Annotated in this window: 99 protein-coding genes and 1 pseudogene (1 of these 100 running past the window's edge); 40 read left to right on the top strand and 60 right to left on the bottom strand. The window is 70.3% G+C overall.

Features of this window, described 5'->3' with window-relative positions:
* The 13 genes from QOZ89_RS15110 to hemW form a co-directional block, all read right to left on the bottom strand.
* Positions 1-68, bottom strand: the 5' end (the start) of a protein-coding gene (locus QOZ89_RS15110) for a restriction endonuclease (RefSeq protein WP_312624066.1). It extends 748 nt beyond the left edge of the window; only the first 68 of its 816 coding nucleotides appear in the window; it begins with the start codon at positions 66-68; its stop codon lies beyond the left edge, outside the window.
* 222 nt (positions 69-290) lie between these two features.
* The gene (locus tag QOZ89_RS15105; protein WP_312624065.1) at positions 291-764 is read right to left on the bottom strand and encodes an antibiotic biosynthesis monooxygenase family protein; all 474 of its coding nucleotides are present in this window, start codon (positions 762-764) and stop codon (positions 291-293) included.
* Position 765: 1 nt separating this feature from the next.
* A complete protein-coding gene (locus QOZ89_RS15100; protein ID WP_071047293.1) occupies positions 766-1,560 on the bottom strand; it encodes an isoprenyl transferase in 795 nt (264 codons plus the stop codon).
* Between the two features lie 175 nt (positions 1,561-1,735).
* Positions 1,736-2,470, bottom strand: coding sequence for a DNA repair protein RecO (gene recO, locus QOZ89_RS15095; protein ID WP_071047292.1), 735 nt, complete (start codon positions 2,468-2,470; stop codon positions 1,736-1,738).
* 178 nt (positions 2,471-2,648) lie between these two features.
* Complete coding sequence (gene era, locus QOZ89_RS15090; protein WP_241841543.1) at positions 2,649-3,641, bottom strand: GTPase Era; 993 nt, start codon at positions 3,639-3,641, stop codon at positions 2,649-2,651.
* A gap of 70 nt (positions 3,642-3,711) precedes the next feature.
* Positions 3,712-4,116, bottom strand: coding sequence for a cytidine deaminase-like protein (locus tag QOZ89_RS15085; RefSeq protein WP_083418233.1), 405 nt, complete (start codon positions 4,114-4,116; stop codon positions 3,712-3,714).
* Entirely contained in the window at positions 4,079-5,524 is a 1,446-nt protein-coding gene (locus tag QOZ89_RS15080; RefSeq protein ID WP_312624064.1) for a hemolysin family protein, read from the bottom strand. The genes QOZ89_RS15085 and QOZ89_RS15080 overlap by 38 nt, the downstream gene beginning before the upstream one ends.
* Before the next feature lie 154 nt (positions 5,525-5,678).
* A complete protein-coding gene (gene ybeY / locus QOZ89_RS15075; protein ID WP_071047290.1) occupies positions 5,679-6,182 on the bottom strand; it encodes an rRNA maturation RNase YbeY in 504 nt (167 codons plus the stop codon).
* Positions 6,183-6,257: 75 nt separating this feature from the next.
* Entirely contained in the window at positions 6,258-7,331 is a 1,074-nt protein-coding gene (locus QOZ89_RS15070) for a PhoH family protein (RefSeq protein WP_071047309.1), read from the bottom strand.
* Between the two features lie 156 nt (positions 7,332-7,487).
* Positions 7,488-8,240 carry a 16S rRNA (uracil(1498)-N(3))-methyltransferase gene (locus QOZ89_RS15065; RefSeq protein ID WP_312624062.1) on the bottom strand — a complete coding sequence of 251 codons (753 nt, stop codon included), beginning with the start codon at positions 8,238-8,240 and terminating at the stop codon, positions 7,488-7,490.
* The gene (dnaJ, locus tag QOZ89_RS15060; protein ID WP_071047288.1) at positions 8,237-9,376 is read right to left on the bottom strand and encodes a molecular chaperone DnaJ; all 1,140 of its coding nucleotides are present in this window, start codon (positions 9,374-9,376) and stop codon (positions 8,237-8,239) included. Before dnaJ ends, QOZ89_RS15065 begins: the two co-directional genes overlap by 4 nt.
* Positions 9,377-9,512: 136 nt before the next feature.
* Entirely contained in the window at positions 9,513-10,532 is a 1,020-nt protein-coding gene (gene hrcA, locus QOZ89_RS15055) for a heat-inducible transcriptional repressor HrcA (protein WP_071047308.1), read from the bottom strand.
* A gap of 379 nt (positions 10,533-10,911) precedes the next feature.
* Positions 10,912-12,213: a radical SAM family heme chaperone HemW gene (gene hemW / locus QOZ89_RS15050; protein WP_312624061.1), complete on the bottom strand. Its 1,302-nt coding sequence runs from the start codon at positions 12,211-12,213 to the stop codon at positions 10,912-10,914.
* A 212-nt stretch (positions 12,214-12,425) separates the two neighbouring features.
* Here hemW and QOZ89_RS15045 point away from each other — a divergent pair, with 212 nt between their 5' ends.
* Complete coding sequence (locus QOZ89_RS15045) at positions 12,426-12,620, top strand: hypothetical protein (RefSeq protein ID WP_071047286.1); 195 nt, start codon at positions 12,426-12,428, stop codon at positions 12,618-12,620.
* Positions 12,621-12,771: 151 nt separating this feature from the next.
* On the opposite strand, the gene rpsT is transcribed toward QOZ89_RS15045, so the two are convergent.
* Positions 12,772-13,041 carry a 30S ribosomal protein S20 gene (gene rpsT / locus QOZ89_RS15040; RefSeq protein WP_071047285.1) on the bottom strand — a complete coding sequence of 90 codons (270 nt, stop codon included), beginning with the start codon at positions 13,039-13,041 and terminating at the stop codon, positions 12,772-12,774.
* A gap of 533 nt (positions 13,042-13,574) precedes the next feature.
* Between rpsT and lepA the strand changes: the two genes are divergently transcribed.
* Positions 13,575-15,419, top strand: a complete 1,845-nt coding sequence (gene lepA / locus QOZ89_RS15035) for a translation elongation factor 4 (protein ID WP_071047284.1) — start codon at positions 13,575-13,577, stop codon at positions 15,417-15,419.
* A gap of 349 nt (positions 15,420-15,768) precedes the next feature.
* Here the strand turns inward: lepA and QOZ89_RS15030 are convergent, their stop codons facing one another.
* The 4 genes from QOZ89_RS15030 to QOZ89_RS15015 form a co-directional block, all read right to left on the bottom strand.
* Complete coding sequence (locus tag QOZ89_RS15030) at positions 15,769-16,143, bottom strand: hypothetical protein (RefSeq protein WP_071047283.1); 375 nt, start codon at positions 16,141-16,143, stop codon at positions 15,769-15,771.
* Complete coding sequence (holA, locus tag QOZ89_RS15025) at positions 16,140-17,138, bottom strand: DNA polymerase III subunit delta (protein ID WP_071047282.1); 999 nt, start codon at positions 17,136-17,138, stop codon at positions 16,140-16,142. The genes QOZ89_RS15030 and holA overlap by 4 nt, the downstream gene beginning before the upstream one ends.
* A gap of 263 nt (positions 17,139-17,401) precedes the next feature.
* Positions 17,402-19,954, bottom strand: coding sequence for a ComEC/Rec2 family competence protein (locus QOZ89_RS15020; protein WP_312624060.1), 2,553 nt, complete (start codon positions 19,952-19,954; stop codon positions 17,402-17,404).
* A gap of 53 nt (positions 19,955-20,007) precedes the next feature.
* Positions 20,008-21,309 (bottom strand): ComEA family DNA-binding protein, encoded by a 1,302-nt coding sequence (locus QOZ89_RS15015; RefSeq protein WP_312624059.1) that lies wholly within the window; start codon positions 21,307-21,309, stop codon positions 20,008-20,010.
* Positions 21,310-21,590: 281 nt separating this feature from the next.
* Here QOZ89_RS15015 and QOZ89_RS15010 point away from each other — a divergent pair, with 281 nt between their 5' ends.
* Entirely contained in the window at positions 21,591-22,157 is a 567-nt protein-coding gene (locus QOZ89_RS15010; protein ID WP_071047280.1) for a YceI family protein, read from the top strand.
* A gap of 177 nt (positions 22,158-22,334) precedes the next feature.
* Here QOZ89_RS15010 and QOZ89_RS15005 read toward each other — a convergent pair whose 3' ends face one another.
* Both QOZ89_RS15005 and QOZ89_RS15000 read right to left on the bottom strand, forming a co-directional pair.
* On the bottom strand, positions 22,335-23,237 hold the full coding sequence (locus QOZ89_RS15005; RefSeq protein ID WP_071047279.1) for an SOS response-associated peptidase: 903 nt from the start codon (positions 23,235-23,237) through the stop codon (positions 22,335-22,337).
* Positions 23,238-23,282: 45 nt separating this feature from the next.
* A complete protein-coding gene (locus QOZ89_RS15000; protein ID WP_071047306.1) occupies positions 23,283-23,972 on the bottom strand; it encodes a M50 family metallopeptidase in 690 nt (229 codons plus the stop codon).
* Between the two features lie 387 nt (positions 23,973-24,359).
* Between QOZ89_RS15000 and QOZ89_RS14995 the strand changes: the two genes are divergently transcribed.
* The 7 genes from QOZ89_RS14995 to QOZ89_RS14965 all read left to right on the top strand — a co-directional run bounded on the left by QOZ89_RS14995 (position 24,360) and on the right by QOZ89_RS14965 (position 34,911).
* A complete protein-coding gene (locus QOZ89_RS14995; protein WP_397428775.1) occupies positions 24,360-25,262 on the top strand; it encodes a lysophospholipid acyltransferase family protein in 903 nt (300 codons plus the stop codon).
* 185 nt (positions 25,263-25,447) lie between these two features.
* Positions 25,448-26,560 carry an adenosine deaminase gene (gene add / locus QOZ89_RS14990; RefSeq protein ID WP_397428777.1) on the top strand — a complete coding sequence of 371 codons (1,113 nt, stop codon included), beginning with the start codon at positions 25,448-25,450 and terminating at the stop codon, positions 26,558-26,560.
* Positions 26,561-27,217: 657 nt separating this feature from the next.
* The gene (locus QOZ89_RS14985) at positions 27,218-28,096 is read left to right on the top strand and encodes a hypothetical protein (protein ID WP_071047304.1); all 879 of its coding nucleotides are present in this window, start codon (positions 27,218-27,220) and stop codon (positions 28,094-28,096) included.
* Between the two features lie 173 nt (positions 28,097-28,269).
* A complete protein-coding gene (locus QOZ89_RS14980) occupies positions 28,270-29,919 on the top strand; it encodes a protein kinase domain-containing protein (protein ID WP_071047278.1) in 1,650 nt (549 codons plus the stop codon).
* Between the two features lie 289 nt (positions 29,920-30,208).
* Positions 30,209-32,398, top strand: coding sequence for an MFS transporter (locus QOZ89_RS14975; RefSeq protein WP_071047277.1), 2,190 nt, complete (start codon positions 30,209-30,211; stop codon positions 32,396-32,398).
* Between the two features lie 172 nt (positions 32,399-32,570).
* Positions 32,571-33,332, top strand: coding sequence for a VC0807 family protein (locus QOZ89_RS14970; RefSeq protein ID WP_241841541.1), 762 nt, complete (start codon positions 32,571-32,573; stop codon positions 33,330-33,332).
* Positions 33,333-34,092: 760 nt separating this feature from the next.
* Complete coding sequence (locus tag QOZ89_RS14965; RefSeq protein WP_241841540.1) at positions 34,093-34,911, top strand: polysaccharide deacetylase family protein; 819 nt, start codon at positions 34,093-34,095, stop codon at positions 34,909-34,911.
* Here the strand turns inward: QOZ89_RS14965 and QOZ89_RS14960 are convergent.
* From QOZ89_RS14960 to QOZ89_RS14950, 3 genes are all read right to left on the bottom strand, one after another.
* Complete coding sequence (locus QOZ89_RS14960) at positions 34,890-35,123, bottom strand: hypothetical protein (RefSeq protein WP_071047275.1); 234 nt, start codon at positions 35,121-35,123, stop codon at positions 34,890-34,892. The two genes, QOZ89_RS14965 and QOZ89_RS14960, sit on opposite strands and share 22 nt — an antisense overlap.
* 347 nt (positions 35,124-35,470) lie before the next feature.
* Positions 35,471-35,824 (bottom strand): VOC family protein, encoded by a 354-nt coding sequence (locus tag QOZ89_RS14955; protein WP_071047274.1) that lies wholly within the window; start codon positions 35,822-35,824, stop codon positions 35,471-35,473.
* A 453-nt stretch (positions 35,825-36,277) separates the two neighbouring features.
* Complete coding sequence (locus tag QOZ89_RS14950) at positions 36,278-38,338, bottom strand: FUSC family protein (protein ID WP_071047273.1); 2,061 nt, start codon at positions 38,336-38,338, stop codon at positions 36,278-36,280.
* Between the two features lie 397 nt (positions 38,339-38,735).
* Here QOZ89_RS14950 and QOZ89_RS14945 point away from each other — a divergent pair, with 397 nt between their 5' ends.
* Entirely contained in the window at positions 38,736-39,191 is a 456-nt protein-coding gene (locus QOZ89_RS14945; protein WP_241841538.1) for a nitroreductase family deazaflavin-dependent oxidoreductase, read from the top strand.
* A gap of 92 nt (positions 39,192-39,283) precedes the next feature.
* On the opposite strand, the gene QOZ89_RS14940 is transcribed toward QOZ89_RS14945, so the two are convergent.
* Positions 39,284-39,454: a hypothetical protein gene (locus tag QOZ89_RS14940; protein WP_157910442.1), complete on the bottom strand. Its 171-nt coding sequence runs from the start codon at positions 39,452-39,454 to the stop codon at positions 39,284-39,286.
* 557 nt (positions 39,455-40,011) lie between these two features.
* Here QOZ89_RS14940 and QOZ89_RS14935 point away from each other — a divergent pair.
* On the top strand, positions 40,012-44,190 hold the full coding sequence (locus QOZ89_RS14935; protein WP_312624057.1) for a TIR domain-containing protein: 4,179 nt from the start codon (positions 40,012-40,014) through the stop codon (positions 44,188-44,190).
* A 653-nt stretch (positions 44,191-44,843) separates the two neighbouring features.
* On the opposite strand, the gene QOZ89_RS14930 is transcribed toward QOZ89_RS14935, so the two are convergent.
* Together QOZ89_RS14930 and QOZ89_RS14925 are read right to left on the bottom strand one after the other, a co-directional pair.
* Positions 44,844-45,101: a hypothetical protein gene (locus QOZ89_RS14930; RefSeq protein WP_312624056.1), complete on the bottom strand. Its 258-nt coding sequence runs from the start codon at positions 45,099-45,101 to the stop codon at positions 44,844-44,846.
* Positions 45,102-46,685: 1,584 nt separating this feature from the next.
* A complete protein-coding gene (locus tag QOZ89_RS14925) occupies positions 46,686-47,297 on the bottom strand; it encodes a TetR/AcrR family transcriptional regulator (protein WP_312624055.1) in 612 nt (203 codons plus the stop codon).
* A 144-nt stretch (positions 47,298-47,441) separates the two neighbouring features.
* Between QOZ89_RS14925 and QOZ89_RS14920 the strand changes: the two genes are divergently transcribed.
* On the top strand, positions 47,442-48,176 hold the full coding sequence (locus QOZ89_RS14920) for an SDR family NAD(P)-dependent oxidoreductase (RefSeq protein WP_312624054.1): 735 nt from the start codon (positions 47,442-47,444) through the stop codon (positions 48,174-48,176).
* A 33-nt stretch (positions 48,177-48,209) separates the two neighbouring features.
* The gene (locus tag QOZ89_RS14915; RefSeq protein ID WP_312624053.1) at positions 48,210-48,833 is read left to right on the top strand and encodes an NADPH-dependent F420 reductase; all 624 of its coding nucleotides are present in this window, start codon (positions 48,210-48,212) and stop codon (positions 48,831-48,833) included.
* A 60-nt stretch (positions 48,834-48,893) separates the two neighbouring features.
* On the opposite strand, the gene QOZ89_RS47350 is transcribed toward QOZ89_RS14915, so the two are convergent.
* Positions 48,894-49,463: a DUF4158 domain-containing protein gene (locus tag QOZ89_RS47350; RefSeq protein ID WP_397428776.1), complete on the bottom strand. Its 570-nt coding sequence runs from the start codon at positions 49,461-49,463 to the stop codon at positions 48,894-48,896.
* Between the two features lie 248 nt (positions 49,464-49,711).
* Between QOZ89_RS47350 and mobF the strand changes: the two genes are divergently transcribed.
* Positions 49,712-54,277: a MobF family relaxase gene (mobF, locus tag QOZ89_RS14910; protein ID WP_312624052.1), complete on the top strand. Its 4,566-nt coding sequence runs from the start codon at positions 49,712-49,714 to the stop codon at positions 54,275-54,277.
* 409 nt (positions 54,278-54,686) lie between these two features.
* Here mobF and QOZ89_RS14905 read toward each other — a convergent pair whose 3' ends face one another.
* Complete coding sequence (locus QOZ89_RS14905) at positions 54,687-54,953, bottom strand: hypothetical protein (protein WP_312624051.1); 267 nt, start codon at positions 54,951-54,953, stop codon at positions 54,687-54,689.
* Positions 54,954-54,973: 20 nt separating this feature from the next.
* Here QOZ89_RS14905 and QOZ89_RS14900 point away from each other — a divergent pair, with 20 nt between their 5' ends.
* Entirely contained in the window at positions 54,974-55,564 is a 591-nt protein-coding gene (locus QOZ89_RS14900; RefSeq protein WP_312624072.1) for an IS630 family transposase, read from the top strand.
* A 194-nt stretch (positions 55,565-55,758) separates the two neighbouring features.
* Here the strand turns inward: QOZ89_RS14900 and QOZ89_RS14895 are convergent, their stop codons facing one another.
* The 8 genes from QOZ89_RS14895 to QOZ89_RS14860 all read right to left on the bottom strand — a co-directional run bounded on the left by QOZ89_RS14895 (position 55,759) and on the right by QOZ89_RS14860 (position 65,382).
* The gene (locus QOZ89_RS14895) at positions 55,759-56,610 is read right to left on the bottom strand and encodes a mycofactocin-coupled SDR family oxidoreductase (protein WP_071053796.1); all 852 of its coding nucleotides are present in this window, start codon (positions 56,608-56,610) and stop codon (positions 55,759-55,761) included.
* 252 nt (positions 56,611-56,862) lie between these two features.
* A complete protein-coding gene (locus QOZ89_RS14890; protein WP_071053795.1) occupies positions 56,863-58,077 on the bottom strand; it encodes a cytochrome P450 in 1,215 nt (404 codons plus the stop codon).
* 13 nt (positions 58,078-58,090) lie between these two features.
* Positions 58,091-59,575 (bottom strand): aldehyde dehydrogenase family protein, encoded by a 1,485-nt coding sequence (locus tag QOZ89_RS14885; protein ID WP_198543600.1) that lies wholly within the window; start codon positions 59,573-59,575, stop codon positions 58,091-58,093.
* Positions 59,568-60,503 carry an SDR family NAD(P)-dependent oxidoreductase gene (locus QOZ89_RS14880; protein WP_071053794.1) on the bottom strand — a complete coding sequence of 312 codons (936 nt, stop codon included), beginning with the start codon at positions 60,501-60,503 and terminating at the stop codon, positions 59,568-59,570. The genes QOZ89_RS14885 and QOZ89_RS14880 overlap by 8 nt, the downstream gene beginning before the upstream one ends.
* The gene (locus QOZ89_RS14875) at positions 60,496-61,623 is read right to left on the bottom strand and encodes a spirocyclase AveC family protein (RefSeq protein WP_071053793.1); all 1,128 of its coding nucleotides are present in this window, start codon (positions 61,621-61,623) and stop codon (positions 60,496-60,498) included. Before QOZ89_RS14875 ends, QOZ89_RS14880 begins: the two co-directional genes overlap by 8 nt.
* A 2-nt stretch (positions 61,624-61,625) precedes the next feature.
* Positions 61,626-62,738 (bottom strand): ABC transporter substrate-binding protein, encoded by a 1,113-nt coding sequence (locus QOZ89_RS14870; RefSeq protein WP_071053792.1) that lies wholly within the window; start codon positions 62,736-62,738, stop codon positions 61,626-61,628.
* Between the two features lie 121 nt (positions 62,739-62,859).
* Positions 62,860-63,669, bottom strand: a complete 810-nt coding sequence (locus QOZ89_RS14865; RefSeq protein ID WP_071053791.1) for a CbbQ/NirQ/NorQ/GpvN family protein — start codon at positions 63,667-63,669, stop codon at positions 62,860-62,862.
* Positions 63,670-63,717: 48 nt separating this feature from the next.
* Positions 63,718-65,382, bottom strand: a complete 1,665-nt coding sequence (locus QOZ89_RS14860; RefSeq protein ID WP_312624050.1) for a nitric oxide reductase activation protein NorD — start codon at positions 65,380-65,382, stop codon at positions 63,718-63,720.
* Positions 65,383-66,158: 776 nt separating this feature from the next.
* Here QOZ89_RS14860 and QOZ89_RS14855 point away from each other — a divergent pair.
* Together QOZ89_RS14855 and QOZ89_RS14850 are read left to right on the top strand one after the other, a co-directional pair.
* Positions 66,159-66,728, top strand: a complete 570-nt coding sequence (locus tag QOZ89_RS14855; RefSeq protein ID WP_071053789.1) for a nuclear transport factor 2 family protein — start codon at positions 66,159-66,161, stop codon at positions 66,726-66,728.
* A 183-nt stretch (positions 66,729-66,911) separates the two neighbouring features.
* Positions 66,912-68,195 carry a TetR/AcrR family transcriptional regulator gene (locus QOZ89_RS14850; RefSeq protein WP_071053788.1) on the top strand — a complete coding sequence of 428 codons (1,284 nt, stop codon included), beginning with the start codon at positions 66,912-66,914 and terminating at the stop codon, positions 68,193-68,195.
* Positions 68,196-68,473: 278 nt separating this feature from the next.
* On the opposite strand, the gene QOZ89_RS14845 is transcribed toward QOZ89_RS14850, so the two are convergent.
* Positions 68,474-69,787, bottom strand: a complete 1,314-nt coding sequence (locus tag QOZ89_RS14845) for an ABC transporter substrate-binding protein (RefSeq protein WP_312624049.1) — start codon at positions 69,785-69,787, stop codon at positions 68,474-68,476.
* A 48-nt stretch (positions 69,788-69,835) separates the two neighbouring features.
* Positions 69,836-69,958, bottom strand: coding sequence for a cytochrome P450 (locus QOZ89_RS48260; RefSeq protein ID WP_241842377.1), 123 nt, complete (start codon positions 69,956-69,958; stop codon positions 69,836-69,838).
* Between the two features lie 519 nt (positions 69,959-70,477).
* Here QOZ89_RS48260 and QOZ89_RS14835 point away from each other — a divergent pair.
* The 7 genes from QOZ89_RS14835 to QOZ89_RS14805 all read left to right on the top strand — a co-directional run bounded on the left by QOZ89_RS14835 (position 70,478) and on the right by QOZ89_RS14805 (position 78,490).
* On the top strand, positions 70,478-71,635 hold the full coding sequence (locus QOZ89_RS14835; protein ID WP_071053785.1) for an acyl-CoA dehydrogenase family protein: 1,158 nt from the start codon (positions 70,478-70,480) through the stop codon (positions 71,633-71,635).
* Positions 71,632-72,765: an acyl-CoA dehydrogenase family protein gene (locus tag QOZ89_RS14830; protein WP_312624048.1), complete on the top strand. Its 1,134-nt coding sequence runs from the start codon at positions 71,632-71,634 to the stop codon at positions 72,763-72,765. Before QOZ89_RS14835 ends, QOZ89_RS14830 begins: the two co-directional genes overlap by 4 nt.
* Positions 72,752-74,038: an amidohydrolase family protein gene (locus QOZ89_RS14825; protein WP_312624047.1), complete on the top strand. Its 1,287-nt coding sequence runs from the start codon at positions 72,752-72,754 to the stop codon at positions 74,036-74,038. The genes QOZ89_RS14830 and QOZ89_RS14825 overlap by 14 nt, the downstream gene beginning before the upstream one ends.
* A gap of 11 nt (positions 74,039-74,049) precedes the next feature.
* The gene (locus QOZ89_RS14820; RefSeq protein ID WP_071053782.1) at positions 74,050-74,697 is read left to right on the top strand and encodes a nitroreductase family protein; all 648 of its coding nucleotides are present in this window, start codon (positions 74,050-74,052) and stop codon (positions 74,695-74,697) included.
* 160 nt (positions 74,698-74,857) lie between these two features.
* Complete coding sequence (locus QOZ89_RS14815; RefSeq protein ID WP_312624046.1) at positions 74,858-76,147, top strand: TetR/AcrR family transcriptional regulator; 1,290 nt, start codon at positions 74,858-74,860, stop codon at positions 76,145-76,147.
* 381 nt (positions 76,148-76,528) lie between these two features.
* Positions 76,529-77,596 carry an integrase core domain-containing protein gene (locus QOZ89_RS14810; RefSeq protein ID WP_312624045.1) on the top strand — a complete coding sequence of 356 codons (1,068 nt, stop codon included), beginning with the start codon at positions 76,529-76,531 and terminating at the stop codon, positions 77,594-77,596.
* 285 nt (positions 77,597-77,881) lie between these two features.
* Complete coding sequence (locus tag QOZ89_RS14805; protein WP_071053780.1) at positions 77,882-78,490, top strand: class IV adenylate cyclase; 609 nt, start codon at positions 77,882-77,884, stop codon at positions 78,488-78,490.
* Positions 78,491-78,626: 136 nt separating this feature from the next.
* Here the strand turns inward: QOZ89_RS14805 and QOZ89_RS14800 are convergent, their stop codons facing one another.
* The 4 genes from QOZ89_RS14800 to QOZ89_RS14785 form a co-directional block, all read right to left on the bottom strand.
* Complete coding sequence (locus QOZ89_RS14800) at positions 78,627-80,093, bottom strand: B12-binding domain-containing radical SAM protein (protein WP_071053779.1); 1,467 nt, start codon at positions 80,091-80,093, stop codon at positions 78,627-78,629.
* Positions 80,077-80,883, bottom strand: a complete 807-nt coding sequence (locus QOZ89_RS14795; RefSeq protein ID WP_198543599.1) for a DNA glycosylase family protein — start codon at positions 80,881-80,883, stop codon at positions 80,077-80,079. Before QOZ89_RS14795 ends, QOZ89_RS14800 begins: the two co-directional genes overlap by 17 nt.
* A gap of 147 nt (positions 80,884-81,030) precedes the next feature.
* Positions 81,031-81,255: a hypothetical protein gene (locus QOZ89_RS14790; RefSeq protein ID WP_131804218.1), complete on the bottom strand. Its 225-nt coding sequence runs from the start codon at positions 81,253-81,255 to the stop codon at positions 81,031-81,033.
* A 32-nt stretch (positions 81,256-81,287) separates the two neighbouring features.
* A complete protein-coding gene (locus QOZ89_RS14785; protein WP_071053778.1) occupies positions 81,288-81,482 on the bottom strand; it encodes a hypothetical protein in 195 nt (64 codons plus the stop codon).
* A gap of 374 nt (positions 81,483-81,856) precedes the next feature.
* Between QOZ89_RS14785 and QOZ89_RS14780 the strand changes: the two genes are divergently transcribed.
* The 4 genes from QOZ89_RS14780 (at position 81,857) to QOZ89_RS14765 (ending at position 85,172) form a co-directional block, all read left to right on the top strand.
* Complete coding sequence (locus tag QOZ89_RS14780) at positions 81,857-83,137, top strand: helix-turn-helix domain-containing protein (protein ID WP_071053777.1); 1,281 nt, start codon at positions 81,857-81,859, stop codon at positions 83,135-83,137.
* The gene (locus tag QOZ89_RS14775; RefSeq protein ID WP_071053776.1) at positions 83,134-83,661 is read left to right on the top strand and encodes an NUDIX domain-containing protein; all 528 of its coding nucleotides are present in this window, start codon (positions 83,134-83,136) and stop codon (positions 83,659-83,661) included. The genes QOZ89_RS14780 and QOZ89_RS14775 overlap by 4 nt, the downstream gene beginning before the upstream one ends.
* A gap of 108 nt (positions 83,662-83,769) precedes the next feature.
* On the top strand, positions 83,770-84,084 hold the full coding sequence (locus tag QOZ89_RS14770; RefSeq protein ID WP_071053814.1) for a 4a-hydroxytetrahydrobiopterin dehydratase: 315 nt from the start codon (positions 83,770-83,772) through the stop codon (positions 84,082-84,084).
* A 509-nt stretch (positions 84,085-84,593) separates the two neighbouring features.
* Positions 84,594-85,172: a DUF1697 domain-containing protein gene (locus tag QOZ89_RS14765; RefSeq protein WP_312624044.1), complete on the top strand. Its 579-nt coding sequence runs from the start codon at positions 84,594-84,596 to the stop codon at positions 85,170-85,172.
* Positions 85,173-85,260: 88 nt separating this feature from the next.
* On the opposite strand, the gene QOZ89_RS14760 is transcribed toward QOZ89_RS14765, so the two are convergent.
* From QOZ89_RS14760 to QOZ89_RS14740, 5 genes are all read right to left on the bottom strand, one after another.
* On the bottom strand, positions 85,261-86,349 hold the full coding sequence (locus QOZ89_RS14760; protein WP_312624043.1) for a CU044_5270 family protein: 1,089 nt from the start codon (positions 86,347-86,349) through the stop codon (positions 85,261-85,263).
* A complete protein-coding gene (locus QOZ89_RS14755) occupies positions 86,346-86,924 on the bottom strand; it encodes an RNA polymerase sigma factor (RefSeq protein WP_312624042.1) in 579 nt (192 codons plus the stop codon). Before QOZ89_RS14755 ends, QOZ89_RS14760 begins: the two co-directional genes overlap by 4 nt.
* Before the next feature lie 56 nt (positions 86,925-86,980).
* Positions 86,981-87,112: a hypothetical protein gene (locus QOZ89_RS14750; protein WP_312624041.1), complete on the bottom strand. Its 132-nt coding sequence runs from the start codon at positions 87,110-87,112 to the stop codon at positions 86,981-86,983.
* A gap of 39 nt (positions 87,113-87,151) precedes the next feature.
* A complete protein-coding gene (locus tag QOZ89_RS14745; RefSeq protein ID WP_312624040.1) occupies positions 87,152-87,454 on the bottom strand; it encodes a hypothetical protein in 303 nt (100 codons plus the stop codon).
* A gap of 102 nt (positions 87,455-87,556) precedes the next feature.
* Positions 87,557-87,832, bottom strand: coding sequence for a hypothetical protein (locus QOZ89_RS14740; RefSeq protein WP_312624039.1), 276 nt, complete (start codon positions 87,830-87,832; stop codon positions 87,557-87,559).
* 740 nt (positions 87,833-88,572) lie between these two features.
* Between QOZ89_RS14740 and QOZ89_RS14735 the strand changes: the two genes are divergently transcribed.
* Positions 88,573-88,854 (top strand): hypothetical protein, encoded by a 282-nt coding sequence (locus tag QOZ89_RS14735; RefSeq protein ID WP_071053771.1) that lies wholly within the window; start codon positions 88,573-88,575, stop codon positions 88,852-88,854.
* Positions 88,855-88,859: 5 nt separating this feature from the next.
* A complete protein-coding gene (locus tag QOZ89_RS14730; RefSeq protein ID WP_312624038.1) occupies positions 88,860-89,624 on the top strand; it encodes a hypothetical protein in 765 nt (254 codons plus the stop codon).
* A 157-nt stretch (positions 89,625-89,781) separates the two neighbouring features.
* Here QOZ89_RS14730 and QOZ89_RS14725 read toward each other — a convergent pair whose 3' ends face one another.
* Positions 89,782-90,246, bottom strand: a complete 465-nt coding sequence (locus QOZ89_RS14725; RefSeq protein ID WP_312624037.1) for an SDR family oxidoreductase — start codon at positions 90,244-90,246, stop codon at positions 89,782-89,784.
* Between the two features lie 346 nt (positions 90,247-90,592).
* On the opposite strand from QOZ89_RS14725, the gene QOZ89_RS14720 reads away from it, so the two are divergent.
* The 3 genes from QOZ89_RS14720 to QOZ89_RS14710 all read left to right on the top strand — a co-directional run bounded on the left by QOZ89_RS14720 (position 90,593) and on the right by QOZ89_RS14710 (position 93,629).
* Positions 90,593-91,696 (top strand): hypothetical protein, encoded by a 1,104-nt coding sequence (locus QOZ89_RS14720; protein ID WP_312624036.1) that lies wholly within the window; start codon positions 90,593-90,595, stop codon positions 91,694-91,696.
* A 464-nt stretch (positions 91,697-92,160) separates the two neighbouring features.
* Positions 92,161-92,982: a helix-turn-helix domain-containing protein gene (locus tag QOZ89_RS14715; protein WP_312624035.1), complete on the top strand. Its 822-nt coding sequence runs from the start codon at positions 92,161-92,163 to the stop codon at positions 92,980-92,982.
* Positions 92,983-93,047: 65 nt separating this feature from the next.
* Positions 93,048-93,629, top strand: coding sequence for a dihydrofolate reductase family protein (locus QOZ89_RS14710; RefSeq protein ID WP_312624034.1), 582 nt, complete (start codon positions 93,048-93,050; stop codon positions 93,627-93,629).
* Between the two features lie 243 nt (positions 93,630-93,872).
* Here the strand turns inward: QOZ89_RS14710 and QOZ89_RS14705 are convergent, their stop codons facing one another.
* From QOZ89_RS14705 to QOZ89_RS14695, 3 genes are all read right to left on the bottom strand, one after another.
* Positions 93,873-95,036: an acyl-CoA dehydrogenase family protein gene (locus tag QOZ89_RS14705; RefSeq protein WP_312624033.1), complete on the bottom strand. Its 1,164-nt coding sequence runs from the start codon at positions 95,034-95,036 to the stop codon at positions 93,873-93,875.
* A 102-nt stretch (positions 95,037-95,138) separates the two neighbouring features.
* Entirely contained in the window at positions 95,139-95,960 is an 822-nt protein-coding gene (locus QOZ89_RS14700) for a 3-hydroxybutyryl-CoA dehydrogenase (protein ID WP_241842379.1), read from the bottom strand.
* 258 nt (positions 95,961-96,218) lie between these two features.
* Positions 96,219-96,665 carry a winged helix-turn-helix transcriptional regulator gene (locus tag QOZ89_RS14695; RefSeq protein ID WP_071053756.1) on the bottom strand — a complete coding sequence of 149 codons (447 nt, stop codon included), beginning with the start codon at positions 96,663-96,665 and terminating at the stop codon, positions 96,219-96,221.
* Between the two features lie 253 nt (positions 96,666-96,918).
* Here QOZ89_RS14695 and QOZ89_RS14690 point away from each other — a divergent pair, with 253 nt between their 5' ends.
* Positions 96,919-97,884: an alpha/beta hydrolase gene (locus QOZ89_RS14690; protein ID WP_312624032.1), complete on the top strand. Its 966-nt coding sequence runs from the start codon at positions 96,919-96,921 to the stop codon at positions 97,882-97,884.
* Between the two features lie 5 nt (positions 97,885-97,889).
* On the opposite strand, the gene QOZ89_RS14685 is transcribed toward QOZ89_RS14690, so the two are convergent.
* The 5 genes from QOZ89_RS14685 to QOZ89_RS14665 all read right to left on the bottom strand — a co-directional run bounded on the left by QOZ89_RS14685 (position 97,890) and on the right by QOZ89_RS14665 (position 104,408).
* Positions 97,890-98,759, bottom strand: coding sequence for a 5'/3'-nucleotidase SurE (locus tag QOZ89_RS14685; RefSeq protein WP_083419969.1), 870 nt, complete (start codon positions 98,757-98,759; stop codon positions 97,890-97,892).
* Positions 98,760-98,984: 225 nt separating this feature from the next.
* Positions 98,985-99,893 carry an AEC family transporter gene (locus QOZ89_RS14680; RefSeq protein WP_071053754.1) on the bottom strand — a complete coding sequence of 303 codons (909 nt, stop codon included), beginning with the start codon at positions 99,891-99,893 and terminating at the stop codon, positions 98,985-98,987.
* A 92-nt stretch (positions 99,894-99,985) separates the two neighbouring features.
* On the bottom strand, positions 99,986-101,779 hold the full coding sequence (locus QOZ89_RS14675; protein WP_312624031.1) for an acyltransferase family protein: 1,794 nt from the start codon (positions 101,777-101,779) through the stop codon (positions 99,986-99,988).
* A gap of 461 nt (positions 101,780-102,240) precedes the next feature.
* Positions 102,241-102,561, bottom strand: a complete 321-nt coding sequence (locus QOZ89_RS14670) for a 4a-hydroxytetrahydrobiopterin dehydratase (RefSeq protein ID WP_071053808.1) — start codon at positions 102,559-102,561, stop codon at positions 102,241-102,243.
* Positions 102,562-102,848: 287 nt separating this feature from the next.
* Positions 102,849-104,408: an LCP family protein gene (locus QOZ89_RS14665; RefSeq protein WP_312624030.1), complete on the bottom strand. Its 1,560-nt coding sequence runs from the start codon at positions 104,406-104,408 to the stop codon at positions 102,849-102,851.
* Between the two features lie 151 nt (positions 104,409-104,559).
* Here QOZ89_RS14665 and QOZ89_RS14660 point away from each other — a divergent pair.
* Positions 104,560-104,786 (top strand): annotated as a pseudogene (locus QOZ89_RS14660) (IS1380 family transposase); the annotation flags it as partial.
* A 1,294-nt stretch (positions 104,787-106,080) separates the two neighbouring features.
* On the opposite strand, the gene QOZ89_RS14655 reads toward QOZ89_RS14660, so the two are convergent.
* The 3 genes from QOZ89_RS14655 to QOZ89_RS14645 form a co-directional block, all read right to left on the bottom strand.
* Positions 106,081-106,527: a hypothetical protein gene (locus QOZ89_RS14655; protein ID WP_071053752.1), complete on the bottom strand. Its 447-nt coding sequence runs from the start codon at positions 106,525-106,527 to the stop codon at positions 106,081-106,083.
* A gap of 95 nt (positions 106,528-106,622) precedes the next feature.
* Positions 106,623-107,063, bottom strand: a complete 441-nt coding sequence (locus QOZ89_RS14650) for a hypothetical protein (RefSeq protein WP_312624029.1) — start codon at positions 107,061-107,063, stop codon at positions 106,623-106,625.
* 235 nt (positions 107,064-107,298) lie between these two features.
* Positions 107,299-108,177, bottom strand: a complete 879-nt coding sequence (locus QOZ89_RS14645; RefSeq protein ID WP_312624028.1) for a GNAT family N-acetyltransferase — start codon at positions 108,175-108,177, stop codon at positions 107,299-107,301.
* 953 nt (positions 108,178-109,130) lie between these two features.
* Between QOZ89_RS14645 and QOZ89_RS14640 the strand changes: the two genes are divergently transcribed.
* The 4 genes from QOZ89_RS14640 to QOZ89_RS14625 all read left to right on the top strand — a co-directional run bounded on the left by QOZ89_RS14640 (position 109,131) and on the right by QOZ89_RS14625 (position 112,615).
* A complete protein-coding gene (locus QOZ89_RS14640) occupies positions 109,131-109,406 on the top strand; it encodes an acyl carrier protein (protein ID WP_071053749.1) in 276 nt (91 codons plus the stop codon).
* Positions 109,407-109,473: 67 nt separating this feature from the next.
* Entirely contained in the window at positions 109,474-111,105 is a 1,632-nt protein-coding gene (locus QOZ89_RS14635; RefSeq protein WP_071053748.1) for an AMP-binding protein, read from the top strand.
* Complete coding sequence (locus tag QOZ89_RS14630; RefSeq protein ID WP_071053747.1) at positions 111,102-111,551, top strand: nuclear transport factor 2 family protein; 450 nt, start codon at positions 111,102-111,104, stop codon at positions 111,549-111,551. Before QOZ89_RS14635 ends, QOZ89_RS14630 begins: the two co-directional genes overlap by 4 nt.
* Before the next feature lie 614 nt (positions 111,552-112,165).
* A complete protein-coding gene (locus tag QOZ89_RS14625) occupies positions 112,166-112,615 on the top strand; it encodes a hypothetical protein (protein ID WP_131804215.1) in 450 nt (149 codons plus the stop codon).
* Positions 112,616-112,889: 274 nt separating this feature from the next.
* Here the strand turns inward: QOZ89_RS14625 and QOZ89_RS14620 are convergent, their stop codons facing one another.
* Positions 112,890-114,815 (bottom strand): LCP family protein, encoded by a 1,926-nt coding sequence (locus QOZ89_RS14620; protein ID WP_071053745.1) that lies wholly within the window; start codon positions 114,813-114,815, stop codon positions 112,890-112,892.
* Positions 114,816-115,343 lie beyond the last annotated feature (528 nt).

The raw sequence follows: 115,343 nt of genomic DNA, 5'->3' as shown, positions 1-115,343 counted from the left end.
CTCGATGCGAGTGACACCCGCACCACCGGGCTCGGCACCGCGGCGTTCGCGCCCTTCGCCAGCTCCACGACACCCCCGCGATCCCGCCCTATCCCCGCCACCCGCACGCAACAGGTCAGATCGGGCTGACCAGCACGCGAAGCCTACAAACCGGCGCCGGCCATGGGAGTCGTCCGCGCGACCCCAGGGCCAGGCTGCCGACCAGCGCGAGGGGCGGGAGGGGTGGAAAGCCGCCCGGACGGCCAGTGGCCGGGGTGATCAGTGGCCGGGGTGGAGAAGCGTCGCGGTGATCAGTGGCCGGGCGCGGCGGTGGCGGCGTCGGGCGCGAGGGCCGAGCCGTAGCGCCGGGAAGCGGCGGCCGGGCTGTCCTGGCCGACCAGCACCTCGAACGCGCCCGGCGCGTCGACGGCGTGGACCAGCAGCGGTGTCAGCTCGATCTTGACGTCGAACCGGCCCAGCGCCCGCCGCCAGGCACCCGGGCCGTCCCACTCGGTGACCAGCACCCACTCGTCCGGGTCGTCGACCGCCCGGGCGAGCCGGCCGGCGCGGTAGCCGTCGGCCTGCCCCAGCGCCGTCAGCGCCCGGTCGGCTCCCGCCGCGAACTCACCGGCCATGGCCGTCTCGCCGGATCCGGCCGGCAGCCGGAACCGCACGATCGCGAGCACGGGCGCCGCCACCGGACGGCCGGGCCGGGCCACCGCGCCCCGGCCGACCTCGGGCCCGGACTGGACCTGGGACGGGGACTCGAAATCGGGCTCGGGCATGTCAGGCACTCGCGGCGACGCCGCCGTAGCGGCGGTCGCGGCGGGCGTAGTCCTCGCAGGCGGCCCACAGGTCGCGGCGGTCGAAGTCGGGCCAGAGGGTGTCGACGAACGCGAACTCGGCGTAGGCCGCTTGCCAGAGCAGGAAGTTCGACAGGCGCTGCTCGCCGGAGGTGCGGATGAGCAGGTCAACGTCGGGCATGTCCGGCTCGTCGAGGTAGCGGGCGACGGTACGTTCGTCGATCTTGTCCGGCCGCAGCAGGCCGTCCTTCACGTCCCGGGCGATGGCCGCGGCGGCGTCGGCGATCTCGGCCCGGCCGCCGTAGTTGATGCACATCGCCAGCGTGAGGCGGTCGTTGGCGCGGGTCCGCTCCTCGGCCTTCTCCAGCCGGCGGATGACGCTGTTCCACAGCCGGGGGCGCCGGCCAGCCCAGCGGACCCGCACCCCGAGCGCGGCCATGTCGTCGATGCGCCGGCCGAACACGCCGTCGACGAAGCGCATCAGGAAGGCCACCTCGTCCGGCGAGCGCTTCCAGTTCTCCGTCGAGAACGCGTACACCGACATCCACCGGACGCCGAGCTCGATCGCGCCCTCCACGCAGTCGAACAGCGCGTCCTCGCCCGCCTCGTGGCCCTTCGTCCGCGGCAGCCCGCGCAGCGTCGCCCACCGGCCGTTGCCGTCCATGACGATGGCCACGTGGCGGGGTACCAGCTCCTCCGGCAGGGCCGGCGGACGCGCTCCGGACGGGTGCGGATGCGGGTCCCGAAGGGGCCTGACCCCGTCATCCTGCAGGCTCACCGGAAGTCCACCTCCCCGCTGATCCGGCCCGATTCCGACGCGCATTGCCTCCCCCATCTTCATGCCTGGTCCTTGACCGTTCCCACCGGGGTGCCAGGCCGTCGCCCGCCGCCTAGTCTCGGCCCGCGCCGCCGTCGGCGCAGGCCAGGCGCGGGCCAACGGTCCGGTACCGCCGTCACGCTCGTTCGAGATGCGGCAGCGCGCGCAGTCCCCGTTCAAGATGCCACTGCAGGTAGGCGGCGACGAGCCCGGCCGACTCCCGTCTGGTCCTGGCATCGGTGGCCTCGGCGCCAGCCCAGTCACCGTGCAGCAGGTCCGCGAGCAGCCCGACCGCGGCGAGCGACGCCGACGCGGCCCCACGCGGCCGGCACCGTGGGCAGACTATGCCGCCGGCCGCGACCGACACGGACGGATGCGGGCCCGGCTCCCCGCAGTGCACGCAGTCGTCCAGGGCCATCCCGTACCCGCTGACCGCGAGCGCCCGCAGCAGGAACGCGTCCAGCACCAGGCCCGGCGGGTGCTCGCCCGACGCCAGCGTGCGCAGCCCGCCGACGAGCAGCAGAAACAGCCGCAGCGCCGGTTCGCGCTCCTCACTGGTCAGCCGCTCGGACGTCTCCAGCATGACCGCGGCGGCGGTGTGCCGGCCGTAGTCGCCCGCGAGGACGGCGCCATACGGCCCGAGCAGGTCGGCCTGGGTGACGGTGTCCAGTGACGAGCGGCCCTGATGCAGCTGCAGGTCGACGTACATCGCCGGTTCCAGCCGGGCGCCGAACCGCGACGACGTGCGGCGCACCCCCTTCGCCACCGCGCGCACCCGACCGTTACGCCGAGTGAACACGGTGATGATCCGGTCGGCCTCGCCGAGGGGGATCGTGCGCAGCACGACACCCTCGTCGCGGTACACCGGCATGCATCCATGGTCGCATAGCCACGCGGCTGGCCCACGGTTCGGCCTGCCCCGTCCCGCTTCGCACGGTGCGGGCTGCCACGCTCCGTGCGCGACCGGGCGGAGCCCGCAAGGCCAGGTCAGAGCACTCACGACCGGCGGCCACGGCACCGGCCCGCGCCCCGCCGGCCCGGTAGCTCCCTCAGAAACCGAGGCGGCGCAGCTGCTTGGGGTCGCGCTGCCAGTCCTTGGCGACCTTGACATGCAGGTCCAGGAAGACCGGGGTACCCAGCAGCGCCTCGATCTGGCCGCGAGCTTTGGTGCCGACCTCCTTGAGACGTGAGCCGCCGGCGCCGATCACGATCGCCTTCTGGCTGGACCGCTCGACGAACACGTTGACGTGGACGTCGAGCAGCGGCCGGTCAGCGGGCCGGTCCGGGCGGGGCAGCATCTCCTCGACGACGACGGCGAGCGAGTGCGGCAGCTCGTCGCGCACTCCCTCCAGCGCCGCCTCGCGCACCAGCTCGGCGACCATCACCTGCTCTGGTTCGTCGGTGAGCTCGCCGTCCGGGTACAGCGCCGGCCCCTCCGGCAGCCGGGCGACCAGCAGGTCGGCGAGCACGTCGAGCTGATAGGTCGCCGCACCGCCCCCGGAGGACGGCCCCCGGGCCCCGGGGGCGGCGCTCACCGGAACGATCTCGGCGAAGTCGCCGAGGGCGGCGAGCTCGAGCAGCCGGGCGCCGAGCCGGTCCGGTTCGGTGACCTTGTCGGCCTTGGTGAGGATGGCGATGACGGGCGTGCGTTTGGGCAGCCGCGACAGCTCCTCGGCGATGAACCGGTCGCCGCGGCCGACCGGCTCGTCGGCCGGCGCGCAGAAGCCGACCACGTCGACCTCGGACAGGGTGGCGCGGACGACGTCGTTGAGCCGCTGGCCGAGCAGGGTGCGCGGGCGGTGCAGGCCGGGGGTGTCGACGAGTATCAGCTGGGCGTCAGGCCGGTGCACGATGCCGCGGATCGCGTGGCGGGTGGTCTGCGGCCGACCGCTGGTGATCGCGACCTTGGTGCCGACCAGGGCGTTCGTCAGCGTCGACTTACCGGCGTTCGGCCGCCCGACGAAGCAGGCGAAGCCGGACCGGAACACCGGGCCGGCCTCCTCCCCGGCCGGCTGGGCGCCGCCTGCCGGTTGCTCGGTCACGGCCTGGGAGCCGCCGGGGCGCCGGCCGGTGGCCGGGCGGGATCTCTCGGTCGGGAACTGGCGCGGCACGTCAGACCGTCGTCCTGGTACGCGCGACGCCGTCCGGCCCGGCAAGGAAAACCGGAGTACCTTCGCCGAACTCGGCGAGCACGGCCAGGTCGTCGGCGGCGAGCTGGCCCACCTCCGACACCACCGCGGCGGCCTCGAACCGGCGGGCCCCGCTCGCGGCGGCGGCAACGACGGCCGCGCGCAGCGCGGCGGTCGCGAGGTCCGGGCGGGCATGCCCGACGGTGGCCGCGGCATACGTCCGCCCGTCGGTGTCCCGCACGGCCGCGCCCTCGGCCCGCTCGCCGCGCGGGGTGTAGGCCCGCAGCCGGGCCGAACGCGCGAGCACCACCAGCTTGGCGTCCTCGGCGGCCAGTTCGCCGGTCACCGGCTCACCGGCCAGCATGATCTGGTTGGCCTCGCTGCCCATCGCGCTCGTCACCCTTCTCCCGGCCGGCCTCCCGGCCGCCTGCCGTCCCGGCCTCCCGGCCACCGGCCGAGCCGGCTGACCTTGCCGCGGAGCGGCTGATGGCATCCGCCTCGTTGCCGTCGTCCGCGCCGTCGGTGTCGGCGGCCACCCGGTGTACTACGACGGTACCGATCTGGTTGCGCCGGCCGGCGGCCCGTTCCGCGACCAGCGACAGCCCGCCGACCGTGGCCATCGCCCCCGGGATCGGCACCCGGCCGAGCGCGCTGGCCAGCAGCCCGCCGACGGTCTCCACGTCGTCGGATCCCGGAAGGTCGTCCTCGGCGACGCCGAACAGCTCCGCGAGGTCCTCCACCTCGAGCCGGGCGGTCACCCGGGCGGTGTCGGCGTCGAGCCACTCCACCCGCGGGACCGCGCTGTCGTACTCGTCGACGATCTCACCGACGATCTCCTCGAGGATGTCCTCGATGGTGACCAGGCCCGCCGTACCGCCGTACTCGTCGATCACGATCGCCATGTGGGTCCGCGACGCCTGCATCTCGCGCAGCAGGTCATCGGCCGGCTTGCTCTCCGGCACGAGAGCCGGCGAGCGCATCACCGACCCGACGGGCTCGTCACCGCCGCCCCCGCGCTCGCGGCCGACGAGGTCCTTGAGGAAGGCGATGCCGACGACGTCGTCGACGCTCTCCCCGACCACCGGGATGCGAGAGAAGCCGCCGCGCAGCGCCAGCGAGATGGTCTGCTCGACGGTCTTGGTCGACTCGATGAAGACCATGTCCGGGCGGGGCACCATGACCTCGCGCACCAGCGTGTCACCGAGCTCGAAGACGGAGGCGATCATATCGCGCTCCTCCGGCTCGATGACCTCGTTCTCCTCGGCGAGGTCGACGAGGTCGCGCAGCTCGGCCTCGGAGGCGAACGGGCCGTCGCGGTAGCCCTTGCCCGGGGTGACCGCGTTGCCGAACGCGATCAGCAGCCGCGGCAGCGGGCCGAAGACCCGGGCGAGCCCGAATGTGAGCCCTGCGCTGGTGAGCGCGACCGTGGGGGCGTGCTGACGGCCGAGCGTACGGAACATCACCCCGACGAGGACGTAGGAGATCAGCGTCGCGATCGCCGCGCCGAGGAACACCGCGGCGAACCCGGTGCCGTAGGCGTGCGCGGCGACGATCGTGACGCAGGCCGCGGCGACCATCTCGCCGATGATCCGTAGCAGCAGGAGCAGCGCGAGGTACCGGCCCGGGTCCGCGACCACCGTCGCCAGCCGGCGCGCGCCCGGCCGGGACTGGCGGACGAACTCCTCGACTGTGACCCGGGAGACCCGGGTCAGCGCGGCGTCGACACCCCCCAGGGCGGCCGCGGCCAACGCGGCGACGACCGCCAGCAGGATGAGCGGCACGTCCGCCGAGCTCATCGAGACGCCCTTCTCATAGAGACGTCCCTCGTCGGGACGTCCTGTTCATCAGAATGCCCGGAACCCGGATCCGTGATGTGGGTTTCCGGATGGAGCGGAGACCGTGGGAACGGCGCGGGCCGCCCGGCGCGCGCGCTCGGCCGGTCGGGTCGCCTCAGCCCGCGGAGCCGGCGGTCTGGCCGGCCTGGCCGGCGGTGCTGGCGGCGTCCCAGCGGGCCAGCAGGTCCTCCTGCAGGCGGAACATCTCGCGCTCCTCCGCCGGTTCCGCGTGGTCGTAGCCGAGCAGGTGCAGGATGCCGTGGGCGCACAGCAGGTGCAGCTCGCGCTGGGCCGAGTGGCCGGCGCTCCCCGCCTGGCGGCGGGCCACCTCGGGGCAGAGCACGACGTCACCGAGCAGCGTCGTCGGGTCGGAGTCGGCCGAGTCGGCGTAGCTCGACTCGAACGCCTCGTCCTGCGGGAAGGCGAGCACGTCCGTCGGGCCGTCCTCGCCCATGTAGCGCACGTGCAGCTCGGTCATGGCCGTCGTCTCGACGAGCATGACGGACAGCTCGGCCAGCGGGTTGACCTTCATCGCGTCCAGCACGAACCGGGCCAGCGAGGCGAGCGTGACCTCGTCGACGTCGGTCTCGCCCGCCTCGTTGGCGATGAACACGGACATGTCGGTGTCTCTCCTAAACAGCGTTCGCGACGGCGCCGGCGCCCGCGGCGCCGCCGGTACCACCGGCGGCCGCCGTCACCGGCGGTCCCCGCGGGCGGCCCTGGCCGTGGGGCGAGGGCGCGGGGAACCGGGTGGCGCCACCGGAGCCTCGCCGCCGCCGGCCGCGTCCCAGCGCGAGTACGCGTCGACGATCTCGCTGACGAGCCGGTGGCGGACCACGTCGGTGCTGGTCAGGTTCGCGAAGTGCACGTCCTCGATGCCGTCGAGGATCTCCCGGACGACGCGCAGCCCGCTGCGGGTGCCCGACGGCAGGTCGACCTGGGTGATGTCGCCCGTGACGACGATCTTGGCGCCGAAGCCGAGCCGCGTCAGGAACATCTTCATCTGCTCGGGCGAGGTGTTCTGCGCCTCGTCGAGGAGGATGAACGCGTCGTTGAGCGTCCGGCCGCGCATGTAGGCCAGTGGCGCGACCTCGATCGTGCCGCTCTGGATCAGCCGGGGGATCGAGTCGGGGTCGACCATGTCGTGCAGCGCGTCGTAGAGCGGGCGCAGGTACGGGTCGATCTTCTCGTAGAGGGTGCCCGGCAGGAAGCCGAGCCGCTCCCCCGCCTCGACGGCCGGCCGGGTCAGGATGATCCGGTTGACCTTCTTGGCCTGCAGGTACTGCACCGCCTTGGCCATCGCCAGGTACGTCTTGCCGGTGCCCGCCGGGCCGATGCCGAACACGACCGTGTGCGCGTCGATCGCGTCCACGTAGCGCTTCTGGTTCAGCGTCTTCGGGCGGATCGTCCGGCCGCGGCTGGACAGGATGTTGAGGGTCAGCACCTCGGCCGGGCGCTCGTCGCCGCTGCGCAGCATCGCCAGGGAGTGGTCGATGTGCTGGGCGGTGAGCACCGTGCCGGCGTCCAGCAGCGCGGACAGCTCGGTGAACAGGCGGACGGCGAGGTCGTTCTCCGCCCGCTCCCCGGTGATGGTGATCTCGTTGCCGCGGACGTGGATGTCGGAATGGAGGGCCTGCTCGATGACCCGCAGGAGCTCGTCCTGGTGGCCCAGCAGGCTGACCATGTTGTGCGGGCCGGGCACCACGAAGCGGGTGACCGTCTGGGCGCTCTGCGACGTGGCGCCGGTGGTGGTGGCGGATTCGGGCATGAGGACGGCCACGGCGGGCCGGGACACCTCTCGTCGGTCATGCGTCTCGTCGGGCGCGGGGCTGGCTGCGTAGGACTGGCTGTGTAGTACTCACATGGCGCGTGTCTCGGTCTCGAGGCGCGCACGGACAACACGTTACGAACTTCCAGGTCGAGTCTAGCCGTCCCAGCGACCGGTGGCCGCGAGCAGCACGGCGGCGGCGGCGACGCCGGCCGTCGACGTGCGCAGCACGGTCGGGCCGAGCCGCACGGCCGTCGCGCCGGCCTTCTCGAAGACGGCGAGCTCCTCGTCGGCGATCCCGCCCTCGGGCCCGACGACCAGCACGATCTCGCCGCGGGGCGGCCACGGCTCGTGCCGGCCGGGCAGGGCGGCCAGCGGAACCGTCGCCGTCTCGTGTAGCACCAGGGCGAGGCCGGCGGTGGCGAGCCGGTCGCGCACGGTGGTGGTGCGGGCGGGCTCGGCGACGACCGGCCAGCGTGCCCGGCGGGACTGCTTGGCCGCCTCGGCGGCGGTGGCCACCCAGCGTGCCCTCGCGCGCGCGCCGCGCTCGCCCTCCCAGCGCACGACGCTACGGGCCGCCGGCCAGGGCACGATCTCGTCCACGCCCGCCTCGGTGAGCATCTCGACGGCGAGCTCGCCGCGCTCTCCCTTGGCCAGGGCCTGGACCACGACGATCCGGGGCGTCGGCTCGGGAACGTGCGCCCGGCCCAGCACCCGGCAGTCGAGCTCGTCCCGGCGGACGGCGGCGACCTCGCAATGCGCCAGGCCGCCCGCGCCGTCGGTGACGTCGAGCCGCTCCCCCACCCGCAGCCGCCGAACCGTCGCCGCGTGCCGCCCCTCCGGTCCATCGAGCGTGAGCACGTCGACGGCGGGCAGCGACGCCAGGTGGAAGACCGGGGTGGTCGTCAAGTCTTGCGGCGGCCGCCGCGGCGGCGGTTGAACAGGCCCGTGGGCGCCGTGGCGGCGCTGACGACCGTCGGCTGCTCCTCGGCGCGCAGCCGGGACAGCTCGCGCATCAGCCGCTCCTGCTCGGCGTCGAGCTTGATCGGCGTCTCGACCAGGACGTGGACGTGCAGGTGGCCGCGGCCGACACCGCGCAGGTGTGGCACGCCCCGCCCGGACAGCCGGACCACCTCGCCAGGCTGGGTGCCCGCCTTGAAGGTGATCGTCTCGGTGCCGTCCAGCGTCTCGATCGTCGCAGACGTGCCGAGCGCCGCGGCGGTCATCGGCAGCCGCAGCTCGCAGTGCAGGTCGTCGCCCTCCCGGGTGAAGACCGGGTGCACCCGCTCGGAGACCTCGACGTAGAGGTCACCCGCCGGGCCGCCGCCGGGGCCGACCTCCCCCTCGCCGGACAGGCGGATGCGCATGCCGTCCCCGATGCCGGCCGGGATCTTGACGGTGAGGGTGCGGCGCTTGCGCACCCGCCCGTCGCCGGCGCATTCGCGGCAGGGGTGCTCGATGACGGTGCCCGTCCCCGAGCAGCGCGTGCACGGCCGCGAGGTCACCATCTGCCCGAGGAACGAGCGGGTGACCTGCTGGATCTCGCCCCGTCCACCGCAGGTCTGGCAGGTGATCGGCGCGGTGCCGGGGGCGGCGCCGGAGCCGATGCAGACCTCGCAGACGACCGCGGTGTCGACCATGATGTCGCGGTTGGTCCCGAACGCGGTCTCGGCGAGGTCCAGGTCGATCCGCAGCAGCGCGTCGTTGCCGCGGCGGACTCGGGAGCGCGGCCCGCGGCTCGCGCCGCCCCCGAAGAAGGCGTCCATGATGTCGCCGAGGCCGCCGAACCCTGGGCCGAACGGCGAGCCGGCTCCGGCGCCGCCGCCCGGGGCGAGCGGGTCGCCGCCGAGGTCGACGATCTGGCGCTTCTCCGGGTCGGAGAGCACCTCGTACGCGGCGGTCACGGTCTTGAACCGCTGCTGCGCTTCCGGGTCCGGGTTGATGTCGGGATGGAGCTCCCGGGCGAGCTTGCGGTACGCCCGCTTGATCTCGTCCCCGGTCGCCTCACGGGAGACGCCCAGCACCGCGTAGTAGTCCACTGCCATTTAGAAGCCCACCGCTAGAAGTCACGACCCTTTCGCGATCCCGGTGACAACCGGACCTCCCAGATCGCTTCGCGATCCGGCAGGAACCCCGGCCAGGCGTGCGAAGGAAGATCATTCTCGCACCCCCGCTGACCCGCTAGTCGGCACCCAGGAGTTCACCCACATAGTTGGCAACGGCCCAGACCGCCGACATTGTCCCCGGGTAGTCCATCCGCATCGGACCGACCACCCCCATGCCGCCGAGCGCCGCCGCGCCACGGCCGTAGCCGGTCGCGACGACGGCGGTGGACCGCAGCGCGTCAACATCGGTTTCACGGCCGATGCGTACCGTAACGGTACCTGGCTCGCGAGCCCAGCCGATCAGCTTGAGCAGGACGACCTGCTCCTCGAGCGCCTCGAGGATCGCCCGCAGCGAGTCGGAGAAGTCCAGCGCCGAACGGGTCAGGTTCGCCGTTCCCGCGAGCGCGATCCGCTCCTCCTGCCGCTCGACCAGCGTCTCGATGAGGACCGTGGCGAGTGCCGTGAGCTGCGTGCGAAGGCCCGGGCCCGCCTCGTCCGGCAGGACGGCGGCGGCCTCGGCGGCGTCAGCGAGCCGGCGTCCGCCGAGTGCGCGGTTGAGCACGGTGCGCAGCTCGGCGACCGTGTCCTCGTCGATCGGCTCGGCGACGTCGACGACCCGCTGCTCCACCCGGGCCGCGTCGGTGATCAGGACGATCAGCAGCCGGCCGGGGCTGATCTGGACAACCTCGATGTGGCGTACCCGGCTGGTGGTCAGCGACGGGTACTGCACGACGGCGACCTGCCGGGTCAGCTGGGCGAGCAGCCGGACCGAGCGGCGCACCACGTCGTCAAGGTCGACCGCGCCCTCGAGGAAGCTCTGGATGGCCCGCCGCTCCGCCCGCGACAGCGGCCTGACGCCGGAGAGCCGGTCGACGAACAGCCGGTAGCCCTTGTCCGTCGGGATGCGGCCCGCGCTGGTGTGCGGCTGGGTGATGTAGCCGTCCTCCTCGAGGGCGGCCATGTCGTTACGGACAGTAGCCGGTGAGACCCCGAGCGCGTGCCGCTCAGCGAGTGCCTTGGAGCCGACCGGCTCGTTGCCGATCACGAAGTCCTCGACGATCGCCCGCAGCACTTCCAGGCGGCGTTCCTCGAGCACGTCACGCACCCCCTCGGTGACCACCGGACCGGACACCATGTACCCGGCGAGATCCGCCGGGCCACGGCGGCCCTGGCCGCCTCCGGTGCCATGGCGGCCGGAGCGCGGGATCAACGCGCCCCCTCCGCCGTCGAGCCACGGCCAGCCACCGGCCGGCTGACGGCGACGACGCGGCGCGGCCTCGCGAGCCCCACCCGGGCCGGCCAGTGGCCGGCGGGACGATGCCCGCCGGGACCGGTGACCGCGCCGCTGCGCACCCTGGTCGTCCGCGCCGTCTTTGTTCGCATAGTCCATGGTGCGCATGTCGGGCCCGACGAGTGGCCAGATCAACCCATTTGACCTCGACCCACCTGGCACTCCATCGCCGTGAGTGCCAAGTCTAACCGGCAACCGGCGGCTGGCGCGCGGCAGCAGCCGCGCCTGTCAGAGATCGGGCAGGAGGGCGCGTACGACGGTGTCGGTCAGCAGCCGGCCCTGCCTGGTCAGGCTGATCCGGCCGGCGGCGAGGCCCGCGGGGTCGACCAGGCCGGAGGCGACCAGGCCGTCGACGGCCGGGGGGGGCGCCCCCCGGCCCCCCGCGGCGGGGGGGCCCGGGGGGGCCCCCCCCCCCGACCGGCAGGCCCTCGGCCAGGCGCACCCCGAGCATCACCCGCTCGACGTGGCGGTCGCCCGGGGAGACGGTCTCGCGGGCCTGGGCGGGGCTCTGGCCCGCGCGCAGGCGCTGGGTGTACTCGGTCGGGTGACGGACGTTCCACCAGCGCACGCCGCCGACGTGGCTGTGCGCCCCCGGGCCGATCCCCCACCAGGTCGCGCCGCGCCAGTAGCCCAGGTTGTGCCGGCACCAGGCGTCCGGCCCGCTGGCCCAGTTGCTCACCTCGTAGGCGGCGAGGCCGGCGGCCTGGAGGGTCTCGTCCGCCTGGATGTAGCGGTCGGCGAGCAGGTCGTCGTCGGGCTCGAGCAGCTCGCCGCGACGGACGCGGCGGGCGAGCTTCGTGCCTTCCTCGACGGTGAGCGCGTAGGCGCTGACATGATCGGGGGTGAGCTCGACCGCCGCCGCGAGGCTCGCCGCCCAGTCCCGTTCCGACTCCCCCGGCGCGCCGTAGATCAGGTCGACGCTGACCTGCTCGAAGCCGGCCTTGCGCGCCCAGCCGACGACGTCGGGCAGCCGGCCGGGGGTGTGCTGGCGGTCGAGGGTGGCGAGCACGTGCGGCCGGGCGCTCTGCATCCCGAACGAGATCCGGGTGAGGCCCGCGGCGCGCAGCTGCTCCAGCGCGGCCGCGTCGACCGACTCGGGGTTGGCCTCGGTCGTGACCTCGGCGCCGGGGCGCATGCCGAACGCGTCGTCGACGGCGCAGACCAGCGCGGCGAGGTCCGCCGGGGGCAGCAGCGTCGGGGTCCCGCCGCCGAAGAACACCGTGTCCACCGCCGGCGCGTCGGGGCCGAGCCGCTGTGCGGCCAACCGGATCTCGGCGGACGCGGTGGTGGCGAAGGTCGCGGCGCTCGCGCCACCGCCGAGCTCGGCCGCGGTGTAGGTGTTGAAGTCGCAGTATCCGCAGCGGGTCGCGCAGTACGGCACGTGGATGTAGATCCCGAACGCATGCCGAGGGAGCTCTGCGAGCGCCGCGGCCGGCAGCGTCCCGTCGGCCGGTGGGGTCTGGCCCTCGGGCGGCTTGGCGGACATGTCCTCCAGTGTGCGCCCGCCGCCGGGGTGTCCCGCTTCCCCAATCCACGTAATAGGCACGGTTCCTGTAGGTTCCGCGTGGTCTTACCGACTGGCGCGGGCGTGAGCCCGCCACCCCATCGCCGAATGTTTACCCGCGGTTGGCGTGCGTTGCAGCCATGATGGGCGTGTCGTCGTGGCTTTGTCGCGATCTGTGCGGAAGGATCGGACATATGGACGAAGACGTCATGGATCTCCCCATCGAGGCGGACCTGTTGGAGGAGGGCCTGGCGCTGCTGCCGCCGCGGACTACCGAGTACCGCTCCGGCGCCGTCTCCTACCCCTGGGCCGAGGAGCCGGTCACCCAGCCCATCCGGCTCCCGCTGGCCGTCCCCGCCCCCCTCGCGTCGCCGGTGGCCGAGCTCTAACCAACGCCAGCGCGACGCGGACGGCTCGCCCAGGGCGATTGCGAAGCGGCGCACAGCACCAACCGCGGCCACAGCACCAACCGCGGGCACAGCAAAAGCCGGGACGCGGATGCGTCCCGGCTTTTCGCCGACTTCCGGTATGGGAGCCGGTTCAGGAGCTGGTGAGGCTCGCGTGCTGCTTGGCCATCGCCGACTTGCGGTTGGCGGCCTGGTTGGCGTGGATGACGCCCCTGCTGACGGCCTTGTCGAGCTTGCGAGAGGCGATCTTCAGCGACTCGGTAGCGGTCTCGACGTCACCGGCGTCGGCGGCCTCACGGAAACGGCGCACCACGGTCTTCAGTTCGGACTTCACGGCCTTGTTGCGCAGCCGCGCCTGCTCGTTGGTGCGAATACGCTTGATCTGCGACTTGATGTTGGCCACGCGGAGAAACCTCGTCGTCGAGTCGGGACTAGATCTTCGGTCTGGGTGCCGCATCCAGGGTGCCGTGCCCGCGGGCGGGCGCCCGTGAGCCGTGTACCGCGGGTCGGGGCCGGACCATGGCGGCCTGAAGCGCCGTCAGCTAACCACAGGTCAGCCGACCGCCCGTCCGCCACGATCGCCCCACCACGTCAGCCGTGCTGTGTCTGCTCGCGCGGCGCACGGTGGACCCGATGCAGCGCGGTCAACCTTACCGCACCTAGGACCAACAGTTATGCCGGGCTGACGTCGACAGGGCATGACGATCCTTTACCCGTGCCGCCGGAGGGCCGCCGGGGTGTCGTGGAGGTGTCGCCGGCCACGCCATGCGTGGCGCGCGGTCCAGCCTTGCCCGGGATCCTGGCACGATGGAGAGGAGCCCGCACCTTGCGCGGGCGGACCACCGTCCGGCGCCGCCGGCCGGCGGGGCGGGGCCGTGGGCCGGACCCGCCCACCCGAACCGTCGGCGTGCCCATCCAGAAACGAGACCTGCCCGCGTGTCCTCAGCCCCGCAGGCGCCCGGTGCCGACCAGGCGTTGATCCGCAACTTCTGCATCATCGCGCACATCGACCACGGCAAGTCGACCCTCGCCGACCGCATGCTCGGCGTGACCGGCGTGGTCGAGGCGCGCAACATGCGCGCCCAGTACCTCGACCGGATGGACATCGAGCGCGAGCGCGGAATCACGATCAAGGCGCAGAACGTCCGCCTCCCCTGGAAGGCCGACGACGGCAGGGACTACGTCCTGCACCTCATCGACACCCCCGGGCACGTCGACTTCACCTACGAGGTCAGCCGGTCACTCGCCGCCTGCGAGGGCGCCGTCCTGCTGGTCGACGCGGCCCAGGGCATCGAGGCGCAGACGTTGGCGAACCTGTACCTGGCGATCGAGAACGACCTGACGATCATCCCGGTCCTCAACAAGATCGACCTGCCGGCGGCACAGCCGGAGAAGTACGCCGAGGAGATCGCGAACATCATCGGCTGCGAGCCGACCGACGTGCTGCGGGTCTCCGGCAAGACGGGTGTGGGCGTCCCCGAGCTGCTCAACGAGGTCGTGCGGCGGGTCCCCCCGCCCTCGGGCGACCCGAACGCCCCAGCGCGCGCGATGATCTTCGACAGCGTCTACGACATCTACCGGGGCGTCATCACCTACGTCCGGGTGATCGACGGCTCGATCACCACCCGCGACCGCTGCCTGATGATGTCCACCGGGGCGGCCCACGACACCCTCGAGGTCGGCGTCATCTCGCCGGAGCCGGTGGTGACCGGGTCGCTGTCGGCCGGCGAGGTCGGCTATGTCATCCCCGGGGTCAAGGACGTCCGGCAGGCCAGGGTCGGCGACACGATGACCTCGGCCCGCCGCCCCGCGACCGAGATGCTCGGCGGCTACCGCGACCCGCTGCCCATGGTCTACTCGGGGCTCTACCCGATCGACGGCAGCGAGTACCCGGCGCTGCGCGAGGCGCTGGACAAGCTGCAGCTCAACGACGCGGCGCTCACCTACGAGCCGGAGACGTCGGCCGCGCTCGGGTTCGGCTTCCGCTGCGGCTTCCTCGGCCTGCTGCACCTGGAGATCGTCCGCGAGCGGCTGGAGCGTGAGTTCGGCCTGACGCTCATCTCCACCGCGCCGAACGTCGTGTACCGGGTGGTGATGGAGGACCTCGCCGAGCACACCGTCACCAACCCGAGCGACTGGCCGACCGGCAAGATCGCCGAGGTGTACGAGCCGGTGGTGGACGCGATGGTGCTGCTGCCGACGGACTTCGTCGGCGCGGTGATGGAGCTGTGCCAGTCGCGGCGCGGCGTGCTCAAGGGCATGGACTACCTGGCGGCCGACCGGGTCGAGCTCAAGTACACGATGCCGCTCGGCGAGATCATCTTCGACTTCTTCGACGCGCTGAAGTCGCGCACCCGCGGCTACGCGAGCCTGGACTACGACCCGGCCGGCGAGTCGCAGTCCGACCTGGTGAAGGTCGACATCTTGTTGCAGGGCGAGACGGTCGACGCCTTCTCGGCGATCGTGCACAAGGACAAGGCCTACGCCTACGGCGTCTCGATGACCGGTAAGCTGCGCGAGCTGATCCCGCGCCAGCAGTTCGAGGTGCCGATCCAAGCCGCCATCGGCAGCCGGATCATCGCCAGGGAGAACATCCGCGCGATCCGCAAGGACGTGCTCGCCAAGTGCTACGGCGGTGACATCACCCGTAAGCGCAAGCTGCTGGAGAAGCAGAAGGAGGGCAAGAAGCGGATGAAGACCATCGGCCGGGTCGAGGTCCCGCAAGAGGCCTTCATCGCCGCCCTCTCCAACGACGCCTCCAAGAGCAACCGCTCCGGCTGAGGCCGTCCCGCGGCCCGGGCGCGGAGCGCCCGGGCGCCGGGCACGGCCTGTCGGGGCGAGGCGCTGGACGCGCTCGCCCCGTGTCGGGCGCTGAGCCTGACCTCCCAGATCGGCTACGCAAGCTCCGCCGATCCGGCAGGGACCCTGCTCCTCGCGTGGTGCCAGGCCCTGGCATATGGCGGTGGTAGGGCTTGGACCGGGCTGAGGACGTGGCTGGCAGACCTCCCAGATCGGCTCCGCCGATCCGGCAGGGACCCCGGGCGCTGCGCCGATGCGCCGTCACCGACGGTGGCTGGGTTGTGTGAGTTGGGTGGAGAGATCCACCGATCGCGGCCGGGCGGCGGGGCGGTCAGGGGCGGGTGATGCGGTCGAGGGTCTCGAGGTAGGCGACGGCGATCACGACGACGAGCGGCAGAGCGAGCAGGACCCAGGCGCTGGTCAGGTCCGAGAGCGCGATCACGACGGTCAGGACCGCCGTCACCGTGAACAGCAGGCCGCGCATCCAGCCGGCGGGCAGAATCCGGAAGCCGAACCCGGTCTGCTCCCGCCCCGCCTCGCCGTCCCTGGCCGGGCCGATGTCGCTCGGACCGATGTCGCTCGGACCGGCGCCGTTCGCGCCCGTGGCGCTCGGGCGGTCGGCGGAGACCGGGCGGTCGGCGGAGGGGGCCGGGTGACCGGCCTCCCGGCCGGGCCCGGGACGGCCCGCCTCGTGGCGGCCGGTCATCGGGCACCCGCGCTGGCACGGCCGCGGCGTCCGCGGGCTTCGACGACGGTGTGGATGAGTGTCTCCAGCGCGTAGGCGGGGTCGGCGGCGCCGCCCTTGACGCCGGCGTCGGCGGTGGCGGCGGCACGCAGGGCGCGGGCCAGGCCTTCGTCCGACCAGGCGCGGGCGGTGCGCTGGGCGCGCTCGACCTTCCAGTCCGGCATGCCGAGCGCGCGGGCGAGGTCGAACTTAGAGCCGCCGCCGGCGCCCGCGACCCTGGTGAGGTCGCGCAGGCCGCCCGTGACCGCGCTGCTGATGAGCACCGCCGCGGTCCCCGTCTCGAGCGCCTGGCGCAGCAGAGTGAGCGCGCCGGCCAGGTCGCCGGCGACGGCGGCGTCGGCGACGGCGAAGCCGCTGGCCTCGGCGCGGCCGCGGTGGAAGCGGTGGACGGCGGCCTCGTCGATCGGGCCGTCGGTGTCGGCGACCAGCTGCTCGCAGACGGCCGCGATCTCGCGCAGGTCGCTGCCGACCGCGTCGAGCAGTGCGGTGACCGCGGCGTCGGCGATCTTCCCGCCGGCGCGGCGCACCTCGGCGACGACGAAGTCGTGCCGCTCCCGGGGCCGCGTGATCTTCGAAACCGCGATCATCCTGGCGCCCGCGGCCTTCATCGCGTCGGCGATCTTACGGTTGCGGACCGCGCCGTTGTGAACGACAACGAGGATGACGTCGTCCATCGGGTGGGCGATGTAGGCGATCAGCGCGTCGCGCAGCTCGTCGGTGAGTTCCTGGGCGGCGCGGACGACCACGGCGCGCAGCCCGCCGAACAGCGAGGACGCGCCGAGGTCGACGACGTCGGACTCGGTGAACTCGCCCGCCGCCCGGTCGGTCACCTCCAGCTCCGGGTCGGCGGCGCGGGCGGCGGCGAGCGTCTCGCGCACGGCCCGGGCGACCAGTAGCTCCTCGTCTCCCTGGACGAGGACGAGCGGCGGGACGGTCGGCGGCACGGCACCGAGCATGGCACACCGCGGCCGGTCCGGCCGATCACGCCCGCCGCGCGCCGGTCGTTCCGTTCGCGTCGTGGGCGTCGCCATCAGCCGGCCCGGCCAAAGGGCGCGCGACGATGGCGGAGCCTCGCGCGCCCGGAGGCCACCAGAGCTGTCACAGCCAAAGGGCGCGCGACGATGGCGGAGCCTCGCGCGCCCGGAGGCCACCAGAGCTGTCACAGCCAAAGGGCGCGCGACGATGGCGGAGCCTCGCGCGCCCGGAGGCGGTCAGGCGATCAGGCGTCACGGTGCTGGCGGCGGGCGACCAGGGCGGGGACGCCGGCGGGGGCGGCGACGACGGCGGTGGCACCATCCGTGTCGGTGCGGGCGTAGGGGATCCCGGCGGCGGTCAGCGCGGCGAGGGTGACGGGCGCCGGATGGCCGTACTGGTTGCCGGCGCCGACGCTGATCAGCGCGGTCCGGGCGCCGGAGGCGCCGAGCAGGCCGGCTTCCTGGCTGGCGGAGCCGTGGTGGGCGACCTTGAGGACGTCGATGCGGGGCGCGGCGGCGGCGACCGCCCCGGCGGTCAGCAGCTGGCGCTGCTCCGCGTGTTCCGCGTCGCCGGCGAGCAGGATCGTCAGCCCGCCGGCGCGGGCGACGGCGACCAGGGAGTTGTTGTTCGGGTCGCTGTCGGTGCCGCGCAGGGGACGCACCGGCCCGATCACCTGGACGGTGACCGGCCCTACCGCGCGACTGGCCCCGGCGCCGGACTCGACGAGCGGTACGCCGGCTGCCTCCGCCTCGGCCCGCAGCGCCGCCCACCGATCGGCCGGCTCGTGTAACGGCCCGACGAGGACCTCGCCGACCGGCAGGTGCCCGAGCACGGACGAGAGCCCGTCGACATGGTCGGCGTGCAGGTGGGTGAGCAACACGACGGGCAGCCGGCGGATCCCCAGGTCGTCGAGGCAGGCGGTGAGTGCGCCCGGGTCCGGCCCGGCGTCGATCAACACGCCGGCGCCCGGCCCGGCGGCGAGCACGAGGGCGTCTCCCTGGCCGACGTCGCAGGCGACGAGCAGCCAGCCGGGCGGTGGCCAGCCGGCGAGCCGGCCGACCAGGACGCACCGGGCGAGCAGCAGCCCGGCCGCCGCGGCGGCGCACACCCGCCGCCCTCGCGGCCGGCGCAGCGTCGCGAGCGCCGCCGGCAGGGCCGCGAGCGCGGCGAGCGCTCCGAGCGGGCCGCCGGGCCAGCGCACGGTCGCGCCGGGCACGTCCGCCGCCGTCCGCGCGACCAGGACGAGCCACCGACACGGCCAGCCCGCGAGCCAGGCGGCCAGCCGGGCGAGCCCGCCGCTGACGGGCCCCACGGCCAGCGCGACGACGCCGAGCACGGTGACCGGGGCGACCGCGACCGCCGCCGCGACGTTCGCCGGGATCGCCACCAGGCTGACGCCGCCCCCGATCCAGGCGATCACCGGCGTGCAGGCCAGCTGTGCCGCCGCCGCCACCGCGGCGCCGTCCGCGAGCCAGTGCAGTCGGGGTGGCAGCCGCCGGGCGAGCCGGTCACGCCAGCCGGGCGCGACGATGACGATGCCGGCGGTGGCCAGCACCGACAGCGCGAACCCGGCCGAGAGCGCGAGCCGCGGGTAGGCCAGCACCAGCACGGCGACCGTGGCCGACAGCGCGGGCAGCACCGAGGCGCGACGCCCGGTGCCGGTCGCCACCGCCGCGAGCAGCCCCATCGCGCCGGCCCGCAGCACGCTCGCGGACGGCCGGGCGATGACGACGAACCCGACGATCGTCGCGGCGGCCCACAGCGCCCTGGACCGCACGCCGATGCGGGTTCGCCGCAGGGCCGCCAGCAGCGCGCCGGTGAGGATCACGACGTTTCCGCCGCTGACGGCGGTGAGGTGGGTGAGCCCGGCGGCGCGGAAGTCGGCGCGCAGGCCCGGATCCAGCCCGCTGACGTCGCCGTCGACCAGCCCGGGGAAGAGCCCGCGGGCGGGCTGTGGCAGGACACCGGCGGCGGCGCGCAGGTCGGCACGCAGCCGGCCCGCGGCCCGCTGGTACCAGACCGGCCCGGCCACGGGTCTCGGCGGGCCGCGGACGAACAGAACGGCGCCGACCTGGTCGCCCGGCCGCGGCGGCTCGAGTCGCGCGTCGACAGCCACCCTGGTACTCGGCAGCAGCCCCGACCAGCCGTCCCCCGGTGCCAGGACCAGGACCGGTACGTCCAGCCGCGCGACCAGACCGCCGGACGCCGTGCCGATGGCAGCACCGGCGGCGTTCGCGGCGGTGTTCGCCGTGGCGCCAGCAGTTGCGCGCGCCGGGGCGGCGCTGGACGCCGCCACGCGCGTCCCGGCGGCGCGCTGGCTGGTGGCCAGCTCGACGAGCCGCGCGGGGACGGCGACATTGCCGGGACCGCCGGCCGGGCCGGCGAGACCGCCTCCGATGGGGCGCGGGTCATCGGTGACGACGAGTTCGACGCCGACCGTCGCCCGCGCGGCGGCCAGCTGGGCGAGCATTCCGGACCGGCCGTCCTGGCCGCCGGCCCCGGCCACGAACACACCCGCCGCGAGCCCCGCCACCGCGGCCACGGCCACGGCCAGCCACGCCCGGCGGCCCGCCCCAGACCGGCCTCGCTCGGCGACCAGCAGCGCCCCGCCGACCAGCGGCGCGATCCCGCCGACCACCGCCGCCGCGATCAGGACCGCGGCCGATGGCCCCCATCGCCCCGCGAGCGCCGCCCCGCCCCACACGGCCACGGCCGGCACCGCGAGCCGCAGATCCAGCGGCGGGCGCTCCGCCTCGACGGGCCCATCGCCACTCGCCGCGGGTCCGCCGCCGGGCACCCCGTGATCCGATGCCACCGCCTGGCCCGCCGGCTTCCGGTTGGGCCGCCCGCTCACAGCGCGATCAGCGGGAGCAGTTCGGCCAGGCGCTGGTCCCCGACACCGGGGACCTCGGCGAGCTGGTCCGGCGAGGCGAATGGACCGTTCTCCTCCCGGTACCGCACGATCCGCTCGGCGAGCACCGGGCCGATGCCGGGCAGCGTGTCCAGCTGCTCGACCGTCGCCGTGTTCAGGTGGATGGGCCCCGCCTTTCCCGATCCCCCGCCTGGCCCGCCACCGGCGCCGCCAGTCCCCGCCTCAGCCGTCGGCCCCGCGGGCGCGCGGCCCGGTTTGCCGTCGACGAGGATCTGCTCGCCGTCGACGAGCTGGCGGGCGAGCGCGAGACCGGTGGTGTCGGTACCCGGCAGCACTCCTCCGGCCCGTTCGATCGCGTCGATGACCCGTGCCCCGGCCGGCAGGCGTACCACCCCGGGCTCGCGCACCAGGCCGGCGACGTCGACGACCACCTCGGCGGCCGGGGTGGGGCTCTGGCTCGCCCCGCCGGACGCGCTCGCCGCGGCGGACGCCGTGCCGGCCCACGTGGCGCCGCCGGGGAGAGCGCCCGTCCCGGCCGTCGGGCGCGCCGTCCCCCCGCCGGCAGCGGTGTCGATCCGGACCGGCCGGCCATGCCAGGCGAAGAATGCGGCGACGGCCGCGGCCACCAGGGCGACGAGCGCGAGCACCATCGCGCCGCGGGCCGCCGGGTCGAACACGGCGCCCCGCAGCACCGCCGGCAGCTTGGCACCGAGCTCACGCCCCCGCCGGCGGCCCGGCGGCTCGGGCTCGGGCTCCCGCTCGAACGGGACGCCGCGGTCCAGCGTGCTCAGGTACGCGTCGTCGGGCCCGCCGAGCGGCGCCCCGCCGTCCTCCCACGGTCGCGCACTCGCCGGGCCGTCGCCCTCCCAGTCATGATCGTCCGCCGGGTGGGACTCGCGCCGCGCCGCGCCGAGTCCTGAGTCCACCGAACGCAGGCCGAGCAGGGCGGCGACATCCGGGGGGACCACCCGCTCGGAGGCAGCCCAGCCCGCCGGACCCCCACCCCGATCCGCCGGGTCCCGGCCGGGTGGAGCGCCTTCGCCGGGCAGGAAGCCCGGGTCAGGCGCGGCCCACGCCGCCGATTCCTCATCCTCTCCGGGGCCGGCTAGGAGCGGGCCGGGGCGGGCCGGGAGGGCGTCGAGGGAAAGCTCGGAGAGGTCTGGCAGGTGGGCGCGACCGGGCGACGTCCGGTCGGCGGAGGTGTCGATCAGACCGCGCCTGGGGTCGGTCGCGGCGGCGCGACCGGCGCGGTCAGGGCGGTCGAGATGCTGATCGGTCATGGGCCGGACCGTAGGCCGGCGCGACGCCGCCGCGGGCCGGTCAGCGAGCCGCTGTGGACAGCGACCGCCCGTCCACAGCCCTGCCCGATCCAGGCCGGGGCCCTGCCAGCATGGTGAGGACGGCTGGGACGAGCGGCACACCATCCGGGCGTGGAGCGGCGGTGGGAATACGCGGGTCGCTCTATATAGTTGCTCGGGCAACGATCGGTGATACCCAGCACCGGTCGAGACGTCCACCGCCACCGGCGGCGGTGGAGATCCGCGTTACCAGGAGGACCCAGATGTCCGAAGCCACCGTCACCACGACCGACCTGTCCGCGCTGACCGGCACCTGGACCGTCGACGCCGCGCACTCGCGCATCGGCTTCTCGGCCAAGCACGCGATGGTCACGACCGTACGTGGCTACTTCAACCAGTTCGAGGGCACCCTCGAGCTGGACGGCTCCGCCCCGGCCAAGTCCGCGGCCAACGTGACGATCCAGGCGGCCAGCTTCGACACCGGCGTCGCGGACCGTGACGGCCACGTCCGCTCGGCTGACTTCCTCGACGTCGAGAGCTTCCCGACGCTCACCTTCGTCAGCACCGGTGTCAGCCAGGACGGCGACGAGTACACGATGACCGGCGACCTGACCATCAAGGGCGTCACCAAGCCGGTCCAGCTGGCGATGGAGTTCGAGGGCAGCTCGCTGGACCCGTTCGGCAACACCCGCACCGGCTTCACCGGCGCCACCACCATCAGCCGCAAGGACTTCGGCCTGACCTGGAACGCCGTCCTGGAGACCGGTGGCGTCCTCGTCAGCGACAAGGTCAAGATCCAGCTCGACATCTCCGCCATCAAGCAGGCCTGACCCGCCCGGCCGCCCACGACCCGTCGCTGGTCCGCATCCCGCGCGCCGGCGACGCCGCTCCGCCGCTAGCTCATGGCCTGGTGGGCTCCCTCCGCTCTGCGACGCGGACGAGCCCACCAAGCCATGGGAGCGGCCGCGGGGACGTGCCCAGCACGCTCCAGGCCGATGCCGGCCGTTTCAGACGTGGCCGGACAGATCGACAGGGGCCTCGGCCGTCGTCGGGGATGCGGGGTCGGGGGCGGTGAAGAGGTCGATGGGCTCGCCCGCCACCGGGGCGGGGGCAGTCGCCTGGGGGTCGGGGGCGCCCGGCGGGAGTTCTATGCGTTCGACCAGGGTGGGGCCCTGGTTGTGGACGTCGCCGACGGCGGCGTCGACAGGGTGGGTCTCGAACACACCCGCCGGCGCCGGGACGAGCAACGCGCGCAGGGCGTCGGTGTCGGCGTAGCCCGGGTCGAGCCAGCGGTCCCAGGCGGCGGCCGGCAGGACGACCGGCGAGCGGTCGTGCAGGAACTCCAGGCCGACGGCCGGGCCAGTGGTGAGGATCGTGTAGGTGGTCAGTGGCTCGTCGCCACCGCGCCACACCTCGTACAGGCCGGCGAAGGCGAGCAGCGGACCGGCCGGGCCGATGCCCGGGTGCTGGCCGCGGTGGATGTAGTACGGCTGGCCGCGCTTCTTCCTCTCGGGCCGGTGCCACTCGTAGAAGCCGGTCACGGGGACGAGGCAGCGCCGCGCGGCGAACGGCTTACGGAACACCGGCTTCTCGGCGATCGTCTCCGACCGCGCGTTGATCATCCGCGAGCCGATGGAGACGTCCTTCGCCCAGGACGGCACCAGCCCCCACCGGGCCAGCCGCAGCACGCGGCCGCTCGCGACAGGGGTCTCAGAGGAGCCGTCGGCGCCGTCGGCGCCGCCCGCGGAGTCCCCGGGGGATGGCTTCGGGCGCTCAGCCGTCACGATCGGCTGGGTGGTGGTCGGGGCGACGTTATAGCGCTCACGCACCTCGCCGCCGGTGTCGTCACGGGCCGACATCGCGTCGGCGAGGTCGTCCGCACTCAGCGTCTGGGTATACCGGCCGCACATGTGTTCAGCGTAGGACCGTCCTACGACGATTCGGAGCGCACGCGGCTACCAGACACCGGCGAGCAGCGCGGTGCCACCGGCCAGGCAGGCGAGGCTGGACACGGCGAAGACGGCGACCCACAGGCCGGCCGGCAAGCCTGTGAGGCGGGCGAGCTGGTCGGGGTCGGAGCCGCCGCCCCGCTGCCGGCGGCGGGACCGCGACACCTCGTACACGGGCCGCACGCCGCCGATCAGCAGGAACCAGGTCACACAGGCGGCGAAACCGCCGCGCAACGCGTCCGGGGCGACGACCGAGACGGCGAGCACGATCAGGATGCTCACCACCACCGACAGCAGGCCGAACCCGTTGCGGATCACGACCAGTACGCCGACCAGCAGCACGACGAACAGCTGCAGCAGCAGCGCGGTGCGCCCGGTCGACACCAGCGCCGCCGCGCCGAGGCCGAGCAGCGCCGGCGCCGGGTAGCCGGCGGCGACCGTGCAGACCACCCCGGGTCCATGGGGCCGGCCCGAGGAGATCGTCACTCCGGAGGTGTCCGAGTGCAGCCGGATCCCGGCGAGGCGGCGCCCAGCGCACAGCGCGACGAGGGCGTGCCCGGCCTCATGGACGATCGTGATGACGTGCCGGGCGACGGGCCAGGAACGGTTGCTGGCGACGGCCAGCAGCGCGAGCAGGCCGGCGGCGGCGAGTACCGCGCGGCTCGGCGCCGGCTGGACGACGAGCGCGCGGTGCAGCAGGTCAGACAGGGCCGTCTCCTCGGTGGGGAGCCTCGTGGCCGGCGACGGCGCGGCGGCGCCACCACGGCGGGCCCGTCCCGATGACGGGCCATCGCGGTGACCACGCGGTCGTCGGCCGCATTCCCCTACGGCCCGTTCATACCGGTTTCCGAGGAGAAGGTGCACCCCGGCCGTCGCCACCCGGCCGGCATGGGCCGGAAGTGTCCGCCGGTGGCGGTAATGTTGGCCGGCCGGCGGCGGCCGCGGCGGCCCACGCCGAAGCGGGCGCGTGGCCACCCCGACCTGCGGCCTGACCTCGGAAGGTCGCCGAAGCCATACCCGGCCGGCAGGCGCTGGGCGAGCCGGCGCACTCTGGGCGGACGGCTGGACAGGACGGAGGCACAGGTGGCGGAGTACGTGTACCGGCCGGTCATCAGCGTCGCGCTCGGGCTGTTCCGGGCTCTCGACCTGAAGCTCGACGTGCGCGGCCGGGAGAACATCCCGGCGACCGGCGGCGCTGTGGTGCTCATCAACCACATCTCCTACCTGGACTTCGCGCTCGCCGGCGTGCCGTTCTGGCGCGAGCGCAAGCGCATGGTCCGGTTCATGGCGAAGAAGCCGACCTTCGAGAGCAAGGTGACCGGCCCGCTGATGCGCGGCATGCACCACATCCCGGTCGACCGGGCCGCCGGTGCCGGGTCACTGAAGGTGGCGATCGAGGCGCTGCGCGCCGGCGAGCTGGTCGGCGTGTTCCCCGAGGCGACGATCCACCCGCACTACTGCCTGGCGCCGTTCAAGTCCGGCGCGGCGCGGATGGCCAGGGAAGCCGACGTGCCGGTGATCCCGCTGGTCATCTGGGGCAGCCAGCGGATCATGACCAAGGGCCAGCCGCGCAATCTGCGTAAGGCCCGGCACACCCCGGTCTCGCTCACGGTCGGCGCCCCGATCCCGCCGGCGGAGCTCGCGGACCCGGCGGCAGGCACAGCCCTGCTGTTCGACGCGATGAGCAAGCTGCTCGACGAGGACCAGCACCGCTACCCGCCGCCCGCGCCCGGCGGGCCCGACTGGTGGCAGCCGGCCCACCTGGGCGGTTCCGCGCCGCCGCGCCCACAGGACGCCGCGTCCACCCGCCCTGACGACCCAGCTCCCGCGGCGTCCACGGCTCACCCGCTGCCCGACCAGGCGTCACCGGAGCAGGCGTCGCCGGTACAGGTGGCGGCGAAGCAGGTGCCGGCGGAACAGGCGCCGGCGGGCGCCGAGAGCACCGCGGCGGCGCCGACTGAGCAGACGACGCCCCCGGCGGCCTGACGGCTTTCTGTCAGGCTGTTTGACGGGAGCCAGCCGCGCGGCGGATCGTCCGAATCGTCAGCTTCGGCACCCCGTCACCAGGACGGACGCAGCCCGCTCGCCGCCATCCTGGCGGCGGCGTCGGCGAGGCTGGCTTCCCGCGATGCCGCGCCGTGCGCGGCCGAGACCCCGGAGAGTTGTTGATGGTGTCGCACCCGGACGTCGCCGACAGCAGCACGATCAGGGACAGGGCGATCAGAAACAACGCCGCGGCTGGCAGCGCCGTCAGCGACGAGGAGTTCGTCGACGCGCTGCCCAAGGTCGAGTTGCACGTCCACCTCGAGGGTTCGATGCTGCCCGGCACGGTGCTCGCACTCGCCCGCCGTCACCAGGTCGACGACATCCCGACATCCGAAGAGACGCTGCGCGAGTGGTACGCCTTCAAGGACTTCAGCCACTTCCTGCGCGTCTACCGGACGGCGGTGCGGGTGCTGCGCGACGAGGACGACTTCGCGCTGCTCGCCCGCGAGACCGCCCTCGGCCTCGCCGCGCAGAACGTCCGCTACGCGGAGATCTACTTCACCCCGTACATCCACACGATGCGCGGCGTCCCGATCGAGGACGTGTTCGCCGGCATCAACCGCGGCCGGGCCGAGGCGCGGGCGGCGACCGGCATCGAGATCCGCTGGATGGCCGACATCCCCGGCGGGCTGCCCGACGTCGACATCCTCGAGGTCGCCGACCTCACCGTCGGGTACGCGATCGCCCACGGCGGTGACAGCGTCGTCGGCCTCGGCGTCGGCGGCGCCGAGGCGGGCGTTCCCCGGCCGCAGTTCGCCGAGGCGTTCGCGGCGGCGCGGGCGGCCGGCCTGCGCAGCATCCCGCACGCCGGCGAGACGACCGGTGCCCGCACGATCTGGGACAGCGTCGAGTACCTGGGCGCCGACCGGATCGGCCACGGCATCCGCTCGCTGGAGGACCCCGCGCTGCTCGCGCGGCTGCGCGCGGACGGCATCCCGCTCGACGTCTCGCCGACGTCCAACCTGTGCACCGGCGTCGTCGCGGACTACCCGAGCCACCCGCTGCCCAGGCTGATCGCCGAGGGACTGTCGGTCACGCTGAACAGCGACGACCCGCCGATGTTCGGCACGACCCTGCGCGAGGAGTACCTGCACGCGCTGCGCGATCTGGGCCTGTCCCGCGCGGCTGTCGCCGGGCTCGCCACGGCCGCTGTCCGCCACTCGTTCCTCGACGAGGACCGGAAGGAGGCCTTGGTCGCCGAGCAGCGCGCCGCCGTCGACGCGCTCACCGCACGCTGACGCGCACCAGGACTCAGGGAAAACACGGATCCCCCAGCGCCGTCGCCGCGTTACTGTCTGACGCAGGCCGGCCAGGCGCGAGCGCGCGGCCACCGCGAGGACACCCGCCGCGGCCTCTCAGAATGGGGCCGGGCCGCCCGAGCATCCTCGGACGGCCCGGTTACGGGGCCCACACGCAAGGGCCCGCGCGCGACGGCGGCCTGGCCCGCCGGTCAGCGGCCGCGAGCGGCCCGGACCATGCGGAGCCGAAGATCCGGCTGACGGCGAGATGGGCGACGGCCAGCTCGTCGCCGACTGCGTGGTCCGCCTGGCGATGAGCTACCTGACCCTCCCGGGCGGCGCCCCCGAGCTCACCGGCCAGCCCGTGGCCGCATCCTCGGCCCCTTAGTCCTCACCGCCACCAACACCGCCCACCGACCGGCCGCGACGCCCAGCGAATGACGGCCAGCGCGGTGGACGGCTCGGTACGCGTGTCTTCCTGGCGTCGACGTCGGCATTTGACTATTGAGCCGGGTAACTGTTTGAACGTGGGCTCGGCGAGCCGAATCGTCGACAAAAGCGCTCGACGAGCGCTCGATTTGTTTCGACGAGCTTTCCGAGCGACTACCTTCCGTGCCGGTTTGCCATATACGGGCCGATTTGTTTATGGTGGGCGCCATGCCGAGCGGAGAACACGAGGCGCCAATCGAGCTGGCCACGCTTGCCCCGAACGTAGTGCTCGACCTACTGTCGGATATCTTTCTAGTCAAGGTGCCGAGCTTTCGCGAGGTCACGGAGCCGAGCACCGACATGCGGATGCTTGCTCCCCGCACCTACCATGCCGACGGGGCGCTGCTGTTCAAGGATGCCGACAATCACCCGGTACTGGGTGTCGTGCTGGAGATCCAGCGCGGCTGGGATCCGCGCAAGCAGTGGACATGGATGCTCTACGTGGCGCACATGGCCGTGCGCCTGCGGGTTAGGACGCTTCTGCTCGTCTACTGTCCCGACCCCACCGTGGCTCGGCGCTATCAGCGGCTATACCAGCCCGGGGGCCGCTACTCACCGCAGGAACCGCTCATCTTCTCGCCGCGGGATGTGCCTCGGATCGTCGACGTCGACCAGGCTCGTGCGAATCCCGCGCTCGCGGTGTTCTCCGCGATATGCCACGGCAACGACCCCAACATCGACGACCACTTCCCCGCGCTCGCGGAGGTCTTGCGAACGGCTCCGACCGAGGTGGCGGCCTCGTACGATGACATATTGGTGGCCGGGTTGCCTCATGCGGTCCGGACCAGATGGGAGGCGTACATGGCCCGCGCTGTTGGACACAGGTACTACAGCGACTTCTACCGCCAGCTCGACGCCCGAGCACGCGCAGAGGGCCGTGCGGAGGGTGAAGGGCGCTCGGTGCTGACGGTGCTGGATGCTCGCCATGTGGCGGTCCCCGACACCGCCCGCGAGCAGATCCTCGCCTGCACCGACCTCGACCAGCTCGACACCTGGCTACGCCGCGCCGGCACCGCCACCACCATCGACGACGTCATCCAGCCCTGACTCACGGGCCGCGTGCAGGCCCCGGACCGTACCCGGCCACGGCTCGACGTTGACCGGGGAGCGATCCGCTGGTGGCGACTCGCGGTATTTTCTGCACATCTGCGTCGCCTGGTGATCGGAATAATGCGTATTGTCAGGAGTCACGCGCCGAGGGCAGCGGCCGAGGGAGACCGATGACGAGCGCTTCACCTCACACGTCTGACGGGACGGAGCCGCTTTGGGCCGCGGTCTTCACACCGCTGACTCCGCAGGATCCTCGTGTGATCAGCGGATACCTGCTCAGAGCCCGGATCGGCGCGGGCGGCATGGGTGCCGTCTACCTCTCCTACACTCCCGGCGGCAGGCCGGTGGCGCTCAAGGTCGCCCGGGCGGAGTTCGCCGCCGATCCGGAGTTCCGCCGTCGCTTCGAGAAAGAGGTGACGATCGCTCAGCGGGTCCAAGGCCTCTATACCGTCCCCGTCATCGACTGTGACCCGCACGCGCCCCTGCCCTGGCTGGCCACCGCCTACGTACCCGCTCCCTCGCTCGCCGCCTCCGTGGCCCGACAGGGGCCACTACCGGCGGAGACCGTCCTCGTGATGATCGCCGGGGTGGCGGAAGCACTCCAGTCGATCCACGCCGCGGGTGTCGTCCACCGTGACCTCAAGCCGGGGAATGTCCTCCTCGCGGAGGAGGGCCCGCGGGTGATCGACTTCGGCATCTCGCGGGCGGTCGAATCCTCCTCGGCGGCCCTCACCGGGACCGGGGCTCGGATTGGAACGCCCGCGTTCATGGCCCCCGAGCAGGTACAGGGAAAGGTTTTCGGCACAGCTGGGGACGTGTTCACCCTTGGTTCCACCGCCTACTACGCGGCCACGGGCGAATACCCGTTCGGCGGTGACGCCGCCGTCTTCCATCGCATCCTGCACGAACAGCCCGACTGGGACAGCTGCCCGGATCAGGTCCGTGCGGTGCTGGAGCAGTGCACGCGGAAGGATCCCGCAAGCCGACCCACTCCCGCCAAGTTGATCGAACTGTGTCGGGAGGCGTCCACCGATGAGCGGCTGCGCATCGGTGGGGGCTGGCTGCCCGCGACCGTGCGCGCCGACCTCACCCGCTACACCCTCACCGCGCCCGCCCCGTCGCCGTCCCAAGCGCGCACCGTACCCGGGCCTCCTCAGCCGCCGGCGCCATGGATACCGTCGCCACCATCTCCTCGCCCGTCGCGCTCCCGCGCATTGCCCTGGGTTTTCGGCGCACTCGGCGCGGCGTTGCTCGTAGTCTTGGTCGTCGTCGGAATTCTCGCGAATCTACCCAACGAACCGTCGGGCCGGGAGAACAACGGTAGCAGCGGTACATCCCCGGCCACAGCTGGGACAGGTAGTTCAGGCCCGAGCGCGAGCGCGGCACCGACGACTGTCGACCGCTATCTCTCGGACTCGAAAATCGTACAGGAGAATGTAGATTCTTCCGCTCCGGGCACGAATGGATCGGCCTCGGTCAGTGGCGCCGCGTACGTGCACAGCGTTCGACTCCCCGCCAACCTCGGGTACAGCGGCGAAACTCCAACGTACGTGGAATATGACCTTGGAAGGCATTTCCAGCACCTTCAGACGACGGTGGGGCTCTCGGACGACGCCACGAGCGGCACGGTCTACCTGATCGAGGTCTTTGGCGACGGTCGCCGGCTGGCGTCACACACCGTCAAACTGGGCGACTCCGTCCCCGTCGATATCAACGTCACGGGAGTCCTTCGATTGCGCCTCATGACCACGAAGGTGCAGGCGGACTACTGGGACCGATCGGTCACGGTGTTCGGCGACGCCCACGTCACTGGCGGCTAGGGCGGGGGCCCAACTGACCGGATCATCTGTTTCCCAACGCCCACCCGAACCGCGTCCCGCCGGTCAGCGCGGCAGTCGCCCGCCTGGCCCACTCATGCCGAGCGGTCGACTGACGCCGTGCGTGCCGGCGATGTGACGCACCGATCCGGCGGGTACTCGCATCACCAGCGCAGCACCGAAGGACGTCCCGGAGTGGGGCGAACTGCTTGAAACCGCCCGATGGTCCCCCTAACCTGCGCACACGCCGTCGATCGCCGGATCTGGCGCCGCACCAGCGACAGGACCCGCCATGAGCGCAACCGCCGCCGCCAGCACTCCTCCCCGAGACCTCCCGCCTGGCGGGACCGGTGACGAGACCGGACTCGGGATCAGCCGGCTGTGGCGGCGGGAACTGGCGCACTATCCCGCGCTCGGGCCGCGGCTGGCGGCTCTGTCGATCGTGGTCCTGACGACGATCTTGTTCTACTACCAGTACTACCTGATCAGCGGTGTCAGCGAGCAGGTGCTGACCAGCACCGGCATCTCGTTCCTGTTCTTCGTCAACATCAACGTGGTGTCCGCGCTCGCCAGCGCCCTGGCGTCGCTCGCCGGCGGGGTGTGCGACCGCTACGGCCGAGCGAACATCGTGACCATCGGCGTGCTGCTTTGCGCGCTCATCTGCCTGTTCGGCTTTCCGAACGTCGAGTCGGGCTGGAGCGTCGGGATTCTCTACTCGCTGCTCGGCGCGATCGAGGGCACCGTGCTCGTCGCGACGCCGGCTTTGATCCGTGATTTCAGCCCGCAGGTGGGCCGGGCGTCGGCGATGGGCTTCTGGACGATAGGCCCCGTCGCCGGCAGCCTGATCGTCAGCGTCGTGGTGAGCAACACCGCCGATCACCTCACCGACTGGCGGGACCAATACGTGATCGCCGGCTTCGCCGGGCTCGGCGTGTTCATCATCGCCCTGCTGTTCCTGCGCGAACTCTCGCCGCGGCTGCGGGATCAGGTAATGGTCAGCGAACGCGACCGCGCCCTGGTCGAGGCCAGGGCCCGGGGCCTCGACGCCGCCGACCTCGAGGCGGCGCTGCGCCGGCCGTGGCGGCAGATGCTGCACCTGGACATCGTCGGCTCGGCGCTCGCCATCAGCCTGTTCCTGTTCATCTACTTCGTCGCCGTCGGCTTCTTCCCGATCTTCTTCCAGACACTGTTCGGGTTCAGCACCTCGCAGGCGAACGCGTTGGGCAACTGGATGTGGGGCTGCGAGGCGGCGGCGCTGATCCTGATCGGCTGGGTGTCGGACCGGCTGCGGGTCCGCAAGCCGTTCATGGTCGTCGGCGCGGTCGGCGCGGTCGTCTGCACGCTGCTGCTGATCGGCCGCACCAGTCACGCCGACACGGGCTACTACACGTTCGTCGGGATCCTCGTCCCGCTCGCGATCTCGCTCGGCCTCGCGTTCGCGCCGTGGATGGCGAGCTTCACCGAGACCGTCGAGCGGCGCAACCCCGCCCTCACCGCCACCGGGCTGGCGCTGTGGGGGCTGACGATCCGCGCCGTCGTCACCGTCTCGACCTTCCTGCTCCCCTACGTCGTCACCACCGTCACGCCGCTGGTCCAGGACGGCCCCACCGTGCAGGCCGCGGCGAGCGGGCAGGACCCGACACTCGACGCCACCCAGAACGCCGTCGTCAAGGCCGTCGCGGCGGACCCGGCCATCGTCGGGAAGGTTCAGGCCCTCGCGACGAAGTACGAGACACAGCTCGCGACGGCCGCGAAGCTGACCCCATCCACCCAGAGCGCGCTGTCCGAGGACCCGGCGAACACCGCGACGCAGGCCGCGGCGCTCAGCGAGATCTCCGGCAAGCCGGTCGCCGACGTCGCCCGGGTGATCGATCTCAGCGGCCGCTACGGGGCGGAGCTCGCCACGGCGGAAACGATCGACGACCAGACGATCGTCACAGTTCTGACGAACCCGGCGGACACGGCGGCGACGGCCACAGCCGAGGGCGAGATCGCCGCGAAGCTCGGCCTCACCCCGGAAGTAGCCCACACCAGGCTCACCGACCTGCGCGCGGTGCCGCTGCCCGATCTGCTTTTCATGGACGCCAACGGCGACGCGGTGCAGCAGGCCGCCGACCAGCTCACCGCACTCGCCGCCGTGCCCGCGGCGGACCTCGACTACCTCGACAAGTACGGCACCCCGTTGCAGAACCCGAAGGTGCAGGCGGTGCTGATGTACCTGGACGAGAACGGGGCGAAGGTACAGAAGGCCGCGGAGGACTCCCCCGGCCAGTGGCAGACCTACTTCTGGATCGCTGTCGCGGGTGAGCTGGTGTTCATCCCGCTCATCTTCCTGATGGCCGGGCCGTGGCGCCCCAGCACCGCCCGACGCCAGGAGCAGGAACATCAGGTGATGGTCGACGCCGAGTTGGCCCGCCTCAACACCCCCACCACACCCACCACCGCCAGCTCCCACGGATCATCCGGAACGGCTGCGGAGTGAGGCTGTTCTCCGTCACATCCATGATCAGAGATGTACCCGAACCACCGCGAGAGACGCTCCAACTCGGACCGACGTCGCGGTGGGGCCCGGGCGGGCGAGGTCTCCGGACGAGAAGATGTGCCGCCAAAGTCGGCCGACTTGGCTGGATGAAACAGGCCCGTTGGACGGGCGTATGGTTGGGGCGGTAGCGGACCGCTGGCCCAGCCCCGACCCGTTGGAGACGACGATTTTTCTGACGGGAGCGAGGTCGGTGCTCCACCGCCCGACCGCCGCCACGGCGGGATCCGGCGAGGTGGTCCCGCAGGCCGACGCCCGGCTCCCCAAGCCTACGATGATCGCCAGACACGGGCTGCCTCATCTCATCGAGGCGACGGTCATACCGGCGGTTCTTTTTCTTGTCGTCCTGCACCTTTCCAGCTTCACTTTGGCGGCGTTGGCCGCGCTGGTGTGGGAATACGCCGCGGTGAGCCGGCGTGTGGCCACCAGGCGGCGCATCCCGGCGCTGCTGGTGCTGTCCTCGGTCGGGCTGACCGTGCGCACCGCGGTAGCGATCATAAGCGGCAGCGCCTTCGTCTACTTCCTTCAGCCCGTCATCGTCGCTGGAATCATCGGAATGATGTTCCTGCTGTCCGCTCTTTCTCCGCGGCCCCTCGTTCATCGGCTGGCTCGCGACTTCTGCCCGCTGCCTCCCGGCGTGACGGCCCGGCCCGGCGTGCGCAAGCTGTTCCTCGGGCTCACCCTCCTGTGGGCGGCGGTGAATCTCGGGAATTCCGCTTTCACGTACTGGTTGTTGACATCCCAGACGACCGAGGTCTTCGTCGCGGTCCGCGGGATCACCGGCACCGCCCTGCCCGTCGTGGCCACGTTGATCACAATCGCCTGGTCGTGGCGGGTCGCCGGTCAGGAAGGTCTCCGCGCAGCTCGCGCGGCCTGATGGCGCTTCGCGGTTGTTCCCTTCGCGGGCCGCGTCGCGATCCCATGGCATCGTCGTGGGGTGCGCGCCGGCCGACCGGCGTTCCAGAACGGTGAAGCGTGCAACTACACGATTTTGCTGGCGAGCGCCTCGATCATGCGGCTCGTTGATATTCGTGGAGGAGGCCTGTACAGCTCCTACCGCCTGGGACCGGTCCCATGATCTGGTAGTTCGCGGCGCCTACCCGGCCCTCCTGCTGGCGCGTTCATTACTTCATGACGCAGACCAGCCACGTTTTGGATACGTCAAACGGTGGACGGCGTGTGACGATGGTCACAAGCCGGCCGCCGATCTCCTTGTGGGTGAGCGGAGAATGCGCTCGGTCAGCGATCGGCACCGTGCCCGGTGATGCCGGGCGTTTGCCCTCGGCCCCGAGTCCTGTCTAACGTTGTACTCGTTCCGGTCGGGAGCACGAACCCGCCGGGGCGCGTACGCCGGACCGACGCCGAGTTCTGCCCACGGTTCCGGTACATGTCATCTCATCTGTTCGCGGGGCAGAAGCGGCGAACCTGCAGGCGTTCGCCGGGCGGGTGCGAAGAAGCATTCTCCTCGTGGGCGCGGCCAGCCGATCGCGGTTTCACGTGCCGGTTTTCCGGGCATCCGCAGGTGTCGCGGGAAAGCATTTCTCTTGTCAATCCGCGCCAGGAGCACCCTGCGTAACCGGTCCGGAAGCGCGTGGCATGCAGACGGTCGGATGGGTGGACCCCGTCGGGGAGCATGCGTGCGCGGTCGGTCACCGGAGGCGAGGCGGGACCTGAACGAGCGCAACGTCCGATCTCGGCTGGTGGCCTGGATCGTGGCTGGGGCCATCGCGCTGACGTCGGCGGGCGTGATCGAGTCCGCGCGACCGGCCCTGGCGGCCGAGGCAGCGGCAGCAACGCCAACGCCGCCGGCGGCGGCGTCAGTGGCCATGCCGAAACGGCCCGTCTACACCGTGCACCAGATCCTTCCGCGGGCCCCGGCCAACGCCGTCGCGCTGACCCTGGACGACGGACCGAATCCCTCCTGGACGCCGCGAGTACTGGCGCTGCTCCGGAAGTACGACGTGCGGGCGACCTTCTGCCTTGTCGGGAGACAGGCGCAGGCCCACCCGGATCTCGTCCGGCAGATCGTCGCTGATGGTCATGCGATCTGTAACCACAGCATGACGCATCCCCAGCCGTTCGCTCACCGGTCCGCGGCCGCGATCGAACAGGAGATCAGCAGCGCCCAGTCCGCGATCGTGGGCGCCGCGGGCACCGCCCCGCGCCTGTTCCGCTCGCCGGGCGGCGACTGGTCGCCGGCCGTGTTCGAAGCGGCGGCCAAGCACAGCCTGACCCCGATCGCCTGGAACGTCGACCCCAGAGACTGGTCTCGCCCCGGTACGCAGAAGATCATCGACAGCCTTCTGACGGCGAAGCCCGGGGACATCCTGCTCTGCCATGACGGTGACGGGGACCGGCCGAGCGGGCACGGCACGGATCGCTCGGAGACGGTGAAGGCCCTGGAGGTGGCGCTGCCCAAGCTGAAAAGCAAGGGCTACACGTTCGTGACGCTGTAACAGGCGGCTACGCGGCTCCGCCCCAGGCGATCGCCGAGACCCGCCTGAACGCTGACGTCAGGCGCGCGCTGGGCCTCCCGGGCCGCCAGGGCAGGCCAGTGTGGTTCGTGCGGCCAGTCGTGCAGTTGGAGAAGCACCGCGTTGTTGGCATGCAGGAGCACGACCCGCGCGGCGAGGCGGACGACGGGGTCACCGGTGTGGCGTCCGGTCATAGCTCCCATCGTCGCGTCGACGCGTCGATATCGGGGCGAGGACTGACAGGTGAGGGCGAAGTCGCCATCGTGCCTGGTTTGTGATCTCCTGGCGAACGATGTCCTGGTCTGTATCCGTCACGCCATCCAGAAGTGCAGGGGCAAGCCGGACGCCAAGAAGGCCGTCGAGCTGGCGAGCCGGGATCCGGTACCGCTACATGTAGGGCCCATTCCGGCTCCAGAACCTGGCTCTCGGGCCGGGTCTTGACTACGTGCTGAACCGTGGAGCGTTCGACGCCTTCTGGCAGAGTTCACACCTCGACAATCTGGTGCGCCATCAGCACATCATCGCCTGCGTGAAGACACGGTCAGGCGGGCTGCCACAGCTCGATCCGATTACCCGCGGGATCGGTGACCCAGCCGAATCGACCGACGCCCTCCATGTCCTGCGTCTCTTCAACCACGTCCGCGCCCTTGGCGCGCAGTTGCGCGAGCATCGCGTCCAGGTCGCGGACCCGGAAGTTGATCATAGCCTGCTGGGCACGGGACCCGAAGTAGTCGGTCTCGGACTCGAACGTCGCGAACACCGTCAGCCCGACTTCCTGATGCCACAGGCCGTGCTCATCAGCGTCCAGGCCGAGGCAATCGCGATACCAGGCACCCAGGGCCACCGGGTCGGCGGCACGCATGAAGTATCCACCGATTCCAAGCACACGTTCCATGTCGCCATCCTGTCAGGACGGCGATCGGGCGAGCCAGTGCCACGCCATCGCCCGCTTCACTCCCCACCTCAATCGCCGGGGAACTCGTCAAGCAACGCGTGCGGGCACGCTTCGGCCCATCGCAGCTCGCGCCCACAGCGAAGATGGCAGCGTGGCTGATCCTTCCGACCTCGGGCCGAACGGCGGGACGCTGTGGGCAAGGCCTGACGAGTGGGCATGGCAACGCACACCGCAGGGATGCGTCATCTGCACACCGCAGGGATGCGTCATCTGCACCGCTGGACCGCTTGATGTCATCGCCGAGCTCACCGGCGTCTGGGTGACGGCACCGTCGCCGCCGCTGGCCAGCAGCACGCCCGGACCGAACGCCACTCCGCCGATGTCCACTGATGTACGTCACGGGGCTGATGGCCACAGCGGGCGTCCGGGCTCGTCCATGCACGGTCCGGGCAGTCAGCGCTGGGGGGCGGCGCCGACAAGTGCGGCGAACTCGCCCCGCAGCGGCGGGAACGGCGGCAGTTGGGGCGGTTCCTGTGGTGGCGACGGGCCGTCGCCCCGGATCGCGGCGGCGAGCTGGCTGAACAGCAGGCGGATGGCCTCGGGTGAGGCCGCGGTGGCGGGCAGCGCGTCACGCAGCCCGGGAGGCTCGAGCAGGACGAGGTAGCCGAGCCTGCGGGCGGCGATCACCGCGGGCCAGATCGCTCGGGCCGCCTCTCCCGGCTCGTTCTCTGCCTCGGCGTGCATTTCGGAGAGCCATTCCAGCGTCGCCTCGACGTGGTGGCGCGCCGCCCCCCGCCGCCGTTCGGTTGGGGGACGCCGTTGATCGGGCGCTCCGTGTCGCGCAGGGTGCTCGAACGTCGGGACTGGCCGCAGGGCCGGGGGCGTCCTTCCGGTGCGGGACTCGACCAGCAGGTTCGCCAGGAGAACGCCGATCGCACGCAGGCAGTCGGCCAGCGCGTCCGGCAGTCTCTGGGCGGCGGCCCGCGGCCAGAGGACCAGCGAGGCGACGAGGCCGACGACGAGCCCGAGCAGCGTGCCGAGGAGCCGCGACGTGACCAGCGGCCCGGCCAGTTGCTCTGGGCCGGCGAACTCGGCGACGAGCATCGTCGACGGCATGACCAGGAGCGCCCCGATACCGCCGTTGGCGGGGCCGAGCAGTTCGATCGCGGCCTGCAGGACGGTGATGGTCAGGATCAGCCACCACACCGGGAAGGGGACCACCAGCAGCGCGAAGGCGGCGAGCGTGCCCAGCGCGGTTCCGAGCAGATGCTGCAGGGTGTGCTGCCCGGCGACCCGGGCGGACCGCACCTCCAGGACGGTGGCGGCGGCTACCGGAGCCCAGAAGGGCCGGTCGATACCGGCGGCGATCGCGAGCAGCGCCGCCGCGGCCGTGGCCAGACCACTGCGCACCGCCCAGGGCCACGCCGGGGACCGAAGCCGCAGCCCGTCCGCGAGGAGGTCCCGGGTCGGCGCGATGATCGGCGCCACCGGCCGCACGCCCGTCGGTTGCGTCATCTCGGCCACCGTCGCGGCGAGCCGATGCCACGCCCGCGACGTCTGGTCCTGCCCGCGCCGCGCCGCCACCCGGCCGGGGTGGATGGGTGGCCCGATGGTGATGGGCCGCGACGCAGGCCAGGGGCGCCGCCCTGCGTGGGTCGGCGCGTCCACGCGGTCAACCAGCACGTACGCGCGGGCCGCGGCGCCCGCCCAGGCGGTGGCCAGCGCCGCGTCGCCAGCCAGTCCGGGGTCGGCGGGGGGCGCGCGACGCCACCACCGCGCACGCGTGCTTCGGTCCGGGTCGTACCGGCCGACGGAGACGCCGGCAGCGTAGTCCCGCAGGCGCCCGGACACGCTGGCGGGCGGCCGACGCCCGGTGAGCGTCGCGTAGTCCACGATCCGGGTGAAGACGCGCCGCAGACGGGCGGCGATCGCGGCGAGCTGACCGCCAGGGCGGTCCCGGGCAACGATCACCTCCGCCCGGCGGATCTCCCGCTGGGCGTCGTGACGTGTGACCTCTGTCCGCCCCGTCCCCAGTGTGTCGGACATGGTCGCGAGCGCCTCGAGTGCCTCGGCGACCGCGCGCCGGCTTGGCCCGGCCCGGTCCCCGCGGGCAACGATCATCGTGAGCAGGTAGGCGAAGGCCGCGCCGGCCAGGGTGAGTCCGGCCCGCGTCACGACCGGGGCAACGCCCGGCGGAAGCTGGGTGGCGACCGCGCAGGCGACCACGATCGGCACCGCGCCGGGCGGGGGCGCGAGCAGGGCGGCGAACAACGCTGTGGCGACGAACGCCACCGTGGCCACCACGATGGCCGTGCGCCACGGATTCCCCCAGGCCACCGCCCCCAGGCTTCCCGCCGCGGCAGCTCCCACCGCGACCACCGGCAGCGCCCTGCTCCGGTAGCGCCAGCTGGACCTCGGGTAGTAGATCGCCGTCGCCGCGCCCAGAGTCGCCGTCAGCCCCAGCGAGAGCTGTCCTGTCAGCTGCCCCGCGGCCAGCGGGATCCCCGTCGCCAACGCGCTGACCAGCGCGAGGCGCCCCCGCCCGGGCGGGGGCCGCCGCACTGTGAACGCGCCCCGCAACGAAGCCGGACCCGACTCGGACGCTCCCCGCCGCACCAGCTCCACCCCGGCGCTATGCCCACCCCCTCGGCACCACGAGCCACCCCCGCGGGAAAACGCCGCTCACGGGGTGACCGCCGAAGAGTCGATCGGCATGGTCGCCGACGTCCTCGCCCTCGCCGCCCACGGCTGTCCACCTACTCCAGGTAGGGATGGGAACATCCCCGCGCCGGCGGATGCTGGCACGAAGCGTGAGCCCGCATCGAACGGATCCGGGCCCGTTCGGGGACGACCACGGTTCGCCGCGCTTCTATCACCGAGACGCCCCGACGCCAACTCGCCTGGAGATCGCGTGACCGAGACGACGCCCAGCGACAGCCCGATGGACTGGATAGCTGATCACACCCGCCGCTATCTCGACAGCGGCGGTGCCGATGGGCACATCTGGTACGGCATCGACGGTTCGTTCGAGCGGGGAGCCCCGACGCTGCTGTTGACGACGCGGGGCCGTCGCAGTGGGAAGCCGCGCCGCACGCCCCTGATCTACGGGCGGGACGGGAACGACTACGTCGTCGTCGCATCGAAGGGCGGCTTTCCCGAGCACCCGCTGTGGTATCTGAACCTGCTCGCCCACTCGGAGGTCGAGTTGCAGGTCGGGACGGAACGCTTCCCAGCGAAGGCCCGGGTGGCGGAGCCCGCCGAGAAGGCCCGCCTGTGGCTCACGATGACGGCGCTCTGGCCGGACTACGATGCCTACCAGAGCGGGACGGACCGGGATATCCCGGTCGTGCTCCTCGAACGGACCTGAGTCGGGGGCCGGCCCGAAGAACCACTCCGCGCGCTCCCAGTTCCAGACGGCTCTCGTAGATCACCAGACGGCCGGCAGTGGACGACCAGTACCTATCCGGAGTAGTGACGCTGGCCCTTCCGCCAACGGAACTCCCGGACCTGCAGCCCACCGGCAACCTCGTCCACGGTCAGCCTGTCGAGCGTCGTGTCGACGACCGCGCCGTCGTCGGTGCGGTACCGCACCCGCATTCGGCGAGTCCGCAGCCCAAGATCCGTCGACATGCCGCCGATCTTCCTTGGTCAACCAGACGACGAGCTGGCGAGACATCACCACGCGCCGTACCTGATTCGCGCCTTCGCAGATTCGGGCCGCGATCCTTGAAGATCCAAAACACCCCCTCTACCTGGGCAAATGCAGCGCGCGACTCTGGACGAGTACCCAAACTCGCGTCTTGCCCGTGGCAAGGAAATCGCGAGTCCAGAAATCTCGCGAACGGGCAGATTCTCTCAGCCAGAACAACCCATCCAATGCGTAGCACTACAGAACACGGACATCGTCGCCGACTACTCACCACAGGACACGCGCCGCCAAAATCACATAGGAGCCTTAGTCGACACTGTCTAATCCATCCCTGTCGACTGCGTCTCCGATCACTTCGGGGCCATCTCAAGATCTCGCGATGGCTCCGACCTGGCTGCATCACTCGCGACAGGTAGCCATCGACGGTCAGTTAGTCGTCCCGCAAGGAGCGACATCGACCACACGGTCGCATCTCAACGCCAGCCCACCACGGGCACGGACGTTTTAGTGCAGTTTGTGCTGGTGACACACTGGCCGCGTGACAAGTGGGGATGTCACCGATGAGGCGGACGACGCGGCGGAGGAACGCGACTTCTTTATCAGTTACACCAAGGCGGACCAGGGGTGGGCCGAGTGGATCGCCTGGGTACTGGAGGAGACCGGCTATCGGGTGCTACTGCAGGCGTGGGACTTCGTGCCTGGCTCGAACTGGATAGTCGGCATGCAGAATGGCGTCCGGCGCGCAGCCCGCACCCTGGCAGTGCTGTCGGACAGCTATGCCCGTTCGGTGCACGGCACCGCTGAGTGGCAGGCCGCGTGGAAGGCGGATCCGACCGGGGTGCGGCGCAGATTGCTCGTCGCCCGGGTGGCGGATTGCGATCGACCCAGTTTGCTTGACCACGTCGTGTCGTTCGACCTGTTCGGGATCTCACAACATCAAGCCCGCAATGACCTGTTACAGGCGGCCAAGCTCGCGGTGTCCGGTGGGCGAGCAAAGCCGACCAGCGCGCCGTCGTTCCCATCCGATTCCTCGGGTGCCCCAGCCACGCCTCCGTTTCCGGCTGGCTCCGCCGCCCCCGACCTCGGCGGAGTCGCGCCGGCCTTGAGCCGCGGCAAGCCCGGCGGTGGCGAGACGGGGAATGTGCTCCCATCAGGCGGGCCAGCCGTCGGAGTCAACTACCGCGCAGCGCTCGCGCGGCGGTTCACCGGGCCTTTCCAGTCGCTACGACAGGCTGTGATCCCGCTCGACCCACTGCCGGGTGACCTGCGGCTCGCTGATCCGGCGGACTTGGACAACCCGGTCAGCCGATTCCGGGGCCGCACCGAGTTGATCGGCCGGATCGACGCCTTCCTGAACCGTTGCGTCCAGCAGCGCCGCGGTGGCTATCTGCTCGTCGAGGCCGAAGCCGGGATGGGCAAGTCCGCGTTGGCCACCTACCTCGCGTACACCCGGGTCTGGCCCGCGCACTTCACTCGCCTCGCCGAAGGCCGCTCGCCGCAGATCGCGCGGCGTAACCTCGGCGCGCAGCTCATCGCCCGCTGGCAGCTTGAGGACGCCGCACCAGACGGAGTCCTTCCCGAGCGCGCCGAGTCGACGGCATGGTTGTCGGGCAGGCTGTCCGAGGCCGCCGCCCGCCGGGACCGCGAAACGCCAGGTGTGCCGGTGGTGCTGCTCATCGACGGTCTGGACGAGGCCCCGCTGCCCCCGACAGGCGAACTGTCGTTTGGACTACCGCCAAGCCTTCCCCCGGGAACGGTCATCATCGCGACGACGCGGCCAAAAATGGTCGCGGTGCCCGCAGAGGCACGAGTGGTCGAGCGGATCGACGTGGAAAGCGCGGCCAACCACCGCGACCTGCTCAACTATCTGACTGCCATCACCGCCAGCGATCCCGAACTGTCCAAGGCATTGCGCATCTCCGGACTTTCCGTTGATCGATTCTGCCGTATGCTTCTGGACCGCTCGGGCGGGTTGTGGATCTATGCGCTGACCGTGCTCGACCAGATCCGCGACCACGCCCGCGACCCCGCCGACGTCGCCCGCCTGCCCTCAGGATTGGCCGCCTACTACGCCGACACTGTGGCCCGCTGGCGCGCCGAGCTCGGCGTGAACCGCTGGCGAAACCATGGGCTGCCGGTGCTGGCCACGCTGGCAGCGATCCGCGAGCCCCAGCCCGCCGCGACCGTGGCCGTCTGGGCTGACATCCCCGAGTCCGACACTCGGGACCTGCTCCGCAGCCTGTTCCGACCCTTTCTCGCGTTGCGCGCCGGAGGGGACCCCGATCGCTACATTCCCCGTCATCAGAGCCTGCGCGAGTTCTGCGCTGGCACGTCGACACACAACGACGAGGAACTCCGGCACCTCGCCTATGACCATGCCGCCGCCACCCGAGCTGCCCACAGGCGCATTGCCGCCGCTCTGATCCCCCCAGGAACGATCGACACCCGAGACTGGGTCGCGGCAGACGGATACACCGGCGTCCACCTTGCCGAACACGCAGCTCTCGCCGGTGTTCTCGACGACCTGGTCAGCGATCCTGGGTTCCTGCTCACCTGCGCACCCGGAACTCTCGTGGTCCACCGGCGTGCCCTGGGGACGTCAGCAGCGGTCGCCGCAATGAACGCTTACGAACTGGCGCTCAGCGACTCGGTGACCCATCCCGACGATCCGCCGAGCTGGTGGCTGCACATCTGGGCACGGAAGACCCGCGCCCACGCCCTCGCCGAAGCCAGCGCCCGACGGACCCACCGTTTTTGGACCGTCCGAACTGCCATGTGGACCGGCACCGCGCACCGGGCTCTTGTCGGGCACGGCGGCGCGGTGAACGCATTGGCCGCGCTGACAGTGGACGATGGCCGCATCTTGCTCGCCTCCGCCGGCCACGACGCCACGGTGCGCCTGTGGGACCCAGCCACTGGACAACCCACATGCAGCCCCCTCACCGGCCACGGCGGTACGGTGAACGCGCTGGCCACAGTGACGTTGGCCGATGGCCGCACCCTGCTCGCCTCTGCCGGACAAGACGCCACGGTGCGACTATGGGACCCGGCCACCAGGCAAACCGTGGGCAGCCCGCTCACCGGCCACGCCGAGTGGATACCCGCGCTTGCTGCCGTGCCGCTGCCGGACGGCCGCATCCTGCTCGCCTCCGCCGAAGACGCCACGGTGCGACTTTGGGACCCTGACACTAGGCAAACCGTGGGCAACCGGCTCACCGGCCACACCAAGTCAGTGCTCGCGCTTGCTGCCGTACCGCTGCCGGATGGCCGCACACTGCTCGCCTCCGCCGGACAAGACGCCACGGTGCGACTGTGGGACCCCGCCACCAGGCAAACCGTAGGCAACCCGCTCACCGGCCACACAAGCTGGGTGCTCGCGCTTGCTGCGGTACCGCTGCCGGACGGACGCACCCTGCTCGCCTCCGCCGACGGATACGGAGTGGTGCGGTTATGGGATCCAGCCACCGGGAAACCCGCGGGCGACCCGCTCACCGGTCACCGCGGCGAGGTGATCGCGCTGGCCGCGATGACGTTGGCCGATGGCCGCATACTGCTCGCCTCCGCCGGACAAGACGCCACGGTGCGACTGTGGGACCCCTCCACCGGGAAGCCAGCTGACCAGCCCTTCACGGGGCACGGCAGCACGGTGAACGCGCTGGCCGCAGTCGCGTTGGCCGACGGTCGCACCCTGCTCGCTTCCGCTGGAGACGACGCCACGGTGCGACTATGGGACCCCGCCACCGGACAGCACGTCGGCAGCTCTCTCACCGGCCACACCAACTGGGTGCGCGCGACAGCCGCCATTCGGCGGCTCGACGGCCGCATCCTGCTTGCCTCCGCCGGCCACGACGCCACGGTGCGACTATGGGATCCAGCCACCGGACAACCTGCGTGCAACCCCCTCACTGGCCACACCAGCCCGGTTTTCGCGCTGACCGCCGTGCCCCAATCGGATGGCCGCACCCTGCTCGCATCCGCCGACCGTGACGGAATGATGCGGCTGTGGGATCCCACTACCGGCCACACCGCAGGCAATCTCATTACCGGACACACCGGCGCCGTGAACGCGCTGGCCGCAGTCGCGTTGGCCGATGGTCGCACCCTGCTCGCTTCCGCTGGAGACGACGCCACGGTGCGACTATGGGACCCAGCCACCGGACAACCTGCATGCAACCCCCTCACCGGCCACACCAGCCCGGTTCTCGCGCTGACCGCCGTGCCCCAATCGGATGGCCGCACCCTGCTCGCATCCGCCGGAGTTGACGCAACGGTGCGGCTATGGGACCCAGCCACCGGCCAGCCCGTGGGCGAACCCCTCACCGGCCACAGCCACTGGATCGACGCGCTGACCGCTGTGAAGCTGGCCGACGGTCAGACCCTGCTCGCCTCCGCTGGCAGCGACGGGACCGTGCGACTGTGGGATCCGGCTACGCACCAGCCCACCGGCAATCCCCTCACCGGACACACCGGCGCGGTGCTCGCCCTGGCCGCCATGCCGCAATCGGACGGCCCCACCCTGCTTGCCTCCGCGGGAGCCGACGCAACAGTGCGGCTGTGGGACCCAGCCACTGGGCAGCCCACAGGCGAACCCCTCACCGGCCACAGCGACTGGATCAACACGCTCACCGCCGTGACGCTGACCGACGGTCAAACCCTGCTCGCCTCCGCCGGAGACGACAGAACAATCCTGGTTTGGGGTCCAGCCCGATCGTCGTGATCATCAACTGCACGGATACGTCGCCTGCTCCGCCGCCGGCCGCGCCCGTGACCACCCACCGTAACGACACCGCAGACCATGATCGAGTCCACAGACACCCGGCCACAGCCGCCTCTAGCCGGCCATGACCGGACACCCAGCGTTACCGACGCCGCTCCAGCCGCCGAGCTTCCCGACGACGAATTTGGCCTCCGACCAGCGCAAACGCGCCGCCGGTCAGCCCTTCAGTAGCTGCCTCGACATCACTACGCGCTGTATCTGGTTCGTGCCTTCGTAGATCTGGGTGATGTTCATTTCGGAAGATCGACATCGCTGTGAACTGGGAAAATGTATCGCCAACGACAGGGAGTCGTTCGCGAATCCACACCCAGTCCACGACACGCGCTTAGCCTGGAAACGCGAGCCAGTCCGAACCCGGTGTCAGGCCGCCTCCCGAGGACTCGTTCGCGGCGACTCGCTCGCCTGTCACCGATGCGTTCGGACAGTCCGTAGAGCTGAGACACCGGAATACTCGTGTTGCCGGCCGCGCCTCGCCCGGGAGTAGTCGCCATGGTGGCCCGCACCGCGCTCGACGCGGCGGAGCTCCACCCTGTGAAGGCATCGACAGCAAACCCGTCGTAGTCGGCACTCGGTCCGTCAGTTCGGGTTGAACTTCACACGGCCGCATTGACGATAGATTGCAGAGCGATGCCGGTCCATCCACGGGCGACGGGTTCGGCTTGTGCATTGCTGACGATGGTGCCGTGGCCACCCGGATGATAGTGCAGTCCGGTGTAGCGCACTGTGCGGTACCGCCCACCCTCACGGGAGAGTTCGACGATATTCCCGGTGCCAGGGGCATCAACGAGCTTCTTGTACGCCTGCGCGCTGATCTCATCGGGCATCTCTACCCAGGAGATGGCGATGAGCACCGTGTCTCCTTTCCGATTCTTCAGCTCAAGCTGTGCTCGGTAGAGATCCGTGCACGGCTGCCGCTGGAAGAACGTCCGCACCTGACCGTAGGCGTGCTCGGCGCACGTGGCACCGTCATGCTCCAGCCGGCCATTGCCATGCAGGCCTCTACGGGCGAGTTTGGTCTCGATTGACTGGAGATCTTCCGTGCTGATCTCTAGGGTGGGACGCTCTGCGGATCCCCGTGAATTTCCTCGGCCAGCTCCGTCTGCAGAAGCCGACGAACCACTCGCGGTTCCGCTGGCCGTGACGGTGCCCGTCGTGGTGATTCCACCGACAGCTACCGCGACGGCCACCGTCACGGTGACGGCGACTCCCGATCGCGGGCGCGCCGCCGGGTCACTCCCCCCGCCGTCCCCGCCTATTCGCCTGCCAGCCATACTGACCCCCGATCTGACTTCACTAAGAATACGGTCCTGAACTGAACGCCACGGACCCGGCCCACGGCGCCATTGCACCCTCGGGCCGCGTCGCCGGTCGAGTCCGTTCGCGGAGGTCAGGTTCTAGAGGATCAGGCCAGCACTCCTACTCATCGGAGTGCGGGGTCGGTCCAGCACTGGGCCTGGTCACAGGGAATTGGCCCCGGTGGCCGGTGACTCAGCAGGTGGTTGTCCTGGGAACCGGTGGCGTCGCCACCGGTTCCATATGTGCCGGACGGGAGGGCGGTGTTTCGGGCTGCGCGGGTGGCTCGCTCCGCGATCCCACCTTCCGTCACCCACTGTCATCAGAACTCGACCCGGGGTGGCTGGCGGTTGGGGTGATGTCGAAGAGAAGTTGAGCAACGAGGTTGCCGTACGGACTGGCAGCGACGTTCGGGGCGGGCGGGAGAAAAATGTGATCAAAGAGGCGACGGCGACGGTTTTCGTCTTCGGGCGGCTGGAGGATGAGGCTTGGCGGGTGGCCATGGTCTGGCATCCCCGGTTCGCCGGCTGGATTCCGCCGGGCGTTCATTAGGCAAGTGCGTTGTCGGGCAACAAGGTGTCGGCTGCTTTAGAACACGTGCCCGGCCCTCCCAGAGAGGACCCTCATCCGGCCTCGAACTCCTGAAGCCACGGCCAGGGGCAAAGTAGCTATCCGTAATCAGAAGCTTCCAGTGCCTTCTCATCGTGGTCGCGGAGCATCCGCATGACGGTGGCCGCTGACGGGTGCTGGCCTTTCTTCTTCCCGGTGGATATGACGAGCCGCTCGGCAATCTCCCGCAGGCTCGCCGCAGCGTAAGATCCCTGGCTTGCCCGGTACCGGGCCGCCATGTACGCAGCGTCTGCTGCCGCCCCGATCGTCTCGTCTGAGCTGTCCGGCAGAGCGCTGAGGCTGTTCAGCACTACGGCAGCGGGCGGCGCCAGCAGCTGCCAGGCCGACCACGTCGGCGGGTCCTCGGGGGTCGCCGGTCTCCCCGGCGGCTTCTGCCGCGGCCTTCAGCAGGCGGCCGGCCAGTTCCGTAAAAGCCAGCAGGTCCGGGCCAGGTGCCGGGCGGCTGGTGTCGCGTACCAGCGGGTGCAGCCGCGCGACCGGCAGCGCGTCCAGCCCGGCCGCGGAGTGCCAAGTTAACTTGACACTTTTTCCCATCGCCGGTCATCGCTGGCTGTGGCGGGGATGGCGTTGTCGATGAGGACGGCGGCGATGGCGGCGGCGGTGGGGAAGGCGTCGGCGTTGAGGACCCGGGTGCGGGCCGCGGCGCCGTCGATGAGCAGCGCGAGCTGCTCGCCGAGCTGTTCAGGGTCGGCGGCGCCGGCTTCGCGGGCGGTGTCGGCGAGCCGCGCGGCGACGGCTTTCTTGTAGTCGCGTGCGTACTGGGATGCGGGGTGCTGGGGGTCGTGGAGTTCGACGGCGGCGGCGATGTAGGGGCACAGGGGGGTGGTGGGGGGGATGTCGAAGGCGGCGAGGAGCCGTTCGCGGGGCGTGAGGTCGGTGCGGTCGAACACGCCGGACAGAACGGAGGGGTCGAACCGGCGCAGGTACTCGGCGACGAGTTCGTCCTTGCCGGTGAAGTGCTGGTAGGCCGTGCGCTTGGACACCTGGGCCGCCGCGCAAAGCTGGTCCATGCCGGTGCGGTTGATGCCCTGCTCGCGGAATAGCTGCTGGGACGCGCTGAGGATGCGCTCGCGGGCGCCCCGGCCGCGGCGGTGGCCCTTGGGGCCCATCTCCAACTCCGTCATGGGTCCACGGTACCCCAGCTGGGTAACGATCGGTGTACATAGCTTGCGTCCCGGCCGCCCGCCCAGTACCGTAAGCACACAGATCGGTGTACATAACACCGTCACTCCAGGTGCACACGGCACCACCGACCCAAGGTAGCGATCATGGGAAAGCTTGACGGCAAGGTAGCGGTCATCACCGGCGGCACCACCGGCATGGCGCTGGCCGGCGCGAAGCTGTTCGTCGACGAGGGAGCGCACGTCTTCATCACCGGCCGCCGCCAGGACGCCCTGGACGAGGCCGTGAAGCAGATCGGCCGCAACGTCACCGGCGTCCAGGGCGACGCCGCCGACCTGGACGACCTGGACCGCCTGTACGACACCGTCAAGCGGGAGAAGGGAAGCCTCGACGTGCTGTGGGCCAGCGCCGGCGGGGGCGAGCCCGCCCCGCTCGGCGAGATCACCGAGGCCCACTTCCACGCGACGTTCTGGCTCAACGCCCGCGGCACCCTTTTCACCGTCCAGAAGGCCCTCCCGCTCTTCAACGACGGCGGCTCCATCCTCATGACCGGCTCCAACGCCTCCCTCGGCGCCTTCCCCGGCTGGAGCGTCTACGCCGGCAGCAAGGCCGTCCAGCAGGCCTGGGCCCGCGTCTGGCTCAACGAGCTCAAGGACCGCCGCATCCGCGTCAACGTCCTGACCCCCGGCCAGGTCGCCACCGCCAAGCAGGAAGAACTCTTCGACGAGGCCACCAAGCGCCAGTTCGAGTCCCTCATCCCCCGCGGCCAGATGGGCCGCCCCGACGAAATCGCCACCGCCGCCCTCTTCCTCGCCTCCGACGACTCCAGCTACGTCAACGGCATGGAACTCGTCGCCGACGGCGGCACCACCGCCATCTAAACCGAGCAACGCACAACCAGGGCAGGACATCTCATGAGCAACATCAGCATCATCGGCACCGGGAACATGGCCCGCACCATCGGCGCGCGGGCGGTAGCGGGCGGCAACACCGTCGAGGTCATGGGCCGCGATCAGTCCAAGGCCACTGACCTGGCCAAGGCTCTCGGCGGCGGCGCCACGACGGGAGAATGGGGCACCGCCCCGGCCGGGGACATCGTCATCGTGGCCCTGTTGCACGACGGTGTCGTGCCGGTCGTCGCCCAGTACGGAGACGCTCTCGCGGGCAAGGTTATCGTCGACATCAGCAATCCCTTCAATTCCACGTTCGACGGGCTAGCCCACCGCGAGGAGACTTCGATCGCGCAGGAAGTCGCCAAGGCGGCCCCGGCCAGCGCCAGCGTGGTGAAGGCGTTCAACACCATCTTCCGTCATGTCCTGGAGAAGGGTCGGCCTGACGTCTTCCTCGCTGGCGATAATGCGCAGGCCAAGGCAAGTGTGGAGGCGTTCATCGAGAGCCTCGGGCTGCGCCCGCTGGACGTCGGCGGCCTGAAAATGGCGCACTGGCTGGAAGGAGCGGGCGTGGTCACGGTGGGCCTCGCCAACCACGGGGTGGGGAACTTGGACTTCGCCCTCAGCATCACCGAACTTCCCGTCTGAGCAAACGGTTGACGGATCACCGAAAGGACTCGCCAATGCAGTCACCGCGGCGAAGCGTCATCAAACTGCCGGCAGTCTGAGGCCACGATCCGGTCTACCTGGCCGGCGGCCGGCGGCCGGCGGCTCGACTTTCTCACTCCGGCAGCGGCTGCGCAGGGCGCTGGCCAGCCGTTCCCGGTTCGTTTCTGTCGGGCATATTTTCTCGGCCAGCCACTGCGCCCACCGCTCTTCGTCAGCCTCGGTCGGGCCGCGGGTCCCGTACTCACCGCGGATCTGGGCGCGGTGGTACTTGATAGTCCGGCCAGTCCAGGAATAGCCGGCGAACAGGGCCGGATCGACCTGCACCAGCGATCCGAGATAGTCCACCGCGAGGCGGTGGCGAAAAACCTGTTCGCACCGCAGAGAATGACTATATGTTCGATGTAGCAGACAGCGACAGGCTCCGACCTGCTGCCCGTTCTCGGGAGGGAACACACGGCGCTGCTCGTCACCGAACACCGGCGATGGTCCGCGACCAGCAGGTCGACGCCACCGAGCGCGTCGGCTGCCTGTCACCGCCACGCGGCTGCCTGCGCCCCGGCTTTCGCTGCGGTGACTACGAGTGCTTCCGGGGATGTGCCGACGCGACATGCCAGCGATGGCCGCGGGCTCGGTGACCCGCACCGAGCGCGGGGTCATTTGCGGTGGCCGGTGAGAGGGCCTTGGCGATGACGGTAGCGATGTTCGGGGATTTCAGGCTGACGGGTTGTCGTTGCCGGTTCCCGGCTGGGCCGGGCTGGTGTTCATCGGCGTTCGGAGCGACCTGTGCCGTGCCCTCTTCTCTCCGTCTCCCATCCACATCGTTCGGGTCGTCGCGCCGCCGATGTTCGGGGGCTGCGGTGATTGCAACGCCCCGAGTTCTGCGGAAGCGGGTACGAGATCCGGAGGATCTCGCGAAGGCGGCGGGGGCTGTCGTCGCCTATGTGCAGGGCGGGCAGGCAGCCAGTGCGGGCCTGGCAGGCTATTACGACCGGGGCCAAGCGGTGGGCCGTGCTCGAGGCCGTTTGGCGGAGTTGGTGGGCCTGCATGGCGAGGTGTCTGGTGAGGCGCTCAGCCGGCTGCTGCAGGGCCGACATGCCGTGACGAACCGGCCGTTGCTGACCGGACCTGATCCAGCGGCGCGGGCACGGCATACGGACCTCCCCGATCGCAGGTCCAAAAGGCTGTCTGCTCCTCCGGTTGCAGACAGCGGGGCCGGATCCGGCAGTGGTGACGATCTGCTGACGTTGGTTGAGGCCGCGGCGGTTGCTGGGGCGAGCGTGAGTCATCTGCGTTCGCTCGTCAGTCGCAACTCCGAGGCCGGCGCCACTTCCGACCAGCCGGTCCCCGCCGGAGGCGTTGTTGCCGGGGATCGGTCGTCCGCTGCCGAACACGAGCGGCCGGCGGACGACGTCGAACCGCGGACGAGTGAGGTTCCGGAGGATGCCAGAGGTAGGGCCGGCTCGTCGGGCGGCATTCAACTGTCGGGCGTACGCGGCGCTGACAGGCGATGGCGGGTGCGGCGGGACGTGTTGGAGCGGTGGTGTGCGGCACGGGTGCCGCCGGCGACGGTGCTCGGCTACGACGTGGTCTGCGCCGCGCCGAAGTCCGTCTCGCTGCTGTGGGCGTTCGGTGACGAGGCATTGCGGGCAGACGTGGCGGCGGCGTTGGACGCGGCGGTCGACGCAACGATCGGCTACCTGGAGCGCCATGCCGCGTTCGGCATGGTCGGCGGGCGGAACCGGCGGGCGTTCGGCCTGGCGGTGGCGTCGTACATGCACGACGTGTCGCGGGCGGTCGAGGCGCATCTGCATGTCCACAACATTGTGATCAACGCGGTGGCGGTTCCCTCCGATCCGGCCGGGTCTGACGGCGAACGGCCGGGGGCCGGGGCCGGCCGGGCGGTGACGGGCTGGGACTGGCGGGCGGTCGACGGGGAGGTGTTCCTCGCGCACGTTCGGACGGCCGGGTTCGTAGGCGCCGCGGTGCTTCGCCACGAGCTGTCAGAGCGACGCGGGCTGCAGTGGGGGCCGGTGCGTAACGGGGTGGCAGAGCTGGCCGAGTTTCCGGTCGAGTTGTTGGCGGCGTTCTCGACGCGGCACCGGGAGGTGGAGGAGGAGTTCGCCCAGCTCGTGGCCGGCGGATTGGAGCCGTCGGGTGCGACGAGGGCGGTCGCGCAGCGGGAGTCCCGGGCGCCGAAGCGGGTACTCGCCGACGCCGCGGTCCGCGCGCTCCAGGTCGAGAAGCTGACGGCGGCGGGGTGGAGCGTCGAGAAGGTCCGCGCGCTGGCCGCGCCGGGGATTCACCGACCTCAGCCGGTCGACGACGCCGACGTAGCTGGGCTTTTCGATCTGCTCGCCGGACCGGCAGGGATGACCGAGAAGACGACGACGTTCGCGCGCCGAGATGTGGTGCGCCGGGTCTCCGAGTGGGCCGGAGACCGGTTGGATGCGGCGGCGGTGGAGCGACTGACGGACCGGTTCCTCGCCGATCCGCGGGTCGCCGTGCTTGTCGATACCGTCCGCGCCGCCGGCCCAGGCCTTGCTGGCGCGGCGGCACGTGCCGGCGGTGGGTTGCTCCTGTCAGGCGAGCAGGTGGAGCTGGTGCGCCGGCTGTTGATCGGTGAGGACCTGGTGCGCCTGGCGGTCGGCGCGGCGGGCACGGGGAAGACGGAGGCGATGCGGCTCTTGACCGGCATCGTGCAGGCCGCGGGGCGGCAGATCTTCGCGACCGCCCACGGCGGTCGGCAGGCCGAGGAGCTGGCCGAGCGGATTGGGATCTCGGCGCGGGTCGTGGCGAGCTGGCTGGAGAAGCTCGCCCGGGTCGGCGACCCGACCACGGTGTGGCCGCCTGGATCGGTGCTGATCGTCGATGAGGCGACCCAGATCGGGACCCGCGACGCCGAACGGCTGCTCCACTTCGCCACCTGGACGGGAACGGTGGTAATCCTGCTCGGGGATCCGGCGCAGCTCGGCTCGGTCGCTGCCGGCGGCTGGTTCGCGCACCTCGTCGCCCAGACAGCCAATGTGCCGACGCTGACGACCGTGCGTCGGCAGGCCGGCGCGGACCTCACCACGGTGCGAGCCGCGCTCGGCGCGCTGCGCGCCGATACCGGGGCGGGCACCCGCGCCGCCCTTGAGCGGCTCGCTGCCCATGGCAAGATCCGTCTCGTCGACGACCCGGACGCGCTGCTCGCGCGGGCCGTCGCCGACTGGTACGCCGAACGCCGCCGGCGCGACCGCGTCGACCGCGGCGCGGCCGTCGGCGCGAACGGCGCGGACTCGCCAGCGGGCGCCAGCAACAGCGCGGTCGTCGGCGCGAACTCTGGCGGATCCGCGCCGGCGCCTGGCTCCGGCGCGCCACCGTCGCGCTGGCGCGGCCGGGCGCCCGGAGCGGCGGCGGCGGCGCGGATGATGGCCGAGCGGCACCGGGACGTCGAGATGCTCAATCAGGCGGCCCGCGCGCTGCTCGCCGCCGACGGCACGCTCACCAGGCCGGTGCTGGCGCTGGCGGGGCGGGACTTCCAGGTCGGCGACGAGGTCGTGACCCTCACCCAGACCGGCCACACCCTGGTGCCCGAGGGCCGGCCCGGGTCGGCGTACATCCGGACCGGGACGACCGGGACCGTCACCGCCGTCCACATCGACCCGGATCACCCAGCGGCGCAGTCGGTCACGGTGTACTTCCCGAGCAAAGGCACGGTCCAGGTCCCGTGGGAGTACCTCACGCACCAGTTCGCCGACGGCCGCGACGGCGGCCTCGCCCACGCCTACGCACTCACCGCCGCGAAGGCACAGGGCGCCACGATGGACACCGCCCGCGCCGTCGTCCCCGACGACACCAGCCGCGCTGGCCTGTACGTCATGCTGTCGCGCGCCCGCAGCGACGTCGCGGCCTACGTGCTGCGTCGCGACGACCTCGACGCTCGCGACGACGACGAGACCTGGCTACCCGCCGTGCCCAATACGACCGGTGACCCGCTCGACCGGCTCGCGGGCCGGCTCGACCGGTCCGAGCAGGAGCGCCCGGCCGGCGCGCGTGACCCGATCGCGGCCGCCGCGCATTGGCTATCCCGCGAGCACACCCTCGCGGAGCTCACCACCCTGCGCCTCGGCGCACCGCCCGGTCATCGCCCCAGCCGGCCGGAGCCTGCGGCGACCGGCATCGGCGCGGTGTCCGGCGCGAACGGCGCGCTCAACGCGCCGAGCGGCACCACGCCGACCGCGCCAGTCGCGCCGTCCGCGCCGATGCGCGCCGCGCCGAACCCGCGGTCCGCGCCTGACGCGGTGCCGACGTCAGAAGGCCCGGCGACCGCGCCGGGCTCAGCTGACGTTCCGCGCCAGGTGCTGCTGCGCCGCGCCGAGCTGGGCGCGGAGGCGGCGCTACGCAGCGCCGCACTCGCGGATCCGCCCGCTGGCCTGCTCGCGCGGATCGGCCCCTGCCCGGAGGCTGGCCCGGACCAGGCCGTCTGGGACGACGCCGTGGCCGGCCTCGCGATCTACCACGCTCGCCAACAGCCTCCAGCTCCGGCGCACCTGGCCGGCCCGCCACCCGGCAGCCGCGCCGACGATCAGACGCGCGATCCGTGGCTGCGGCATCGCGCCCAGGCCGCCCGGCTTGCCGACAACTGGGCCGCTGCCCTCCCCGCCGCGATCCGGGCTCGGTTCGCCGGCTCTCGCCAGGCGGTTCCCCGTGAGCGCGCTGTCGCCGGGTTGCACGCCCTCCTTGACGTCGGTCATCCGCCCACCGCGCTGGCTGAGGCACTCAGCGACGGGTCTCTCGATGGGATCCGGGCCGGCGCGGCCGTCCTCGACAGGCGTGTCAGCGATCTCTGCCAGCAGGCCGGCATCGACCCGGCTCTCTACGTCCTGCCCGCGCCGCGCACCGCCCAGGAGGAATGGAACGAGGTCACCGGTCTGCTAGCCCTCGCCGAGACCAACTACCTCGCGACCAGGCCGACGACGGAACTCGCCGCCGAACGTCGCGACCTCGCCGACACGCTCACCGCGGCCGTCAGCGCCCAGGTGACCATCACTTCGGACGGAGTCCCCGTCATCGCGCCGCACGCCCGAACGCCGGCGCGATACGAGCAGGAGGCACGACTGGCCCGGCTCGACGCCGCGCTCGACCGCCAGGCCGTCGACGCCCTGGCCCGTGCGGGGACCGAACCCGCCCGCTACTTGACCGCGCTCCTCGGCCCCCGCCCCACTGGTCCGGACGTGGAGGCCTGGGATCAGGCGGCCGGCCGGGTCGAGCGCTACCGCCATCGCCTGGCCGGTCTGTCCTACGGCTCCCCTGCCGCCTCAGACGCGGCCGATCCTGCCCGCTACGCCCTCGGCGAGAGGCCTACCGACTCCACCGCCGCCGCTGACTACGACCAAGCCTGCGACGTCACCAACCTCCGCGGCGGGCAGCTGACCATCTGACAAGCCCTCAGAAACGGCGCCACTGGCCGCGGCCGGGGCTGGCGGCCGGCGGGCCAACTACGTGGTCTGACCGCGCTGGCTGAGCTGGCGGGCGATCGTTTCGAGGTGCCGTTCGATGCGCGAAGCAGCACGGCCAGGCCGGGATCGGGCCGCGCCATGTCGTCTCCCGCTCGCCAGGGCGGTACCCGCGCGGTCCGGACCCGGGCACCGCGGATGCCCGAAAGCCCTGGCGCTGCTGTCCACTGTCATCGCGGACGACATCGCAAGAGACATCGCGAATGACATCTCGACGTATTCGCGCCGCTGCACGCATCGCGCGGGACACCCCTGGAGACATCGCAGGCCCCAAGACCGCGCAGGTCCCCATCGCGCCGGCAGCAAACAGCGAGCGGCCGGCCAGGGCAGCGCATCAACCAGCGGACGCCATCGCCAGCTCAGTGCCAGTCTGGGCCGCGTCGGCCTGTTCGTTGCTGACCGCGCCGTCGCCGGCCGCGGCGGCGGTGGTGTCGAACGCCAACGGGCTGACCAGGCTGTGCGCCAAGCCTTGGCGACGCGCGTACGCACGAGCAGCGGTCAGCGACTCGAACGGCAAACACACCGCCAACGCCCGCGTGTGGCCGGGATCGGCGAAGCTCACCACCCCGAACAGGCACTCCTCACTCTCGACGTCGGACACCGCGTCCTCCCCCGCCGCGGATCCGTATCCCCGCCCATCCGCCCGCGGGCACCACGGTCATCTGCGCCGACGAACTCGGCCCGGTGATCCCACGCACGTTCCCACCCGCACCGGGCTGGTCACCCGACGGCCACCGCATCAAGGCACCCCTGGAGTACTCCCGCGGCAGCGAGAAGACCTGGGTCTTCGGCGCCCTGCGCCTCCGCGACGGCACCGAGATCACCTACTGCGCCCCAGCGCGCAACAGCGACGGCTGGATCAGCCTGCTGACCCAACTGGCCCGAGCCAACCCCCGCGGCCCGATCCGGGTCGTCACCGACAACCTGACCACCCCCACCAGCCGGAAAGTCCGCGGATGGCTGGACCGCCACCCACGCATCCAGCAGGTATACATCCCGAAGAAGGCCTGCTGGCTCAACCTGCAGGAAGGCTGGTGGCGACTGCTACGCCGGGCCGCGTTCGCCGGCCAGACCTTCGCCGACACCGACGAGATCACCCACGCCGTCGAAACGGCCACCACCCAACTCAACACCCACGCCAGACCATGGGTCTGGGGACGACCGCCACCACCCACCCGCACACTCCGCCACCGCTTTGTCTACTGCCTTTAAGGAACATTGCAGTAGGCGTCTCGGCAGTCCGGCGGATCGCGCTGTGCGCCCGATTGGTTTCCCTGGCGGTCGTTCGGATACCCGAGCTGGTGCTCGGCCTGAACCTGATGGTGCTTGTACTCGAGCCTGATTGCTGCTCGAGCCTCCGTCACGCAGGCCGCGCACCGCCCGGGGATCTCCCTCGCCGGTGTCAGTTAGAAGGCTGGGGTGCCCTTGAGCATGCCGCCGGCGTCGATGCGCAGGTTCAGGCCGGTGATGTACTTCGCGTCGTTGGAGGCGAGGAACAGCACCAGCGAGCTGACGTCGTTCGGCTCGATGTACGGGATCGGCATGGCCTGAAGCACTGGGAAGGCGAGTTCGGCGTCCTCGCGGGTCGGGTTTTCCAGGTCCGGCCGGAACGTCCTGTACATGCGGTCGTTCTGCAGGAGGTCGGTGTTGACGTTGGTCGGGTGGATCGCGTTGAGCCGGACGTTGTGCGGTGCGAGCTGCAGGGCGAGGACCTCGGTGTAGCGGGCGACGGTCTGCTTGGCCCATGCATAGGCGACTCCGCCGGTGTTACCCAGCGCCTCGGTGGTGCCTTTCATCATTCCGGCGGTGGAGCCGGTCAGGATGATCGAGGCGCCGGCCGTCAGGTGCGGGAGGCTGACCGCGACGGTGTTCATGACGCCGATGAGGTCGATGTCCGTGCCGTCGACGAACCCGCCGCACAGCGAGATGTCCTCCCACGGGCAGACGCCCGCGTTCCCGAGGACGATATCGAGGCGGCCGAATCGGGCGAGCCCCTGGTCGAGCGCGGCGCGCAACTGGGAGCGTTCCCGGACGTCCGCCTTGACCGCGACGATGCCGCGGCCGAGGGCCTCGACTTCCTTGACGGTCTGGGCGAGGTCCTCCGGCGTGGCGAGGGGGTAGGGAACGCTGGCGATCTGTTCGCAGAGATCGATCGCGACGATGTCGGCGCCCTCGCTGGCCAGGCGGAGTGCGTGGCTGCGGCCTTGGCCGCGGGCGGCTCCGGTGATGAAGGCGACCCTGCCGTCGAGCTTGCCCATGAGGACCCTTTCGGTTGTAGGTACACGAGGATCTGTGGTCTGCCGTCGCGGCACGACCGCCGTAGGCTGGTCGGCCTCCCGGCCCGGCCGGGGCGCGACGGCCGCGCCCTCGTTCGTCGCGGGAGACAAGGCAGGCAGTTCTTGGTCGTGCGGCGCAGGTGTCAGGGCCGACCTCCGGCCGGCCTCGTCGAGTGGTGGCCGCTGTCCCGGCGCCGTCCAAGGTTCAGGAGAAAGCTGTGGCGTCCGCTGCCCCTAGGCTTTTGCGTCGAACAGGACGGGCAGCGAGGTTGGGGAGCGGAATACCTGGCCGTGGATGTGGGGGTCGTCGCCGGCTGGGTCGAGGCGCAGGTCGGGCAGCCGGTCGAGCAGGGCGTTGACCGCGACGCGCATCTCGAGGCGGGCGAGGTGCATGCCGAGGCAGATGTGCACGCCGTGGCCGAACGCGATGTGCTGGTGGGAGGTGCGGAAGATGTCGAAGCGGTCCGGGTCGGGGTTGCGGTCGGCTTCCCGGTTGGCCGAGCCGAGCATCGGCATGACCGCGGAGCCCGCCGGGATCGCCACCCCGGACAGCTCGGTGTCCCGGGTCGCAACCCTCGTGATCAGCACCAGCGGAGGCTCCCACCGGATCGCTTCCTCGATGGCCTGAGGAATGAGCGACCGATCAGCACACACCGCGTCGAGCTGGTCGGGGTGGGACAGAAGTCCGAACAGCAGACTGCCCGTGGAGCGGTAGGTGGTCTCGACACCGGCGGGCAGCAGCAGGCGCAGGAACGAGAAGATCTCCTCGTCAGAGAGCCGTTCTCCGTCGATCTCGGCGACCGCGAGATCACTGATCAGGTCGTCGCGAGGTTCGTCGCGTCGGGCGGCGAGAATCGGGATGAAGTACTTCCGCAGCGCCTCGGAGGCGGCGAGGCCGCGTTCGCGGTTGGTGAGGATGCTTAGCAACGAGATCGACCAGCGCTGGAACTGCGGGTAGTCCTCGCGGGGCAGGCCGAGCAGGCTGGCGATGATCTGGCTCGGGTAGGGGAACGTGAACTGCGGGACGAGGTCGGCGCGTCCCTTGTCGGCGAACCGGTCGATGAGGTCGTTCGCGACGCGGTCGACGAGGTCGTTCTCGCGGCGGGCGATCGCCTTCTGGCTGAAGGCGCCGGCGACCAGTCCGCGGTGGCGGCGATGGGCCGGCTCGTCCATGCCAAGCATGACGTCCTTGCCCAGGGCATCGCCGAAGGCGTCGAGGATGATCGACGACGAGAAGGTCTCGTTGTCGCGCAGGACGCGGGCGACGTCGTCGTAGCGGTAGACGAAGAAGATCGGCTTGGCGTCGTCGTGCGGCATGTCGGACATGTCGAGGCGCTGGACGGGCTCGTCGCGCCACATCCGTGCCAGTTCCGGGTAGGGGTCCCGGACGTCGCCGGCGACGGCGTCGTCGAAGCTGCCGAAGTCCTCGAGGTCGTCGTAGAGCTGCATGCTGGGGGTCTCCTTAGCCGGCCGGATATGCGACGGACTTGATCTCGAGGTACTGGTCGAAACCGGCGTGGCCGTTCTGGCGGCCGACGCCGCTGGCCTTGTAGCCGCCGAACGGGACGTCCGCGCCGTAGGGAGCGCCGCCGTTGACTCCGATGAACCCGGCGCGCAGCTGGCGGGCGACCACCAGGGAGTGCTCGAGCGAGCCGGACATCACGTTGCCGGCGAGGCCGTAGACGCTGTCGTTGGCGATGCGGACGGCGTCCCGCTCGTCCTCGTAGGGGATGACCGCGAGGACGGGGCCGAAGATCTCTTCCTGGGCGATCGTCATCGTGTTGTCGACGTCGACGAACAGGGTTGGCCTGACGTAGAAGCCCCGGTCGGGGACGGCTGGCCCGTCCGCGGCGCCGACGAGGAGCTTCGCGCCCTCGTTGATGCCCCGCCGGATGTAGCCGCGGACGCGCTCGCGCTGCTTCGCCGAGATCACCGGGCCGCATAGTGTGCCGGGGTCCTGCGGGTCGCCGGGTACGACGCCCTCGTACATGCCGCGCAGCAGCTCGACGCCCTCGGCGTAGCGCGACCTGGGTAGCAGCATCCGGGTCGGGATGGCGCAGCCCTGGCCAGCGTGCATGCAGGGGGCGATGCCGATCAGGCAGGCCGCCGCGAGGTCGGCGTCCTCCAGGACGATGGTGGCCGACTTGCCGCCGAGTTCCAGGAACAGGCGCTTCATCGTCGCGGCGCCCTTTTCCATGATTCTCTTCCCCACGGCGGTGGAGCCGGTGAAGGAGATCAGGTCGACCTTCGGGCTGAGCGTGAGCTCCTCGCCGACGAGGTGGTCGGACGCCGTGACGACGTTGACCACGCCCGCGGGGATGTCGGTGTGCTCGGCGATGAGCCGGCCCAGGCGGGTGGCGGTGTACGGGGTGTCCGGCGCGGGTTTGAGCACGATGGTGTTCCCGGTCGCGAGCGCCTGGCCGAGCTTGTGGATCGCGATCTCGAACGGGAAGTTCCACGGCACGATCGCCCCGACCACTCCTACCGGCTCCCGCCAGACCATTCGCCTGCAGACCTGCCGGGTGAGATCGGAGTACGCCTCGCCGAGGTCGGTCTCCCAGGGGTAGGAGTCGATCAGTTTGGCGGGATAGGTGAGCGCGTCGGCCAGCGGGGCGTCCAGCTGCGGTCCGTGGGTGACCAGCCGTGGGCAGCCGGCCTCCAGGATCAGTTCCTCGCGCAGCTGTTCCTTTTCGGCTTCGAGGGCCGCCTGGAGCTGGAGGAGGCAGCGCTGCCGGAAGGAGTGGTTGGTGGACCAGTCGGTGTCGTCGAAGGCCCGGCGAGCCGCGTCGATGGCGCGGTGCATGTCCGCCTTCGACGCGTCGGCGACCTCGCCGATCGGCTGCTCGGTCGCCGGATTGATGTTGGCGAAGACTCCGGCGGCCCCGTCGACGAGCGCGCCGTCGATCAGCATCCGGGTCTCGAAGCCGACTGTCGGACTGTCAGCCATGGCGTTCGCTCTCGTCGGAGGGTGGGGTGACCGTGGCGAGCCGGTGGGGGTGGTCGCGCAGGCTGCCTGGCCGGGGCAGCCCGAGGGTCTTGCCTACGAGGGCTCGGAAGATCCGGTCGGGCATCAGGCGTTTGCCGGCGAGCAGCATGCGGGCGTCGTTGCCGACCGCGTGGCGGGTGAATGGAGCGCGGTCGCCCAGGGCCTTTGTGAGTCCCGGGGGGAAGTTCTCCGGGGGGCTGACGGAGCGCAGTACGCGTTCGCCGGCGCGCCCCAGACTGGCGTGGTGCTCGCTGTACGGCCCGTCCCTGTCGGCGTAGGTGAAGGTCTGTTCCAGCGAGGTGTTGAAGGTGCCGGCGACCAGGACGGTGACGCCGAGGCCGAAGGCGGCGATCTCCTCCGCGAGGGCCTCGGCCCACCGTTCGAGCGCTCCCTTGGAAGCGGAGTAGGCGCTGGTCGTGGGCATTCCGCGGACGCCGCCCGCGCTGGAGACCACGACGATGCGGCCACGCCCGGCGGCGCGCATGGCCGGCAGCAACTCCTGGGTGAGGCGGACCGGCCCGAGGACGTTGGTGGCGAAGATCTGCCGAAAGACGTCGGCTGGCATCTCCTCGACGCAGCCGACGACGATGAGGGCGGCGTTGTGCACGACGGCGTCGGGCGCCCCGACCGCCTTCTCGATCATTCGAGCGGCCTCGGAGATCGAGGTCGGGTCGTCGAGATCGAGACGGACCGGAGTCAGCCTGGGGTCATCCAGCGTCGCACCGGTGGCCTCCCGCAACCTGGCCATTCCCACGTCGGGTGCGCGCATCGCGGCCAGGACATGCCATCCCTGCCGGTACAGATGAGCGGCCGAGGCCAGTCCGAGGCCGCGGGACGCGCCGGTGATGACAACGCTGCGAGGCTGGGCCGGTGTCGATGGCTCAGCCATTCCCGCTCCCGCAACGGCCACCGTCCGCGGGTGCGGTCACGTCGGGGCGTCCGCTCTGTGCGCTCTCCCAGCCGGACCAGTTGCCCTCGAAGTAGGGCCCGGGCTGACCGGCCCCCTCGTAGAAGCCGTTGGGGTCGTAGACCTTCGCCTCGGGGTACGGCCACGGGCAGGCGACGGACGTGGCGGACTTCGTGGCGCGGATGACGGCGAACCCGGCGCCGTAGGCGAAGTAGGCGACGTTGAGGATCGCGAACATCACCACGAACGTGCCGAGCGCCGGCCGGCGAGCGAAGATCCGTATCCGCTGGGCGAGTTTCTCCGCCTTGGTGCGCCCGGTGTCGTCCCGGTACAGCAGGACACCCGCGGGGATCATCACCAGGGTGACCAGACCTGATTCCCACAGCAGCGGGAACTGGTAGGGCTTCCCCGCCCACAGGGACCCGAACGGGATCACCTGCGAGTAGATGTACAGCCCGGTGCGGACGCAGAAAACCTCAAGAATCGCGTCGTAGACGAACCCGATCACGAAGATCATGGCGCCCAGGGTGATGAGGGGGTGACGCCAGACGAACGACTCGGGCGAACGACCGGCCTGGATCTTCCGCAGAATCCAGATCGCGGGGAAGTACGGGCCCACGTAGAAGGTCAGATAGCCCATCACGATGAAGGGCTCGACCGTGGGCGACAGTGACGCCACGGGCCACGTCTCGGGCCAGTGCGTGAGCTGCGGGTTGTAGACCGCGTAGGGCGCCCAGTTCATGATCGGGTCCTGCCAGATGATGCATGTCGCGGCGATCAGCATCAGCAGGACCGGGTGCCTGGGGTAGCGCTGCCAGTAGAGCACCATCGCGACGACAACGGTGATGGCCGTCAGGGCGAGGCCAATCTCCTGCATGACGAGCCAATCGGACTTGCCGAACAGGAATCTGACCGGCCGTGGCGCCCCCACGACGTCGCGGTTGGCGATCCGGTTGGATTCCGCGCCTCGGCGGGCGTTGTAGAGCGCGACCATGACGCCGATGTTGAGCCCGAGGAGGATCAACGCCATCCACCACGGGGGCCGTCGTCGCACGATGGTGGGCGCATCGGTGTCAGCGAGTGGTGCGACTGTCCCGGTCATGATTACTCCTCGCCGAATCGGCCGATGAGCTGGGAGTTCGTGCCGTCCGGGTCGAGAGTCCGCGCCACCAGATAGCCGGCTCCCATCCAGCCGCGGCGGGTCCATTTCCCGAACGAGATGCGCGTGCCGGGAGCGCCGGCCGCGGCGGGGATCATCTTCACTCGCTCCAGCGCCTCCTTGACGCCTCGCGGCGTCAGCGGATGCGCATCGGAGAACGCTCGCAAAAGAACCGTCGCGAAGTCCCGGTTCATCACGGGAACGCAGTACTGGGGGCGCCGTGCGTAGGCCGCCTCGAACTGGTCGAGGAACCTCTGGCCGACAGGGTTGGCCTCGTCGTACTGGTCGACGCCGGTCCAGCCGAGGACCGCGTTCCACATCACCGGGCTGATCCACGCGTTCTGGAAGGCGGTGCCCATGTAACGGGGCGGGTCCCACCCGAGGGCGGCGAGCACGGGATTCACGTGGACCGCGCCGAACCCGAAGCCGCAGTGCACGATCGCCTGCACCTTGGCCGCGTGGAGCCGGCCTACCGCCTTCTCGATGTCCTGGGCGGTCTGCGCGATGGGCTCCTCGGCGACGATCCGGATACCGCGGTCGCGGCAGGCGATGCGGAAGCTGCCCAGGTAGCTCTGGCCGACCAGGGACTGCTCGACCAGTGCGCCGACCTCGGTGTGCCCCGCCTTGGCCAGCAGATCCGCCCAGAAGATGGGCTCGTCGGTCATCGACCCCTGCGGGAGGGCGAAGGTCCACTCCCCCAGCCAGTCCTCGGAGCCGGTGCAGCTGATCGCCGGGACGTGGAAGCGGGTCTCGATGGCCTCGCGGGTCGGGACGGCGTTGTCGGTGATGGCCGGGCCGAACACGGCGAGGCATCCCTCGTCGACGAGTTCGCCGTACGCGTCGATGACCGCTTTGATGCTCCCCTTCGGGAGGCCCTCGACCTCCCGGAAGACGATCTCGACCGGTCGGTCGAGGATTCCCTGCTTCAGGCCCTCGCTGAACACCAGCTCGAACGGCCTCATCAGGTCGTCCCGCATTTCCTGCGGGTACTGGTCCGGTAACCGGAAGTCGAACAGGTAGCCGAGTTTGATCGGCTCGGCCGTGCTTTCGTAGGACATGACGCTTCTCCTTAGCGGTCGACCTCGTGCCCGCGCGGCAGCCCCGTCTTTTGAGGACGGAGGTGACGTGGCGGGGCAGGTCGTGAGCAGATCGGCTGGTGATGTCAGCCGGCCGCGGGGGTCAGGCCTTGGCGGGGGCGAGATCCTCGCCGAGGTAGACGTCGATCAGTTGGGCGAGACCGGCGGTCAGCGACAGGTCGTCGGTGAGCGGGCCGGCGACGGCGGCGCGGGCGGCCGCGCGCGGTGTGAGTCCTTCGGCGATGAGCTGTCCGGCGGCGATGAGGACACGGGTGGACGCCACCTCACGTAGCCCCGGCGTTTCGAGGCGGCGGATCGCCTGGCCCAGCACCACGAGCTGGGAGGCCGTGTCGGGGGCGACGCCGGCCTCGGCCGCGACGACCTTCTCCTCGACATCGGGCGGCGGGAAGCCGAGCTCGATGGCCACCATGCGCTGGCGGGTCGAGTCCTTGAGATCCTTCAGGACGCTCTGGTAGCCGGGGTTGTAGGAGACGACGAGGCAGAAGCCGGGTGCGGCGTCGAGGGTCAGTCCGAGGCGGTCGATCGGGAGCTGGCGGCGGTGGTCGCCCAGCGGGTGGAGCACGACAGTGGTGTCCTGCCGGGCCTCGACGACCTCGTCGAGATAGCAGATGGCGCCCTCCCGCACCGCCCTGGTCAGCGGGCCGTCGACCCATTCGGTTTCGCCGCCGCGCAGCAGGAATCGCCCGACGAGATCGGCGGTCGTCAGGTCGTCGTGGCAGGCGACGGTGACCAGCGGCCGGTTCAGGTCATGCGCCATCGCCTGGACGAAGCGGGTCTTCCCGCAGCCCGTCGGTCCCTTGAGCAGGATGGCGAGGTTCTGGCGGTAGGCGGCCCTGAAGACCTGTTCCTCGTTGCCGACCGGCACGTAGTAGGGCCGACCTGCGTGCCCCATGTCGTACTCCCTTCGTCTGCGGTGGTTGGTGCGGTGCGCGGGTGACGGCTAGGACGCGCGGCGCCGGGACTCGGCCGAGCGCAGTGCCGAGCGGAACAGCGGCCCGACGACCTGGCTCATCTGTGCGAGGTCGGGAGCCGTCGCGTGCGCCGCGGGCCCGAACACCCGACGCAGCGCCGCCGCGTCCGTCCCCGCGCCGACGCTCAGGCAGACCACGCCGACGCCGCGCCGCCGGGCCTCGGCCAGCGCGTGCCGGGCATCGGCCTCGCCGTACTCGCGTTCGTAGCCGTGGTCGTAGGCGAAGCCGTCCGACAGCACGATCAGAAGCCGCCGCGACGTCCCGCCCCGGTCTTCCAACACGGACGCGCCATGCCGGATCGCCGCACCGAGCCGCGTGTATCCGCCGGGCACCAGGCCGGCCAGGGTCCGCAGGACCTGCGCGCCGAGCCCGTCATCGAACCGTTTGACCGGTTCCACGTGGACCGCCGACCGGCCCTGGGAATGGAAGGCGTAGAGCGCGACGCGGTCCCCGAGATCGTGCAGCGCGTTCACGAGGGCGGCGGCCGCCGCTCGTTGGTGTTCGTGCACCGACTCGCCGGTGGCGCTACGTTCGGCCGCCGAGCCCGAGCAGTCGAGCAGGACGAGGGCCGCGAGGTCACGGCGGCGACGGACACTGTCGACGTAGACCGCCTCGCCGGGCGCCGAACCAGCCACCAGCGCGACTCGGGTGTCGACCACGGCATCGATGTCCAGGTCGTCGCCCTGCGGCTGGCGGACGCGGCGGTCGAGGCCGACACCGAGGCGCGCCAGCGGCCGTCGCAGGGCGTGGCCGTTCGGCAGCGCGACCGCGGCATCCGGTTGGGAGCGTGGTGGCGGCTCGCGCACGGTGCACCAGTCCAGGCGGTAGGCCCGCTGGTGAACGTCCCACTCGGGATAGCTCCACCCCTGGCGGTGGACGGCGTAGGCGACGGAGGCCGGAACCGCGAGCGCGCTGGCCAGCGCCGCGTTGCGACCGCCTCGGTTGCCAGCGCGGGTCCGATGCGTCGGCGCGTCCGCGCCGGCCGGTCCACCGCCGGGCGAGCGGGCAGCGCCGAGCATCCGGCGCAGCAGGCGGCCGATCGGACCCCCGCCACCGACCGGGCTTGCCAGCAGATGCAGAACGGCCCCGGCCTCTTCGTCCTCCTTGAGCTCGGCGAGCTCTGCCGCGCGCCGCTGTCGCGCGGCGACGTCCTTGGTGGGTACGTCGGCCTCAACCCGCGCCTGCGACGCGAGCACCCGACGCGGATGGATGACACCGAAGATCTCGGGCGGGGCGTCGAGCGGCTGCCGGCCGCGGGCCACGGCCAGCGACGCGGACGCCGAAGCGCCACAGGAGGCGACCTTCCGGTCGATGAGCGCCCGTGCTAATCGAGGAAGCAGATCCTCGTTCGCCGCCAACGCCCGGTGGCCCTCGACGGCTAGGTACCGCTGCGCGAGGGCCGGGCGCCGGGCAAGCTCCCCCAGCACCACGGGTGCCAGGCTCCCCGCGGCCAGCAGCGACGCCTGGACGGCGAGCGCCTCAACCTGCGGGCCCAGGCCGGCACCGGCGTCGAGAAAGACCGTGGCACCGTCCGTCCACGCGCCCTCGCCGGCCTCAGCGGGCGCTACCCGCAGCGTCCGGCCGGAGATGGCCGAGGCGAGCAGGCTCAGGCCGCCCAGTTCCGTACCGCTCATGCCGTCCCACCCCGACGGCGACGCCAGGCGTCGAACTCGTCTACCCCCCGGGCTAGACCCGTGGTGGGCGCTGCGCCGTGGTCACGAACGTGGCTGGTGGCGAGGCTCCGGGCCAGGCGCCGCCCACACGCCGACGGGCGACACGTCTCGCGATCCCCGACCAACGCACGGCCGTCGATGACTGACACGACGAGCCTCCGTTCCGGTTGCCCACCCTTGGGTCGAATACTTGCTCCGCACCGTAGAGGCCGGGGTCGACCCCGTCAACCAGAAGCCAGAACCCTGCTCGACCGCACCAAGGATGCGCACATAGCAGTACTTTTGCTGCTGAGAGCCGGACAAGTTGACGCTCGGACGTGGCCGCCGGGCGCCGCCGACTGGCCGGCAGCTCGACGCCCAGGGTCGGTTGACCAAAAAGTTGCTCTGGCCGTAACGTCGGGCGGCATGGCCAGTCGGAACACGAGCGGAAGGGGCTCGTGGACTTCCCGTGTCCACCGGAGGTCGAACGGTTCCGGGCGGAGCTACGCGGGTGGCTCGCCGCGAAACCTCACCGCCGATGTCGTCGACGCCGGTCGCCGCGGGTCGGCGGCTGCTCGTGCCTTCGAGACGGTGCGGGCGGCACGGCGCCCGACGCAGGACGCCGTCGCCGTCGACGGCTGGGACGGCCCACCCGTCCGACCTGACCTTGCGACCACGGTCGGCGCCCTGGCCCAGAGCGCCCCTGGTCGAGCAGCGCGCGCCGCCGGCGCACCTGCCTCACAGAACTGAGAGGTACCGTGACCATCGAAGATCTGACGCCTGACAGCGCGTTGACGGCGGCCGTACGGGAACTCGCCGACCGCGCCGCCATCCTCGACTGCATGCACCGCTACGCCCGCGGCATGGACCGCCTCGACCGCGCGCTGGCACGCTCCGCCTACCACGACGACGGCATCGACGACCATGGAGCGTTCGTCGGAGCCGTCGAGGACTTCCTGGACTGGGCCTTCTCCTACCACGCCGACCAGGCCCGCCATCAGCACTACCTGGCAAACCACAGCGTCGAACTCGACGGCGACCGGGCCCACGCCGAGACCTACTACCTGTTCGTCGCGAGCTACCCCGACGCCGAAACACCGCTGACCATCGTCGGCGGCCGCTACGTCGACCGCCTCGAGCGGCGCGACGAACGATGGGGCATCGTCGCCCGGGTATGCCTCGTCGAATGGCAGACCACGCTGCCCGACCAGCTCACCAGCCAAGCGCTCGCGTTTCTGGCCCAGATCCAAACCGTCGCCCGCGACCACACCGACGCCTCCTACGACCGTCCCCTCGTCGTCAGCCGGTCCGCGCAGACCGCTTCCTAGCCGGCATCGCGGGCCTCGTGCCCGCGGGCCGTGACGATGCCGGGACCGTGTCCCCCACAGTGATGGCGCGGGCCTCGTGTCCGCGGGCCGGATACGGCGCCGCGACTGATCCGCGACGGCCGTGCCGGGTGCCGGCGTTCCTCTTCAGTACCGTCGTCAGAAGTCGTCAAAGGAGAAGGCACGGTGTCGAACGACGGGGCGCGCAAGGCCGAGATCCTCGACGCGGCCGCGACGCTGTTCGCCTCGACCGGCGTGCGGACGGGGATCAAGGACATCGCCGACGCCTGCGGCATCCACCCGGGCAGCCTCTACCACCACTTCGAGTCCAAAGAAGCGATCATCGTCGCGCTGGTCGAGCGCTACCAGACCGACCTCGATACCGTCGCCCAGGCAGCCCTGGAAGACCTGCGACAGCCCGACGTGATCCCGCCAGCCAAGATCATCATCGCTCTCGGCGAGGCGATCGCGGCCTGCGCGGTACGCCATCGCGCCGCCCTGCTGCTCACGTTCTACGAGCCGCCAGCTCTCTTCAGCCAGGATCTGGTCGAGCTTGCCGCGCGTACGCCGACCCGGATACAGGCAGCCATGCTGGAGGCATTGCGTGCCGGCCGCCAGAGTGGCTACATCAGACCCGGAATCGATCTGGCGCTGCTCGCCGATCGGCTGTGTCAGAGCATGCTGCACATCGGCATAGGCGTCTCCCACGGCATCCCCGGCGGGAGCCGCATGGCAGAGATCAAATGCCGGATCCTGCTCGACGGCGTCGCGGTCGGTCCGCTGGAGGATGACGCGCTGGACCAGGCGCCCGCGTTCCTCGCGGCCAACAAGGTGATCGCGACCTGGGACGAAGACGACGCCGTCGACGAGCACGACCGCGAGGCCCTGATCCGGGCCGCCGCCCGTACCGAGTTCGGGCGCCGCGGCTACGAGGCCACCACTGTCCGGGACATCGCCGCAGCGGCCAACCTCAGCATGGGCGGCGTCTACCGCATCATCGAGTCGAAAGAACGCCTCCTCGTCTCGATCATGTCCTCCTATGTAGCCACGATCACCGCCGGCTGGCGGGCGATACTGCGGTCCCCGTCGAGCGCCGTCGAGAAGCTCGACGCCCTCATGTGGTTCGACATCAACCTGATGAACCGCTTCAGCGACGAATTCAAGATCCAGTACGCGGGACTTCGGGAGGCTCCCCCCGACAGCCCCGATCTGACGTGGACCTTCCCGACCCAGCTACGGCAGGTGAAGTCGCTACTGGCCGAGGGTGCGGGCTCCGGCGAACTCCACCTTGCGGGCGCGTCCGCGGACATCCGAGCGCGATGCATGTTCAGCGTGATCTGGATGCCGCAGAACATCGTGTACAGCGCCGGCCCGCGCGCCGCGCTCGCGTTGTCACGCGGCACCGTCCTACGCGGCGCGAGCGAACGCCTCCAGACCGGCCGCGAACCCGCCAGCCACGTCCAGGGCTGATACTCGGGCAGGCCTGGGAGCGACCCCGCCTCCGGGACGGGCGTCTACGGAACAGTTCCCACGGGCAGAGCGAGTTTGGTGATTGCCTGCACGCAGGTCGCGATGATCTCGTCGAAGCAGTCGACGGGCGAGGGCCGAGCCTCTGTGAAGTAGATGTGGTCCGGTGAACGCTGCACCGCGGCCGATTCGAGGGCACAGGCGCAGTCCGCAGCCCGGTGATCGGTCCGTCCGCGGGCTCGGCGGAGATCCCGCGGACGGACGGTGGGGCGCGGCCAGGCTCAGTTCCCGATCGGCGTGTTGCCGGACACGTCGTAGGCGGCTGGATCCCCGTGCTTGTCAAGGGTCGCTACCAGCCCGCCGCGTAGGCAGACCGCGGGGGTTTCCGGATAGGCCTTGCCGTTGCATCGGAATCGCAGCCCGCCCGCGCCGGGAAGTTCCTGTTCCGGCATTGATCTGATGGCGGCGGCGACGGATTGTGGAGTGATGTCGCCCGAGATGTGGCCGACGGCGGTCTGGAAGCCGGCGAGGACGGTGAACATGGCAAGGCCGTCCGCGATGCTAGGGTCGATGTTCTTGCCGTATGTGTCAACCACGGTCTTGTAAAGGCGGTTGGAGGGATTGTCGGTCCCGATCGGCGAGTAGCTGCTGATGATGACGCCGTCGAGGGTCTCGGCGGACACGGCCGTGCGGGTCGCGTCGGTGATGCACTGCGAGACGGCGGTGATCGTCCCGGTGTATCCGGTCGCGCGCAGGCCGTTCATCGCGCTGATGCAGAACGCGTCGTTCCCGGCGATGAAGACGACGCCGGGGTTACGGGAAACGACGTCCTGCATCTGTGGGGTCATGTCGGCGGTGCCGGGGGGGACCGTGACGAGACTGAAGTCGATCCCGGCTTTCTTGAACAGTGGCGGGGCGATGGTGGTCTGGGAGGCGAGGGCGGCCGGGACGTCGATGACGATGGACGTCACCTTGTCCGCGTGTTCCCGCTTGGCGATCTGTAGTGGCAGGTCGACGACGGGGAAGAGGGGGTCGGCGAGGACGAAGGTGGACTCGCTGTCGGTCAGGAGGGCCTCGTCGCCCGTGCCGTAGAGCATGACGGGGATCTTGGCCGCCGCGAGCGGTGTCCAGATGCTTTGGACGACTGCCGTGGTGCCGATGAGGACGGCGACGACGTTTTCCTCGATCATGCGGTTTCCGCAGTCGGTGCCTTTGGCGGGGTCCAGCTGAGTGGTGCACTCGACCAGCTTGATCGGCCGTCCCGAGAGTCCGGAGCGGTGTTCGTTGAGGTACTTGACCCCAGCCTGGGCTGCCCTGTTCTGAATGGTTTCGTCGCCGATGGCGGTCTTGCCTTCGGTGACGACTCCGATCCGAATGGGTTCGCCGGTCGCCATGGCTGTTGGGCCGAGCACCGCGGTGGTATCCGCGCCGCTGGTGGTTGCGGCGTTGTCCGGTTTTTCGGTACCGCCGCCGCCGCAGCCGGCGGCGAGGAGGAGGGTTGCGGTCAACGCGGCCAGGGTGGGTAAGTAGGTGCCGGTCGCCGGCCGTCCCCGCAGGTGCGCGGATCGGCCGGCCGGGATCTTCGGAAGCCGCATCTGTCTCTCCAATTCATGGTCGCCATGAGGTTGTCCTGGTGGACCCGCTCAGGCGGATGTGCGGAACAGGACGGGCAGGCAGTCAGGCAGGTCGGGCAGCCGGTCGAGCAGCGCGTTGACCCCGACGCGCATCTCGAGACGAATGAGGTGCATGCCGAGGCAGATGTGCACGGCGTGATCGAAGCGGAGCCCGCCGGGATCGCCACTCCCGACCGCTCCGTGTCCCGGGCCGCGACCCTGGTGATCGATACGAGCGGAACAAGAGACCGGTCAGCACGCACCGCGTCCGCGGCCGCCGCATCCCCCCGATGCGATGCGTCGGCGCGTCCGTGCCCGACGGTGCTCCTGGCGGCACGCCTCGCGAGCCGCGGCCATCGCGTGCGTGTCGACGACTGACACGGCGAGCCTCCGTCCCGGCCGCTCAGGCATCTGGCCGAATAGTTGTTCCGCACCGTAGAGTCGGACGACGCCGCCGTCAACCACAAGCCAACCCGCCCCCGCCAACGGCCTAGCCAGGCCAGGACCTGCATCTATTCTCGGTGACACAGGCCTTTCCCGGCCCACACCCGGGTCTAGGCACACCGCCAACCGGCCGTCCGCGCGCCAGCAGGCCAAGGTTGACCGAATAGTCGTTCCGGCCGTATGGTCCGGCCGGCGTGCTCAGCCGGAGCAGGCACGGAAAGGGGGAACGTGGACTTCTCGTTTCCACCGGAGGTCGAGCGGTTCCGGACCGAACTACGCGGATGGCTCACCGCGAACCTCACTGACGACACCATCCACGCCGCCCGGCGCGGAACAGCCGACCCACACGCCTTCGAGACAGTCCGGGTGTGGAACCGTGCCCTCGCGGACGCGGGCTGGGCCACCGTCGCCTGGCCACCGCAGTACGGCGGCCGCGGAGCAACCGCGCTCGAGCAGCTCGTGTACGCCGAGGAGACCATCCGCGCGCGCGCACCGCTGCCGGTCAACGTCATCGGGCTGAACAACATCGCGCCGGCGATCATGCAGTACGGAACCGAGTCCCAGAAACACGCGCTGCTGCCCCGGATGGCGCGCGCGGACGACATCTGGTGCCAGGGGATGTCGGAGCCTGAGGCAGGCTCCGATCTCGCCTCCCTGCGCACCCGCGCGGTGCGCGACGGCGACAGTTTCGTCGTCACCGGCCAGAAGACCTGGACCTCGCTCGGCCACCACGCCGACTGGTGCCAGCTGTACGTGCGCACCGACCCGGACGCCCCGAAGCACCGGGGCATCTCCTGCCTGGTCGTCCGCATGGACCTTCCCGGTATCGAGGCCCGGCCGCTGGTCGCGCTGAACGGCGACGCGGATTTCGCCGAGGTGTTCTTCGACGAGGTGCGGGTGCCCGCCGACGCGCTGCTCGGTCCCCTGAACGGCGGCTGGCAGGTCGCCACCACCACGCTGAGCCACGAACGCGCCGGCGCCGCGCGCCTCTACGCCGAGCAGCGGTTACGACTGGAGGAGCTGGTGACGGACCTCGCCAAGACAGAGGTGGATGGCCGGCACGCTCTCGACGATCCCGTGACCCTGCGCCGCCTCGGCGAGCTCGCCGTGCGGGTCGACTACCTCGAGCTGCTCTGCAAGCGCTCGATATCGGCGAGCCTCGCGGGTGCCGACGGCTTCGCCTCCGCCAGCCTCGCCAAGACGGTCTGGGGCGAGCTCGGGCAGGACATCGCGGCGCTGGGTTTCGACCTGCTGGGCGCCGACGGCGCCGACGGCCGGTGGGCACAGTTCCGTCTCACGTCCCGTGCGCTGACCATCGCGGGCGGCACGACGCAGGTCAACAAGAACATCACCGCCGGGCGCGTCCTCGGGCTGCCGCGGCGATGAACCTCGAACCGACGGAAGAACAGCTGTCGCTGCGAGCGACGGTGCGCCGTTTCCTCCAGGAGAAGGCGAGCGTCGCCGACCACGTACGCCCCCTGCTCGACGACCCGACCGGCATGACCGACGCCGGGTGGCTCGCGCTCGCGGAGCTCGGCACCACCGGGCTGCTCGTCCCCGCCGACCACGGCGGCGCCGGCATGACGATGGTCGAGGCCGGTGTGGTCCTCGAGGAACTGGGCGCCGGGCTGCACCCGGGGCCGTGGCTGTCGAGCGCGGTCGCCGCGACCCGCGCGCTCACCCGGGTGCCCACCGCCGGCGAGACCGGCAAGCTCCTCGCGGGCATCGCCGACGGTTCGACCATCGCGACCGTCGGCCCCCTGGAGCCCGCCGCGCCTCGGCCCGCGGCCACGGCCACGGCCGACGGCGATGCTGTCACGCTGCGGGGCGAGATCGCCCAGATCGCGGACGCCGCGGCCGCCGACGTCCTTCTCGTCCTGGCCAGCGACGACGACGGCACCGGGCTGTATGCCGTGGACACCTCGTCTCCGTATGTCGCCGTGACACCGCGACGGTCGATCGACCAGACCCGCAAGGTGTTCCGGGTAACGCTCCACGACGCTCCCGCCCGCCGCCTCGGCCCCGCGCCCGCCGAGGCGATCCAGGCCCTCGTCGATGACGTGCTGGTCGCGTCGGCGGCCGACGCGCTGGGCGCGGCCCGCGCCCTGCTGGACCTGACGGTCGCCCACGCCAAGGTGCGCCGGCAGTTCGGCCAGCCGGTCGGAGCCTTCCAGGCCGTAGCCCACCTGTGTGTCGACATGTACGAGACCGTCGAGCTGGCCCGCGGCGGCGTCCTGCACGCGCTGTGGGCGGCGGACGCCGCGACGCCCGCACAGCGCCACCGGGCGGCGCTGCGCGCGAAGGCGTTCGCCGGGCGCCTCGCCACCGTGGGCGACACGGCCATCCAGGTGTTCGGCGGCCTTGGCTACACCTGGGAGCACGACAGCCACCTCTACCTCAAGCGCCTGCTGAGCTGGAGCGCACTTCTCGGCGGACCCGACAGCTACCTGCGAGAAGTCGGCTCGCAGCTCGTCCACGAGCTCAACCCGCAAGGAGCAGACCATGAACATCAATGACCTGATTCTCGTCTCGGTGGACGACCACGTCGTGGAGCCACCCGACATGTTCGACGGCCACATTCCCGCGAAGTACGCCGACCAGGCGCCGAAGGTCATCACCCGGGACGACGGCACCGACGCCTGGGTGTTCGAGGGACAGGAGGCGACGAACGTCGGCCTGAACGCCGTCGCGGGCCGACCCCCCGACGAGTACGGCGCCGAGCCCACGAAGTTCAGCGAGATACGCCCCGGGTGCTTCGACATCCACGAACGCGTGCGCGACATGAACGCCAATGGGGTCGCCGCCTCGATGAACTTCCCCTCCTACCCACAGTTCTGCGGCCAGTACTTCGCGCGCGCCCAGGACAAGGACCTCGCGCTCGCCGTCCTGCGGGCATACAACGACTGGCACATCGACGAGTGGTGCGGCACCTACCCGGGCCGGATGATCCCGCTGGCCCTGCCGCCAATCTGGGACCCGGCGTTGATGGCCGACGAGGTCCGCCGCGTCGCCGCCAAGGGCTGCCACGCGGTCACCTTCTCCGAGAACCCGGAAAAGCTCGGCTACCCGTCGCTGCACAACGAGCACTGGGACCCGTTCTGGCAGGCCTGCTCGGAGCAGAACACCGTCGTCTGCCTGCACATCGGCTCCTCCTCCCAGGTCGTCATCACCTCCCTCGACGCCCCCGTCGACACGATGATCACCCTGCAGCCGATGAGCATCGTGCAGGCCGCCGCCGACCTGGTCTGGTCACCGATGCTGAGGAAGTTCCCCGACCTGACCCTGGCGCTGTCCGAGGGCGGCATCGGCTGGATTCCCTACTTCCTCGAGCGCGTCGATCGCGTCTACAAACAGCACCGGGCCTGGACCCACCAGGACTTCGGCGACAAGCTCCCTAGCGAGCTGTTCCTCGAACGCATCGTCACCTGCTTCATCGACGACGAGTTCGGCATCGAGAGCCGAAGCAAACTCAACCTCGACATGATCACCTGGGAGTGCGACTACCCGCACTCCGACTCGACCTGGCCACTCGGACCAGAATCCATCAACCACTACCTCGACGGACTACCCGACCAGGACATCGCGAAGATCACACACGAGAACGCGCTGCGCCTGTTCTCCTTCGACCTTTTCGGGCAGCTACCCAGGCAGCGGGCCACCGTCGGCGCGCTGCGGGGCCAGGCACTCGACGTCGACCTCGGCTACCGCTCCTCCGCCCGCCTCAAGAAGCACGGCACCGCGCCCGTAAGCGTGCTCGACCTCGCCCAGCGACTCCCCACCTCGCACTGACTCCGACGGCCATGAACATCGAGTACCTGCTCACCGCGACCCGATCGGCGCGCAAGTCCATCGACCTCGACGCGCCGGTCGACTCCCGCGACATCCGCGACTGCCTACGCGTCGCCTTCCAGGCACCCAATGGTTCCAACCAGCAGTCCTGGCGCTGGCTGGTCGTCGCCGATCCCGTCATCCGGACACGGATCGCCGCGCTGTACCGAGACGCCTACCTGCAGCTGACCGGCGGCCAACTCGTGGCGGACATGCTCGAGGGCAAGACCCCGTTCGGCCGCTTGATGTCCTCGACCGAGTGGCTGGTCGAGAACCTGGCGAAGGTCCCGCTCCTGGTGATCCCGTGCTACGAGCCCTACCTGACACGGACCGAAGGGGGCGACTCCTTCTACCAGGCGACGCTGTACGGCTCGATCTTCCCTGCGGTGTGGAACTTCCAGCTCGCACTGCACACCCGTGGCTACGGCACCTGCGTCACGACGCTCCACCTCCACCGTGAGAAGGAGATCCGAGACCTGCTCGGCATTCCCGAAAGCTACGTACAGGGCTGCCTGCTGCCGGTGGGCCGGCTGCGGGCCGGACACACCTTCCGCCCGGCGGGGCGACGCCCACTCGAGGAGGTCATCGCCGTCGACAGCTGGGACGGCCCGCCCGTCTGATCCCCGGTCCACACCGACCGCCTCCTGACCGCCTGCCGGGACTCGCGTCCGCACGTGAACGCGGCGCGGGCTGATCCGCGAGGTCCGTGCCGGGGTCTCGGCGTCCCCTTCAGTACCGTCGCTGTCAGGAGTCGTCAGGAGTCGCCAAAGGAGCAGAGCGGTGTCGAAGGACGGGGCGCGTAAGGCCGAGATCCTCGACGCGGCCGCGACGCTATTCGCCTCGACCGGTGTGCGGACGACGCTCAAGGACATCGCCGACGCCTGCGGAATCCTCCAGAGCAGCCTCTACCACCACTTCGAGTCCAAAGACGCGATCATCGTCGAGCTGGTCCGGCGCTACCAGACCGAGCTCGACGACGTCGCCCACACAGCCCTGGACGAACTGCGGCGGTCGAACGCACGACCGGCCGCCAAGATCATCTTGACGCTCGGCGAGGCGATCGCGTCGTGCGCGGTACGGCATCGGGCCGCATTGCTGCTCACGCTGTACGAACCGCCAGCTGGGTCCAGCCAGGACCTGGTCCAGCTCGCCGCGCGGACACCGACACTGATCCAGACCGCGATGCTCGAGGCTCTGCGCGCGGGCTGGGAGAGCGGCTACCTCAGGCCTGGTGTCGATCTGGCGCTGCTGGCCGACCGGCTGTGCCAGAGCATGCTTCATGTCGGCGTCGGTGTCTCTCACCGCAGCGCCGGCGGGGATCGCATGGCAGCCATCAAGTGCCGGATCCTGCTCGACGGCATCGCGGCCAGCCCGCCCGAAGACGACGCCCTGGAGCAGGCACCTGCCTTCCTCGCGGTCAACAAGGTGGTCGCGGCCTGGGACGAGGACACCAGCGTCGACGAGTACGACCGCGAGGCCCTGATCCACGCGACCGCCCGTACCGAGTTCGGGCGCCGCGGCTACGAGGCCACCACCGTCCGGGACATCGCCGCGGCTGCCAACCTCAGCACCGGCAGCGTCTACCGCGTCGTCGAGTCCAAGGAGCGCCTGCTCGTCTCGATCATGGCCTCGTACGTCGCGAACATAACCGCCGGCTGGCGTGCGGTGCTCCGGTCCCCCTCGACAGCACTTGAGAAGCTCGACGCCCTCATGTGGTTCGACATCAACCTCATGGACCGGTTCAGCGACGAATTCAAGATCCAGTACGCCGGGATTCGCCAGGCTCCACCCGACAGTCCCGACCTGACCTGGACGTTCCCGACCCAGCTACGGCAGGTGAAGACCCTACTGGCCGAGGGCACCCAGGCCGGCGACCTCCACATCGAGGGAGCGTCCGCGGACATGCGAGCGCGGTGCCTGTTCAGTCTGATCTGGATGCCACAGAACATCCTGCACAGCGCCGGCCCCCGCGCCGCGCTCGCGCTGTCACGCGACACCGTCCTACGCGGCGCAAGCGACCATTCCACGGCGAACCGCCAGCCCCTCGACCAGGCCCGAAGCGGACAATGACTCCACGCTGAACCTCCCCAAGCGGCCGACTTGGAGACATATGGCTGCCAACCCTGAAGTTCAGGGCTTGGCCGACGGCCCTTGGACAGCGCTGACGGTGGGCAGGTCCACTGGGCTGCGTCGCTGCCGGGGCGTCACGTTCGCAGCAGCGGGGACGTGTGTGGGGTTCCAGAACTCGGTCACCCGCGTTGAGCTGGGCTTTTGTGCGGCTCGTTCATAGTTGTTGATCAAGACGCCGAGGACTGGCCGGCGCTTGATCCGTTCTTTGGGCGCGTCGGCGAGGGGGCAGTCGGGCCGCGGTGGCTGTGGGGTGCCAGAAGTCGGCCTGGGCCCGTGACCTGGGCCGGCACGGCGGGATGGGCGTCGGCATGATGGTCGACCATGGCCGTACGCCTGCTCTATCTGATCTTCGTGCGCGTCTGTGGTTGGCTGGTGCTGCTTGGCCGTTCGTCGGCATCCAAGGACATCGAGCTACTCATCCTTCGGCACGAGGTCGTGGTGCTACGGCGTACCCAGCCCAAGCCACGGTGGGACTGGGCCGACCGGGCCCTGCTCGCCGCGCTGATCCGGCTCCTACCGAGAAGGCTTCGACTGCACCGGATCGTCACGCCCGGCACCGTTCTACGGTGGCACCGACGCCTGGTCACCCGGAAGTGGACCTACCCCCACCGGACCGGACGACCGCCGGTCAGGCCGGAGATCGCCGCGCTGATCGAACGACTCGCGACCGAGAACAGGACCTGGGGGTACAGAAGGATTCAGGGCGAACTGCTCAAGCTCGGTCACCGGGTTGGGGCGTCCACGATTCGCCGGGTCCTGAAGACCTTGGGGCTCCCTCCCGCGCCGGAACGACAGACCGACACGACCTGGCGGCAGTTCCTGCATGCCCAGGCCTCGACGATGCTGGCCGTCGACTTTTTCCACGTCGACTGCGCCGTGACGCTGCGCCGCCTGTACTGCTTGTTCGTCATGGAAGTCGGTACCCGCTACGTCCACCTCGTCGGCGTCACCGCGCACCCGGACGGGCTGTGGACCACCCAGCAGATCCGCAACCTCCTGATGGACCTGGGGGACCGGGCGGCCGACTTCCGCTTCCTGGTCCGCGACCGCGCCGGGCAGTTCACCGCCTCGTTCGACGCGGTCCTCGCCGACGCGGGTATCACCGCGGTCAAGATCCCACCGCGAGCTCCACGGGCAAACGCCTACGCGGAACGGTTCGTCCGCACCACCCGGGCCGAGGCCACCGACCGCATGCTGATCTTCAACGAGAGGCACCTGCGGGCCGTCCTGACCGAATATGCGAGCCACTACAACGGACGACGACCCCACCGCAGCCGTGATCTCAAGCCGCCACGGCCCGATCACCCCATCGCCGACCTCACCACCGAACGGATCAAGCGCCGACCCGTCCTCGGCGGCTTGATCAGCGAATACGAACGAGCTGCATAAAAGCCCAGATCAGCGCAGGTGGCCGAGTTCTAGAACCCCACAGCCCAGGGCGACGGACCGACGACCAGCTACGCCTACGGCGAGGCGACGGCCGCAGCGGTCCAAGTGGACATGCACCCCGCCAGGCAACCTGATGCCATATCCGCTGAACAATAAAACTGAATGAGCGACAGTCGCGAGCCAAGAGTGTGCACGGAGAATAGTTTCCCGCTACCCCACCACTCAATTTGACAGCTCTCTCGCTATAATTGCCCCCGTTGCTCCGCGGTCCAAAAGGGAGATGCTGTGCGCGAGGTCGAGGTCAAGTATTCCGTGGAGAACGCCGAAGCGCTGCTCGCCGCTCTCAGAGTCCGGGGCATCCACCTCGGCGCGGCGGTATACCAGGATGACCAGGCCTATGCCCCATCGGGTTGGTCGTTCGGCGACAGCAAGATCGGGGTGTCTTTCCTGCGGCTGCGCACGGTGGACGGCCGCCACTGGTTCGCGCTCAAGCAGCCTGGCACGAATGCGCAAGACTGCCTTGAGTACGAGACGGAAGTCGTGAACCGTCAGCAGATGCACGAGGCAATCCTGCATATGGGTTATCGGGCCACAGTGCGTGTCGCGAAGTCCCGGCGGACCGGCCGGCATGGCGACACGACACTGTGCCTGGATGAGGTCGAAGGCGTAGGGACCTTCCTGGAGCTGGAACGGATGATGCCGGACGACCAGCCGGCCACGGTCGTCCAGGACGAGCTGGCAGCGTTCGTCACGTCCTTGGGGATCGAGGCAGTGCGCACCGCAGAGACATACGACTCCCTGGTACGGGCTACCCAGGACAGAGCGGTGCAGGTGCCGGCCAGCAGGGACAGCACCGACGCCGCCGACACCATGGCCACGTCGTCGCCCGGCTGAGTCCCAATGTCGTGCACCAGAAGGCCGTGGCCGGTGCCTCCGAGTTCGGCAGCGACGGTGCGGTAGCGCCAGGGCGGCTGTGACGGTGCTCTTGGCTACGCCTCTGGGTCCGTCGACGGCGAGAAAAAGCCCCGGCTCATCGGAGGATGCTGGAGCGGGCGTGCTGGTCGCGGGACAGCGTCACCAGGGCGGCCCGTACCTCGTCCACGGAGGCCTCGCCGAACTGGATGTTGACCGAGAAGTTGAACTCGTCCCGGCCGCGCATCGCTTCGTCGAGACCGCCTTCGGTGAGGTCCACGGCGGTGTAGGCCAGCAGCTGCGCGGGCTCGTAGCGTCCTGTGGCGAGGAGGCGGTCCCACTCCGGCGTGCCGGGATACGGACGGAACTCGAACGTGGAGGCCCGGAAGTCTCCCGGATTGCGGTCAGCCTCCTCCCACAGCTCCCGGACGTGGTGGACAGTGGCGGCCAGCTCCTCCCGGCTCTCGGTGGGGAAGCCGAGGATGAAGTAGCCCTTGACGTTGATCCCGCGCTCGGTGAGGCGTCGGATCACGGAGCGAGTCATCTCCGGGCTGATCCGCTTGCCCATGTACCTGAGCAGCCGTTCGCTGCCGGACTCGACGCCAAGGGCGACTTCCCGCAGGCCGTTGGCGGCGAGTAGGTCGAGAAGGGCGTCGTCGGCCCGATGCAGGACGTTGATCCGGCCGGTGGCATCCCAGACGAAGCGGTCACCGAGGCGGGCGGCGGTGAAGGCGCCCATGCACTCGCGGATGAACCGCTCATATCCGAGGAAGAGGTCGTCGACGAAGCGGAATGCGGTCACGCCGTGGGCGGCGTGGAGCGCCTCGATCTCGGCGATGATTCCGGCGGGCGTGCGGGTGCGGATGGTGATGTCCGGGTTGGCGCTGACGGCAGCGCCGCAGAAGGAGCAGTCATACGGGCAGCCTCGGGCGCCGACCATGTTGGCCTCCACCCTGCCGTCCGGGGCCGGGTAGGGGTCGTTGACCAGGAAGCGACGGTCGACGAAAGGCAGACGGTCCACGTCCGGGGCGAGATGGTGGCCGGCTCCGGGACCGCCGCCGGTGACGGGTCTGCGCAGGATGGGATCGAGCCACATCACGCCGGGTAGGTCCGCACGCGACCGTCTGTCTCGAAGCAATTCCGCTACGCGCGTCTCGCCTTCGCCGAGTACCAGGGCCTCCAGCGCCGCGAAGCGTGGGTCGGTGATGATGGCATCGGGCATAGCCTTTGCCTGGTGGCCGCCGACCATGACCATGATGCCGGAATCGAGGCCGGCAGCGATCTGGGCGCTTACCTCGTAGGTGGGGGCGAGCAGGTTGAAGCCGGCCCAGCGTGGACCGAGGCGGTTGACGAGGTGGTACGTCTCTTTGATGCCGAGGCCCATGGCTTCGGCATCGAGAACGCCGACATTGAATCCTTGAGCTGCCGCGTAGGTCGCGATGTAGGCCATACCCAGAACCGGCAGGGTGAAGTCGTTCACCCGGGGTCGGTGGCTGTAGTCACGTAGCGGGGCGTTGACGAACAGGGCGTCGAGTGGACGGTTCAGGTCGGCGCCCAGGACGGCGCCGTCATCCGATGTCTCCATGTTGCGATCCCCAGGCGAGGGTGAGGAGGGTAAGAGAGGAAAGGTGCTCGCCGGCCAGGTGGCGCCACTGGGCGCCGAACGCACGCTCGTTGTGGAACCAGAAGTGTGACGGAGCAGCGCGCCCGACCCAGGTGCGTACGGCCAGGTCGGCGTAGGGGTACAGGTCCCAGCGATTCGTGTAGTCCGCGACCGCGGCTCCGGCAGTCCACGGTCCGACACGGCGAACACTCTGCAATTCGTCGACCAGTTCCGATGAGGAAAGACGGGCCCAGTCGTCGCCGTGGGTGACGTACGCGGCGGCCGCGGATCGCAACACAGGTCGTTTGAAGGCCAGGCCCATCTTGGAGAACTGTTCGTCGTCCAGCTCGAGGATCTTCTCGGCCGTGGGGAACAGGGCGTAAGAGTTGCCGTCAGGCAACGTCACCTGCCGACCATGGATTGTGCACAGCGCGCGGAAGAGTGCCTTGGATTGGGCCGCTCGGATGACCTGGCGCATGATGGCGGTCCCGAGTGCTTCCCACAGGGAGGGATTGCGTAGGCGTCCCACCTGGCCGAGTCCCGTGAGTTCCTTGGCCAGCTCGGGCACGTCTGTGGCGGCGCCCTCCGGCAGGGTGAAGACGTCCCCGGCCGGTTCCGTCTCGTCGCCGTCGAGCGCGGTGAGCACGAGGGCTCCGTGCTCCACCTCGGCCAGAGCGGCGCCGCTGGGCAGCAGGCACACGCGGTGTGCACCCTTCTCCGTGGGCAGCCAGGCGGGGTGCTCGATCATCCAGCGGTCTGCGGATAGCGGCATGAGAAAGGCTCCGAGTGGAAGATTCATACGGTAGACGAGAGATGGCTATTTTCTCATGATGGCTCTCCATAGGAAGACCCGGTGTCCGGGCAGCGCCGCCCGGCAGCCTCTCCGCAATATCGTTAGATCATCGACATGGCGCGCGTGTCATGGCCGGGTCAATATCACCCGGGCGAAGATCTGCGGTGTCAGTGTCCCGACGACGGCCGCCAGGATCTCCCGTTCAGAAGCTGAGCCGTCTGCCGGACCGAAGGCCAGCACGACGCCGACGTCTCCAAATCCACCTATGAAAACCGAGTCACTTGGCAGGTCCGCTATTTGCGCCGCCAGATGGGCCGCTTCTATTCCCGGTGACACCTTCACCGTCGCCACCGGTCCCGACCTGACGTCGGTCCCCCGCCCGGTCACGCGTTCACCACCCCGCGCCGTAGTTCTTCGGTTCCGGTCGGGCCGCCGTCAGGGTCGGCCTCGGCGAAAGCGGCCTTCTCGGCGTCGCGATGACTGTGGCCGTCGTCGCGATAGAGCCTGACCCACGTGAGTGCCGGGCCATCGCCGTGGTCGACGAGCGCGAGTGTCCGCGGTCCAAGCTGGCGCCGCACGCGACACCTACCGGGTGATGTCGCGGGCGGTCTTATGTCCACAGCTGCCTCCATCCGCCAGGCCGTTGGCTGACACCCGAGGCCGAGAAGTTTGCCTGGCTCGACCCCGGGCGCCTGGCCCAAGCGTGCGCGGGTCACAGGGAGCTGGCCATGCCGAGCCACGTATGACGCCCATACATGACAGCGCTGGAATCCCACTCACCGTAATCAGCGAGGTTTACACTGCCGGCCAAGCACACCCAGACGACCACAATTAGGAGCAGGTCAGGCGAGATATGGACGCCGCACCCGGCCGGTACTGCCACTCCTGCGGAGGCCGTCTGGCACGCGACAACGCTGGCTCCCGTTGTGCCCGCTGCCTGCACCGCGGCCGTTTGGAACAGGACGAGGCGCCGGAGCTCCCGGACGAGTTCTGGCACACCGATCAACTCCGCGACGCCTTTGCTGCCCAGCACATCGGGCTGGTGTCTGTGGCGTACCGCATGAACCCTCACCACCGCAGACTCATCAGCCAGGAACGGCTTGGTCGGTGGCTCGGCCTGACCCAGGCTCAGGTGAGTCGGATCGAAAGCGGCCCGCCGGTCCGGGACCTTGACCGGCTGACGCACTGGGCCCGGATGCTGCGGTTACCGCCTCACCTCCTGTGGTTCGACCTTCCTGGACAACCACGACTGCGACCAGCACCCGTCGCAACGCGGCGGGAGGTCCCCTCACGCGTCGAGCCGTCGACGTCGGTATTCGCCTCGGGTGGAACGCTGGAGACGATCCGGTCGGCGGCGCTGGCCTTCCGCTCCGCCGACCGGCAGCTCGGAGGCGGCCGGCTGTACCCCGTCGTGGTCAGGTTCATCCAGACCGAGGTCGCCCCGCAGCTCGTTGGCCATGCGTATCCGCCGTCGGCTGTCTTCTCTGCGGCGGCCTCGCTGGCCGACATGGCCGGGTGGCTTGCCCACGACGACAACCGAGGCGACCTCGCGGCCCAGCACTTCGTCCAGGCCCTCGGCCTGGCGACCGCGGCCGGCGACCAAGCGCTGAGCGCTCAGACGCTCGTCAGCCAGAGTCACCTAGCCTTGGAGAATGACCATCCTCGCGAAGCCGTCCGATTGGCCGACGCGGGCCTCGCGCTGGTGCCGGATGACCAACAGTGCGGGGAGCTACGTAGCCGGCTGCACGCGATGAAGGCCCGGGGGAACGCGCTTGTAGGCGCGTCGTCCGAGTGCCTGGCCGCGCTGTGGAACGCCGAGCAGGAGTTGAACCGTGCGACAGCCGGTGGGCACGAATGGCTGAGCCCCTTCGACGAAGCAGCGCTCGCAGCCGAGGCCGCCATCTGCCTGCGCGACCTGAACGACTGGAACGCCGCCGAACGTCAGGCGCTGAGGGTATTGGAGCTACGCACTCCGGACCGGGCACGGAGCCGAGCCCTCACCCACCTGACCCTGGCCACCGTCCACCTTGGGCGCGGTGATCTCGACGCCGCCTGCGACACCGGCGCGCAGGTGCTCGACGCGGCGACACGCCTGGCCTCGGACCGCGTGGTCAACCAGCTTCGAGGACTCGGCCGCCAGCTCGAACCGCACAGCAGCGTGACGGCTGTCGATGACTTCCTCGATCGCGTGACAGCCACCTTGCCCGCCCACCGAGCAGCCGAGGCGTCGTGAGCATCGAACAGGAGTGGGAAGACAGCTATCGCGGCCGAGACCCGGCCGAGTTCGCGCACCTCGCCGAGGGCAACGCCCGACAGGCACGCAAGCGGGTCTCCGCCGACGCCGTCATCCGGGATGAGACCGGCCGCCTGCTCCTGGTCGACCCGACCTATAAGCCAGACTGGGACCTGCCAGGCGGCATGGCCGAAGCCAACGAACCGCCGAGAGAGACGCTACGTCGAGAGCTGAAGGAAGAACTAGATCTCGACCTGCATATCGGCGAACTGCTCTGCGTCGATTGGGTATCACCACACGGTCCCTGGGACGACCTCCTGGCCTTCGTGTTCAACGGCGGCACGCTGTCCGCCGACCAAACCCAACATCTCCGTCCGGTGGACCCTGAGCTGGCCGCTGTCCGTTTCTGTTCCCCGCACGAGGCTGCGCGGCTCCTCCGCCCCTACGAGTGGCGACGCGTACAAGCGGCCCTGACCTCATTGGACAGTGGAAACGTCCTCTACCTCCAGAACGGCCACGCCTGAGACCCCATCAACAATTGGCACGCGGCGGCATGGCCATCCCGAGCCATGGAAAGATGCCCGTGTCGCCACCGACCTCGCCGAGGTCCTCGCCGCAACGGAGGCGTGACCATTTCCGACGTGCCCGCCCCGCTCACCGACGACGAGATCACCACCCAGCTCGCCGACCACCCCGGTTGGACCCGGACCGGCAACGAGATCACTCGCGCCTTCCGGCTCCGCTACCACGGCTCCGTCGCGCTGATCGTCCACGTCGCCGACGTCGAACGTCTCATCGGCCATCACGCCGACATCGACCTACGCTGGGACACCGTCCGCTTCGCCATCACCACCCACGACGCCGGCCACCGCCTCACCGCCGCCGACTTCGACCTCGCCACCCGCATCGACGCCATCGCCACGGCCCACGGCGCCACACCCATCTAACTCAGCAGGACGCTTTGAGGCCCAGCAACCATCGACGATGCAGGCCACGGCGGCCAGACGGCACCGAGATCACATCCGGCCCCCCGCACAACCTGACTGCAACCGTCCGACGGGCAACATGAGGAGACCGACGGTGCCGTCCTCGACTACATCTACGTCCCGGGCCAGCCTGTCTCTGTGACCGTGAACGGCGCGCCAGGGACACGCCTCTCAAGGCCATCCGCGCTCCACGACCGCGTCCCCGCCGGACCGCCCGGGCCCTCGCCGCGTCGCCCCGGCCGATGCAGCCGCTCGCCGTCGGCCAGCTGGTGGGGACGAGCGGGCCGCGGCGGGTGTGGCTGCCGGTCGGCGCGTTCGGACCGGTTGAAGGCACGACGCCGGCAGCCAGCGTTCATCTACGGCACTACCGAGCCGAGCGCGCTGCTCCACAAGGACCGGACGTTCGTCATGGTGAGCTCGTCGGCCGGGCTCTCTGACAGCCGATCAGTGTCGCCAGGGAGCACACAAGTATGGTGAAGGCAATGAATACCTACGTAATTCTTATACGTGGCATAAATGTGGGTGGGAAGAATCTCGTACCCATGGCAGCACTCAAACTTTACCTGGAGGAAGAGGGTTTCACTGACGTTACCACTTATATTCAGAGCGGGAACGTGATCTTGCGGTCGGACCTGGGCGTAGCGAGGTCAGGTCAAAGGATCGAAGCCATGCTCCTAAGAAAGTTTACGCTGGATAGTCCTGTTATCAAGGTTTTGGTACTGACCCGCACCCAGCTCCAGGCTGTTATCGATAACAGGCCCGAAGGCTTCGGGGAGCATCCAGAGACGTATCATAGTGACGCAGTTTTTCTGATGGGTATTGATTCGACCCAGGCTATGGCCGCGTTTAACCCCAGAGAGGGTGTTGATAATATTTGGCCGGGCGCCGGGGTGATTTACTCGCAGCGCCTCAGTGCTCTGCGCACCAGGAGTCGGCTGAGTAGTATTACGGGGACGCCAGCTTACAAATCGATGACTATTCGCAACTGGAATACTACCACAAGGCTACTCAAGATGGTCGAGGAAGTGGAGGATCGCCGGCGCGTTTGAGTACACGCGTTTCAGGATTATGAGATTGACCCTCAAGGTCGCGGCAGCGTCCCCAACTCGGAGCCGAGATTAACAACCGGCCTGTGCGTCACGTGGTGGCGCCGACGGTGGGAACGCGCCGGGTCGTGATGATCTCGGTGTAGCGCTCGACGGTCGGGACATTGGGAAGGTGCAGTCCGGGGGGCGGTGGCGCGGCGACCTGTTCGATGGTCAGCGGCGCACCAGTGTCAGAGAAGATCACATACTCGATGGCGAGGCTGAGGCTGGACTGGTCAGAGACCACCAGGCCCACCGCACGACCGGGCCGGCCGGCGTGGTCACGGGTCGGCCCGAGGTCGAAGACCCCGGGGATCTGCGCGAGGACCTCGTAGAGCGCGGCGTTCTGTGCCGGGCTCGTCAGGCCAGTACGCAGGGCGTCGAGGACATCGGCCGCGACCGTGAGGTCGACGGGGTAACCGGCCGCTATGGCATAGGCCTTCAGCCTCGCCAGAATCTGCGCGGGGTCGGTGGGAGTCAGGGCCGGATCGGACTCGGGGGGCGCTGGTGGACGGTCGGATCTGCCCTCGAATCGGTCGTCGTCGACGGGGGTCGGACCGCCGATGTCCGCGCCGGCGCGGTCGACCTGCTGGTTGTATCGGTCGGTCCGCACCGTCCCGTCGCTGGCACGCCACTCGTCCGTGATCGTCGTACGAGCGGTGGTCGTTGACTTGTGGCCTGCGATGGCGACATCGAGCCCGTAGCTCTGGCTGCGGGCGTAGAGGACCGGACCCGTCCCAGCCTGCGCGCTCCCCCGCTGCCGGCGGGCCGCATCCGACAACGCCACCACGGCACGATCATGGTCTCCCGCGGTCGCGGTGAGGAGAGGTGTCGGCAGCAGTGGCGTGGCCGTGGCCCGGTCGTGTGTTCGTACGGTCGTGAGCCCCACGAGCGCACCCACGATCACCAGGATCGTGGCCGCCGCCGTCAGGACGTGACGGCGGCGCAGGGCGGCGTCTCGACCAGGTCTCCGCCCAGGCCGGTGGGGCCGGGCGGACGAGTCGGCGAGCAGGAGTGCAAGAAGGTGCTCCCCGCGCCGCTGCTCGATGGCGCTGCGGGGGTCGTCCGCCACCGGGTTGGAGGCGCTCAGGAGCGCGCGCACAACGACGAGATCGTCGCGGTCGTCGCGGTCGGACATCATGACCCTTCCTTCAAAGTGAGCGAGGCTGTGGGTTCGGTGACAGTCGGCGTCGAGGCCGCTTCCGCCAGGGCCGCCTCGAGACGGCGCCGGGCACGGTGCAGACGCACCTTCGCCGTGGAGGTGGACACCACCAGAGCAATCGACAGGCCGCGAAGATCCAGCCCCTCCCAGCCGGCGAGCTGCAGGATCTCCCGGTCATCCGGAGAAAGTCGCTCCAACGCCTGCCAGGCAAGGTCTCTGCGTACCGCCTCGTCCGCGATGTCCTCATCGGTCAGGGCGGTCGGGTCCGTGGCCAGCCCGAACCCGACCATCCGGGTTTCGAGCCGTAGCCGTCGGATCCCCGCGCGGAGCTGGTTACGCACGACATTGCCGGCGATTCCGTACAGCCACGCCCGGGTCTCCTCCGAGGCGGCGGGTCGGCGCTGCCAATGCCGCCAGGCCGCGAGGAAGGTCTCCGAGACGACGTCCCAGGCGGCCTCGTCACTACCAAGGCGTCGCTGCGCGAACCGCAGGACCGCCCCGCGGTGCTCCCGGAACAGCGCCTCGAACGAGGGCATGGCCGAACTGGCAGGCACAGGGACAGTCCTTCCGCGGGGCGTCATCCTGTTCATGTCCAGCACCCCCCACGCGGTTACATCCCACCGTCCATCTCGAACTGGAGTCGTGGACGGCCGGCCACGAGATCGAACAGCTCGCGCTCCACAACGTGCGGGTCGGCGAGCCGGTCGAGGACGGCCTGTTCGCGCTCGACCAGGTAGGGCAAGTCGACGACATGGAACCGGCTTCCGGGACGTTTCGGCCGCTACCAGCTCTGGCTGCTCAGGTGGACTTCACCCTGATCGCCCCCGTCGACGAGGCCTACCTCGGCGTCGTCGAGCACCACGAGAACCTGGTCATGGTCACGGCACACCCCTACAGCGACCGTTCGCCCCGACCGCCTGCTCTGGTATCGGCTCTCCCGCGCCGCGGGACTGCCGGACCCCGCCGGCTGGCAGGCGACCATGCTGGCCGACGGCACACCCGCCCGATGATGGGCCTCCGGCAGGACCCCGATCGAGGTCAGGTCCCGCTCCGCCCCAACCTGGTCGCGCTGCTGCGTCGGCATGCGGATGATCGACGTCCTCCAACGGCGTGTCCGCGCGCGGAATCGGCAAGGCGAGATCTTCTCGCAGGCAGCGCAGCGTGGGGCGAGCCCGTCGGGCCACGATCAGTCGTCCTCGTCGACGCCGCCGACGGCGTCGAGTTCGGCGCGGGTCATCCCTGCCAGCATCGCGATCCGCGACGCGCGGCTACCGTCGAGCTCGCGCAGCAACTCCCGCATCCCGGCCTGCATCTCCTCACGGCGGGCGTCCAGGTAGAACGCGACTGCGGCCTCGACGAGATCCTTCTTGCTCAGGTGCAGGTAGTGCGCGCCACTGGTGATCAGCTTGTCGCCTTCCGGGGAGACCTTGACCGCGACCTGTCGGGGAGTCTGATCGTTCATTCGCCGCGTCTACCTCCTCCCGCTAGGGGGACCTCAGTACCTCCAGTACCTCAAAGGTACCCGTCGGAGCTCATCGAGATCAACTCGCCGGCCGGGGTGGAGGTTGCCATTTGCCGTCGTACCGTGCCGCCACCTCTGCGAGCTCGCCCTGGCCTCGGAACACCGGCTCTCGCAGCCCCCGGCGTCGGCTGAGGTGGCCGGGTGGGCCGAAGAGTGGTTCGGTGGTCATCTCGGCGAGAGGGTGCGCACCTCCCTGGCGCAGGGCCTGATCGTCCGGCAGGAGACTGTCGAGCTGGAGCAGCTGACGGGCCGTTCGCTCTGGGCACTGCTCGACGATCAATCGGGGCCGGCTGCCGACGCTCGGCACGCGTGTTCCGCCTCGATGCGATTTGACGCCTGGCCAGCTCCGTGTCGACGTCCCCAATCGGCACCCGCGCGGCCCCGGGCTGTCTCCCGACAGCGGCCGGTCCGGCCACCACCCGCCGGTCCCCCAACAGCCGCATCGACGCTTCCGCCGGCACAGCCCCAGCCCTCGCGCACGACACCGTGCGCCCTGTCGCCTAACTGGAAACATCGCCACGGCACCCCGCGCCGATGATCGACGCCTCCACCCACGAGAGCTCTGACGATGCCGCCCACGATGACCCAAGGGATGCCGGGAGCGCACAGGCTGAAGGGTTGCCCTCGACTCACCTCATCCTGAGGTACTTAGGTACTCTGGTGTCGGAGGTGAGGCAGCCATGACAACCGTGGGACCGCGCCGTCAGGCGCCGTTGAAGGTCGACCCGGCGACGGATGAGCTGATCTCGCAGGCGGCGCACTTCCTCGGCATGTCAAAGAAGGACCTCGTCGCCGAAGCCGTCCAGATCTACCTGGAGCAGCGCCGCGAGGAGATCCGCCAGGGGATGGTCGCCTCGATGAGGGTCCTCGACGGCTCCCTTTCAGCGAGCGTCGCGGCGCTGACCGGGCTGTCCCCGGAACGGATCGAGCAACTCGGCGGCGCCGGAGACTGGGAGACCTGACCCCCATGCCCGTCCGACCCACCCTGCGCTGCCTCCGCGAGGACCTACGCCTGCCCGTCCCACCGGCCAGCACACCCCTCGACCATGTCGACCATCCCCTCCTGGCCAAGGCGACCGAGCAGTTCGCGGACCCGGACACCCCACACGAGCGGATCCGCGCGATCGACGACGTCATCCTGTTCAAGGTCAAGATCGGCCGGTGGCGTGGCGCGACCTACTCCAACGACACCACCGAGGTCCACGACTGGCTGGTCGCGGCCGGCATCCGCGAGGACGGCTCATCCGACGACTTCTACGCGGCCCTGCACACCCAGGCCCGCGCCGCCCGGCAGCGCTACAACGCCGAATACGACAAACCACTCACCACCGACACCCACACCCACCACCTGCTCCCCGGACCCGACGACGAGGACCGCTACCGCCTCGAAGCCGGCACCCGGCTCGCGCTCCGCCTCGACGCCACCGTCCGCGACCTCACCCGCGGCTCCCTGCGCGATGGTCACGAACACGCCGCCGACCTCGCCGGCTTCCGCCTCGGCATCCTCGTCCGCGCCGACCACGGCCACGAGACCTACATCGCCGTCCGGATCACCGGCTCCGTCCCGGCCAACCTCACCGCGGTGATCCTCGCCCGCGTCCCCGGCTGCGCCCCCGACGGCTGGTTCCCCGAGTACGCCCTCCCCGAACGCCACCTGCTCCCCGCCGAACAGGCCTGGTCCAACCTCATGGACCCCAAAGCAGCCGCGCACCTCCTCGACGACCAGCAGTAGCCAGCGCTCGAACAGACAGCTCGACCGCCGTAGGGACGAACTGCCGCGCTCGCCAGGTCTCCGGGGTGCTGGTCGCCGCTGGGATCCCGCTCGCCGACACCAGCGGTACGGAGCCGTGCGGCGGCGCGTCGATTGACCCAGCTCGCCACGCGCCGATTCAGTATCCGCTCGCGCTGGGCCGGCCCTGTGCACCGTCCACCCCGATATCGGCTCCGTTGACCCAGCTGGCCCGGTCGGACAGCAGGAAGGTGACCACGTCGGCGACCTCGCCGGCGGTCCCGAGCCGCTGCGCCGGAAAGTCCCGCCGCACGAACTCGTCGAAACTCTCCGGGTTCTGCCGGGAATAGCGCTCCCAACCACCCCCAGGAAACAGGATCGAACCCGGGCTGACCGTGTTCACCCGCACGTTGAAGGGCGCCAGCTCCGAGCGAACGCCGACGCGAGATAGACCTCGGCAGCCTTCGCCGCTCCGTACTGCGCCTTGGTGGCGGAGGTCGCCGCGATCCTCGCAGGAACGGCGGCTGAAGCGGTTCGTGCCCGCGAAACAGAAGACCGCTAAGACCGATGCGGAGCGACTGCTACTGGTTTCACCAGAGCTCGGGGAGATCTTGACCGCGATCATCCTCCGGGTCCGGGCGGGCAAGACTGCCCTGCCGCTGGTGGCCGCCTACGACGTGTTCGAGCAGACCTGGAGCCCTCCGATTCGGTCCGGCCGTGGGAAGGACGAGTTCCAACGGCTGATCCACAAAACCGTCCGTACATCCGCTCATGTTTGATATGGCGACTGCCGGCGGAGTGGGTATCTTGGCCGAGGGCGTCCGTCCGCGCCCAACCTCCAGCGACCCGCCCCAGCCGGGTCACCCGAGGAGGCAAAGGGAGGTCTACCTCTCGGCCGGGGATTCGTTGTCGATCGTGCGCCCGCCGCACCGGTCGCTGGGGGATCTGCGACGGGGCGCGGGAGACGAACGATGACCAAGAAGGCCGACTTCAAACAGCGTGTACGCGCCCGAATGGCCAAGACCGGCGAGGCCTACGCGACCGCCCGCAGCCAGGTCCTGGCCGAACGGCCGGGCCTACCGGTGCCCGCCGACCAGGCGATGCTGGCGGCTCTGCACGTGAGCAACGGCGATTCCACGGATCTGCCCGGGACCGGGCTCGCGTCCCGGGTGTTGTACTGGCGCGACTCGCTCCACGAGGGGCCGGTGCCGGCGGTGGGTTCCGAGGAGCTCCGCCAGATCAGAGCCGCCTTTCTGGTCGGGGCGCACGTGGACGACCGCGCGGAGGGTTCCGACATGTTCGCCGGGCGGGACCGGGCCCTGGCGGCCAACCGCGACGGCGAGTACGTACTGTGGTTTGAGGCGGACCTGTACGACCAGCTCCAGATCATCCAGATCCTCGCTCGCCTCGCCGACCTCGGTGTGCCGGCGCAGCGGATCATCCTGATCTGCATCGGTGAACACCCCAGCATCGCCCGCTTCGGCGGTCTCGGCGAGCTGACCGCCGAGCAACTGCGCGAACTACCCGCCACGAACGCGTGCGCCCGGCTGACCCCCGCCGCGCTCCAGCTCGCTACCGATGCGTGGGCCGCCTTCCGGGCGCCGACGCCAGACGGTCTGCCCGCCATCGCCGGCAGTCGCTCAAGTGAGCTGCGGTTCCTGGGGGAGGCGTTCGACCGGCTCAGCAGGGAGTACCCGGCCATCCGCGACGGGTTGTCGCTGACCGAACGGCGGATCCTGGCCGCGGTCGCCGACGGCGCAGCCGCGGCGGGCACGGCGTTCGTCCGCGCCGCCGCGCGAGAAACGCGCCCGTACCTGGGCGACAGCTGGTCCTTCGCGATGATGGACCGGATGGCACACGCCCGGATCCCGCTCATTCACGCCGAGCCGGCGGACCATCCGGTTGACCGCGAAACCAGCCTGCGCCTGACCGACACGGGAGCACGGGTGCTCGCTGGCGCGGCGGACCACGTGACGCTCAACGGCATCAACCGGTGGATTGGTGGGGTACACCTGCGCGGGCACCACGTGCCCTGGCGCTGGAACGACGCGACCGAAACCATCACACACTCCTGACCGAGTCCACTGTGGACAGTTGGACATCGTCCCGTGAGCGCGCTTACGTGACGTGATCGAACGTTCGCATCTGTCGCGAAGTGGTACAGCCAGGCTGCCGCCTTGCGCCGCATTGCAGCAGTCGCCGCGACACGCCCGAGTGTCATGCTCCGCGAAGATTCCAACTGGCACCCTGCGCTACCAAACGCTCTCGAACTGGACGCGAACCTACCTCAAGATTATTTCGGTTAAGCAGGCGTGCTCGTGTTTGCCGGGGGTGCCGTAGGGACGGCCGCAGGTCCCGAGCTCGAGCTTGTGGACCTCCATCTCTCACGCAGCACGCGTAATCCACGCAAATGTCCGCGGCCGGGCGCTCGTCCGGGATCGGCGCCGGCTCGATGCTGGCGGCAGCGCGGCTGGACCATCCCGGCGCGCGATGCCGGCGGGGCGTCGGCGATGCTGTGCGCGTGGAGTACGTGTCCAGAGTGCCGCGACCGCCGCTGGACGGGCTGATCGACGACCTTTACTACCTGGAGGGTGCGCCGCCGTACGCCCGGCTGACGCTGCCGCCCGCGCCGGCGCCGCTACTCATCGTCAACCTCGGGGCGCCGTTCCGCATCCGCGGCGGCACCGACATCGAGACGGCCGAGTACGCCGACGGCTGCGTGGTCACCACGCCCACCCGCGCGTGGGACTTCGGCTACCCACTCTGGACCAAGTCCGTCGGCGCGCACGTCAAGCCGTGGGGGCTGGCGCCGTTCCTGCCGATGCCCGCGGCCGAGCTGTGTGACCGGCCGGTGACGGTAGAGCAGGTTTGGAGCCGGCCCGCCGTTGCCGAGCTGCGAGACCGGCTGGCCACGGCGGACGGACCGCACGAGATGCTGACGCTGCTCGAGGAGGAGCTGACGCGACGGCTGCGTGAGACCGCCGGCCTGGGGCTGGTCCGCCATACGAGCAGCGTCATCGCGGCGACCAGCGGGGCGGTGGCGATCGGCGACCTGAGCGTGGCAGCCGGTGTCAGCAGCACTCATCTGGCACAGCGGTTCAAGGAGCTCATCGGTGTCACGCCGAAACGGCTGGCCCGCTCCCAACGCTTTGCCGCGACCGTGCTTGCGATCGACCCCGCAGAACCGATCGACTGGGGCGACGTCGCCGCTGGCGCAGGCTACTTCGACCAGGCCCACTTCGGCCACGAGTTCCGGGCGTTCACCGGGCTCACTCCAACCCGGTACATCGAAGTACGGCGGCGCTTCCTGCGCGAGCATCCCGGCAGCGTGCTGGACGGCTGGTCGCTGCCGGCCGATTGATTTCTTACAAGAGCGACAGCTCACGACTCGCTAGTTTGGGGGCACCCCGAGCAGAGGAGAGTCCCATGGGCAAGGTGGTCATGTACGCCTCGGTGTCGGTCGACGGCTTCATCGCGGACGAGAATGACCAGCCCGGGCCTCTGTTCGACTGGTTGACCAGCGGCGACGTGCCGTTGGACGACAGCGGCGTCTTGAAGGTGTCGCAGACATCCTACGACCACACTCGGCCGTACTGGGACCAGATCGGGGCGACAATCGCAGGTCGCCACGTCTTCGACATGACGGACGGCTGGGACGGAACGCCGCCGAGCGGGATCGACCACGTCGTCGTCGTGACCCACCGGGGCAGGCCCGAGGGCTGGCATCCCGAGGCGCCGTTCTACTTTGTCGACGGCATTGAGGCTGCCGTGGCCAAGGCGCAGGAGCTTGCGGGTGACCGCGTGGTCGAGGTCGCCGCTGGCGACGTCGGTGGCCAGGTGCTTGCCGCGGGCCTGATCGACGAGGTGCGCATGGACGTCGTACCCGTGGTGTTCGGGTCCGGCAAGCGCTACTTCGGGTCGGTCGATGCGCAGCACCTGTTGGAGGATCCTGACGTGGTGATTCAGGGCAACCGGGTGCTTCACCTGCGTTGTCGGGTGCGCCGTTGACCGATCGGAAAGCCGTCGGCCGTCTGTGTGGATACGTCGCCTGCTCCGCCGCCGGCCGTGCCCGTGGCCACCCATCGCGACGGCTCCGCAGACCATGATCGAGTCTACGCCGAGTCCACAGACACCCGGTCACAGCCGCCTCTAGCCGGCCATGACCGGACACCCAGCGTCACCGACGCCGCTTCGCCCGCCGAGCCTCCCGACGACGAACTAGGCCTCTGAACAGGACAAACGCTCCGCCGATCAGCCCTTCAGTAGCTGCCTCGACATCACTACGCGCTGTATCTGGTTCGTGCCCTCGTAGATCTGGGTGATCTTGGCGTCGCGCATCATGCGCTCGACGGGGAAGTCGCGGGTGTAACCGGCGCCGCCGAACAGCTGGACGGCATCCGTCGTCACCGACATCGCCGTGTCGGAGGCGAAGCACTTCGCGGCGGCGGTGATGAAGCCGAGATTCGGCTCGCCGCGTTCAGCCCGGGCGGCGGCGACATAGACCATGTGCCTCGCCGCCTCGATGCGCATCGCCATGTCGGCGAGCATGAACCCGACGGCCTGGTTGTCGGCGATCGGCCGGCCGAACTGCTTACGGTCCTTGGTGTAGGCGATCGAGGCGTCCAGCGCTCCCTGGGCGATACCGACTGCCTGCGCGCCGATCGTCGGCCGGGTGTGGTCGAGGGTGGCCAGCGCGGTGCGCAGGCCGGTGCCGGGGGCGCCGATGATCCGGTCACCGGGGATCCGGCAGTCCACGAAGTGGATCTCCCGGGTCGGCGAGCCCTTGATTCCGAGCTTGCGCTCTTTGGAGCCGACCTCGAAACCCGGGTCGTCCTTGTGCACGACAAACGCCGAGATCCCGTCGACCTTGCGGGCCGCGTCCGGGTCGGTCACCACCATGACGGTGTACCAGGTGGAGATACCGGCGTTGGTGATCCAGCACTTGGTGCCGCTCAGGACCCAGTCCGACCCGTCCCGGCTGGCCCGGGCCCGCATCGACGCCGTGTCCGAGCCGGCCTCCCGCTCGGACAGGGCGTAGGAGACCATCGCCTCGCCGGCCGCGACCGACGGCAGCACCCGCTTCTTCAGCTCCTCCGACCCGGCGAGCAGGATCGGCATCGTGCCGAGCTTGTTCACCGCCGGGATAAGCGAGCTCGACGCGCAGCCGCGGGCGACCTCCTCGATCACGATGCAGGTCGCGACCGAGTCCGCGCCCTCGCCGCCGTACTCGGCCGGGACGTGCACGGCCGAGAACCCGGCCCGGTTCAGCGCGTCGAGCGCCTCCTGAGGGAAGCGCTCGTGCTCGTCGACGTCCGCCGCGTGCGGAACGATCTCCTTGTCGACGAGGTCACGCACCGCCTCACGCAGCGCGATGTGCTCGTCCGGTAGCCGGTACAGATCGAACCCGGAGTCCACCTTCGGCCTTCTTCCTGCTTCGCTCGTGAAGCCTTCACCCTGCTGCTACCCAGGCCGGCCACGGCGTTCCCCACCGCGGCCGGGTCCCAGCCGCGCGGCGCGTCAGCCGCGGTAGTCGTGGAAACCGCGGCCACTCTTCTTGCCGAGCAGGCCAGCGTCCACCATCCGCGCGAGCAGCGGCGGCGACGAGTACAGCGGCTCCTTGAACTCGTCGTACATCGACTCGGCGACAGCCTTGACGGTGTCCAGGCCGATCAGGTCAGACAGCCGCAGCGGGCCCATCGGGTGGCTACAGCCGAGCACCATGCCGTTGTCGATGTCGTCGGCCGAGGCGAAGCCGGACTCGAACATCCGGATCGCCGACAGCAGGTACGGGATGAGCAGCGCGTTCACGACGAAGCCGGCGCGGTCCTGCGACGAGATCACCTGCTTGCCGAGCGGGCCCGTGACGAAGGCCCGCGCGCTGTCCTTGGTGGCGTCGGCGGTCAGCAGCGACGGGACCAGCTCGACGAGTGGCATCACCGGCACCGGATTGAAGAAGTGGATCCCGATGACCCGCTCCGGCCGGCTCGTCGCCATGCCCAGCTTCATGATCGGGATAGACGACGTGTTCGACGCGAAGATCGCCTCGGGGGCCGCGATGACCTTGTCGAGAGTCGAGAAGATCTCGGTCTTGAGCTGCTCGTTCTCGGCGATCGCCTCGATGACCAGCTGCCGGTCACCGAAGTCGCCCAGGTCGGTCGTGAAGGCCACCCGCCCCCAGGTCGCGTCCCGGTCCTCGGCGGACAGCTTCCCCCGCTTGACCGCCCGGTCCAGCGACGCGGTGACCCGCGCCCGCCCGGCCTCCACCGCACCGGCGTCGATCTCGCGTACCAGCACGTCCACGCCGGCCCGCGCGGCGATCTCGACGATGCCGGACCCCATCAGGCCACAGCCGACGACACCCAAACGTTCGACCGCCGACAGCTCGACCCGCTCGCCGTCCACCAGGAGTCCTCCTCCGCTCGCGCGCCCTGTCCGGGTTCCCTCGTTCATGCCGACCTCGGCCCGGCCGTCCATTTTCCTTTTTAGGAAGGCCGACTTTCGGACGTCCAGCTAAATGGGCCGAACGTCACCCCCGGATGACCATCCGACGCCACCCGCCTGGCCCGAAACCCCCGGAGACGTGGCATCCAACCCACCCTAGCCCCGGCCGACAGGACCGTCAGCCGCGTGCGCGAGCACCCGAGACTCCCCGCTCCGCGCCGCCGCCACGCCCGTCTCCGGCTCCGTCTCCGAGGCCGGAACCAGAGCTGGAGCCGATGCCGGGTGTTCCAGCGCCCACGCGCAGATCGCGGCCAAAGGATCACGCAGAGTCAGACCGAGGTCGGTGAGGGCGTACTCGACGTGCTGGGGCGCGGCCTGGCGGACCACGGTGCGCGCGACCAGCCCGTCCGACTCCATCCCGCGCAGCGTCTCGGTCAGCACCTTCTGGGTGATGCCCGGCAGCCGGCGGCGTAGCTCGGCGTGCCGCTGCGGCCCGGCGAGCAATGCGTAGACAACCAGCACCCGCCACTTCGCCGCGAGCCGTTCCAGCGCCTGCCGGGTCGCGCAGGACTCCTCCAGCACGTCCGGGATCACGAGGGCCATTGCCGCTCCTCCGCCTTGGGTCCGGGGCTCAACGGTCCCCAGCATCTCGCGGTCACCACCCTGGGAAAAGGCGGCGTGGGCGGGCGTCGACGTCCGACTGCTCCTGGTCCCACCCGCGCCGGCCCATGGGCACCTGAAAGTTCCGTCTGGTCCGTGCGCCCCGGTGCGTCCTACGGTGACGGCGCGGCGGCTCCCGTCCGCCGATTCCCTGCTATTCGTGCCGATTCCTTCGGCCGCGCAGACGAGGACGCCGATGAGTTCCACCCCGAGCGTGCAGACCACCGACACCGCCCGCGTCGACGTCGAGCGGGTCGAGTTCGCCGCCGAGGGCGTGCCCCTCGTCGGCGAGCTCCGCCTCCCCGCTGACGACGCCGACCCCGCCGGCGCCCGCGCCATCGGCGTCGTGCTGACCGGTCCGTTCACCGGGGTGAAGGAGCAGGTCGTCGGCCGGTACGCCGAGCGGCTCGCCGCCGCCGGTTTCGCGACGCTCGCGTTCGATCACCGGGGATTCGGCGAGAGCGGCGGGCGCCGTGGCCACGAGGACAGCCAGGGCAAGCTCGCCGACCTGCGGGCCGCCGTGGACCTCCTCGCCGCCCGCCCCGAGGTAGACGCGGAGCGGCTGGCGGTGGTCGGGGTGTGCCTGGGCGGCGGCTATGCCGTCCGCGCGGCGGCGACCGATCCGCGGCTGCGGGCCGTGGCCGGGATCGCCGGCGCCTACAACAGCCCGGCGTGGTTTGCCGAGCGCATGGGGCTGCCCGTCTACCGGTCGGCGCTCACGTCGTTCCTGGCCGGCTATGACGAGCCGATCCCGGCGGTCGCACCAGATGGCGGCGAGGCGGCGATGGGTGGCCCGGAGCCGTACGCCTACTACGGAACCGCGCGCTCGACGTCACCGCACTGGCGCAACGAGGTCACCCGCGGCTCGCTGCACTCGCTGATGACGCTGGACGCTCTCAGCGCGGCCCCGCTGCTGGCCGGCGTGCCGCTGCTCATCGTGCACGGGCGGGTCGACGACTACTGCTCCCCCGAGCTCGCCGCCGAGATGCACAGGCGAACCACCGCCGCCGGCCCCGCCGGCCCCGCCGGCACCGCCGGCACCCCGGGCACCGCCGAGATCGTCTGGCTCGACACGACGTCGCACATCGACCTCTACGACGCGGAGCCCTACGTCAGCGAGGCGGCCGCGGCCACCATCACCTTCCTACGCCGCTCCTGCTGAGCGGGTCAGGACGCGGGCTTGACGGGGATGGAGGTGAGAGTCGCGAAGCCGACGTTGAAGGCGGCGACCTCGTCGGCCGGGGTCTCGGTCGACGAGCAGTCCTGGCCGTTCGTGAGGGCCTTGGACATGTCCGTCAACGTCGGCTCGGTGGGCAGCTCGCGCTCGCCGCGGATCTTGGCGGTGCCGCAGTTCGGGATGTTCAGGTTCGGGATGCTGGCCAGCGCCGTGCCGGAGCCGGTGCCGGTGAACTCGCCGCGGTGCTTCGTCACCCAGGCGACGACGAGGTCGGCGCCCTGTGTGAAGTCGTAGGTCGACCCGAGGCCCATGCTCGTGGCGATCGACGGGATCCCGCGGGTGGCGGCGGCCCGGGCGGCGCCGACGGTGCCGGACAGGTCGACGACCGGGCCCAGGTTCTGGCCCTGGTTGATGCCGGACACGACCAGGTTCGGCTTCACCCCGAGGGTGTCGAGGGCGACGTTGACGCTGTCCGCCGGGAAGCCGTCGACGGCGGTCGCGGCGGTGCCGCTCGCCGTGGTCGCGTCGTGGTGGGCCGGTGGCTGCGGCGACGTCTTGCCGCCCGTCCCGCTCTGGTTGGTGGTAGGCGCGACGACCTGCACCGTCACCGCGGGCAGGGCGGCGAGGGCCTTGGCGACCGCGTCGATGCCGGGGCCGCCGACACCGTCGTCGTTGGTCACCAGGATGGTCAGCGGCGCGGGCGCTGGCGCGGCGCTGGTCGCCGCCACGGGGGCGCTCGTCGTCGCGGCCGGCGCGCCGTCGTCGTCGCCTCCGCCGCAGGCCGCGGCGCCGACGAACAGCACGCCCGCCGCCCCGGCCGCCAACGCCATGCGCGCCGGAGCCCGCCACACACCGACCATCGTCGCATCCTCCTCACCTGGGGTCCGGCGGCGCTGTCACCGGCCGGACGCACCGTCACCGCCCGGCCCGAGATGCCATAGCTCGAAGCGCCGTACGCGGAGCAGCGGGCGCCATTGTCGCCACCCCGCGGCATCAGTGGACAGGGGGGACAAAGATGTCACCTTCCGCTCGTCCACTGTTCAGGCCGGTTCCCGCCGCCTGTGACACGAGGCAGCGGCGTGGGCCTACAGGTGCAGGAGGAACGACCAGCCGGCGCAGGTGAGGATCGAGACGGGGACGCCGACGCCGACGAGCATGCTCGGCAGCGGCGTCGCCAGGTCGTGCCGGGAGGCCATCAGGGCGCCGGCGACCATCGGCGGCATGGTCGCCTCGAACAGCGCGACCTGCAGCGCCCGGTCACCCAGCGCGCCGAACAGCGCGTAACCGGCGATCACGAGCGCCGGCGCGACCAGCAGCTTCACCGTGAGGCCGATGACCAGCTCGCGCCACCACCGCCGGGCCGCGCTCACCTCCACCTGCAGACCGATCGCGAACAGCGCCAGCGGGGTGAGCGTGTCGCCCAGCCGGGTGAGCACCTCGGTCAGCCAGCCCGGGTAGCCGACGGGCCGCAGCGCGAGCCCGGCGACCAGAGCGAGCAGCGGTGGCGCGATCAGGATCCGGCGGGCGATCTCACGCGGCGCCACCCGGGTCCTGTCGGACGCCGCGATCGCCACCAGCGTGGTCACGGCGGTGCTGAGCAGGACGAACGAGCCGAGCTGGTCGACGATGACGGCGATCGGCACGTCGCCAGCGCCGAAGAACGCGGTCACCATCGGGATGCCGACGAAGGACGTGTTCGCCACGGCCGTCGTGGCGACGAGCGCGTAGACCGCCTCCCGGCCGAGCCGCAACGGCCGGGCGATGACCAGGTAGAGGCCGACCGTGACGGCGAACAGCAGGTAGGGCATCGCGACGACGGCGACGATGCTGCCGGGGAAGCGGACCTCGTGCATCACCCGCAGCGCGAGCGCGGGGAGCGCGATGTTGAGCACCCAGAACGTGACCGCGTGCTGCGTGTCCGCGCCGGCCTTACCGGTGCGCCGGAAGGCGACCCCCGCCGCCAGGCCCACCAGCAGGACGACAAGGGCGGACACGGACGACCATGCTCCCGACGCGGGGTGGCATCGGAACGTGTGTAGGCACGGATGTGGGTGGGCTCACCCGGCATCCGTGCCCGCACCGTCACCTACCGCTCCTGGCCGTCGTTTCCACGCCGTGGGAGGCGCAGGCGCATGGTGGTCTCGCTGAAGACAGGGACGGGCCCGACAGGCCTCGACAGGCGCACGGTCGTCTCGCCGACGGGCATGGCCACGGACGCCGGGCGGGCCACTGGAACCCCCGGCACCCCTGTCCCCGCTGTCCCCGCTGTCCCCGCCGTCTGGACGGGAGCGGACCGGCCGGAGGCCCACTTCGGTCGCCGGCGCTGGATGGGACCCTCGAGCAGGTAGTACGACGCCGCGGCGAGGCCGATCGCCAGGAGCCCGGCGACCACCGTCGCCGGGCCTCGGCCGAGCCGCGCGACCAGCTTGTCGCCCGCGAACCCGGTGACGGGGAAGTGCCACAGGTAGAAGCCGTAGGAGATCCGGCCGAGCCAGGCAAGCGGGCGGCACCCGATCACCCGGAAGAGCCACGTGGGCCTGCCCTGGTCCAGCGCGAGGGTCAGCGCCGCGGCGAGCAGCGCGACGCCGGTGAAGCCGCCCCGGTCCATGACCGTCGTGCGCGCGCCGTTCTCGGGCACGGTCAGCACGGCCACGGCGAGCGCGGCCAGCGCGAGCGGCCCGGCGACCGGCAGCGCCGCCAGAATGCGCGCGAGCACCCGCCCGCCGGCGCTGGTGCCGGCACCAGCACCGGCGGCGCCACCCGCGTGTGGTTCGCCCTCCCGTGCCTCCAGCCTCGACGCGCGCAGCCAGGCCGCGAGCGCGCAGCCGATCAGCAGACTGTCCGACCTGGTGTCCAGCGCGAAGTAGGTCCGGTTACCGGAGACGCCGAGGTCGGCGAGCGTGGCCCGCCAGACGGCGACCACGACGGCACCGCCGAACAGGATCGCGGGCAGCCGGCGGGCGAGTGCCTCGCGGCGGCAGATCGCGACCAGCGCGACCGGCCAGAGGAGGTAGAACTGCTCCTCCAGCGACAGCGACCACACATGCCCGAACCAGGCACCGCCGGAGTCGGGCCGCAGCACCCTGAAGTAGTCGTTGACGTACAGCAGGGAGGTGAGGGCGTTGTCGAGGAAGTCGAGCTGGTCGGCGCGCGTCTTGAGCAGCACGACCAGGACAGCGCCGATCACGACGAACGCGTAGTACGCCGGCATCAGGCGGAAGGCGCGCCGGACGTAGAACGCCTTCAGCGAGATCCCGCCGGTCCGGTCCCGCTCGGCGAGCAGCAGGCCGGTGATCAGGAAGCCGCTCAGTACGAGGAAGACGTCCACCCCGAGGTAGCCGCCGCCCAGCGCCGCCATGTGGTAGCCGAGCACGCACAGAACCGCGATGGCGCGCAGACCGTCGAGCGCCGGGTTGTAGCCGCCGGGCCGCATGCCACCACGGGCCTCGCCGCCCCGGTCGGCCTCGCGGACCGGGGCGCCCTGGTCACTCTGGCCGCCCTTGCCGCTCCGACCGGCCGCGGTGTCCCGCCGGTCGAGCCGCCCGCCCGTCCAGCCACGCCGCCGGGTCGTCCCGCCGGCCGCCGCGGCACGCCGGCGCCGCGGGTGCCCGGCAGGCTCGGGCCATGACGGCGGGCTCGAGGACGATGACGTGCGCGGCCAAGGCTCCGAAGAACCGCCGGAGTCACCGAGATCCTCGAGACCGCTGTCGACGAATGACGACGACGAGCCGGCCCCGGAGGAACTATAAGTACGGTCGAGATCCCGCAGACCGTTGTCTACAACGGAGTAGCGGTTGTATTCTACATCCGTGTAGATTCGGCCTTGCGCCGAATCCCGCCCGGCGGGCTCCTCCCCCGGTTCGCGCGGACTCGCGCCCATGCCGTCCCCCTAGCTGCCGGCCCCCTCGGCCGTTGTCCGGCCGACCGGTTTCCACGAGTTGATTCCGTGAGTTGATTCCGTGCGAAGAGATTCCGCACAGACGGTTCACAGTAGTCGCACATGCAGTGGATGCACCGATGCGGTCGGCGGCGATTCAGGAACGTCATCTGGCATTAGCAGCAGCGGGACAACACCATCCATGACCGCGCACGGCGAGTTATTGCCCGACGACGCCGCCCACTGGTGGCCCACCTGGCCGAAGAAGATCGCGCACATACAGTGGCGATGGAGGGTTCGACGCTGGTCATCGCCGGCGACCGTCGCCGCCCGTCCACGACGCCCCTCGGCCGGCGGGCGCACCGTCTCTCGGGTCCTCGCCCTCCCGGGGCGGGCGTCGAGGTGCCAGCCGTCAGCGGGCGTCGCCCGCCGGCGCCGCTGGCCGGCGTCGTCAGCGAGCGCCGTCAGCGAGCGCCGTCAGCCGCGGTGATTTCGGCGGCGAGACCGTCGATGATCCGGGCCTGCTCCAGGTCGAGGAACGTGACGCCACCGGCGTCGTGGGTCGCGAGCGCGAACGTCACCCGCCGCCAACGGATGTCGATGTCCGGGTGGTGGTTCATGCCCTCGGCCACCTCGGCGACCTGCCGGACCAGCTCGACGCCGGCCAGGAAAGTCGGCGCCGTCACCGTGCGGCGGATCGTCCCGTCCGCGAACGACCACGCGGGCAGCCCGCGCAGCCCGTCGGCGATCTGCTCCGCGGACAGCGCGTCGGGAACGTCGGCCATGGCGGACTCCTTCCGCTCGCCCCAGTCCGGCATGCACGTCTGAGTCACGCCAGGGTCCACCGCCGGTAGGGACCACACCGTAACGCGGTTGAACCGTCGTCGCGACCAGCAGACGAGGCGGAATCATGGCCGCGTCACGACACAGGTCGCCACCCAGCACCTTTGCGGAAGATCACCATCCGCCACATCGGAATCCGGATGGTGCGGTCGGGCGGCGGCGGCAAGCCCCGGGATGGGGCCGTCGGCGAGACTCTCCCCACCCGGCCGGGCCCGTCCGCCGCCGAGGTCTACAGGGTGCAGCTGGGGGGTGGCGGTGGGCCCTGTGGGGCGGCAGGTGCCGGGCCGGCGGCAGGCGTGGCGCCCGCGGTCATCGGGGAGACGACCGTCGTGTACTCGGCGCCGAGAATGAGGTGGATCCCGGTGATGGTCGGGTCAGCCCGGGTGATCGCGCCGGGGACCGCCGCCTGCACGGTCCACGCGGCCTGCTGCTGGCCGGGTCCATAGAGCACCCGCGACGTCGTGTAGTTCCGGGGGTCGGCGTTGAGGGTGCTTCCCACGCGGAAGCCTTCGCGCGTCAGAGCGGTCGCCGCCGTCGAAGCCAGCCCGGACCTCGTGGAACCGTTGTAGACATCGAGACTGATCTGCGCGGGCGGAACCGTGACAGGACCTGGAGTCGCCCCGGGATCCGGCGTGGCCGGCGCAGTGGTGCCAGCGGGAGTGACACCGTCGACATGCCCGCCCAGCGGGACGACGATCTTCGCGAGGTCGACCGGGTCGTAGAGCAGTACCGCGCCGTAGCCAGGCAACGTTCCATTCGCCGGATTTCCGCCGTCCGCGAGTCCTGGCGAGCGCGTCGGCAGCGTCTCGACGTGCATCGTCCCCGCCGCCATGTCTTTCATCGACAGGCCGAGGTCTTTGAGGTCATCGAGCGAGGTGTTCTCGTCGAGGGCGAGCGCATCGGTCGCGGCCTTGATCAGTGCCGTCGACTTGATCGGATTTGTCAGCACGTCGCTGCTGGTGGCCTTGCGGAACACGGCACCGAGGAACTGCTGCTGGCGGTTGATCCGGGCGATGTCGCCCGCGAGGAAACCGTGCCGCTGGCGGACGAACGCCAGTGCCTGCTCGCCGTTGACATGCACGATGCCCGGGCCCCCGGACCAGCCGCTCATCGAGTCCTTGGTGTTGGTGCTCAGCCGCCACACACCAAAGTCATCCTTGAAGTGGTCCTTGAAGTCCGACGGCAGCACACAGACGTCGACACCGCCGATCGCATCGGTGATCTTCTTGAACCCCGCGAGGTCGACGGAGATGTAGTGGTCGACCCGCATTCCGGTAAGGCTTTCGATCATCTTTACCAGCAGCGAGGGCCCGCCGTCGGAAATGGCCGAGTTGAACCTGCCCTTGTGCAACTTGTGAGTCTTGCCGGCCGCGTCGGTGTACTCGGGAATGATGACGAGGGTGTCCCGTGGGAACGAGACCATCGTCGTTTCCCCGTTCTTGGCCATGTGGATCAGGATCGTGCTGTCCGACCGCTGGCCGACGACCGATGAGCCGCCGTACTCGTCGCCGGTGCCCGCGCGGCTGTCCGTACCAACGAGCAGATAGTTCGCCACACCGCGTTCGGTGGGCGGTCGATCGCCTCCCAGGTCGAGCCGGACGTGGCCCACGTTTCCGTTGGCGTAGGTGTACTGCGCCCATCCTCCGGCGCAGACCAGCAGTATGGCGGCGGAGATCAGCGCCAGCAGCCCGGAGCCGAGCCGACCACCGGGAACCCGCCCGCGTCGCGGCCGGCCGCGCCTGCCACCTCGCGGGCTCAGGTGGGAGGGAAGCGGCACTTCTCCTGGCACGACCACGTCTCCTCGGTTCGCCTCAGGTACCCCGACGATAATGGTAAACGAGGCGTTTCATCCGGTACGCACCATCTTCACCATTTGTCGATCTTGACCTGGCGGTGCTCGCGGGCGTCGCCCGTGGGCCCGCCGAGATGGCGGGCGCGAGGTCCGGTGCGCCCTCGCCGCGCTCGCCCTCGACTCGTCGCCCAGGCCCCAGATGCTCTCCCCGCCCAACCAGCCAGCGCGGCGCTGGGAACCGAGATGACTACGCCGTCGGCTGTTCTGGCTCGCCGGCCGCCACGCCCGCCAGACCGTGCCGCACCTGACCGCCCACCGCCCTGGACACCACTCGCCGTCCGGGCGATCACCACCTCGCGCGCCCTGCCCGCTCCGGATGACCCGACCCACCGACGTCCCACCCCGCCGACCACCCCGCCGATCGGAAGAAACGCCGCCTCGGACGTGAGCCGGGCTCCCACCCCGCGCGACAGCAAGGGCATCCCGCCGCGGCCACCCCCGGCCGAACGGTACAACTCAACATCAACAAGAGTGGAAGGTCAGCCACGATCACATCCGGCCAGGGCACGAAAGACCTGGGCCAACCTTCGCTCGACGACCAGTGACAAAGGGTCAGCGATGTCACGCTCCGCGAAAGGCCTCGCGGGCCGAGTCCCCACTCTCCTTCCCCAATAGCCGGAGGTCAAAGCGCCGGTAATACTGCCAGGAGCCGCTGTTCGGAAGGCGGTCGTTCACCGAGTCATTCCCGGCAGTGCCGGCGCTGGCGAGGTCCGCCGCGCCACGACCTTGCTGGGAGTCCGGCGCGGACTCGACAGCGACCCCGGGTGAAAGATCCGTAACCTCCCAGGCCGCAACCGGGAAAACCTCTCCGAACGTGCCCTCGCCAGGCTGTGGAACAGCCTGATCAATTCGGCGAACCCGGGCAGACCATCCTGGCCGCCTGAATCGCAAAACGCGAAACTACGCCCTGGAATCCCGAGGATTCAGTAGGACGGAGTGGTCCAATAAATTGTTTGTCCGCCCGGTGTAACGTCGAAAAGGCCCTTCGCGTAAGACGTGTATCCGGCGTCATTCAGATGGCCGGTCGCGCACGGCGGCGGACCGTCCAGGCGGCATTCAGAAGAGACGCCGTCACTTCTGATAACCTGAGCACGAAGGCCCCATCCAGGATAGCTGGATCCCGAAGCCTGCATCTTCGCCCACACGGTACGGCAGTTCGGGCTGTACCAAAGCTCCGCCGTAGCGTTGCTGTAGTTCGCGCTGTAGACCCTGTAGCCGTCGGTCTCATCGCAAGCAAGGGCCGCCGCCCCACCGGCGACTCCCTCCGGAGTGTTTGCCGACGAAGTGGCTGCCTGTGCGACGGATGCACCCAGCAGGGAAGAAGTGGACAGGCCCAGTGCCGCGACGGCTGTCCACCCAGCGTAATTCCGAGGAGACACTCTCGAATACCCTTCAGAGTAAAGAATAGCAATCTTGGCTGTTGTCGTCGACGGAGCGGCGGAAGGAACGGGTTTCGCGTGCTACAACGGCTCCGCCCCAAGCCGATGTTGTCGACAGGAAAACTCCATTGGGCTGTGTCCGGGCAACGGGGATCCGGCCCAGACGGCCTACCGCATCCGAAGAACCCCGCGGTGGCCGCCGCGACTCGTACCGCGAAGGAACCCAGCGGTCAGTACTGCGGGGTCGAACGGATGGGGCCCCCGGGGTACACCTCGACCTGGAGTTTGGTCGTGTAGCCGGCATCATTGATGTGGATGGTGCTGCACCACTGATTTTCGTCCCAGCACATTTCATGCGGCGTCGAATAGCCGTCCGACCTGATAAGCCAGCCCTTGGGGGGACCGATGGGATGGTCGGCGTTGCCGAGCCACTTACCCCAGACGGTACGACAGCTCGGGCTGTACCAGAGCTGCCCGAGTTCCATGCCGCTGACGGAGTCGTTCGCGCTGCCGACCTTCACTCCGTCGCTTTCGCTGCACGCCAGCTGGGCGCTCTGCGACTCGGACGTCGAGTTCCAGGGCGAGGCCGCCTGGGCCGCCGGCCCAACCACCCACGACCCCGCGACCGCCGGCACCACCGTCCCGGCAAGCACCAACCCACCACGCCAGACACGCATCTCGGCTCCTCTCCTCGTACATTTGGACACCTGTCGCCAGCCAGCGGCCCATTGATGTACGGTGCGCCGGCCGCTGGACCCGTCGGGCCGAACCGTCAATAGGCCGGGGTCGAGACAATCGGGCCGTGCCAAAACAGCTGCACCTGCAGCTTGGTCGTGTAACCGGCGTCATTGATGTGATCCGTCACGCACCAGCCGTCGAATCCGCAGCCGATGTCGTGCGAGGTGTTGTAGTTGTCCGACCGGACAAGCCACCCCGTAGGCGAGCCCAGCGACGCCTCGTCATCGCCGAGCCACTTGCCCCAGACGGTACGACAGCTGGAGCTATACCAGAGCTGCCCGACCTCGGTGCCCTGGTAGTCGGCGCTGCCGACCTTGACGCCGTCGCTTTCGCTGCACGCCAGCTGCGCGCTCTGCGACTCGGACACCGAGTTCCAGGGCGAGGCCGCCTCGGCCGCCGGACCAGCCACCCACGACCCAACGACGGCCGGCACCACCGTCCCGGCAAGCATCAACCCACCACGCCAGACGCGCACGTCAACTCCTTCTCGTAGCACGGTCCGCCGAACGAACCGTCCGAACAGAACCTGGTCGGACCGACACCGAATCAGCACCGCATGCCGACCCGGAGCACGAAAGAGTTTCCAGCCTCGCCGCGGCGGTGCCCCGACAGAATTCGACGCCCGCGCACACTCGTGCCTATCCCGACAACTGCCCACCCATGGCTATTGCGGCAGGTCCTCGACAGCCTAGGCCCGCGAGGAATCCGCGTCAGCGGACCCCCGAGGAACCTCCGGTGAACACACGACCGCCGCCATCGTTCGGCCGACCGTGCTCAGGCGGAGGATAGATGGCCAGGACGTACTGGTCCCAGTGCCTGCCCGCATAGTAGCTGTGATTTTTGAGAATACCCTCGACCTCGAACTGGCGGCCCTCCCCGCTGCTGAACGAGCCGAAGTTGAAGGCTGGGACCTCCATGTAGATCTTCCTGAGGTCCCAGGTCGCGAACAGATACCGAACGAACACGTCCGACGCCTCGACGGGAATACCTGTGCCGACGAGCTCGGGCACGAACAGCGCCGCGAAGAACGCAAAACGCTGCACATGATCGCAGTTGTAGCAGACAACCTGCCCAACGGGCTGCCGAGTCTCGTTCGAGATCACCGCGAACTGCACCAGGGCGCCGGCCTTGAAGCCGGCGCAGAAATTCTCGAAGTCCGGAACGAACCCACGGAACTTCCACCGGTGGCCGACATCGGGATCGATCGCCATCCGATACATGAACGGCATCAGCTCGGGCGAGATCGGCTCGAACCTGAAACGCTTCGTCGCCCGCGGCGCCGGCATGACCGAACCAGTGACGTCCGCGGCGGGGGCGACGGGAGTCGAGGCACGAAGCGAACCCACGTCGTCCGGCCGCACCTGGGCCCTGCTGTAGGCATCGTAGAGATCCCCGACGGTTCTCAGTGAGGTGATCTCTTTTTCCGTCAGCTCAATCCCCGCCTCGGCGAGGATGGTTATGAGTTCCAGGCGTCTGAACGAGTCCAGCCCGAATGAATCCTCCAGCACCGCCGTGGACGAAACCTGTGGCGGCTCACAGCCGAGCCTCGCGGCAAGGAGGCCCTCGAAGTCCGCCTGGGTCATCTGCATGGTCGCGGTCCTCAAACAGTTGTCCGACTGCATGTACCTGCCACACGCCAGCGCCATAGCGAGCGCAAGCCCTGCATACCGTCCGGTGGGCGAATGATCTTTGCGCCTAAGCGATGATCTGCGCTGCGTCAACAGGATGGCACATGCGGACGATTCGTGTCCAGTAGGTAGCACTGGCAAAAAATGGGCCCACCTCGACCCGTTAATAGATACACACCGTGATGTGTCACGCCGAGGAGTCGTGATTTGATCTTCGGACCAGCTGGACGCCCGAGGGGCTGACCAGCGGATAGAGCCCTGAATCCGGCATCGCCCACGGCTACCATCAGTGACAGGCGTTCCCGAAGCCACCGCGCGCACGAAACTGCGTTCGTGCCATGCTCGCTCGCGACGACCGACGGTATCCGATGGATGCCCCACAGGCAGGGCCGCACGACTTCAGCTACATCGCGGCGCCGTTGCGTGGTATAGATGTGGCCGGGCCGACGGCATGGCGCCGGCCCGGCCCCCGTCGGTGGTCCGCCAGCGGTTCAGTCCGTGGCGCCAGCAATGGAGCGCCATCCACCAAGGCAAGTCAAAGCATTTGACCCGCCCGCACGCTCAGATCTGGCGAAAGGCCGGGCACCGTTTTCGGCACGGCTCCGAACCGGGATTCAGGCTCGCCCGACCCGCTTGCGCCCGCGGCGTCGCGGACGGAGCACGAGACGATATGGACGAACGGGAGTGACTCGCGCCGGGAACCACTGACGCGCAGTACCACCGGCTCGGCACACCACACAACAACAAAACGCCCGCGCGCCTCAGGTGCCGAGGGCGGCCAAGGCCCGCACCAAAGACGGCCACCGATCGCGCGGACACATTTCACCACAATTTAACCTTACACGACCCGCCGCGCCTGGGTCGATATTCCCATGCCCGCGGACATACTCATGACGCCACGTGGAGACAACAGAATGCGGTATGCGGCGCAGTTGAGCGCGATGCTGGTCTCGGAGGGGTTCGTCGACGTCGAGGAGGATCTCCCGGAAGACGAGCCCCTGCTGTCGTCGGGGCTCCTGGACTCCATGGAGCTGATCCGCCTCATCGGGAGGCTGAACGACGAGTTCGGAATTTTGATCAAAGGCGCCGATCTGGCGAACGCGAACTTCGAGACCTGCGTGTCGATGAGCCGCCTGCTCGAGCGGCTCATCACGGCGCCGATGCCCAGCGCGTCCCACCCGGCTGGTTGACGTCCTTCCCGTCTCGCACAGCCGTCAAGGGCCTGAAGATCACCCCTCACGAGAGGCTGACACACAAATGGTCTACCTGCTGGACGCCATGGAACGGGCCAGTAGAGAGGACGGCTCGGTCACCTTTCTTTCCCCCGAAGGCGACGACCGTGTGAGCTGGGGCGAGCTCTATCAGGTAGCGCTGCGTCAGGCCGCCCGTCTGCAGGAGGACGGCATCGGCCCGGGCCGGACGGTCGCCGTCCTCGGGCTGACCTCCCGGGCCGCGGTCACGGCCATCGCGGCGGTCTGGCTCGCCGGCGCGGGCGTCGCCGTGCTGCCGACCCCGGCGCGGACGATGGACGTCGACGCATTCCTGTCCGCGACCGCGCGGCATCTGGATCGGCTGGAAGCGTCGCTGGTCCTGGTCGGCCCGCCCTTCGAGGATCTGGCCGCGCCGCTGGCCGCCACCGGCCGTGCGGTGACTCCGCTCGACCGGGTGCTGGAGCCGGGCCCGGTGTCCGACTGGCGGCGCCCCGAGGTGGCCGACGGCGACACGGTGATCCTGCAGCTGACGAGCGGCACGACGGACGAGCCCAGGATCGTGCTGGTCAGCCACGCCAACCTCGCGGCCAACCTGCGGGGCACCGCGGCCGCGATCGGCCACGGGCAGCGGCATGGCGGGATGCTGTCCTGGCTGCCGCTCTCCCACGACATGGGCCTCGTCGGGGTCCTCGCCGCCACGCTCACCTGTGGTCAGTGCGACCTCTTCCTGACCTCACCCACCGAATATCTGGCCGACCCGGCCAGCTGGCTGCGGCAGGCGGCGCGCCACCGCGTCCAGACCATCATCGGCCCGGCCTCCGCGTACGCCGTAGCCGCGCGGCTCCTTCCCCTCGGCCCCCGCCTCGACCTCTCCCGCGTCACGCAGGCGATGTCGGGTGGGGAACCGATCGACCCAGACGTCATCGAGAAGTTCCTCGCAGCCGCGCGGCCGCACGGCCTCGACCCGCGTGTGTTCCTGCCCGGCTACGGTCTCGCGGAGGCCACGCTCGCGGTGACGATCCCCGCCCCGCTCGGGGGGCTCCGCGTCGACGAGATCGACGCCGACGACCTGACGGCGGCCGGCGCCGCCCGGCCGCCGCGCGCCGGGCGGCCGACCCGGCGCCTGCCCCTGCTGGGGCCGCCCATCGCCGAGACCACCATCCGGGTCACCGACCCGGCCACCCGCCACGTGCTACCCGACCGCACGGTCGGTGAGGTCGAGGTCCGCGGACCCGCCGTCACCAGCGGCTACCGCGGCGCCACCTCCGCGCCCGGCCCGGTCGTCGACGGTTGGCTGCGCACGGGAGACCTCGGCTACCTCGTCGACGGCGAGCTGGTGATCTGCGGCCGGCAGAAGGATCTGATCATCGTCGGAGGCCGCAACATCTACCCGGAAGAGGTCGAACGGACCGCCGAGCAGGTGCCCGGTGTTCGCGCCGGCAACGCCATCGCGTTCTCCGTCCAGCGGACGGGTGGTTTCGGCGAAGGCCTCGGCATAGCCGTGGAGTCACGAGCGCCGGATCCGACGTCCGTGGAGCGCGCCGTCGCCGACCATCTCCTGGCCACCATCGGGCTGTGGCCGGTCACGACCCGCGTTCTCCCGCCGGGCTCGATCCCGAAGACACCATCCGGCAAGCTGCAGCGCGCCGAGGCGGCCCGCCGGTTCGGCGCCTCATGACCAGCAGCGTCGCCCGCCACGACATCGTCTCCGGCATAGGCGTCGACCCCGCCGTCACCGACACGATCGCGAGCCTGCTCGCGCAGGGGATGTCCGCCTGGACAGAGCCCGACCCCACCCGACGGCGCGACCTGCTCGCGGCCTGCTGCGCGTCGGACGTCGAGTACGCCAGCCCGCTGGGCACCGCCGTCGGCCTCGACGAGTACACCGATCTCATCGGGGAGGTTCACCGGGCCTACCCCGGCTTCCGCCCCGTCCGTACCAGTGCCGTCGACCTCCACCACAGGTACGCCCGGCTGGAATGGGCCTTCCAGGACCACGCCGGCCGGACGAGCCTCACCGGACTCGACGTGCTGACCTTTACCGAACAATCACGGATCGCCTCGGTCACCGCCTTCTACGGGCCCACTCCGCCTATCCGTTACGTCTATGGCAGTACTGGCTGAGGCAACGTCTGACGTGTCGGAGTCGCGGACGCCCCAGCCGCCGTGGCGGACGATGGTGATCATCTCGGATCCTACCAACCCGTATGCCATGGCCAAGCCCGCCGACTACCCCTAAATCTTTTCGGATCGGTGCCAGCCCCGAGCCCAAATCCTCCCCCGGCAACCGGTGACGAACAACCAGCACCAGCGAATTCGCGGTGCACTCCTTGCCTACTTTCTCCGCCGAACTCGATGCGAACCGCGGTAGGTCCTGTTACGCTTCCTCTGTCGCCTCGTTACGCATGGCTGGGACACCGTCGTTCCAGGCTTCGATAGATTCTCCGCCTTGACACGCTCACACAGGGCGTCGCCTTTCGAGACGGTCCCGCGCGACGAATCCGACGGGAGCCGGCACCCGCCCGCCGAAAAGCGGTAGAACGGCGCCTCATTTCCACGGCCGGCACCGACCGTCATCGTCCACGTCGTGATGCGGAGACTCACCAGAAACGTCCCGTCGGCCATGCCGTCGGCGACCTCAATCGGCCCGCCAATATTGGCGGGACGGCAATCCCGTTATTCCACGAGTCCGCCACAGCCACGGCGGGCCGTGGAAACGAAACTCAAAGGAGAAGAATTTGCGCAGCGTAACACGCGCCGCGGCCGCGACGACGGCCATGGCGATCCCGGCGGCCGTCGTCTCGTGGGCCGCGATGCCCGCCGCCCAGGCCGTCGCGCCGCCCTCGCCGCCCTGCGGCATCAACGGCGGGTACGGCAACGACGGCGACCTGATCTACTACACGCACGCGACCGACAGTGGGATCGGCTTCCGGGTCGAGCTCTGGTACAGCGCGACCTGTCAGTCGGTCTGGGGCAAGACCGTTCGCGACAACCCGGGTCAGAATCTGGGGGACGAGCTCGGCTGCAACATTCACAACGACACCACCAATGCGGAGGGCTCGGGCTGGCCCGACGACCCCTCGAACGGTGGCAACTGCAAGACGCCCGCCTTCTGGGACAGGGGCACACTGTCACATGCGATGGGCTGGGGCCCAAGCGGCAAGATCGTTACGACCTCGTCCTGGTAGGTAGACAGCGCAAAATCCCAGATCCGTCGGTTGTCCGGCGGCTGGCCCGGCGGGCCGGACGCTGAAGATTCGCGGAGTGGGTGGGGAGCCGACGTCTCGTCGAGGATTCGGCTCCTCACCCATCGCGGGGTCATGCGGACAGGGCCCACCGAGACCCCGTCCGAGACCCCGTCTCATCGAACCTACGGCCAACTCGCTGCGCGGCGACGTCAGCGGCGCTTCGAACAGCCCGCGACCGGGAGACGCCTCACCGCCTCCATTCGCGGTCAGGGCCCTACTTCACGCAGCGGTTGTCGGCGGAGACCGGTGCCTGGGTGTAGAACGGCGTGGCGGCGGTGCCCGCGGACGCCCTGGCCGCCGGCGAGGCGATGACGGCGGTGTCACCGTCGACGAGGTCGTTGCCGACGACGAGGACGATCTCGCCGGCCGCCCCGGAGCCCGCGCCGGACAGGGCACGGGCGCCGGAGACATCGGCGACCAGCCGGTTCGCGGCCGCGGCGTCCCCCGGGGCGAAGCGCACCTCGGTCTGGGCTTGGTTCCGGTCGTCGGCGACGCCATAGCCGACCACGTCGTAGCCGGCGTTCCGCAGCTTGCTCGCCACGGTCTTGGCGATGCCGCCGGTCGTCGTGCCGTTGAGCACCCGTACCCTGACCTGGCTCGGCGCGACGATCGGGGTCGGAGCCGCCGTCGGCGCCGTTGGGCCCGTTCCAGCGGAGCCCTGGCCACCGGTCTCGGAGACGATCGACGCGAAGAAAGCGCGTACCGTAGCCGGGTCGTAGAGCGCGTAGTAGGCCTGCCCGCTGCCGCTGGTGGCCCCCGAGAGCGGGATCGTGGTGAAGGTGACCTGGCCGGCGCTCATCGCCTGCATCCGCTCGGCAAGCACCTTCAGGTCGTTCAGGTCGGTGCCCGAGTCGACCGTCACGGACTCGGTGACGGCGTTGAGGAACCCGGTGAGCTTCCCCGGGTTGGTGAGCAGGTCGCCGCTCTTGACCTTGCGGAAGACTGCCGCGAGGAAAGCCTGCTGCCGCTGGACCCTGGTGTAGTCGCCGTTCGGAAAGCCATGCCGCTGGCGGACGAAGGCGAGCGCGTTGTCGCCCGACAGGAGGTTGACGCCCTCCTTACCGTGGAAGCCCGACATCGAGTCGTCGAGGTTAGTGGAGACCCGCCTCCGCCCTTGGTCATCCTTGAACGGGTCCCGGTAGGGGTCCTTCACCATGCAGACCTCGACGCCGCCGAGGACGCTGCTCATCGTCCTGAAGCCGTTGAAGTCGATCTCGGCGAAATGATCGATACGCAGATTCGTGACGTCTTCCAGAGTGCGCAGCAGCAGGGCGGGACCGCCGTCGTTGAACGCCGCGTTGACCCGGTTGGTACGCGCGGCGTGCCGCTTGCCCTTGGAATCCGTATAGGCCGGAATTCTGACTTTCAGGTCCCGTGGGATCGACACGAGGGTCGTCTTCTCGTCGGCACCGAGATACGCGATCATCATCGTGTCCGAGCGGGCGCCGCCCACGTCGGCCGCATCGGAACCGGTCCGCACGTCGGAGCCGACCAGCAGCCAGACCTCCCGGCCATGCGGGATCTGCGGCGGGCGGGTGCCCTCGACGTCGCCGTCGCTCAGATCGGTCCGGTCGACCCGCGAGTCGTAGTACTTCGTCGCGCCGTAGCCGAGGCCGATGACGAGGAACAGCGCGCAGGACACGATCCCCGCGAGCCCGAGGAGCAGCGCCCTCGCCAGTCCGCGCCGCCGGCGCTCATCGTTCTCCCCGCGTGGGCTCAGTTCTGGTGGAAGGTCCGAGCCGTCCCCGTCGTCCAGCTCGGCGGCCGCGTCATCGGGCTCGGACTCCCCGGCGGCGCCGCCGGCAAGGGCTGGCCCGCCGGCCGGATCGACGCCCGCGGCGTCGTTCGCCGCAGCCGAGCCCGGCTCCGCGGGCCGGGCCGGCTCCGCGGACTGGGCTGGCACAGCGAGCTGGCTCGGCTCGGTGACCGGGCCTGGTAGGGCAGCCGCAACGCGCGCCGCCCTGGCGCCACCCTGGGCGAGGCTGCGGCGTGGGCGTGGGAGGGCGGTCGTGGCCGGCGCGTCGGCGGGGCGTTCCTCGCCGTCGCCGCCGGGGCCTGTCTCCGCGGCCGGCGCCGGCTCGCCTTCGGGGCCTCCGGCCAGGCGGGCGAGCCGCGCCCGCGGCGAGAGCCGTTCACCCACGACCAGCCGCGCTGACGCTGAGAAAGGCGCGTCACCAGCCGGCTCCCGCTCGCCAGCCGACCCGGCACCACCAGCCACGGGGGGCCCACCAGCCGGCCTGGACCCACCGGCCGCGTCGGGCCCGCGGGCCGCGTCGCCAGCTCGAGTCATGTCGGCAGCCCCGTCCCCAGCCGCCTCGGCGCCGTCGACCGGGTCCGCCGTCGCGGCGGCAGGCGAGACACGCCTGTCGCCGGGCGCGGGCGACCCATCAAACCGAGCAGTCGCCACGGGCGGGATCCAGCCTCCGAACCGCAGGGGGCCGCCGGGCGCGTGGCCGTGGGGGCGGCCCGCGTGGCCGTCGGCGACGGAAGAAGTCGCTCAACATTCATAAGTCGCTCAACACCGGTACAACGCGACTGTACCGACAGTAGCCGCCAGCGAAACGCCCCCAACAGGAACGGCCCGGTCACACCTCGGTTCCTGAAGCGGCGGGGGGGGGGGGGGCCGCGGGGGCGCCCCCCCCCCCCCAGGCCCCGGGGGACGCCGCGG

This window comes from Pseudofrankia coriaricola (assembly GCF_032027725.1).
Lineage (GTDB): Bacteria > Actinomycetota > Actinomycetes > Frankiales > Frankiaceae > Pseudofrankia.
The sequence above is the reverse complement of the archived record's forward strand: the minus strand, read 5'-3'. Positions and strand labels throughout refer to the sequence as shown.

Excerpts from the sequence above, each read along its gene's own strand:
- recO (WP_071047292.1), bottom strand. The coding sequence starts at position 2,470 with ATGCCGGTGTACCGCGACGAGGGTGTCGTGCTGCGCACGATCCCCCTC.
- QOZ89_RS14695 (WP_071053756.1), bottom strand. The coding sequence starts at position 96,665 with ATGGCCCTCGTGATCCCGGACGTGCTGGAGGAGTCCTGCGCGACCCGG.
- holA (WP_071047282.1), bottom strand. The coding sequence starts at position 17,138 with ATGCTCGGTGCCGTGCCGCCGACCGTCCCGCCGCTCGTCCTCGTCCAG.
- QOZ89_RS14795 (WP_198543599.1), bottom strand. The coding sequence starts at position 80,883 with ATGCCGCTATCCGCAGACCGCTGGATGATCGAGCACCCCGCCTGGCTG.
- QOZ89_RS14685 (WP_083419969.1), bottom strand. The coding sequence starts at position 98,759 with ATGGTCGGTGTGTGGCGGGCTCCGGCGCGCATGGCGTTGGCGGCCGGG.
- QOZ89_RS14980 (WP_071047278.1), top strand. The coding sequence starts at position 28,270 with ATGACGAGCGCTTCACCTCACACGTCTGACGGGACGGAGCCGCTTTGG.
- QOZ89_RS14745 (WP_312624040.1), bottom strand. The coding sequence starts at position 87,454 with ATGCCGACGCAGCAGCGCGACCAGGTTGGGGCGGAGCGGGACCTGACC.
- QOZ89_RS14955 (WP_071047274.1), bottom strand. The coding sequence starts at position 35,824 with ATGGAACGTGTGCTTGGAATCGGTGGATACTTCATGCGTGCCGCCGAC.
- QOZ89_RS15070 (WP_071047309.1), bottom strand. The coding sequence starts at position 7,331 with ATGCCCGAATCCGCCACCACCACCGGCGCCACGTCGCAGAGCGCCCAG.
- QOZ89_RS14710 (WP_312624034.1), top strand. The coding sequence starts at position 93,048 with ATGGGCAAGGTGGTCATGTACGCCTCGGTGTCGGTCGACGGCTTCATC.
- QOZ89_RS15045 (WP_071047286.1), top strand. The coding sequence starts at position 12,426 with ATGGACGAAGACGTCATGGATCTCCCCATCGAGGCGGACCTGTTGGAG.
- QOZ89_RS14690 (WP_312624032.1), top strand. The coding sequence starts at position 96,919 with ATGAGTTCCACCCCGAGCGTGCAGACCACCGACACCGCCCGCGTCGAC.
- QOZ89_RS14975 (WP_071047277.1), top strand. The coding sequence starts at position 30,209 with ATGAGCGCAACCGCCGCCGCCAGCACTCCTCCCCGAGACCTCCCGCCT.
- QOZ89_RS14630 (WP_071053747.1), top strand. The coding sequence starts at position 111,102 with ATGACCAGCAGCGTCGCCCGCCACGACATCGTCTCCGGCATAGGCGTC.
- QOZ89_RS14735 (WP_071053771.1), top strand. The coding sequence starts at position 88,573 with ATGACAACCGTGGGACCGCGCCGTCAGGCGCCGTTGAAGGTCGACCCG.
- QOZ89_RS15085 (WP_083418233.1), bottom strand. The coding sequence starts at position 4,116 with ATGGGCAGCGAGGCCAACCAGATCATGCTGGCCGGTGAGCCGGTGACC.
- QOZ89_RS14875 (WP_071053793.1), bottom strand. The coding sequence starts at position 61,623 with ATGACCGGGACAGTCGCACCACTCGCTGACACCGATGCGCCCACCATC.
- QOZ89_RS14730 (WP_312624038.1), top strand. The coding sequence starts at position 88,860 with ATGCCCGTCCGACCCACCCTGCGCTGCCTCCGCGAGGACCTACGCCTG.
- QOZ89_RS14915 (WP_312624053.1), top strand. The coding sequence starts at position 48,210 with ATGAGCAACATCAGCATCATCGGCACCGGGAACATGGCCCGCACCATC.
- QOZ89_RS14970 (WP_241841541.1), top strand. The coding sequence starts at position 32,571 with ATGGTTGGGGCGGTAGCGGACCGCTGGCCCAGCCCCGACCCGTTGGAG.
- QOZ89_RS14825 (WP_312624047.1), top strand. The coding sequence starts at position 72,752 with ATGAACATCAATGACCTGATTCTCGTCTCGGTGGACGACCACGTCGTG.
- QOZ89_RS14940 (WP_157910442.1), bottom strand. The coding sequence starts at position 39,454 with ATGTCGACGGATCTTGGGCTGCGGACTCGCCGAATGCGGGTGCGGTAC.
- QOZ89_RS15015 (WP_312624059.1), bottom strand. The coding sequence starts at position 21,309 with ATGACCGATCAGCATCTCGACCGCCCTGACCGCGCCGGTCGCGCCGCC.
- QOZ89_RS14925 (WP_312624055.1), bottom strand. The coding sequence starts at position 47,297 with ATGACGGAGTTGGAGATGGGCCCCAAGGGCCACCGCCGCGGCCGGGGC.
- QOZ89_RS14765 (WP_312624044.1), top strand. The coding sequence starts at position 84,594 with ATGGTGAAGGCAATGAATACCTACGTAATTCTTATACGTGGCATAAAT.
- QOZ89_RS15105 (WP_312624065.1), bottom strand. The coding sequence starts at position 764 with ATGCCCGAGCCCGATTTCGAGTCCCCGTCCCAGGTCCAGTCCGGGCCC.
- QOZ89_RS14725 (WP_312624037.1), bottom strand. The coding sequence starts at position 90,246 with ATGATCGCGGTCAAGATCTCCCCGAGCTCTGGTGAAACCAGTAGCAGT.
- QOZ89_RS14860 (WP_312624050.1), bottom strand. The coding sequence starts at position 65,382 with ATGAGCGGTACGGAACTGGGCGGCCTGAGCCTGCTCGCCTCGGCCATC.
- hemW (WP_312624061.1), bottom strand. The coding sequence starts at position 12,213 with ATGTCCGCCAAGCCGCCCGAGGGCCAGACCCCACCGGCCGACGGGACG.
- QOZ89_RS14675 (WP_312624031.1), bottom strand. The coding sequence starts at position 101,779 with ATGGGCGCGAGTCCGCGCGAACCGGGGGAGGAGCCCGCCGGGCGGGAT.
- QOZ89_RS14865 (WP_071053791.1), bottom strand. The coding sequence starts at position 63,669 with ATGGGGCACGCAGGTCGGCCCTACTACGTGCCGGTCGGCAACGAGGAA.
- QOZ89_RS14670 (WP_071053808.1), bottom strand. The coding sequence starts at position 102,561 with ATGGCCGACGTTCCCGACGCGCTGTCCGCGGAGCAGATCGCCGACGGG.
- QOZ89_RS15010 (WP_071047280.1), top strand. The coding sequence starts at position 21,591 with ATGTCCGAAGCCACCGTCACCACGACCGACCTGTCCGCGCTGACCGGC.
- QOZ89_RS14890 (WP_071053795.1), bottom strand. The coding sequence starts at position 58,077 with ATGCAGCTCTACGACGACCTCGAGGACTTCGGCAGCTTCGACGACGCC.
- QOZ89_RS14820 (WP_071053782.1), top strand. The coding sequence starts at position 74,050 with ATGAACATCGAGTACCTGCTCACCGCGACCCGATCGGCGCGCAAGTCC.
- QOZ89_RS14885 (WP_198543600.1), bottom strand. The coding sequence starts at position 59,575 with ATGGCTGACAGTCCGACAGTCGGCTTCGAGACCCGGATGCTGATCGAC.
- QOZ89_RS14720 (WP_312624036.1), top strand. The coding sequence starts at position 90,593 with ATGACCAAGAAGGCCGACTTCAAACAGCGTGTACGCGCCCGAATGGCC.
- QOZ89_RS14635 (WP_071053748.1), top strand. The coding sequence starts at position 109,474 with ATGGTCTACCTGCTGGACGCCATGGAACGGGCCAGTAGAGAGGACGGC.
- QOZ89_RS14700 (WP_241842379.1), bottom strand. The coding sequence starts at position 95,960 with ATGGGGTCCGGCATCGTCGAGATCGCCGCGCGGGCCGGCGTGGACGTG.
- ybeY (WP_071047290.1), bottom strand. The coding sequence starts at position 6,182 with ATGTCCGTGTTCATCGCCAACGAGGCGGGCGAGACCGACGTCGACGAG.
- QOZ89_RS14960 (WP_071047275.1), bottom strand. The coding sequence starts at position 35,123 with ATGACCGGACGCCACACCGGTGACCCCGTCGTCCGCCTCGCCGCGCGG.
- QOZ89_RS14920 (WP_312624054.1), top strand. The coding sequence starts at position 47,442 with ATGGGAAAGCTTGACGGCAAGGTAGCGGTCATCACCGGCGGCACCACC.
- QOZ89_RS15030 (WP_071047283.1), bottom strand. The coding sequence starts at position 16,143 with ATGACCGGCCGCCACGAGGCGGGCCGTCCCGGGCCCGGCCGGGAGGCC.
- QOZ89_RS14655 (WP_071053752.1), bottom strand. The coding sequence starts at position 106,527 with ATGCGTGTCTGGCGTGGTGGGTTGGTGCTTGCCGGGACGGTGGTGCCG.
- QOZ89_RS14895 (WP_071053796.1), bottom strand. The coding sequence starts at position 56,610 with ATGGGCAAGCTCGACGGCAGGGTCGCCTTCATCACCGGAGCCGCCCGC.
- QOZ89_RS47350 (WP_397428776.1), bottom strand. The coding sequence starts at position 49,463 with ATGTCGCGTCGGCACATCCCCGGAAGCACTCGTAGTCACCGCAGCGAA.
- QOZ89_RS14870 (WP_071053792.1), bottom strand. The coding sequence starts at position 62,738 with ATGTCCTACGAAAGCACGGCCGAGCCGATCAAACTCGGCTACCTGTTC.
- QOZ89_RS15005 (WP_071047279.1), bottom strand. The coding sequence starts at position 23,237 with ATGTGCGGCCGGTATACCCAGACGCTGAGTGCGGACGACCTCGCCGAC.
- QOZ89_RS14845 (WP_312624049.1), bottom strand. The coding sequence starts at position 69,787 with ATGCGGCTTCCGAAGATCCCGGCCGGCCGATCCGCGCACCTGCGGGGA.
- QOZ89_RS14800 (WP_071053779.1), bottom strand. The coding sequence starts at position 80,093 with ATGGAGACATCGGATGACGGCGCCGTCCTGGGCGCCGACCTGAACCGT.
- QOZ89_RS14830 (WP_312624048.1), top strand. The coding sequence starts at position 71,632 with ATGAACCTCGAACCGACGGAAGAACAGCTGTCGCTGCGAGCGACGGTG.
- QOZ89_RS14810 (WP_312624045.1), top strand. The coding sequence starts at position 76,529 with ATGGCCGTACGCCTGCTCTATCTGATCTTCGTGCGCGTCTGTGGTTGG.
- QOZ89_RS14880 (WP_071053794.1), bottom strand. The coding sequence starts at position 60,503 with ATGGCTGAGCCATCGACACCGGCCCAGCCTCGCAGCGTTGTCATCACC.
- QOZ89_RS14645 (WP_312624028.1), bottom strand. The coding sequence starts at position 108,177 with ATGCAGATGACCCAGGCGGACTTCGAGGGCCTCCTTGCCGCGAGGCTC.
- QOZ89_RS14740 (WP_312624039.1), bottom strand. The coding sequence starts at position 87,832 with ATGAACGATCAGACTCCCCGACAGGTCGCGGTCAAGGTCTCCCCGGAA.
- QOZ89_RS15080 (WP_312624064.1), bottom strand. The coding sequence starts at position 5,524 with ATGAGCTCGGCGGACGTGCCGCTCATCCTGCTGGCGGTCGTCGCCGCG.
- QOZ89_RS14640 (WP_071053749.1), top strand. The coding sequence starts at position 109,131 with ATGCGGTATGCGGCGCAGTTGAGCGCGATGCTGGTCTCGGAGGGGTTC.
- dnaJ (WP_071047288.1), bottom strand. The coding sequence starts at position 9,376 with ATGGCAGTGGACTACTACGCGGTGCTGGGCGTCTCCCGTGAGGCGACC.
- QOZ89_RS14985 (WP_071047304.1), top strand. The coding sequence starts at position 27,218 with ATGCCGAGCGGAGAACACGAGGCGCCAATCGAGCTGGCCACGCTTGCC.
- QOZ89_RS14760 (WP_312624043.1), bottom strand. The coding sequence starts at position 86,349 with ATGATGTCCGACCGCGACGACCGCGACGATCTCGTCGTTGTGCGCGCG.